Consider the following 113086-nt stretch of genomic DNA (forward strand, 5'->3'; position numbering starts at 1 on the left):
ATCTCCCGGTTCACAGCGTCCTCGCTGTGCGCCTACCAGGCAGTGCCCGGCAGGACTTTTTCAAAGGAACCTCGTCCCAGCCGAATAGCCGGAGACGGGGTATCAACATATCTGGCGTTGATTTTTGGCACGCTGTTGAGTTCTCAAGGAACGGACGCTTCCTTTGTACTCACCCGAGAGACTCTCTCAGGCTTTCCTCCGGGCAGTTTCCCTTCGGTCTTGCGTTTCCGACTCTATCAGATCTTTCCGATCCGATTTCCTCGGTGCTTTCCAGGTTCCCGCTCTCGCGTTTCCCTTTCCGGCGGTTCCGACTCTATCAGACTCTTTCGTGTCCGATTCCCTGTCGGCGGGGCTTGTCTTCGCGGCTGTTGGGCCGTTCCGACGAGTGAGACTTTAGCGGAATCGCGGCCCCCGAGCTAATCGGGGTCGCGCTCTTTCGAACGCGGATTCCTCATTTCGCAAACATGCATGAAAACGCGTCGACGACGAGGTCGTCGATCGTTGAGTGCTTGGTGCGGAATGGCTGTCCGGGGACCGACCGGAGTCGGCGCTCACGTCGGACAACTCGGAGAACACTACGGACGGGGCCAGGGTGTGTCAACTCGAGCCCGGACGGTGCCCTGGAGGCGTACGCTCGTCCCCATGACAACGCGTACGTGCACCCAGCTGTGGTGGGCCGCCTGACGGCGGCCGTACTCACGTATGTACTCAACGGCCGCCGCCTCGGCGGCCGTTCTTGTATCTCCCTCCTGGAGAGCCGGCCGGCGGGCGCGGCGGCCTCGACCAGGAGGTGGAGAGATGACGCGGATCTTCAGCGGGGTCAAGCCGACCGGGCATCTGACGCTGGGGAACTATCTGGGGGCCGTACGGCGCTGGGCCGACGTCGATCAGCACCGGGCCGACGCCCTGTTCTGCGTCGTCGACCTGCATGCGCTGACCGTGGACCACGATCCGGCGCGGGTGCGCAGGCTCAGCAGGCAGGCGGCGACGCTGTTGCTCGCGTCGGGGCTCGATCCGGACCTGTGCACCATGTTCGTGCAGAGCCATGTGGACGAGCACGCCCGGCTGTCGTACGTGCTGGAGTGCGTCGCGACCGACGGGGAGATGCGTCGGATGATCCAGTACAAGGAGAAGGCGTCGCGGGAGCGGGAGCGCGGCGGGAGCGTGCGGCTGTCGTTGCTGACGTATCCCGCGCTGATGGCGGCGGACATCCTGGCGTACGGAACCGACGAGGTGCCGGTCGGGGAGGACCAGACCCAGCACGTCGAGCTGACCCGGGATCTGGCGGTCCGCTTCAACCAGCGGTACGGCCACACGTTCGTGGTGCCGCGGGCCACCCGTCCGGAGGTCGCCGCACGGGTGATGAACCTCCAGGAGCCGACGTCGAAGATGGGGAAGAGCGACGACGTGGGACCGGGGGTCGTCTATCTGCTCGACGAGCCGGATGTCGTGCGGAAGAAGATCATGCGTGCCGTGACGGACAGCGGTCAGGACGTCGTGTACGACCGGGAGGCGCGGCCGGGGGTCTCGAATCTGCTGGAGATCCTCGCGGCCTGTGAGGGTGGGAACCCCGAGGCCTTGGCCGGTGTATATGAGTCGTACGGCGCTTTGAAAAAGGACACCGCCGAGGCCGTGGTCGAGGTCCTCAGGCCCGTACAGGAGAGGCACAAGCAGTTGTGCGCGGATCCTGCGTATGTGGAGGGGGTGCTCCGAAGTGGGGCGGAGAAGGCCAGGGGCATGGCGAGGCCGAGAGTCGATGCCGCTTATCGGGCGATCGGGCTGCTGCCGGCCGGCTGATGCGGTCCCGGGGGCGTCGACAGGGCTCGGCGGGGGCCGGGCACGAAGACGCGGGGGCCGGGCGGGCGGGGTCGGCCTGAGCTGAGGGACGGCGGGCCGGTCCAGGTCGGCCCGCCGTCTTCCCGCCGTGGCGCGGAGGCTGCCCGGTGTGCCGGGGCGGTGCCCGGACCCCCGAGCAGTCGGGAGCTGCTCGGCTAGTTGTTGCCCGAGGCCAGCTCGCGGCTGCGGTCGCGAGCCGCCTCCAGAGCGGCGATGAGTGCGGCGCGCACGCCGTGGTTCTCCAGCTCGCGGATCGCGTTGATCGTGGTGCCCGCGGGGGACGTGACGTTCTCGCGCAGCTTCACGGGGTGCTCCCCGCTGTCGCGGAGCATCACGGCGGCGCCGATCGCGGACTGGACGATCAGGTCGTGGGCCTTGTCGCGGGGCAGGCCCAGCAGGATGCCCGCGTCGGTCATGGCCTCGACCAGATAGAAGAAGTACGCCGGGCCGGAGCCGGACAGGGCGGTGCAGGCGTCCTGCTGGCTCTCGGGGACGCGGAGCGTCTTGCCGACCGCTCCGAAGATCTCCTCGGCGGTGGCGAGGTGGTCGGCGGTGGCGTGGCTGCCGGCGGAGATGACGGACATGGCCTCGTCGACGAGGGCGGGCGTGTTCGTCATGACGCGGACGACCGGGGTGCCTGTGGACAGGCGCTCCTCGAAGAAGGAGGTGGGGATGCCGGCCGCGCCGCTGATGACCAGGCGGTCGGCGGGGATGTGCGGGGCGAGTTCGTCGAGGAGGGTGCCCATGTCCTGTGGCTTGACCGTGAGGATCAGGGTGTCGGCGGTCTTCGCCGCTTCCGGGTTGGTGACCGGGGTGACTCCGTGGCGCTCCTGGAGCTCCCTGGCCCGCTCCGGGCGCCGGGCGGTGACCAGCAGGTCGGAGGGAGCCCAGCCCGCTCGGATCATTCCGCTGAGCAGGGCTTCGCCGATCTTGCCGGTGCCGAGGACTGCGACTTTCTGCGTCATGTGCGGGTGCCCTCCGGGGTGCGTCGTCCTGGGCTCATCCTCGCACTCAAGGGGGCGGACGGGTCGGTGTGTCCGGTGTGCGGACGGTGCGGGCCGTCAGACGGTGCGGCGCCGGAGCGTTGCGGCTCCGAGGGTGAGGACGAGCAGGGCGCACCCCGCGACGATCACGACGTCGCGGACGAAGTCGGCCGTCATGTCCGTGTGTTTGAGGACTTCGTTCATGCCGTCGACCGCGTAGGACATGGGCAGCACGTCGGAGATGGCTTCGAGGACGGGGTGCATGTTGGGGCGGGGTGTGAACAGGCCGCAGAGGAGGAGCTGGGGAAAGATCACGGCCGGCATGAACTGGACGGCCTGGAATTCGGAGGAGGCGAAGGCGGAGACGAAGAGACCCAGGGCGGTGCCGAGGAGCGCGTCGAGCAGGGCGACGAGCAGGAGGAGCCAGGGGGAGCCGGTCACGTCGAGACCGAGGAACCAGACGGCCAGGCCCGTGGCGAGGGCGGACTGGACGATGGCCAGGGCACCGAAGGCCAGGGCGTAGCCGGCGATCAGGTCGCCCTTGCCGAGGGGCATGGCGAGGAGTCGTTCGAGGGTGCCCGAGGTGCGTTCGCGGAGTGTGGCGATCGAGGTCACCAGGAACATCGTGATCAGCGGAAAGATCCCGAGGAGGGAGGCGCCGATGGAGTCGAAGGTGGCGGGGCTCCCGTCGAAGACGTAGCGCAGCAGGAAGAGCATCACGCACGGGATGAGGATCATCAGGGCGATGGTGCGCGGGTCGTGGTGGAGCTGGCGCAATACGCGGGTCGCCGTCGCGGTGGTGCGCGAGAGGTTGAGTGCGCTCGGGCGTGGTGCGGGGGCCGCCGACGTGCTGGTGCCGGGGCTCGCGGGTGACGTGCCGCTGGTGGTGCTGGTGGTGCTCATCGGGCGGTCTCCTTTCGGGTCGGGTCGCCGGTGCGGGAGTCGGTTCCCTGCCCGTCGCCCGTCGCGGACGCTTCGCCAGGCGCGGTCTTGGCGTCCGACGCGGTCTTGTCGTCCGAAGCCGACGTGGCGTCCGAAGCCGATGTGGCGTCCGGCGTCGGCTCGGCGTCCTTGGCCGGCTGGTTGCCGGCCGCTGTCGCCTCGTCGACCAGGCGGAGGAAGGCGGCTTCGACGGTGTCGGAGTCGAAGCGTGCGCGCAGGGCGTCGGGGGTGTCGTCGGCGAGGATCCGGCCCTCGCGCATCAGCAGGAGGCGGTGGCAGCGCTCGGCTTCGTCCATGACATGGGAGGAGACGAGCAGGGTCGCGTTCCGCTCCGCGGCGATGGTGTGGAAGAGGTTCCACAGGTCGCGGCGCAGGACGGGGTCGAGGCCCACGGTCGGTTCGTCGAGAACGAGGAGTTCGGGGGTGCCGAGGAGGGCGACCGCCAGGGAGACGCGGCTGCGCTGGCCGCCGGAGAGGTTGCCGGCGAGGGCGTCGGCGTGGGAGGTGAGGTCGACGTCGGCGATGGCCTGGGTGACGTCGGCGCGGCGACGTTCGGCGGCGGCGCGGCCGGGGTCGAGGATCGCGGCGAAGTAGGCGAGGTTCTGGCGCACGGTCAGGTCGTCGTAGACGGAGGGGGCCTGGGTGACGTAGCCGATGCGGGAGCGGAGTGCGGGGTCGCCGGCGGGGCGGCCGAGGACGTCGAGTGTGCCGGCGACCTTAGCCTGGGTGCCGACGATGGAGCGCATGAGTGTCGACTTGCCGCAGCCGGAGGGGCCGAGCAGTCCGGTGATCTGGCCACGGGGCACGGCGAATTCGAGTCCGCGGAGGACGGTGCGCGTTCCTCGGACGACGGTGAGTTCCTGGGCGCGGACAGCGGGCTGGTCACAGGGCGTGGAGGGGTCCGACGGGTCGGGCGGACGCGACCTAATAATCATCATGCGATGAATATTCCTCCTGCGTGACGTGTCGGTCAACCCCGGTCGCACGAGGCGGCGCAAGCGCGCGTCGGCGCGATCGGAAGGGAGCGCTCCGGGGATGCGCGGGACGGTGCGCTTCCGTGTCCACGTGGCTGTTCCGCGGAAGGGGTGCGCGATCAACGCCCCTTCCTGACAATGGATTTCAGTGCGCGGACATATGCCGCTGGGCGCCCGGACGACGGGTGCCGTGTGACTGTGTGACGCGCCGGCAGGTCCGCCGTGCCCTCCCCCGGCCCGGCGCCCACGCATCTCCCGCTCTTCGACCGGAGGTGCCGTTGTCATGCGTAAAGCCGATCTACTCGCGTCCCTCGTCGTGTTCCTCGTCGCGTTGCCCCTGTGCGTGGGGGTCGCCATGGCCTCCGGTGTGCCCGCCGAACTGGGGCTGGTCACCGGGATCGTCGGCGGGCTGGTGGCCGGGGCGTTGCCCGGGAGCAGCCTCCAGGTGAGCGGGCCCGCCGCCGGGTTGACCGTCCTGGTGTACGAGGCGGTGCGTGCGTACGGCGTGGAGGCGCTGGGCGTGCTGGTGCTCGCGGCCGGGCTGGTGCAGCTCGCGCTCGGAGTGCTGCGGCTCGGACGGTGGTTCCGGGCCGTGTCCGTGGCCGTGGTGCAGGGCATGCTCGCCGGGATCGGGCTCGTCCTGATCGCCGGCCAGGTGTACGCGATGGGTGACGCGACCGCGCCCGGCAGCGGGCTCGGGAAGATCGGCGGGCTGGTGTCGCTGGCGGGTGACGCGGACCCGGTGGCCCTGGCGGTCGGCGGCGCCACCGTGGCCGTACTCCTGCTGTGGCCGCGGTGGCGGCGAGGGGCACGCCTGGTGCCGGCGCCGCTCGTGGCGGTGGCACTCGCCTCGCTGGTGACCGGGCTGTTCGACCTGTCGGTGCGGCGCGTCGAGGTGCGCGGCCTGCTCGATGCCGTCCGTCCGCCGTCCGCCGACGATCTGGGACGGCTCACGGAAGTGGGCGTGATCGGGACGGTGTTGGCGTTCGCTCTGATCGCCTCGGCGGAGTCCCTGTTCAGCGCGGCGGCCGTGGACCGGCTGCACCGGGGTCCGCGCACCGACTACGACCGTGAATTGATCGCGCAGGGCGCGGGCAACACCGTGTGCGGCATGCTCGGGGCGCTGCCGATGACCGCGGTGATCGTGCGGAGCGCGGCGAACGTGCAGGCCGGGGCGCGGACCAAGGCCTCGCGGGTGCTGCACGGGGTGTGGCTGCTGCTCTTCACGGCCGTGGTGCCGGGCGTGCTCGGCGTGATCCCGGTGGCCGCGCTGGCCGGGCTGCTGGTGCACGCGGGCTGCAAGCTCGTGCCGGTGCGGGAGCTGCGGCCGCTGTGGCGGGCGCACCGGGGCGAACTGGTGGTGCTCACGGTGACAGCCGTGGCCATCGTGGTCGGGAACCTGTTCGAGGGCGTGCTGGCCGGGCTGGCGCTCGCGGTGGCGAAGACGGCGTGGGACATCAGCCATGTGCACGTGGAGACGGAGGACCACGGGGCCGCGGGCATCGTCGTACGGGTCGTCGGCAACGCCACCTTCCTGCGGCTGCCGAAGTTGCTGGACGCCTTGGAGGCGCTGCCTCACGACCGTGACGTACGGCTGGAGTTGGGCGGGCTCCGGCATGTGGACCACGCGTGTGCGGCGGCCCTGGAGGGCTGGGCCGCCGGGCGGGATCACGAGCGGGTCGCCACCAGCAGGTCCACGACGTAGGTCTCCTCCACGATTCCGTCCGGGAAGAGGGGCAGGAGGTGGTTGCGCTCCTCGGCGAGGAACGCCCGGGTGGCCTCCTCGCCGAGGACCAGGAACGCCGAGTGGCTGCCGAGATTGGCGAGATGCGTGTCGAGCGGGACGCGGCGGCTCCAGCGGACCTGGCGGCGATCGAAGTCCAGCCGTCGGCTCGGGTCGGCGGCGAGCGCGGCGGCGGCCCGGGCACCGCTGCCGCTCTTCTCCACGACCGGGTCGATGCCGAAGTGCCGCTGGACACGTTCGGCCTCCTCGGCGATCCACCGCACGTCCAGGGCGTCGGTGTTCCACCACAGGGCGAGGGCGCCGCCCGGACGCAGGACGCGCAGCGCCTCGGGCACCGAGTGGGCCGGGTCGGTCCAGTGCCAGGCCTGGGCGTAGGTGAGGAAATCGACGGAGGCGTCGGCCAGCGGCAGGGCATCGCCGGTGCCTCGGACGATGGGGACGCCGGGCAGGGTGCGGCGGAACTGCGCGGTCATGCCCTCGCCAGGCTCCACGGCGAGCACGTCCGCGCCCCGCGCGTGCAGGAGCGCCGTCGCGATGCCGGTGCCCGCACCCACGTCGACGACCCTCGCACCCGCGAGCGGGCGGGACGCCAGGTCCTCGATCGCGTCGAAGAGGGCCGGCGGGTAGGAGGGGCGGTTCGCGGCGTACTGGGCCGCGGCGGCGTTGAAGGAGTGGGCTCGGCTGGCGTGCGAGGACGCGGCGGCGGAAGCGGTCATGTGTCCATGGTGGCGGGTGGTGCGAGCCCGAGGCAGGGGGCCTCGGCGGGTGCCTCCGGCTGAGCGCCGCCGCCTGTCGTCCGGTACGTCTCCCGGGGGGACACCTCCGGGTTCCGGCTCGGTCCGCCGCAGCTGCGGACCGCCGCAGCTGCAGACCGCCGCGGCTGCGGACCACGCCCCGGCGGGCCTGACGCCCCAGCCCTTCGCCATCCCGGCATTGCGCCATCCCGGCACCCCGGCACCCCGGCACCCCGGCACCCCGGCATCACGCCATCCCGGCACCCCGGCACCCCGCCAGCCCGGCACCCCGGCATCACGCCATCCCGGCACCCCAGCACCCGGCGCCTCGGCGGCCCGGTATCTCGGCGGCTGCTCGGCCCTGCCCGCCGTCGGGCGGCCGATCCCGCGCCCAGGAGCACGCGCAGGAACCACGAACGAGGCCCGGCTCCCAGGGTGCCGGCCGCGATCCGAGGTCAGGAGTCAGGAGCGTCGGCTCCGCTTCTTCGACGGGTTGCCCGTACGGCGCTTGCTGCGCCGCTCGTACTGCTGCCGTGCCTCCTCGTACTCCTCGCGGTGCAGGCGCTCGCCCGGGGCCTCGGTGAGGGAGCGGAAGAAGTAGGCGAAGAGGGAGCCGATGAAGCCGATGGCCAGCAGACCGCGGAGCGAGGCCTGACGCTCGGCGTCGGGGCGCTTGGCGAACGAGTCCCAGGTGTGGCGGAACGCGAGCGCGCTGCACACCGCGAACATCACCACGACCAGCACGGTCACCGGCTTGCCGACGTCCGCGATGGCAAGGCCCTGGTAGGCGAATCGGAGCACGAAACAGGAGGCCACCGCGGCGGCCAGCGACCCCACGGCGACACCGACACGGCGGGCCGCGTAGCCGCCCTCGTGCGCCACCCAGGTCGTCCCGAAGAAACGCAGGGGCTCGGGCTGGGGGCCTGCCGGGGTGCCGGTCTCTGTCTCGTCGCTCACCCGACGATTATCGCTCCGGCGCTCCGCCGCGGGATTCCCGGCCGTCGTCGGACGACGGCCGGGACCGTCCTCGGTCAGGAGCAGCGCGGGGCGACGTATCCGTCGCTGCCGGTCTTCACGTACGCGTCCGCGACGAACTGCGCGTTGGCGATGTTGTCCCAGATCTTCGACGTCCCGTACGGGCCGGTGACCGTCTCGCCCGGGCACTGGCAGCGGATCGGGATGCTGGAGCCCGCCGGCAGGGTGCGGACGACGCTGTAGTGGGTGCCCGGGCCGCTGCGGACGTTGACGCTGTACCCCGGTGCGAGCGGGTACGTCCGCGCCGCCTCGGCGCTCAGTGTCCCGGCGCTCAGAGCCTCGGCGTCCGCCGTCTCCCCCGCGCCCGTGATCTCGATGTCCTCCGTGGCCATTCTGGCCTCCCCCCGTGAATGGTTCACGCCAAGTTCATGCTGAGCGCCGAGGCTAGCAAGCCGCCGAGGTTTCGCACGAAGCATCGACTAGGCTCTGCGCGTCGCGCGTGCGGACGAACACACGGGGGTGAGTGATGCCGCCACGGCGCAGCACCGGTACGGACCCGGAAGCGGAACATCCGCGGTACGCCGGGCAGTACCTGCTGGAGGCGGAACTCGGATCCGGTGGCATGGGCATCGTGCATCTCGCACGGTCCGCCTCCGGGCTACGACTCGCGGTCAAGGTCGTCCACGCCGAGTTCGCTCAAGACCCGGAATTCCGGGGGCGGTTCAGGCAGGAGGTCGCGGCGGCCCGACGGGTCAGCGGCGCCTTCACCGCGCCCGTGGTGGACGCCGACCCCGAGGCCGAACACCCGTGGATGGCCACCCTGTTCATCCCCGGGCCGACCCTTGCCGAGCATGTGAAACGGAACGGCGCGCTGCCGCCCGCCCGGCTGCGCCATCTGATGGCCGGGCTGGCCGAGGCGCTGCGCGACATCCACCGGGCAGGTGTCGTGCACCGCGACCTCAAGCCGAGCAACGTGCTGCTGGCGGGCGACGGTCCCAAGGTCATCGACTTCGGCATCTCCCGGCCCTCGGACAGCGAGTTGCGCACGGAGACCGGCAAGTTGATCGGCACGCCGCCGTTCATGGCTCCCGAGCAGTTCCGCAGGCCACGGCAGGTCGGGCCGGCCGCCGACGTGTTCGCGCTGGGCTCGGTGATCGTGCACGCGGCCACCGGGAGCGGGCCCTTCGACTCGGACAGTCCGTATCTCGTCGCGTATCAAGTCGTGCACGACGAGCCGGACTTGACAGGAGTGCCGGAGGACATCGCGGGTCTGGTCGCGCGGTGCCTCGCCAAGGAGCCCGAGGACCGGCCCACACCGGACGAGCTGATGACCGCGCTGCGTTCGGTGTCGGCCTCGTACGACACCCAGGCGTTCATACCCGAACAGCGCAGCCGGAACGGGGAATCGGCGCGGCCCGGGCAGGTGGAACGGGAGGACGCACCGTCCCCCTCGGCCGCCTCGCCGTGGACCGACCCGGCGGCCGACGACGAGAGTCCCGCATCCGGGAGCGGACCTGTGTCCGCCGCCCGGAGCGGTGCGCTGTCCGGAGCCGGGAGCGGTCCGGCGGCCGACGACGAGACGCACGCGCGCGGGAGCGGTCCGGCGCGTCCCGGGGCACCCGCTCCCGAGAACGGGCCCGCGCAGCACGGGACGTCGGGGACGCCCGGGACGTCGGGGACGGCTACAGACCCGGCCGCGCCGCGGTCGGCCCGGCGGCGTCTGCTCCTCGCCGTGGCGGCGGCCGGGCTCGCGGTCGCGGTGGCCGTCGGCACCACGGTCCTCCTCGCCGGATCGGACGACCCGGCACCGCAGAAGGAGGACACCGGGCAGCGGTCGGCGAGCGCCTTCCGCCCGTGGGAGATCGAGCTGACCGCACGGGGCGCCGAGGCCACCGGCCAGCCGCACTGCACGTACACACCGCACACCCTGTACTGCATCAGGCCCGGTGTGCTGGCCGCCGCCGTCGACGCGACGGACGGCCGGGTGCTGTGGTCCCGGGACGACACCGCCCGGCGAGGTACCGACGTCGCCCAGGAGCCTGTCCTCTCCGGCGGGCTCCTGCACGTCCTCAGCCGGGGCGGCAAGCAGCTGTCGGCGCTCGACCCGGCCACGGGCAGAACCCGCTGGAGCCGCGACGTCACCCGCTACGAGGGGCGCGTCGCGCACGCCGGTGGCGTCGTCCTGCTCACCGGCCCCGATTCCCGGGTCACCGCACTCGACGCGGCGACCGGGAAGGAGAAGTGGCAGCACACCCTCCCGGGGCAGACGATGCCGAGCTTCTCCTCGTACGGGGACGGAGTCGCCTACGCGGTGACGGCGGCCGGGAAGGAGACCCGGGTGGCCGCGGTCGACCCGCAGACCGGTGCCATGAGCTGGCAGCGGCACCTCGCCGGGACGCTGAGCGTCGTGGGCGCGCACGACGGGGCGGTGTGGTTCACCTCGACGGCCACCGACAGCTACACCGACGCCGTCGTCCGCTACGACGTCGCCCACCGCACGGCCGAGCGGGTCGCGCTGCGCTTCCCGCTGCCCGGCGCGCAGGCCGCCGTGGCGGGCGACACCGTCTATCTGCTGGCCGACGGCGGCGCGCTGGTGGCCGTCGACACCAGGACGTCGAAGCAGCTGTGGCGGGCGGAGACGTCCGTCAGCTGGGCGTCCGCGCCCGTCGTGGCCGGGAACCGGCTGTACCTGAGCGCCGTGGACGGCAGGCTCCTCGCGGTCGACACGGCGCGCGGCACCCTGCTCGGCCAGACGAAGGCGCGCCTGGGCGACCGGCGGGGCTCCCTCGTCAACGTGCTTCCCGCTCCGGTCGCCGCCCCGGGCAGGGTCTACGGGACCGCCCCGGACGGCTCACTGTTCGCGGTCGACGCCCGCGATCCGTCGGCGTGGTGAGGTACGGGCCCCGAGGTTCCGACGCGGCCACCTCGTGATGCCGGCACGCCCAGGCGTGAGGGGAAATGGTCGCGAAGGGGCCACCCGGGCGTGAGGGAAAGCGAAGGGGCCGCTCCTGATGGAGCGGCCCCTGGCACGGCTGTCGGTCCGGGCGGCCGTCGTGGCCGCCGGCCGGGCTCAGCCCAGCTTCGAGACGTCGCGCACCGCGCCCTTGTCCGCGCTGGTCGCCATCGCGGCGTAGGCGCGCAGGGCTGCGGAGACCTTGCGGTCGCGGTCGGCGGGGGCGTACACGCCGTTCTGGGCCTCGCGGCGGGCGTCCAGCTCCTCGTCCGCCACCAGCAGGTCGATCGTGCGGTTCGGGATGTCGATGCGGATGCGGTCGCCGTCACGCACCAGGGCGATGGTGCCGCCCGCGGCCGCCTCCGGGGAGGCGTGGCCGATGGACAGGCCCGAGGTGCCGCCGGAGAAGCGGCCGTCGGTGACCAGGGCGCACGCCTTGCCCAGGCCACGGCCCTTCAGGTACGAGGTCGGGTACAGCATCTCCTGCATGCCCGGGCCGCCCTTGGGGCCCTCGTAGCGGATGACGACGACGTCGCCCTCCTTGACCTGCTGGGTGAGGATCTTCTGGACGGCCTCCTCCTGCGACTCGCAGACGACCGCCGGGCCCTCGAAGGTCCAGATGGACTCGTCCACGCCGGCCGTCTTCACGACGCAGCCGTCGACGGCGAGGTTGCCCTTGAGGACCGCCAGGCCGCCGTCCTTGGAGTACGCGTGCTCGGCGGAGCGGATGCAGCCGCCCTCGGCGTCCTCGTCGAGGGCCTCCCAGCGCTCGGACTGGGAGAAGGCCTCGGCGGAGCGGACGCAGCCGGGGGCCGCGTGCCACATCTCGACCGCGTCGGCGGACGGGGAGCCGCCGCGCACGTCCCACGTCTTGAGCCAGTCGGCCAGGGACGGGCTGTGCACGGCGTGCACGTCCTCGTTCAGCAGGCCCGCGCGGTGCAGTTCGCCCAGCAGCGCGGGGATGCCGCCGGCGCGGTGCACGTCCTCCATGTAGTACGTGCGGTCCTTCGCCACGTTCGGGGCGACCTTGGCGAGGCAGGGCACACGGCGCGAGACCTCGTTGATCTCCTCCAGGCCGAAGGGGACGCCCGCCTCCTGCGCCGCCGCCAGCAGGTGCAGGATCGTGTTGGTCGAGCCGCCCATCGCGATGTCGAGGGCCATCGCGTTCTCGAAGGCCGCGAAGGTGGCGACGTTGCGGGGCAGGACGGTCTCGTCGTCCTGCTCGTAGTAGCGGCGGGTGATGTCCATGACCGTGCGGGCGGCGTTCTCGTACAGCGCCTTGCGGGCGGTGTGCGTGGCCAGGACCGAGCCGTTGCCCGGGAGGGAGAGGCCGATCGCCTCGGTCAGGCAGTTCATCGAGTTGGCGGTGAACATGCCGGAACACGAGCCGCAGGTCGGGCAGGCGTTCTCCTCGATGCGGAGGATGTCCTCGTCCGAGATCTTGTCGTTCACGGCGTCGGAGATCGCGTCGACCAGGTCGAGCGTGCGGACCGTGCCGTCGACGAGGGTCGCACGGCCGGACTCCATCGGGCCGCCGGAGACGAAGACCGTCGGGATGTTCAGCCGCAGGGCGGCGTTCAGCATGCCCGGGGTGATCTTGTCGCAGTTGGAGATGCAGATCAGCGCGTCGGCGCAGTGGGCCTCGACCATGTACTCGACGCTGTCGGCGATCAGGTCGCGGGAGGGCAGACTGTAGAGCATGCCGCCGTGGCCCATGGCGATGCCGTCGTCGACGGCGATCGTGTTGAACTCACGCGGGATGCCGCCCGCCTCCCTGATCGCCTCGCTGACGATCCGGCCGACCGGCTGGAGGTGGGTGTGGCCCGGCACGAACTCCGTGAAGGAGTTGGCGACCGCGATGATCGGCTTCCGCCCGATGTCCGCGCCCGGTACACCGGAGGCGCGCATAAGGGCGCGGGCGCCCGCCATGTTGCGGCCGTGGGTGACTGTGCGGGACCTCAGCTCGGGCATCGTCGCTCGCTCCTTCGGAGAGTTATGACTGGGTCGAGCGTACGCCGGTGCTCCAGGATCCGGACATGCGGTCCGAAATACGGGACGCACATCTCGGTCGTGGGCCGCACGCCGACCGACGGTTCCGGACATCGGCGTACGTCCAGTGGAACAGCGGTACGCCGCCCGGGGGGCCGATCGCTCAGGGGTTCGTCAAGTGTCCCTGGACCACCGGCGCCACCCGCGCCACGATCCGCTCCAGGTCGGCCGACGCCAGCGGCTCGATCTTGATCACGTAGCGCAGCATCGCGACGCCGACGAGCTGGGCGGCGGCGAGCTCGGCGCGCAGCTCGGCGTCGGGGAGGTCGAGCTGCTGGACGATGCGGCGCAGCAGCTGGGCGGCCACGAGACGGCGGAAGACGGCGGCGGCCGCTTCGTTGTTCACGGCGGAGCGCACGATCGCGAGGAGCGGGGTGCGGGTGGCCGGGTTCTCCCAGACACCGAACACGAAGCGGGTGAGTCGTTCGCCGACGCCTTCGAGGGGGCCGTCCTCGATGGCGGCCGGAGCGGCCAGGGCGGGTGCGAAGGCGACCTCGATGGCCGCCTCGAAGACCTGCTCCTTGGTACCGAAGTAGTGGTGCACGAGCGCGGAGTCCACCCCGGCGGCCTTCGCGATGCCCCGAACCGAGGCCTTCTCGTAGCCGCGCTCGGAGAACTCGGCCCGGGCCGCCTCCAGGATCTGGTCGCGGGTGGCGGGGGCCGCCTGGGTCTGCGTGCGGGAGGGGCGCCCCCGGCCGCGGCGGGGCGTGGCGTCCGTCACCGGCGGGGCACCTTCACGGCGGAGGCGAGGTGGAGCCGGGTGAAGGCCAGGGCCTCGGCCAGGTCGGCCTCGCGCTCGGCCCCGGACATCGCGCGGCGGGTGTTGACCTCGATGACCACATGGCCGTCGAACCCGGACAGCGCGAGGCGTTCGAGCAGCTCCGCGCAGGGCTGGGTGCCGCGACCCGGGACCAGGTGCTCGTCCTTGTTGGAGCCGTTGCCGTCGGCGAGGTGGACGTGGCCGAGGCGGTCGGCCATGCGGTCGATCATCTGCAGGGCGTCGGTACGGGCCGTCGCGGTGTGGCTGAGGTCGATCGTGAAGTGCCGGTAGTCGTCCTTCGTCACGTCCCACTCGGGGGCGTACGCGAGCATCTCGCGATCGCGGTAGCGCCAGGGGTACATGTTCTCGACGGCGAACCGTACGTCCGTCTCGTTCGCCATCCGCCAGATCCCGCTGACGAAGTCGCGCGCGTACTGGCGCTGCCAGCGGAACGGGGGGTGCACCACGACGGTCGACGCGCCCAGCTTCTCCGCCGCCGCGCGGGCGCGCTGGAGCTTGACCCACGGGTCGGTGGACCACACCCGCTGGGTGATCAGCAGGCAGGGGGCGTGTACGGCGAGGATCGGGATCTGGTGGTAGTCGCTGAGCCTGCGCAGTGCCTCGATGTCCTGGCTGACCGGGTCGGTCCACACCATGACCTCGACTCCGTCGTAGCCGAGGCGTGCGGCGATCTCGAAGGCCGTCGCCGTCGACTCCGGATACACGGAGGCCGTGGACAACGCGACCTTCGCATCCGGGATGCGTACGACTGGTTCTGCCACGAGGGACAGAGTACGGGTTGGGTTCGGCCCAGGGCCGTGGGTGGTGGGCTTCCGGCCGGGGGCGTCAGGGGCTGCGGCCCGCGGTCTTCCGGCCTTTTCGCGCCGGGGGTGGGCTCCGTCACGTGGTGGGGCTCTCGGTGGCGCGGGGTCGTTCTGTCCGGTTCTCGGGGTCCCGGCACACCCGCCCACACGGGTGGGCGCAGGTACGGACCACTCCACCCAGCCCCACCGGCCCGCACGGGTGGGCGCGGGCCAGGACCACCCCGCCCAGGGGCGCGGGGAACTGCGCGCCCAGACCCCACCGACCCGCGGTCGCGCCGCATCCGCCGTCCTGCCCTCGGTCGGGCGGTCGTGACCTGCGCCCACCCGCACAGGCCGGCTGCCGCTGGGTGCGCGGTTCCCCGCGCCCCTGGGCCGGCGGACTCGGACCCCGCTCACCCGCACAGGCCCGGGGCCACCTGGGGGGTTACTCCGAGGCCATGTGGTCCAGGCGGCGGAGGATGACGCCCTCGCGGAGGGCCCAGGGGCAGACCTCCAGGGTCTCGACGCCGAAGAGATCCATCGCGCCCTCGGCCACGAGCGCGCCCGCGAGGAGCTGGCCCGAGCGGCCGGGGGAGACGCCCGGGAGCTCCGCGCGCTCCTCCCCGGTCATCGAGGCGAGACGCGGCACCCAGTCCTCCAGGGCCCGCCGCTTCAGCTCGCGCTGGACGTAGAGGCCCTCCGTGGAGCGTGCGGCGCCGGCGATGCGGGCCAGCTGCTTGAACGTCTTGGAGGTGGCGACCACATGGTCGGGTGCGCCGAAGCGGCTGAACTCTCCGACCGTGCGGGCGATCTGCGCCCGCACATGGCGGCGCAGCGCCTTCACGTCGGCCGGATCGGCCGGGTCCGTGGGCAGCCAGCCGGCGGTGAGCCGTCCCGCGCCCAGCGGCAGGGACACCGCCGCGTCCGGCTCCTCGTCCATGCCGTACGCGATCTCCAGGGAGCCGCCGCCGATGTCGAGGACGAGGAGCTTGCCCGCGGACCAGCCGAACCAGCGGCGGGCGGCGAGGAAGGTGAGTCTGGCCTCCTCCTCGCCGGTGAGGACCTGGAGCTCGACGCCGGTCTCGGCCTGGACCCGGGCCAGGACGTCGTCGGCGTTGCGCGCCTCGCGGACCGCGGACGTGGCGAAGGGCAGCAGCGCCTCGACACCCTTGTCCTCGGCGGCCTCCAGCGCGTCCTGGACCGTTTCGACCAGTTTGTCGACACCCGCGGGGTCGATCGCCCCGCTCCCGTCGAGCAGTTGGGCGAGCCGCAGGTCGGCCTTGTGCGAGTGCGCGGGCAGCGGGCGGGCGCCGGGGTGGGCGTCCACCACCAGCAGATGCACCGTGTTCGAACCCACGTCGAGGACACCGAGTCTCATATACGGAACGCTACTGCCCCCACGGCCGTCGGCCGTCCCCGGAGCGGGCAGAAGCGACTTACCCTGGACGGGTGCCAAAGACGAAAAAGGCGAAGCCCGACAAATCAGCCAAGGGTTCTTCGCAGACGAAGGCGCCCAAGCCCAAGAAGTCCCCGACGAAGGACGCCGTGTCCGACGAGAAGGGACTCGACTTCGCTCGCGCATGGGTGGAATTTCCAGATCCCGCCGATGACGAGCAGGTCTTCCGGTGCGATCTGACATGGCTGACCTCTCGCTGGAACTGCATCTTCGGAAGTGGTTGCCAGGGCATCCAGGCGGGCCGCGCCGACGACGGCTGCTGCACGCTGGGGGCGCACTTCTCGGACGAGGACGACGAGAAGCGGGTGGCCGAGCACGTGGCGCGCCTCACGCCGGACATCTGGCAGCACCATGACGTGGGCACGAAGACCGGCTGGGTCTCCGAGGACGAGGACGGCGACCGCCAGACGCGCCCGTACCAGGGCTCGTGCATCTTCCAGAACCGTCCGGGCTTCGCGGGCGGCGCGGGCTGCTCGCTGCACATCCTCGCCCTGAAGGAGGGCCGGGAGCCGCTGGAGACCAAGCCGGACGTCTGCTGGCAGCTGCCGGTCCGCCGGACCTACGAGTGGATCGACCGGCCCGACGACACCCGGGTGCTCCAGGTCTCCATCGGCGAGTACGACCGCCGCGGCTGGGGCCCCGGCGGCCACGACCTGCACTGGTGGTGCACCTCGGCGACCTCCGCGCACGGCGCGGGCGACCCGGTGTACGTGTCCTACCGCCCGGAGCTGATCGAGCTCATGGGCAAGGAGGGGTACGACCGCCTCGTCGAGCTCTGCGAGGAGCGGCTGGCGTCGCAGCTGCCGCTGCTGGCACCGCACCCGGCGGACCCGACGCACTGAGACGGGGCACGGGGCGCGTCTACGCCCGCGGGCACGGCGGGCCGGGACGGCGGGGCCGAAGAGCGTCCACGCCCGGTGCGCCGGGCCCGGACGACGGCCCCGGGGCCGTATGGACACGTCGCCCTACGACGACGGGGTCGGCGCGCCGCTGTCGCTCGGCGGCGGCGTCGAGCCGCCCGGGTCCGACGGCGTCGGGTCGGTGGGCGTCGGGGAGGTCGTCGGGTCGGACGGCGTCGGCGACGGGTCGGGGTCGGACGGCGGCGGGGTCGAGCCGGGGCCGGTCGGGACCGGGTCGCTGGGCGTCGGCGCCGGGTCGTGGCCCCCGGGACCGGAGGGCCCCGCGTTGCCGTAGCCGGCGATCGTGACCACGGCACCCGCGGGGGCGACGGCCACCTGCGCGCTCCAGTGGCCGACCGGCTCCCGGAGATGATCGACGTACACCTTGACCGTCACCGACTCGCCCGGGTCGAGGGTCCCCGCGGACTGGCTCAGGTACAGCCACGAGGCTCCGGTGCGGGCGGACCAGTGGACCGGTGAACTCCCGGACGCGGTCAGCGTGACGAGGGTGGTGTCCCCACTGTTGCCCGCCGTCACGGCGAGCTGCCCGGCACCCTGCCCAGGAGTGCTTCCGGGGGCACTGACGACCTCCACGGAGACGTCCGGCGAGCGGCTGCCCTTGGTGAAGCGCGCGTCGGGCCGGGCGCTGGCGTTGCCCGCGTTCTCGTAGCCGCCCGACCCGTCGCCGTCCATGCCGTCGGGGCCGTGCGCCTCGCTCGCGGTGACCGGACGTCCGTCGGTCCCCTCACCGGTGAGGGGCGCGCCCCGGTAGGCCGCCCAGAGGGCGAGCACCGGTGCGGCGACGACGGTGGCGACGACCGTCGTCGTGACGGCACGCGCGCGGAGCCGGTCCCGGCGGGCCGCGTGGTCCTTGGGATCCATCGGGAAGCCGCGCCGGTCGAAGCGCGGCGCGCCGCTCCGCGCGCGCGGTGCGTGGGCCATCGCGGTGTGCAGCGCCCGGCGGGGCGCCTCCAGGACGGGCAGGGCGGCGGGGGTGACGCTGGTGCCGGGCCAGGCGCCGGGGACCGCGCGCTCGGCGGTGCGGCGGCAGCGGGGGCAGTCGTCGACGTGCCGGACCAGCTCGCAGCGCAGGGCGGCGCTCAGGACGAGCTGGTTGTCGCCGGTGAGGCGGGCGACGCCGGGGCAGGCGCCGGTCTCGACGACGGCGAGCGCGGCGCGGGTGCGTTCGACCTCGCAGGCGGCGGAGCCGAGCAGCTCGCGGGCGGCGGCGAGTTCCATGCCGAGGACGGCGGCGACCTCGTGGGCGGCGAGCTGATGACGCACGGCGAGTTCGAGCGCCTCGCGCTGCTCGGGAGTGGTGCCGGCGGCCTCCGGCCAGGCCAGCAGGGCGAGTTCGCGCTGGCGCCCTGCCCTGACCTCCTCGGACACGGTGCCGCCCAGCGCCTCGGCCGCGCGCCGGTCGGCGGCGTCCTGGTGCGACCGGTGGGCCGCGCGCCGCCCGGAGGCGTGCGCCGCCTGGCGTCTGCGCCGGGCTTCGGTGAGCTTGCGCAGACAGGACCAGCGGGCCAGCGCGTACAGCCAGGCGCGGCGGTCGGCCGCGGACTCGGGCCCGCGCGGGCCCCGGCGCTCGGCCAGCGCGAGGACGTCACCGAGGGCGGCGGTGGCCGAGTCGTGGTCGCACAGCACGCTCAGGCAGTAGGTGAACAGGCCGTCCAGGTACGGTTCGTAGCGCGCGGGAGGGCGCTGGGCCGGGGTGCGGGTGCTCGCGCCACGGGGCGCCGCCACCCGCTTGCGGGCGGGTCCATGCGCCCGGTGTGCGCCGGTGGTGTGCGTGGTGGTCTCCGGACTGCTGCTCATCACCCGTGCGACCGTAGGCGCCCCGAGGTGGCCCCTTCTTCCCCCTTGAGCACATTTAATCCGTACGGGTGAAACGATCCCTCAATCGGGTACACGAACCTCCGATCCCGTGGCCCAGGCCGTCACGGGCGGCGATGGCAGGCCATGGCAGATCCCCCTGCCGGGTGCGCCGGCGGACCGGGAAGAACCGGCCCGGCGGACGCCCCGGCCGAGCGCCTGGCCACCCGCCCCGGCCGAGCGCCTGCTCACCGTCCGGGCCCCGCCTCCCGGCCTCCCCCACCGGCCGAGGCCGGGGTGTCAGTGGGCTCGGTTACGGTTCCGTCATGGCTGCCCGTACGAAAACCGCGAAGGACCGGCCGTCCTACCGCTGCACCGAGTGCGGCTGGCAGACGGCCAAGTGGCTCGGCCGCTGCCCCGAGTGCCAGGCATGGGGGACGATCGAGGAGTACGGCGCGCCCGCCGTGCGCACCACGGCGCCGGGCCGCGTCACCACCTCCGCGGTACCGATCGCGCAGGTCGACGGCCGTCAGGCCACCGCCCGCTCCACCGGCGTGCCCGAGCTGGACCGGGTCCTCGGCGGCGGCCTGGTGCCCGGCGCGGTCGTCCTGGTCGCGGGCGAGCCCGGCGTAGGCAAGTCCACCCTCCTGCTCGACGTGGCCGCGAAGTCGGCCAGCGACGAACACCGCACGCTGTATGTGACCGGCGAGGAGTCGGCGAGCCAGGTCCGGATGCGTGCCGACCGCATCAAGGCGATCGACGACCACCTCTATCTCGCCGCGGAGACCGATCTGGCCGCCGTCCTCGGCCACTTGGACGCGGTGAAGCCGTCCCTGCTCATCATGGACTCGGTGCAGACCGTCGCCTCCCCGGAGATCGACGGCGCCCCCGGTGGCATGGCGCAGGTGCGCGAGGTCGCCGGAGCGCTCATCCGCGCCTCCAAGGAGCGGGGCATGTCCACCCTCCTCGTGGGCCATGTCACCAAGGACGGCGCCATCGCGGGCCCCCGCCTGCTCGAACACCTCGTGGACGTCGTGCTGCACTTCGAGGGCGACCGGCACGCCCGCCTCCGGCTCGTCCGCGGAGTGAAGAACCGGTACGGGACGACGGACGAGGTCGGCTGCTTCGAGCTGCACGACGAGGGCATCACGGGCCTCGCGGACCCCTCGGGCCTGTTCCTGACGCGTCGCGACGAGCCGGTGCCCGGGACCTGCCTCACCGTGACGCTCGAAGGCCGTCGCCCCCTGGTCGCCGAAGTGCAGGCCCTCACCGTGGACTCGCAGATCCCCTCCCCGCGCCGGACGACGTCCGGCCTGGAGACCTCCCGGGTCTCGATGATGCTCGCCGTCCTGGAGCAGCGCGGACGGATCAGCGCTCTCGGCAAGCGGGACATCTACTCGGCGACGGTCGGCGGCGTGAAGCTCTCCGAGCCCGCCGCGGACCTCGCGATCGCGCTCGCGCTGGCCTCGGCCGCGAGTGACACCCCGCTGCCCAAGAATCTCGTGGCGATCGGCGAGGTGGGGCTCGCGGGCGAGGTCAGACGGGTCACGGGCGTCCAGCGCAGGCTCGCCGAAGCGCACCGCCTGGGCTTCACGCACGCCCTCGTACCGGCCGACCCGGGCAAGATCCCTCCCGGTATGAAGGTCCTGGAAGTCGCCGACATGGGCGACGCGCTGCGGGTCCTTCCTCGCTCCCGTCGTCGAGAGGCCCCACGGGAGGAGGAAGAGCGCCGGTAGACTTTGCCCTGGTCTCGCCCGTCCGTACGAACCGAGGGCGACCGGAAACCTGCGACCGGAGGAGTGCAGTGGCAGCCAACGACCGGGCAGCAGCTCCCGGAAAGTCCGGTGGGAGCTCCGGTGCCGATGGCCTGATGCGCGCCTCACTGAGCGCCGTGGCACCCGGCACGGCCCTGCGCGACGGGCTCGAGCGGATTCTCCGCGGCAACACGGGCGGACTCATCGTGCTGGGCTCCGACAAGACCGTCGAAGCGATGTGTACGGGCGGTTTCGTCCTGGATGTCGAGTTCACCGCCACGCGGCTGCGTGAACTGTGCAAGCTCGACGGCGGCATCGTCCTCGACAAGGACATCACCAAGATCCTCCGTGCGGGCGTGCAGCTGGTGCCCGACCCGACGATCCCCACGGAGGAGACGGGCACGCGGCACCGCACCGCGGACCGGGTGAGCAAGCAGGTCGGCTTCCCCGTCGTCTCGGTCTCCCAGTCGATGCGCCTGATCGCGCTGTACGTCGACGGTCAGCGCCGGGTCCTGGAGGACTCCGCCGCGATCCTCTCCCGCGCCAACCAGGCGCTCGCGACCCTGGAGCGCTACAAGCTCCGCCTCGACGAGGTCGCGGGCACGCTCTCCGCGCTGGAGATCGAGGACCTGGTCACCGTCCGGGACGTCTCGGCGGTCGCCCAGCGTCTGGAGATGGTCCGCCGCATCGCCACCGAGATCGCCGAGTACGTGGTCGAACTGGGCACCGACGGGCGTCTTCTCGCGCTCCAGCTGGACGAGTTGATCGCGGGCGTGGAGCCCGAGCGCGAGCTCGTCGTACGGGACTACGTGCCGGAGCCGACCGCGAAGCGCTCCCGCACGGTCGACGAGGCGCTGTCCGAGCTGGACGCGCTGACCCACGCGGAGCTCCTCGAACTCTCCACCGTGGCGAGGGCGTTGGGCTACACCGGCTCCCCCGAGGCGCTGGACTCCGCGGTCTCGCCGCGCGGCTTCCGGCTGCTCGCGAAGGTGCCCCGGCTGCCCGGCGCGATCATCGACCGGCTCGTCGAGCACTTCGGCGGGCTGCAGAAGCTGCTCGCGGCCAGCGTGGACGACCTCCAGACGGTCGACGGCGTGGGCGAGGCGCGGGCGCGCAGCGTCCGCGAGGGCCTGTCCCGCCTGGCCGAGTCGTCGATCCTGGAGCGGTACGTCTAGCCGGTCCGGCGGATCACCGGACCCTCGGCCCTCCGGCTCTTCGCCCGGCCAGGGTTCCCGGCCCGGGCGCACCGCCCGGGCCCAGTCCTCGCCCAGCTCCCGCTCGACCCTCGCTCAGTGCTCGCTCAGTCCTTGGCCAGGACGAACGACGTCTGCGCCTTGGCCAGTCCGGGCGCCTTCGCCTCCACCAGGTACGTGCCCGCGGACGCCGAACCCGCCGGAGGCGTGGCGCACTCGGGGGCGCTGGCCTTGCGGTCCCACTTCACCTTGTAGATCACCTGGTCGTCGGCGGGCACGCGGTACAGCTGATTTCCGCCGCCCTTCGGGCAGTCGTCGGAGGACCAGATGTCGTCGTCGCTCCCGGCCTGAGTGATCGTCAGTACGGTTTTCTCGGGGCCGAGATCGAGCTTGCAGGCGCCGCCCGAGGAGTTCTTGGCGATGAGATCGATCGTGGGGGTCTCGTCGGGGGCGTAGCTGTTGTGCTCGCTGTGCAGCGTCAACTTCACGTTGCCGGGAGTGCAGTTGGGGAGAGTGGAGCCGGCCGGGAGCCGGTCCCCCGACCCACCGCCGTTCTTGGACCCGTCGTCCGAGCCGCCTCCGGTCCCGCCGCCGCTCTCCTCGGAGCCGCCGGAACCGGCACCGCCGGCGGAACCGCCGCCGCTCGCGTCGCCGTCACCGTCGCCGCCCTCGTCTCCGCCGCTGCCGCTGCCGCTGCCGCTCGACTCGTCGCGCCCGCCCGGGTGTTGGCTGATCGCGGGACCCGAGCCGGAGGGGCCGGGAGTGATGGTGGGCGCCGGGTTCTTGCCGTTGGACCCGCCGTTGTCGTGCTTTCCGCCTCCGCCGCCGGAACCGACCACCCACACGATGAGCAGCGCCAACAGCGCTACCACAGACAGCAGAACGGCCCTCCGACGCCAGTAGATGGTGGAGGGAAGCGGCCCGACAGGATTGCGCAGAGATCCCACGGCGCAAACTGTACGAGAGATCGGCGCCTCGGCTTGCCGCACCCGCCGCCCTGTCGGCAACTTTTCCGGATCATCATCCCGGGACATGGCCAGTTTTCACCCCCTCCGCCCCCACCCGTCCGGTACCTGCGGACTTCGTGCCCGGACACCGTGACGGCCCGGACGGGTCCGCGCTCAATCGCCGGACGGGCTGCAAAGATCTGGCAGGATCGACAGAGCCATGACTGCACCCACCAAACCCACCCAGAACGCCTCCGGCGAGACGCTCCACACACCCGTCATCGCCTGGTTCGACGAGCACGCCCGTGACCTCCCGTGGCGGCGCCCCGACGCCGGTCCCTGGGGAGTGATGGTCAGCGAGTTCATGCTCCAGCAGACCCCGGTCAACCGCGTACTCCCCGTGTACGAGCAGTGGCTGGCCCGCTGGCCCCGCCCTGCCGACCTGGCCAAGGAGGCCCCGGGAGAGGCCGTCCGCGCCTGGGGCCGGCTCGGCTACCCACGGCGCGCGCTGCGCCTGCACGGCGCCGCGGTGGCCATAACGGAGCGGCACGGCGGCGACGTACCGGCGGAGCACGCCCAGCTGCTGGCACTGCCCGGCATCGGGGAGTACACGGCGGCGGCGGTCGCGTCCTTCGCCTACGGCCAGCGGCACGCCGTGCTGGACACGAATGTGCGACGGGTGTTCGCGCGGGCCGTCACCGGCGTCCAGTACCCGCCGAACGCCACCACCGCGGCCGAGCGCAAGCTCGCGCGGGCGCTGCTGCCCGAGAACGAGCACACGGCGTCCCGCTGGGCCGCCGCCTCCATGGAGCTCGGCGCGCTCGTCTGCACGGCGAAGAACGAGGCCTGTCACCGCTGCCCCATCGCCTCGCAGTGTGCGTGGCAGCTGGCGGGCAAGCCGGAGCACCAGGGCCCGCCGCGGCGCGGCCAGACGTACGCCGGCACGGACCGGCAGGTGCGCGGAAAGCTGCTCGCCGTGCTGCGGGAAGCGGTCGCGCCCGTGCCGCAGGCGGCACTTGACCGTGTGTGGGGCGAACCGGTGCAGCGGGCGCGCGCGCTCGACGGGCTCGTCGCCGACGGACTGGTGGAGCCGCTCCCCGGCGCTCTGTATCGACTCCCCCTGACCTGACAAAACAACCCACAACGGGACCAGTACGGGCAGAAAGCAGCCTCTCTCTTACCCCGCGCCTACATCCGTTACACAACCGACGGACAGCCGATTGCTTGCCGCAGGCTGTCTCGGACAACCCCGTGACAACGCCTCCGTAGCTTCATTGCCGTACCGCAGGAGCGGCCGCACAGACCGCGGCACGCCGGCGGTGCGACAGCAGACGGACAACCGGCAGCAGGCAGGTCGGAAACGGGGATGGAGGCGGTTGATCATGGCGCAGGGCGAGGTGCTCGAATTCGAGGAGTACGTCCGTACCCGGCAGGACGCGCTGCTGCGCAGTGCCCGCCGCCTGGTCCCCGACCCGGTCGACGCGCAGGACCTGCTGCAGACCGCGCTCGTGCGGACGTACGGCCGCTGGGACGGCATCGCGGACAAGCGGCTGGCCGACGCCTACCTGCGCCGCGTGATGATCAACACCCGGACCGAGTGGTGGCGGGCCCGCAAGCTCGAAGAGGTGCCCACCGAGCAGCTTCCGGACGCCAGCGTCGACGACTCCACCGAGCAGCACGCGGACCGCGCGCTGCTGATGGACATCATGAAGGTCCTCGCTCCCAAGCAACGCAGTGTCGTGGTGCTGCGACACTGGGAGCAGATGTCCACGGAGGAGACGGCCGCCGCCCTCGGCATGTCGGCCGGAACGGTCAAGAGCACGCTGCACCGGGCGCTGGCCCGGCTCCGCGAGGAGCTGGAGAGCCGCGACCTCGCGGAGCGCGGCGCCCGCGCGCTCGAACCGGGTGAGGAGCGGGAGCGTTGCGCGGCCTAGAAAGTCGGGCCAGTCAGGTCCTGAAGGCGGGGAGTACGGCCACGGCCGTGCTCACCGCCCTCGGCCTTTTCGTGAGCGCCTGCGCCACCGGTGGCACCGGCGCCCGCGACGAGGGCCCGGCAGGCGGCGACGCCGTCGCCAAGGGCGCCGCCACGCCCACGGCCGCCGCCTCGCCGAGCAAGGCGGCACGGCGCGTCGACGCCGTCCGGCTGGTCAAGAACGACCCGGGGGTCAGCGCGGTGGTCAAGCGCGACCTGAAGCCGTGCGTCGGCGACGAGTACCCCGTCGACGTGTCGTACGGCAACCTCACCGAAAGCTCCTCGAACGACGTCGTGGTCAACGTGATGACCTGCGGCGACGCCGTCGGCATCGGCTCGTACGTGTACCGCGAGGCCAACGGCAGGTACCAGAATGTGTTCAAGGCCGAGGAACCGCCGGTCTACGCGGAGATAGACCGCGGTGATCTGGTGGTCACCCAGCAGCTGTACAAGAAGGGCGACCCGGTGTCGTACCCCTCCAGCGAAGAAGTGATCACCTACGGCTGGTCCGCGACCCACTTCACCGAGGAGTCCCGGATCCACAACGACTACAGCAACGCGGTGGGCGGCGCCGACTCGCCCTCGCCCGAGGCGAACTGAGAGCAGACGGATGGCAGAGCAGACCCACGTCCTGTTCGTCGAGGACGACGACGTCATCCGGGAGGCCACGCAACTCGCCCTGGAGCGCGACGGCTTCGCGGTGACCGCCATGCCCGACGGACTGTCGGGCCTGGAGGCGTTCCGTGCCGACCGCCCGGACATCGCCCTGCTGGACGTGATGGTCCCCGGGCTCGACGGCGTCTCGCTGTGCCGCCGCATCCGGGACGAGTCGACCGTCCCCGTGATCATGCTGTCCGCGCGCGCCGACTCGATCGACGTCGTGCTCGGCCTGGAGGCCGGCGCCGACGACTATGTGACCAAGCCCTTCGACGGGGCCGTGCTGGTCGCCCGTATCCGCGCGGTACTGCGCCGCTTCGGGCACGCCAACGGCGGGCGGGCCGCGGCGGCCGACGATCCGGCCCCGGTGGACGGCGGGGTCCTCGCCTTCGGTGATCTGGAGATCGACACCGAGGGCATGGAGGTGCGCAGGAGCGGTGCGCACGTGGCACTGACGCCCACCGAGATGCGGCTGCTGCTGGAGTTCTCCGCCGCGCCGGGTACGGTGCTGAGCCGCGACAAGCTGCTCGAACGCGTGTGGGACTACGGCTGGGGCGGTGACACCCGTGTCGTCGACGTGCACGTGCAGCGGCTGCGTACGAAGATCGGCCAGGACCGGATCGAGACGGTCCGTGGCTTCGGCTACAAGTTGAAGGCCTGAGCAGGGGTATGCGGGGGATATTTCGGCGTCCGGGGTCCGGTGAGTCGGCCGGGCGCCCGGCTCCGGGCGGACGGGCGGATGCGGGCCCGGTTCCGGGCGGACGCGCGGGTACCGGCGCGGTGCCGGGTGGACGGGCGGGTACCGGCGCGGTTCCGGGCGGACGGGCGGGTGCGGGTGCGCGCCCGGGTCCCGGCGGTGCCGCGGACGACGGCTCCGACTCGGGCACGAACATCCGCACCGGCATCCGCTGGAAGCTGAGCACGGCGATCGCCCTGGTCGGCGCGCTCGTCGCGATCGCACTGAGCCTGGTCGTGCACAACGCGGCCCGGGTGTCGATGCTCGACAACTCGCGGGACCTCGCGGACGAGCGCATCCAGCTCGCCCAGCGCATGTACGGACCCGGCAGGCCGCCGCCCTTCGGGGCCAAGATCGACGACCCGTCGATACCCAGTGACCTGCTGGAGAGCGTCTCGCACGGCCGGCGGGCCACCTACATCTCCGAGGGCACGCACGGAGTGCCCGACATCTGGGCCGCCGTACCGCTCAGGGACGGCCGGGTGCTGTCCTGGCACGAGCGGTTCACCGACCGCAACGCGGACGTCATGAAGGACCTCGACCAGGCCCTGATCATCGGATCCATCGCGGTCGTCTTCGGCGGCAGCGCGCTCGGGGTGCTCATCGGCGGCCAGCTGTCGCGCCGACTGCGCAAGGCCGCGGCCGCCGCGAACCAGGTCGCCAAGGGCGACACCGACGTGCGGGTGCGGGACGCGATCGGCGGTGTCGTGCGCGACGAGACCGACGACCTGGCGCGGGCCGTCGACGCGATGGCGGACGCGCTCCAGCAGCGCATCGAGGCGGAGCGCCGGGTGACCGCCGACATCGCCCACGAGCTGCGCACGCCGGTGACCGGGCTGCTGACGGCGGCGGAGCTGCTGCCGCCCGGCCGTCCCACCGAACTCGTCCGGGACCGGGCGCAGGCCATGCGCACGCTCGTCGAGGACGTCCTGGAGGTCGCCCGTCTCGACGGCGCCTCCGAGCGGGCCGAGCTCCAGGACATCATGCTCGGCGAGTTCGTCACGCGGCGCGTGGCCGCGAAGGACGCGGGCGTCGAGGTGCGCGTGGTCCACGAGTCCGAGGTCACGACCGACCCGCGGCGCCTGGAGCGTGTCCTGTTCAACCTCCTGGCGAATGCCTCCCGGCACGGCAGGCCGCCCGTCGAGGTCACGGTCGAGGGCCGTGTCATCCGTGTCCGCGACCACGGCCCCGGCTTCCCGGAGAAGCTCCTCGCCGAGGGCCCGAGCCGGTTCCGTACGGGCAGCACCGACCGCGCCGGACACGGGCACGGGCTGGGCCTCACGATCGCCGCGGGGCAGGCCCGGGTGCTCGGGGCCCGGCTGACGTTCCGCAACGTACGGCCCGCCGGGGCTCCGGACGAGGTGCCCGCGGAGGGTGCGGTCGCGGTGCTGTGGCTGCCGGAGCACGCCCCGACGAACACCGGGAGCTATCCCATGCTGCCGTCGGCCTCCGGCAAGTGAGGATCCGGCGGCCCCGGACCCCTCACCGACCGGGGGCTGCCGCGGTGCGCGAGGGCACGCTCAGCGGCCGAAGTCCTTGGAGAAGTCGAGCTCCTCGCTGCGCTGGGTGAGCGAGTACCAGTTGCCGTTGTCGTCGCGGAAGATCGCCTCGATTCCGTACGGCCGCTCCTGGGGGTCCTGGAGGAACTCCACTCCGCGCGCCTTGAACTTCTCGTAGTCACCGCGGCAGTCGTCGGTGCGGAAGGCGCCCGCGCCCAGCGCGCCCTTGCCGACCAGCTTCTTCAGCGCCTCCGCGGACTCCGGGTCGAGCCCCGGGCCGTCCAGACTCATCAGCGCGAGCTCGACGTCCGGCTGGTCCTTGGCCCCCACGGTGATCCACCGCATGGAGCCCATGGCCAGGTCGTTGCGCACCTCGAAGTCGAGCTTCTCGGTGAAGAAGGCCTTGGTCCGCTCCTGGTCGAACGTCCAGACGGTGGTGATGCCCAGGCCCTTGATCATGGCTCTGCTCTCCTGTCGTCCACTGCTGCCCGTCCGGCACCAGCTCCTGCTCGCCACCGTAGGTGCGGGCCGGCTCAGGGTGCTTCTTCAGAGTTGCGGTCCTCGGCGGGCGGGGAAGCGGCCCTGCTCCGGAAGCCGCCCGCCCACAACATGGCGTAGCAGCCGGGGATGAGGGCGGCCCCCTTCCGCACGTGTTTCGCGCGGTACTCGCTCGGTGTCAGTCCGGTCCACGTCTTGAAGCTCGCCGAGAAGGTGCCGAGGCTGCTGAACCCGACCAGGTGGCAGATGTCGGTGACCGAGAGGTTCGCCGTGCGCAGCATCTCCTCCGCCCGCTCGATGCGGCGGTGCGTCAGATACTGGCCGGGCGTCTCGCCGTACGCCGCCTTGAAGGCGCGGATGAAGTGATAGCGCGAATACCCGGCGTGCGCGGCCAGCGCGTCGAGATCGAGGCCGGGCTCGGCCCAGTCCCGGTCCATCGCGTCCTTGGCCAGCCGCAGCTGCCGCATCCTGTCCACTCTCCCGATGGTGGCACGCGGCACTGACACCGCCGCGGCCGTCGCCCGGCGGGGCCGGAACGCCCGCTCCGTCGCGGGCCGGGGCCGGGGACGCGAGAAGGCCCCCGGGGCGGACAACGCCGGGGGCCTTCGGTCCGAGTACGCGCGGAACTCGGGTGGATCTCGCCGGACTCCGGAGCCGGCGGATCTCGGGGTGAGTTCGCCGGACTCCGGAGCTCGCGGGGTTCGCGGAGGAAGTCAGACCGCCTCGGCGATGCTCGCCGCGGGGGCCGCGTCCTGCACCGCGCCGTCGTCCGGCTTGGGCGCGCCCGCCCCCTTCAGCGGGACCTCCTTGACGAACACCGCGGCGACCAGCGCCACCACCGCCACCACGGAGCCGAGCAGGAACGCGGAGTGCGTACCGGAGGACACCGCGTACTGGTAGGCCTCGCGTGCCGCGGTGGGCAGCTTCGCCAGGCTGGCCGCGTCGAGCTGCGCGGACTGCTCCGTCACCTTGGAGCCGAGTGCGCCGGCCCGCTCGGCCATCACGTCCTGCACCCGGTGGTTGAACAGGGCGCCCATGATGGCGACGCCGAAGGAGGAACCGAGGGTCCGGAACAGCGTGGTCGAGGAGGACGCGACACCCATGTCCTTCATCTCCACGCTGTTCTGCGCGACCAGCATGGTGATCTGCATCAGGCAGCCCATGCCCGCGCCCAGCACCGCCATGTACAGACCCGAGGTCAGGCGGGTCGTCCCGGTGTCCATCTGGGCGAGCAGGAACAGCCCGACGATCATCAGGACGCTGCCGACGAGCGGGAAGACCTTGTAGCGGCCGCTGTTGGTGGTGACCCGGCCCGCGACCATCGACACGGCGAGCATCGCGCCGAGCATCGGCAGGAGCAGCAGACCGGAGTTGGTCGCGGACGCGCCCTGCACGGACTGCTGGTACAGCGGGAGGAAGAGCACCGCACCGAACATCACGAAGCCGGTGATGAAGCCGATGACGGACATCAGGGTGAAGTTGCGGCTGCGGAAGATGTGCAGCGGCATGATCGGCGCGGCGGCGCGGGTCTGCCAGAAGACGAAGCCGACGAGCGCGGCGACGCCGATGCCGATGAGCTCCATGATCCGCGCGGAGCCCCAGGAGTACTCGGTGCCGCCCCAGGTGGTGACCAGCACGATCGACGAGATGCCGAGCGCCAGCAGGCCGGCACCGAGGTAGTCGATCTTCGCCTGGACCCGCTTCCTGGGCAGGTGCAGCACGGCGCTGACCGCGAGGAGCGCGACGACGCCGAGCGGAAGGTTGATGTAGAAGGACCAGCGCCAGCCCCAGTGGTCGGTGATGGAGCCGCCGACCAGCGGGCCGAGGATCATGGCGAAGGCCATGACGCCGGCCATCATGCCCTGGTACTTGCCGCGCTCCCGCGGCGGGATCAGGTCGCCGATGATCGCCATGACACCGACCATGAGACCGCCGGCGCCGAGACCCTGGACGGCGCGGAAGCCGATGAGCTGCCCCATGTCCTGGGACATGCCGCTGAGCGCGGAGCCGATCAGGAAGATCACGATCGAGGTCATGAAGGCGCCCTTGCGCCCGTACATGTCGCCGAGCTTGCCCCAGATCGGGGTGGAGGCTGCGGTCGCGAGCGTGTACGCGGTGACGACCCAGGACAGGTGCTCCAGCCCGCCCAGTTCACCGACGATCGTGGGCATCGCCGTGCCGACGATCATGTTGTCGAGCATCGCGAGCAGCATCGCGATCATGAGCGCGAGCAGTACGACCCGTACGCTGCGCGGTTGTTTCCCGCCGTCCTCGGCGACCGGTGCGGCCGCTGCCGTGTTGTCCGCCATCGTTTTCCCACTCCCCTGAGTACCGCCGCCGGCCTCTGGTGCGGCCGCCGCCCCTCGACTACTTACTTGCCGACCGGCAAGTTGACTACACTCAGGGAAACTAGACCCCGAACTAGCCGGGCGTCAAGTAAGTTTAAGTAGTTTTACCAGTCGGTCGACAGGTAAGTTTTCAGGGAGCGCGAGGAGTAAGAGGATGGGCGGCACCATGGACGGCACCAAGCGACAGCGCCGCGGCGACACCCGCCAGCGCATCCAGGACGTGGCCCTCGAACTCTTCTCCGAGCGGGGCTACGAGAAGACCTCGCTCCGCGAGATCGCCGAGCACCTCGACGTGACGAAGGCGGCGCTCTACTACCACTTCAAGACCAAGGAAGACATCCTCATCAGCCTCTTCCAGGACCTGTCCCGGCCCATGGACGAGCTGATCGAATGGGGGGCGCAGCAGCCGCGCACGCTGGCGACGAAGCAGGAGATCCTGCACCGCTACAGCGACGCCCTCGCCGAGGCGGCCCCGCTCTTCCGCTTCATGCAGGAGAACCAGGCGACGGTACGCGAGCTGCGCACGGGCGAGGACTTCAAGGACCGCATGATCCGGATGGTCGACCTGCTCAAGGAGCCGGACGCCGACCTGAAGGACCAGGTCCGGTGCATCAGCGCGCTCTTCTCCATGCACGCCGGGATGTTCGTCCTCAGGGACGTCGAAGGCGACCCCGAGGACAAGCGCAAGGCGGTCCTGGAGGTCGCGATCGACCTGGTGACGCAGGCCAACGGCGGCGCCACCGCATGAGGCCGGGCGCCCCTTTCGGGACGCCCGGCCACACCTACGGGGTGATCACCCTGTGGGGGTCAGGTGATCAGACGACGACACCCTGAGCGCGCAGGAAGGCGACGGGGTCGATCGCGGACCCGTAGTTCGGGGTGGTACGGATCTCGAAGTGCAGGTGCGGGCCGCTGGAGTTGCCGGTGTTGCCGGACAGCGCGATGTGCTGACCGGTGCCGACGACCTGGCCTATCCGCACGTCGATGCGCGACAGGTGGGCGTACTGCGAGTACGTGCCGTTGCCGTGCTTGATGACGATGGCGTTGCCGTACGCCGGACCGTCACCGGCGCCGTTGGGGCCGGCCTTGACGACGGTGCCGCCGTGCGCGGCGACGACCTGGGTGCCCTGCGGCACGGCGAAGTCCTGGCCGGAGTGCTTGTGGGCCCACATGCCGCCGGCCTGGTTGAAGCTGGCGGACAGGGCGTACCGCTTCACCGGGTCGACCCAGGAGCCGCCCGCCTTGGCGGTGGCGGACTTGGCCTGGACGGTGTTCGCGGCCTTGACGGTGCCGGCACTGTTCAGGCCCGTCTCGGCGGCGCTCGCGACCCCGGCGCCCAGTACGGCCGTGGCTCCGAGGCCCACGGCCAGGACGGCGGCCCGGGTGCGAATCAGGGACGTACGGGACTGACGGGACGTGACGCGCTTCGACATGTGAGGACCTCGCGAGAACGGGGACTGGGACTCGGGAAACCGCCCGGTGGACATGTCGTCCGGCGAGCGGCCCATCACCTTGGTAACCCGCCACCCCACAGACCCCCAAACAGTGTGACCTACGACGTTAGGTCGTACTTCACCCGAAAACTTAATGAACCTTGACAGTTCGGACATGTCGTACCGGATCTGTCGTTCTCCTCGCCCGAAACACGGTTTAACCGCACTTCGGAGGGCTGTGCCCACGGGAAAAAGCCCCTCGCGACCCTTCGACCCCCCGGCGTGCGGACCGTCCCGAGAGCCTTGGGCCAAAGGTCCTGAATGTCCGTTTCGCTCTGTCCACTAGGCAGGTTAGTACCGGACAAAACGCCTGTGCGCCATGTCACCGGACGGCAAGATCAAGCCCCCCGGGAATGTGACCGGGGCTACGCTGCTTGCCTGGTTCAGGGCTCTTGGGGGAGGCCGTATGGATCCGTCGGTACTGGGCACGAAACTGGCGTCGAGCCTCATCGCGCCTCTGGTCAAGAAACTCTTCCGGCGCGACGGCCCGGGAGCCGGCCTCGTGGACGAGCCGGTACGCCTCTCGGCCCTGGTCTCCTTCCGCGGAGAGAAACGCACGCTCACCGAGAAGGACGTCCACCGCCTCGCCGCCCAGCTGGTCCGGGCGGCGCTCGACTCACCGGGCGAGCGCCCCTTCCCGCCCGACGAGGAGACGGCGGTCACGGACGCGCTGTCCCGCAAGCTGCTCGCCCTCGGCGACCTCGACATGGACGACGTCCAGGCCGTCCGGCTCGGCCACCGCGAACTGGCCCGCAAGCTCCACCACCGGGCCCCCACCGGGGACCTCTCCGCCGACGCCTCCTTCTTCCTCGACTCCCTGACCGAGTGGGCCTGCGTCCATGTCATGCACTTCTTCACCCAGCGCTCCACGTTCGTGGCGCGCACGCTGGTGGAGCAGACCCGCCTGCTGGCCGAGCTCGTGGCGAAACTCGACGAGCTGATCACCCGCGTCCCGCGGCCCGACGCGCGCGACACCTCGTTCGAGCGCCGCTACCTCGCCTATGTCGCCAAGAAGCAGGGGCAGCTCACGATCTACGGGATCGACCTGACCAACTCCCCCGGCAAGTGGCCGCTGGACGCCGCGTACCTGAGCCTGGAGGCGACCGCCCCGCGCAAGCGACTCCTCGGCTATGTGCGGCCCGGCACGTTCACCGCCTCCCGCCCGGGCCTCGGGCGGAACGACGGGACGGCACTCGAGGAGACCGCCGGCCCGGTACCCGGGGAGACCGCCGGCACCGCATCCGCGGAAGAGGCGCCCGGCACGCAGCCGCCCACGACCGCCCCCTACCGGCAGCCCGCCGACACGGACACCCGCGGCACGCGTGCGGTCCCGGCCCCGGCGAAGACCGAGGCAGGCCGGCGTCACCTCGAACGCTTCGACTCGCGCCCCGCCGACCAGGCCCTCGCCGCCCACGAACGCGTCCTGCTGCGCGGGGTCGCCGGCTCCGGCAAGACCACCCTCGTCCAGTGGCTGGCCGTCTCCGCCGCCCGCTCGGCACCGAAGGGCCCGATGTCGTACCTGCACGAGCGGGTCCCCTTCGTACTCCCCCTGCGCACCCTCACCCGGCACGGGGAGCGGCTCCCCGTGCCCGACCGCTTCCTGGAGGCCACCGGCTGCCCGCTCGCCGCCGGCCAGCCGGAGGGCTGGGCGGACCGGGTCCTCGGCTCCCGGCGCGGACTGGTCCTCGTCGACGGCATCGACGAGGTGCCCGACGCCGAACGGGAGCGGACCCGTGTCTGGCTCAGCGACCTCATCAGCGCCTATCCCGGCAACCGCTGGCTGGTCACCTCACGGCCCTCGGCGGTGCGCGAGAACTGGCTCACGGACGACGACTTCGCCGAGCTGACCCTCTCCGCGATGAGCCCGACGGACGTCGCCGCGTTCATCGAGCGCTGGCACACCGCAGCACGGATCGGCAGCCCGGACGAGGACGAGGCCCTCACCACGTACAAGAGCCAGCTGCTGACCGCCGTACGCAGCAAGGGGGATCTCGGCCGGCTCGCCACCAACCCGCTCATGTGCGGGCTCATCTGCGCGCTCCACCGCGACCGGCGCGGCTATCTCCCCCAAGGACGCAAGGAGTTGTACGAGGCCGCGCTGACCATGCTGCTGACGCGGCGGGACCGGGAGCGCGACATCCTGACGCTCGAACTGCAGCAGGAGCCGCAGACCCAGCTGCTCCAGCGGCTCGCGTACTGGCTGATCCGCAACGGCCGTACCGAACTCGACCGCGAACGCGCCGAGCAGATCATCGAGGAGGCCCTCCCCTCGGTGCCCGCCGCGGCGGCCCTGGGCGACGCGGCGGCCGTCTTCCGCCATCTCCTTCTGCGCAGCGGCCTGTTGCGCGAACCGGCCCCCGGCGCCGTCGACTTCATCCACCGCACCTTCCAGGACTATCTGGGAGCACGAGCGGCGGTGGAGGTGTGGGACATCGGCCTGCTGATCGAGCACGCGGCCGACGACCAGTGGGAGGACGTCATCCGGATGGCCGTGGCCCACAGCAGGCCGCGCGAACGCGCCGACATCCTCACCGAGTTGCTCGCCGTGGGCGACCGGACCACGGACGTTCCGGTGCGCAACCGGGTGTTCCTGCTGGCCGCCGCCTGCCTGGAGCACGCCGCCGAACTCGACCCCGCCGTCCGGCTCGCGGTCAAGGAACGCACCAGCACGCTCATCCCGCCGTCCACCTCGCAGGAGGCCGTCGAACTCGCCACCGTCGGCCCCCTCGTCCTGGACCTGCTCCCGGGGCCCGAGGAACTCAGCGTCGAGGAGGCCGGCGCCGTCGTCGCGACCGCGCTGCACCTGGCGTCGGACGCGGCGATCCCGTACCTCACCCGATTCGCCTGCCACGACTCCCCGCGGGTCCGCGACCGGATCGTCAGGAGCTGGTCCCGGTTCGACACCGAGCGCTTCGCCCGCGAGGTCATCGCCCAGGTCGACCCGCACGAGGTCTACTTCCTGATCACCGAAGCCGCACAGCTGCGGGCGCTGCGGGCGCTGGGCGGGCGCCCCATGGTGGACGTCCAGGGCGACCTGCCCGCCGACCAGTTACGCGCGTATGTCACGGAGGTCCCGCCCACCCATCTGTGCATCAGAAGCAACAGCACCCTCACCGACGTCTCCTTCCTCGGCGGGGCGACGACGCTGACCCGCCTGGAGATCGACGCCTGCCCGCACCTGACCGACCTGTCGGCCCTGACCGGACAGAGCATCGAGGCACTGATCCTCAGCGACCTGGGCCCCGAGCCGGACCTGCGCCCGCTGGCGACGCTGCACCATCTGAAGGAACTGACCTTCGGTTTCCTGCTCGCGAGCGGCTGGCCGGCGGACACCCGGTTCCTGCACGGCTGGTCGGCCGTCGCCGCACTGCCCGAACTCGTCCATCTCCAGATGAGCGTGAGCCTGTTCGCGCTGTGCCCGGACTCCCTGGAACTCCCCGGCGTCACCGACCTCTTCCTCCTCGACGACATGGCCGGGACCCTCGACCTGGAGAGAGTCCCGGCCGTTTTCCCGCACCTGACGAAGCTGCACATCATCGGTGACGTCACCACCCGCGCCCGCCTGGACGTCTCCCCCCTGAAGGCCGCCCACGGCCTGCGGGAACTGCTCGTCGTCCCGGGCGGGGAGGGCGAGTTGTGCGGCGCCGACCAGCTCCCGGAGCGGACCGTCGTCCATCAGCCCCAGCGCCACCTCGGCGGAACGACCTGGACCCAGCAGACGTAGCCGCCCGGTGGGCGGAGCGGCCCGGAGAACGAGGAGCCGCACGTCACCGGCGTCCTGTCCGAACCAGCAAGAGGGAGACCATGCGCAACCCCGACGAGACGCGCATCGGACTGTCCGACGCCGTGCGGAGCATCCGCGACGAGCTGCTGCTCGCGTCACGCAACGCGGCCGGACAGGACATCGTCTTCGAACTGGGCGACATCCAGATGGAGTTCACCGTGGAGCTGCGCAAGGAGGTGAAGGCCGGCGCCAAGGTGCGCGCCTGGGTGGTGGACGCGAACATCGACGGCACCCGTGCCGGCAGCCGTACGCACAAGGTGTCCTTCACCCTGCGGGCCCAGGACGCCCGTACCGGCGCGCCGCTGAAGGTGAGCAACGAGACCGAGGGAAGTGTCGACGCCTTCGGCCGCGGCTCCTCCACGGCACCGTGATGCTGCGCTCGGCGGCCGAACGGACCGTGGTGGTCCTGGCGGGCTCGCAGGGCAGCGGCGTGATGCTGTCCCCGCGCCTCGTGCTGACCAGCGCGCACGTCCTGCGCGACAAGGAATGGATCCGCACGGTCCACCCGGACAGCGAGCGGCCGATCCCGGGCCGGACGATCTGGCGGGACGAGGAGAGTGACGTCGCGCTGCTGCTCACCGGGGAGGAACTGGTCGCCCCGGAGAAGTGGGCGCTCGCCCGGTTGCGCTGGGGCGTCCTCGACACCACGGACCCGCTGCCCGGCTGCCAGACCGTCGGCTTCCCCGCCGTAGGGCGGTACGGGCCCGAACAGCATCTGGAGTTCGACCAGCTGACCGGGACCGTGCTCCCCCTGGCAGGGCGGATCCGGTCGACGCTGGTGTGCGAGTTCGACAGGCCGCCGGTCGCCCCGCCCCGGCGCGGGGAGTCACCGCTCGCCGGGCTGTCCGGGGCGCCCGTGTTCGCCGGGGCCGTCCTCATCGGCGTGGTGACGGAGGTCCCGGACGGCCGGGACCACCGCCGCGTCGAGGCCGTACCCGTGTCACGCATCCTGGACGCGCCGGACTTCCCCCGCCATGTGATGGGCGCCGAACCCGGCCATGTGCCGCCCGTCCTGGAGCCGGTGTCGGGATTCCACCTCCGGGACGAGGAGTTCGAGCGGCACTACGCACGCGCGCTGCGGACCCGCTACCGCAAGATCGAGATCTTCGGGATCGACGAGCTCGGCACCACCGAGACCACCTGGGACCTCGACACCGCGTATCTGAGCCTGGAGGCCGTCCCCACCGCACGCCCCTCCGGCCCGACACCCGCGCAGGGCTCCGTCGCCGTGCCGCGCCGGGTGAACGACCTGCTCGCCGGCCGCCCGAAGACCCTGCTGCGCGGTGAGGCCGGAGCCGGCAAGACCACCCTGGTGTGGTGGCTCGCCTCCCACGCGGCCTGCGGGGCACTCGGTCACGAACTCGCCGAGCTGAACGACCTGGTGCCCTTCGTCGTCCCCATGCGCAGCCTGCCCACCCTCGGCATGGCCTTCCCCTCGCCCCAGCAACTTCCCTCGGTCGCCGAACTCCCCCTCGACGGCGTCCCCGAGGGATGGGCGCGCCGCGTGCTGGAGGCCGGCCGCGCCCTCATCCTGGTCGACGGAATCGACGAGGTGCCGCCGGCCGAGCGGGACGCGGCACGACGCCGTCTCACCGACCTGCTGGGCATGTACCCGCACAACCGCTGCCTGGTCACCGTGCGGCCCCTCGCCGTCGCCAGCGACTGGCTGGCCTCGGAGCACTTCGAGGAACTCCGCCTGCTGCCCATGCGGGACGACGACATCCTGGCCTTCTCCAAGGCCTGGCACAACGCGGCCCGCCTCGAATGCGCGGGCTTCCGCGACGCCCACCGGGCCGCCGCCGAGGACGAGAATCTGCGCGCCCTGGAACAGGCCCTGGAACGGGAGTTGCGGCACAACACGACGCTGCGCTCACTGGCCCGCACCCCGCTGCTGGCCGGCGTCGTCTGCGCGCTGCACCGCCGCCGCAGGGGGTTCCTGCCGGAATCCCGCTGGTCCCTCTACAACGCCGCCCTGACCATGCTCCTCGGCGGCCGGGACACCCTGCGCAGGGTCGGAGCGCCGGAGGGCATCAGCCTGGGCGTCGAGGAGCATCAGCAGCTCCTCCAGACCATCGCGGCGTGGCTCGCGCGCAGCGGGCACGTCGAGTTCACCCACGCCCAGGCGGCACGGCAGATCGAACTCGCGATGCGTGGCATGCCCCAGGTCCGCGACCAGGGCACCCCGCAGGACGTACTCGTCCACCTGCTCAACCGCAGCGGCCTCCTCCAGGAACGCAACGAGAAGGTCGTCCAGTTCATCCACCGCACCTTCCAGGACTATCTCGCGGCGAAGGAGCTCCAGGAGAGCGACGGCCTCGGCGAGCTGCTGCAGCACGCGGCCGACGAACAGTGGCAGGACATCGTCCTGCTGGCCGTCGGCCACTGCCATCGCGGTGAAGTCCGGCGTCTGGTCGAGGGGTTGGTGGAACGCGGCGACCGGGCCGAGGACGGCAGGACCCGCGGCGACATCCATGTCCTGGCGGCCCGGTGCGCGATCAGCGCGGTGGTACTGGACGAGGAGGTGCGGGAGGAGATCGCCGACCGCGTCCGGGCGCTGATCCCGCCGGCCGACGCCACGCTGGCCGCCAAGCTGACATCCCTCGGCCCGTATGTACTGCCGCTCGTCCCCGGCCCCGAGGAACTGAGCGTCGAACAGGCCGAGACCGTGGTGCAGTTGGCCCGCGACATCGGGGGCTCCGCGTCGATGCCCCTGCTGCGACGGTTCGCCCCGCACCCCTCCCGGGAGGTCCGCGCCGTCCTCACCACGGCGTGGCCGCGCTATCCGGCGGACGACTACGCCCGTGAGGTCCTCGCCCACATGGACCTGGCGGACGACCGGGTCGTCGTCGTCGACAACGGCATGACGGCGGCGCTGCGTCACTGCGGGCCCATCGGCCGACTGGTCGTGGACACACCGCTGGACGACGGAGAACTCCGCGCGTTCCTGCCGCACGAAGGCATCCGGGAAATCGAAGTGGTCGACAATCCACGCCTGGTCTCCCTCTCCTTCGCGCGGCAGTTGTCCGGGCTGACTTCCCTGCGGCTCACCGGCTGCCCGCGGGTACGGGACCTGTCCGCGCTGGAAGGACTGGCGCTCACCTCACTGGGTCTGGAACTCCACGAAGTGCGGAAGGCGGATCTGGCTTCCCTCCAGCGCCTCGACCGGCTCACGTCCCTGTCCTTGGTGGGAAGTCTTCTCGACAGCGATATCCCTTTGCCCGCCGGACATCCGAACGTACGGAATCTGCGCGTCGCCAGTCAGATACCGATAGTGATCAACGAACTCGGCCAGTGGCCTTTGCTGGAGGAACTCGTCGTACAGGGCGACTGCGACGCTCACTCACTGCTCCTCGCGGCTTCGAGAGCTCCTTCACTGCACAGCCTGGACTTCTCGCTGCCTTCTCTGTACCTGCCGCGGCAGATCGAGCCGCCCAGTATCGAAGGTCTTGAGTTGCTTCCCCGCAAACCGCGCGAACTCGACCCCTTGCCGGGAATTCGAAGTCTGACGCTGAGATCGGTGGGCCGTGGCGGTTCCGCGGCGGATCTCGCCCGGGTATTTCCCTCACTCGTCCGCCTCACCCTCCACTACCCGCGGAACGCGCCGCTCGACCTGTCCCCGCTGGGCCATCACCCCGGGCTGGTGATCGAGGCCAACGGGCGGGTGCTGAGGCCCGGAGAGTTCTAGGGCCCTTCTCGCACACAAGGGTGGCCCCCCGGAACCGTGGTTCCGGGGGGCCACCCTTGTGACGCCCGGTCGGGCGCCGCTGTCATGCTCCGCGCGGGCGCGGTGTCACGCGTCCTTGCTCAGGTTCGGTCCGGCACCGCCGGCCGCCTGCTCGATCGGCGGGACGTCGGGGAGCGCGGACTTCTCCTCGCCCCGGAAGGTGAAGGTCTTGGCTTCGCCCTCGCCCTCCGTGTCGACGACCACGATGTGGCCGGGACGCAGCTCCCCGAAGAGGATCTTCTCGGAGAGGACGTCCTCGATCTCGCGCTGGATGGTCCGGCGCAGCGGCCGGGCGCCCAGGACGGGGTCGTACCCCTTCTTCGCGAGGAGCGACTTGGCGGTCGGGCTGAGCTCGATGCCCATGTCCCGGTCCTTCAGCCGCTCGTCCACCTTGGCGATCATGAGGTCGACGATCTGGATGATGTCTTCCTCGGTGAGCTGGTGGAAGACCACCGTGTCGTCGACACGGTTCAGGAACTCGGGGCGGAAGTGCTGCTTCAGCTCGTCGTTGACCTTGGCCTTCATGCGCTCGTAGCCGGTCTTGACGTCACCCGCGGCCGCGAAGCCGAGGTTGAAGCCCTTGGAGATGTCCCGGGTGCCGAGGTTGGTCGTCATGATGATGACCGTGTTCTTGAAGTCCACGACCCGGCCCTGGGAGTCGGTCAGACGACCGTCCTCCAGGATCTGCAGCAGCGAGTTGAAGATGTCCGGGTGGGCCTTCTCCACCTCGTCGAACAGGACGACGGAGAACGGCTTGCGACGGACCTTCTCGGTCAGCTGGCCGCCCTCTTCGTAGCCCACGTATCCGGGGGGCGAACCGAAGAGACGCGACACCGTGTGCTTCTCGCTGAACTCCGACATGTCGAGGGAGATCAGTGCGTCCTCGTCACCGAAGAGGAACTCGGCGAGGGTCTTCGAGAGCTCGGTCTTACCGACACCCGACGGGCCCGCGAAGATGAACGAACCACCGGGACGCTTCGGGTCCTTCAGACCCGCTCGCGTACGACGGATCGCCTGCGAGAGCGCCTTGATGGCGTCCTTCTGCCCGATGACCCGCTTGTGGAGCTCGTCCTCCATGCGGAGCAGACGCGAGGACTCCTCCTCGGTCAGCTTGAAGACCGGGATGCCGGTGGCGGTCGCGAGGACCTCGGCGATCAGCTCGCCGTCGACCTCGGCGACGACGTCCATGTCGCCGGCCTTCCACTCCTTCTCCCGCTTGGCCTTGGCGGCCAGGAGCTGCTTCTCCTTGTCGCGCAGGGACGCGGCCTTCTCGAAGTCCTGCGAGTCGATCGCGGACTCCTTGTCGCGGCGGACGCCGGCGATCTTCTCGTCGAACTCGCGGAGGTCCGGCGGCGCGGTCATCCGGCGGATGCGCATCCGGGAACCGGCCTCGTCGATCAGGTCGATCGCCTTGTCCGGCAGGAAGCGGTCCGAGATGTACCGGTCGGCCAGGGTGGCGGCCTGCACCAGTGCCTCGTCGGTGATGGAGACGCGGTGGTGCGCCTCGTACCGGTCGCGCAGACCCTTGAGGATCTCGATGGTGTGCGGCAGGGACGGCTCCGCGACCTGGATGGGCTGGAAGCGGCGCTCCAGGGCCGCGTCCTTCTCCAGGTGCTTGCGGTACTCGTCGAGCGTGGTCGCACCGATGGTCTGGAGTTCACCGCGCGCCAGCATCGGCTTCAGGATCGAAGCGGCGTCGATGGCGCCCTCGGCGGCACCCGCACCGACCAGCGTGTGGAGCTCGTCGATGAACAGGATGATGTCGCCGCGGGTGCGGATCTCCTTGAGCACCTTCTTCAGGCGCTCCTCGAAGTCACCGCGGTAGCGGGAGCCGGCGACCAGCGCACCGAGGTCCAGGGTGTAGAGGTGCTTGTCCTTGAGGGTCTCGGGCACCTCGCCCTTGACGATGGCCTGGGCGAGGCCCTCGACGACGGCGGTCTTGCCGACGCCGGGCTCACCGATGAGGACCGGGTTGTTCTTGGTGCGGCGGGACAGCACCTGCATGACCCGCTCGATCTCCTTCTCGCGCCCGATGACCGGGTCGAGCTTGGACTCGCGGGCGGCCTGGGTGAGGTTCCGGCCGAACTGGTCGAGGACCAGGGACGTGGAGGGGGTGCCCTCGGCAGGACCGCCGGCCGCGGCGGTCTCCTTGCCCTGGTATCCGGAGAGCAGCTGGATGACCTGCTGCCGCACCCGGTTGAGGTCTGCGCCCAGCTTGACCAGGACCTGGGCGGCGACGCCCTCGCCCTCACGGATCAGGCCGAGCAGGATGTGCTCCGTGCCGATGTAGTTGTGGCCCAGCTGAAGGGCCTCGCGGAGCGACAGCTCCAGGACCTTCTTGGCACGGGGGGTGAAGGGGATGTGACCGGACGGAGCCTGCTGGCCCTGGCCGATGATCTCCTCCACCTGCTGGCGGACCGCCTCAAGCGAAATGCCGAGGCTCTCCAGGGCCTTTGCGGCGACACCTTCACCCTCGTGGATCAGGCCCAGGAGGATGTGCTCGGTGCCGATGTAGTTGTGGTTGAGCATCCGGGCTTCTTCCTGAGCCAGGACGACAACCCGCCGCGCGCGGTCGGTGAACCTCTCGAACATCGTTAATCGCTCCTCAGAGCGGTCAGGCAGTAAGGGGACGCTCCCCTCCCTGTCCTTCCGCAGCTTAGTCCCGCAAGCGGGGACCGCTCATTCCAACTGCCGACACCGGACCGAGAACCAGCACTGCCTCCTGACCCTGAACGCCGACATATGCTCCAACCCGATGGTGCGAGACGATGTTCCCGCAGGCCAGGCAGATACCCTCTCCAGCTGTACGCCGATGGCGAACGTGAGATGCCCGAGCCATGCGTGTCGCCCCTCCCACTAGGGATGTCTTACCCGTACGCACTGACACTCCATGCCGCGCGCACCGGTTCGCTCCGCTATGGGCGAACATCCTTGCGCCGCCGACCGGCCTCGCGCGCCCCCCGAACCGGCACTCTGCGCATGCACAGGAATACACAGCGTAACCCGGGGCGGCTTTCGGCGGTTGCTTCTGGCATGGTCCCCACCGTCCCTCTCCCTCGCCGGCCGCTCGGCCCGGACGATCCGGTGCGGCACTGGTACGAGAACGAACTGGGGTGGACGGCAGTGCCCGGCCCACCGCTGAGGCTCGTCACCGGGCTGCGGTTCGACGTCCTGGAGGTCCCGGCGGAGGCGGGGTACGCGGCGCTGCGGCATCTGGGTCCCACGTCTCCGGTGGCCCTGCGCGGCGGGCGGATGCTGCTGCTGGCGGCCGCGGGCAGCGCGGACGAGCTGCCCGGCCTGCTCGACTGGCTGGAGTGGGGGGATCTGCCGCTGGACCTGACGGCCGTCGGTGCGGGCGGGAGCATCGAGGCCCCGATGCCCGAATGGGGCGCCGCCGGGCCGCCCGCCGGCTGCACGGCCGGGCCGCCGCCCGGGCACGGCTCCGGAGCGTCCGCGGCACCGGCGGAGGAGCGGCCGACCGGGGCCGCCGCAGGGCCCGCGCCGGGGGCGCGAACAGGCCTGGGCTCACGAAGGGCCGCCGTCTGGCTGCGGCCCCCGGAGCCCGGCTGCGAGGTCGAGCCGACCCTGCCGACGCTGTCGGCCCTGGGCGGCCGAGCGGTCGGAGGGGGCGGTGGGGGCGCCCCCGATCTCGTACGACTCGTGGACACGATGGCGACACACTGCCATCGCGTGAGGCTGCGGCGCGCGTGCGCTCAGCCGTTGGCCTTCTCGTAGGCCTCGCGAATGGACGCGGGAACTCGGCCACGGTCGTTGACCTCGTAGCCGTTCTCCTTCGCCCAAGCGCGGATCTGCGCGGTGTCCTGGCTGCCACCACCGGAAGCGACGCGGGCCTTTCCGCGGCCTCCAGAAGCGCGGCCTCCGGTGCGACGGCCACCCTTCACGTAAGGGTCGAGAAGGCCACGGAGCTTGTCCGCATTGGCGGTCGTGAGATCGATTTCGTACGTCTTGCCGTCCAGCGCGAACGTCACGGTCTCGTCCGCCTCGCCACCGTCGAGGTCGTCGACAAGAAGGACCTGAACCTTCTGTGCCACCGGATTTCCTTTCATCGATAACTTCAGGGCCGGGGGTCTGCGGCGTCCACCCGTTTCGCCGTCCCCTGTTATATGCAGTACTGCAGTACGTCGGAAAGCAAACCGCTTTTGCTGGAAAAACACAAACCCCTGGAGGAGACTCACAGCGGTCCGACGGCCCGGAAAGATGCGCGTTTCGGACATAGGGAACCTGGGCAGCGCACTCCGCCGGAATACCGGGCGGGCGATCACAGATGCAGAAGCATCCGACTGTTGCCCAAGGTGTTCGGTTTCACTCGTTCGAGACCGAGGAACTCCGCGACACCCTCGTCATAGGAACGAAGGAGCTCCGCGTACACATCGGTGTCGACGGGTGTCTCCCCGATCTCCACGAAGCCGTGCTTCGCGAAGAAGTCGACTTCGAAGGTCAGACAGAAAACGCGTCGAACGCCGAGCCAGCGCGCGGTCTGCAGCAACTTCTCCAGCAACTGATGTCCGACCCCGAGGCCCTTGACCGCCGGGTTCACCGCGAGAGTGCGGACTTCCGCGAGGTCTTCCCACATGACGTGCAGCGCACCGCAGCCGACCACCTCGGCGTTGTCGTCGCGTTCCGCGACCCAGAACTCCTGGATGTCCTCGTAAAGCGTCACGGTCGCTTTGTCGAGCAGGATGCGGCGCCGGACGTTCTGGTCCAGGAGGCGTCGTACGGCCGTGACATCGCTGGTCCTGGCCCGCCGGACGGTGACGGCTTTTGCTGCGGCTTCCGGACGCTCCGCCGAAACCCCTGCCTGATGCTCTGCGGGATGCTCTGCTGGCATGAACGGACGCTATCGCCCGTCGTCGCCCTCGGGGGCGGCGGGGCTCTCGTCCGCGGGACCCTGCGGCGGGTTCTGCCCGGCGGGGGTTTCCGGGCCCTGGACCATACGCACGGCGTCCCGCAGGGCTTCGCGCTGTTCCGCCGACATCATGCCGAAGAACGCGACGAGAGCGGCCGCCGGGTTGTCGCTCTGCGACCACGCGTCGTTCATCAGTGCGGCCGCGTAGGCGGCCCGGGTGGAGACCGCCTCATATCGATAGGCCCGGCCCTCCGCCTCGCGGCGCACCCAGCCCTTCTGATGGAGATTGTCCAAAACGGTCATCACCGTCGTGTACGCGATGGACCGTTCCTGTTGAAGGTCTTCCAGGACTTCCCGAACGGTCACCGGGCGGTTCCACTTCCACACCCGCGTCATGACCGCGTCTTCGAGTTCTCCCAATGGGCGAGGCACGCTCAGCACAATAGTGGGAGATAGGCGACAAAAAGGGCGTACGACTCGAAAAACGTATGAGTCGTACGCCCTGGTGTCCCGCCGAAGGGGCGGGGGCAGGTCGGGAGGGGCAGGTGGGACGTGTTGCGGGCGGGTACGGGCCCGCCCGGAACCGCGCCGGGAGGTCAGGCCCCGGTGTCCTTCGCGGGCCGGGGGGCACTCTCCGCCCGGGCGAGGGCGGCGTCGACGACGGCGTCCTCCTTGGCCTTGTTGGCCCCGCCCTGGGCCTTCACGATCGTCACGATCAGCCCGATGAAGAACACGGCCATCACTACCGGGGGCACGAGCGCGGAGACGTAGTCCATGCCCCCAGGGTAGCTAGCCCGCCGCGAGCTGCTGCGGCGGGTTCGCCGGTGGCGGCGTGGGCTTGCGCCTCGGGGGGAAGACCTCGCCCGGGGTGGGGATGGGCCTGTCCGGTCGCGGCGACCTGTCCGGGGACTGCGGCTTCGGCGCCGCGGCGGGCCGCTCCGCAGGCTTCTTCGCGGGCTCGTCGGCCGCCCGGCCGCCGGGCAGCGCCAGCAGACGGGTGCGGGACTGCGGGACCACCGCGGCGGCGCGGCCCGCGAGGCGGGTGCGCACGTCCTGTTCCGCGAGAGTCCGGCAGCGGTCCAGGAGGGCGGCGGCCGCGGGGTTGCCGCGCAGTGCCCGCAGCGCCGCGAGGTCGTCGGGGACGGGCCGGTAGCCGGCCACGAGCACCTCCTCCAGGAGGGCGAGGTAGCCGGCGACCGAGCCCGGCAGGGCGGACCGGTAGCGGCCCAGGTCGGCCAGCAGGAAGGCCCGCAGCCTGGCACCTTCGCGGGCGGCCTCGTCGACGGACTCGGCCAGGCGGAGACAGTCCTGGACGTCCTCGGCCGAGGCGGGGCTGGGCTGCAGGGCGAGGGCGAGAGCGCGGCGGAGCACACGCAGCTCCTCCGCACCGAACGCCATGCCGCCGTGGGATCCGTATGGCGTGGGCATGCGCCGACGATACGCGCTAATCAGACAAAATCCGCATAGCGGGCATATCGCGGCGCGTCCGCATCGCACCGGCGCCGAACGGCCGCGGGCGGCAGCCCAGGGACACGGGGCCGCCGCCCACGGATCGGGACGGTGCGGGGCGCCGCCGGGGCGGCGAGGCCCCTCAGATGCGCGACACGTTCCGCTCGTACACCAGGCGCAGCCCGATGAGCGTGAGCCACGGCTCGTGCTCGTCGATGACCGAGGACTCACCGAGCACCATGGGGGCCAGCCCGCCCGTGGCGATGACGGTGACGTCGTCGGGGTCGTCGGCGAGCTCGCGGGCCATCCGGTTGACGACCCCGTCGACCTGTCCGGCGAAGCCGTAGATGATCCCGGACTGCATGGCCTCGACGGTGTTCTTGCCGATCACCGCCCGCGGCCGGGCCACCTCGATCTTCCGCAGCTGCGCGCCCTTGACCCCGAGCGCGTCGACGGAGATCTCGATGCCGGGGGCGATGACACCGCCGACGTACTCGCCGCGGGCGCTGACCGCGTCGAACGTCGTCGCCGTGCCGAAGTCGACGACGATCGCGGGCCCGCCGTACAGCTCGACGGCCGCGACGGCGTTGATGATGCGGTCGGCGCCGACCTCCTTGGGGTTGTCCGTGAGGATCGGCACGCCGGTCTTCACGCCCGGCTCGACCAGGACGGCCGGCACGTCGCCGTAGTAGCGGCGGGTCACCTCGCGCAGTTCGTGCAGCACGGAGGGGACCGTGGCGCAGATCGCGATGCCGTCGATCCCGTCGCCGAGCTCCTCGCCGAGCAGCGGGTGCATGCCCATGAGGCCCTGGAGGAGCACGGCGAGCTCGTCGGCGGTGCGGCGCGAGTCGGTGGAGATGCGCCAGTGCTCGACGATCTCCTCGCCGTCGAAGAGGCCGAGGACGGTGTGGGTGTTGCCCACGTCGATGGTCAGCAGCATGGTCCCGGTTACTCCGCCGCTCGCAGGTCGAGGCCGATGTCCAGGATCGGGGAGGAGTGGGTCAGCGCGCCCACCGCGAGGAAGTCGACGCCCGTCTTCGCGTACGTCGCGGCGTTGTCGAGGGTGAGCCGCCCGGAGGCCTCCAGCAGCGCCCGGCCGTCGACGATGGCGACCGCCTCCTCGCACTCGACCGGCGTGAAGTTGTCCAGAAGGATGAGGTCGGCACCCGCGTCCACGACCTCGCGCAGCTGGTGCAGCGTGTCGACCTCGACCTCGATCGGAACCTCGGGGAAGGCTTCCCGTACGGCCTCGAAGGCCTGTGCCACACCGCCGGCGGCGACCACGTGGTTGTCCTTGACCAGCGCGGCGTCCGAGAGTGACATGCGGTGGTTGACGCCGCCGCCGCAGCGCACGGCGAACTTCTCCAGGGAGCGCAGACCCGGCGTCGTCTTGCGGGTGTCGCGGACCCGGGTGCCCGTGCCCTCCAGGGCGTCCGCCCACGCGCGCGTGGCCGTCGCGATGCCGGACAGGCGGCACAGGAGGTTCAGCGCGCTGCGTTCGGCCGTGAGCAGGTCACGGGTGCGGGTGGTGACGCTCAGCAGCTTCTGGCCGGCCTCGACGCGCTCGCCGTCCTCCACGTGCCGCTCGACCTCGAACTCGTCGGTGCAGACCACGGAGATGACCGCCTCGGCCACCCGCAGTCCGGCGACGACGCCCGCGTCCCGGGCGGTGAAGTCGGCGGTGGAGACAGCGTCCTCGGGGATGGTCGCGACGGTCGTCACGTCCACGCCGTGGTCGAGGTCCTCCTGGATGGCGACGTTCGCGACGTCCTCGACCTCCAGGGGGTCGAGTCCGGCGTCGGCGAGGAGCTGGGCGAGCGCGGGGTCGAGCCCGCACTCCAGGTACGCGTCGTCCGATTCGGCGCCGCAGCCGCAGCCGTCGCCGCAGCCGCCGCTCTGGGCGAGGGGAAGGTCGGGGGTGCTCACTGCTGTCACTGCTCCTGAGAACGATGCCGAAGCGCCGGCTGGGGCTCGGGGGACCCCCCTGGGAGGGTCGGGGGGAAGTCTGCTGTGTCGGTGGTGTGCGCCGCGAGCGTCCGGTCGGGATTCAGCCGTACGACGATGTGACGGCGCCACTGTGCGTCGTCCCGGTCGGCGTGGTCCTCGCGCCAGTGGCAGCCGCGGGTCTCCTCGCGCAGCCGGGCGGCGGCGACCAGGACGCGCGCCACGCACAGGAGGTTGGTGGCCTCCCAGGTGTCGACGCCGGGCTCGGAGGTCTTGCCGTTCTCGTCGAGGGCGTCGCGCGCGTCGGTGTGCAGCCGCTGGAGCTGGCCGGCGGCGGTGGCGAGGGACTCGGCGGAGCGCAGTACGCCCGCTCCCTCCGACATGATCCGCTGGATCGCGAAGCGGGCCTCGGGCTCCAGCAGCGGGTGCGCGGGCTTCTCCGGGTGCGGGACCGGCTGGGGCACGCGCGCGTGCAGGCCGTTCTCCGCGTGGCTGCCCGCGATGTCGGCGGCGATCCGCTCGGCGTAGACCAAGCCCTCCAGGAGCGAGTTGGAGGCGAGCCGGTTGGCGCCGTGGACGCCGGTGCAGGCGACCTCTCCGCACGCGTACAGACCCGGGACCGTGGTGCGGCCCCGGGAGTCGGTGCGGACTCCGCCGGAGGCGTAGTGGGCGGCCGGGGCGATCGGGATCGGCTCGTGGACGGGGTCGATGCCATGGGCCCGGCAGGCGGCGAGGATCGTCGGGAAGCGGTGCTCCCACATCTCGGCGCCGAAGTGCCGGGCGTCGAGGAACATGTGCTCGGCGTCCCGCTCCTGCATGCGGCGCATGATGCCCTTGGCGACGATGTCCCGGGGCGCCAGCTCCGCGAGCTCGTGCTGCCCGACCATGAAGCGCACGCCGTCGGCGTCGACCAGGTGGGCTCCCTCGCCGCGCACCGCCTCGGAGACCAGCGGCTGCTGGCCCTCCGCGTCCGGGCCGAGGAAGAGCACCGTCGGGTGGAACTGCACGAACTCCAGGTCGCTGACCTCGGCCCCGGCACGCAGGGCGAGCGCGACGCCGTCCCCCGTGGACACGGACGGGTTGGTGGTCGCCGAGAAGACCTGTCCCATGCCGCCGGTGGCGAGGACCACGGCGGGGGCGTGCACGGCCCCCACGCCGTCGTGCTGGCCCTCTCCCATCACGTGCAGGGTCACGCCCGCGGTGCGGCCGTCGGCGTCCGTGAGGAGGTCCAGGACGAGCGCGTTCTCGACGGTGCGCAGACCACGCGCGCGGACCGCCTCGACCAGGGCGCGGGAGATCTCGGCTCCCGTGGCGTCGCCGCCCGCGTGCGCGATGCGGCGCCGGTGGTGGCCGCCCTCGCGGGTGAGGGCCAGATCGCCCTCGGAGGACTCGTCGAAGTGGGCGCCGGTCGCGATGAGACGGCGTACGGCGTCGGGGCCCTCGGTGACGAGGATGCGGACGGCCTCCTCGTCGCACAGGCCCGCGCCCGCCACCAGCGTGTCGTCGAGGTGCTGCTCGGGGGTGTCGCCCTCGCCGAGGGCCGCGGCGATGCCGCCCTGCGCCCAGCGGGTGGAACCGTCGTCCAGACGGGCCTTGGTGACCACCACGGTCCGCAGGCCCGCCGCCTCGCAGCGCAGGGCCGCGGTGAGGCCCGCCACTCCGGAGCCGACGACCACGACGTCGGCGGTGAGGGCCCAGCCCGGGGCGGGCGCGTGCAGTCGTATACCAGTACCTGTGCCTGTGCCGGTCACGAGGCGGCTCCGAAGGTGAGGGGGATGTTGTCGATCAGCCGGGTCGTCCCGACCCGCGCGGCGACGGCGAGGACCGCCTCGCCGGTGAAGTCGTCCCCGACCTCGGTGAAGTCGGAGGGGTCGACGAGGGCCAGGTAGTCGAGAAGCAGCGGCGGCTTCGTGCGGGCCGCCTCGTCGAGGACGAGCCGGGCCGCCGCGCGGACGCCCGCGGGACCGCCGGGGACGGCCTTCGCCACGGCGTGGGCGTCGGCGGCGGCGCGGGACTCGCCTATGGCGCTCAGGGCCTCGGCACGCGCGCGCGTGGCCGGCACTTCGCGGGCCCGCGCGCGCAGCGCCTCCTGGGCGGCGTGCCGGTCGCGGCCGGCGAACAGGGCGCCCGACAGGGCGAGCGCGGTGCGCCGCTCCTCGGCCGAGAGGTAGCGGTTGCGGCTGGAGAGGGCGAGTCCGTCCTCCTCCCGCACCGTGGGCACCCCGACGATCTCCACGCCGAAGTTCAGGTCCCGGACCATGCGGCGGATGAGGGCCAGCTGCTGCGCGTCCTTCTGCCCGTACAGCGCCACGTCGGGCCGGGTGAGGTGCAGCAGCTTGGCGACGACGGTGAGCATGCCGTCGAAGTGCCCGGGCCGCGAGGAGCCCTCCAGGCGCTCGCCCATGGGGCCCGCGCTGACACGGACCTGGGGTTCGCCCCCCGGGTAGACCTCGTCGGCGGAGGGGGCGAAGACGACGTCGGCGCCCGCCAGTTCGGCGATCTTCAGATCGGCGTCCAGGGTGCGCGGGTAGCGGTCGAGGTCCTCTCCCGCGCCGAACTGGAGCGGATTGACGAAGACGGTGACGACCACTTCGCCCCGGTCCCCGGCGATCTCGCGGGCGGCGCGGACCAGCGTGGCGTGCCCCTCGTGGAGGGCGCCCATGGTCATCACGACGGCTCGGCGGCCCGCACGCGCGCGTGCGTGCAGTTCGTCGGCGGTGCGCAGCAGGGCGGTGGTCATCGGGCGTCTCCGTTCTCCGGCACGCGCGTGGTCGGGCGGCCTTCGTCTGCGGTCCCGGCCGCGGCCGGGTTCGCCGGGCGGGCGCGGTCCGCGGCCCCGCTCCGTGCCCGGACGGGCGCAGCGTCGCGCACCCCGCTCATCGGGCGTCTCCCTCGGCGCTTCCGGGCCCGGCGGTTCCGGCGGTCCCGTCGGCGAGCACCCCGAGGAGGTCCTCGGCGAGCTCCGGCTTGAGCAGTCCGTGGGCGAGCGCGCGATCGGCGGTCGCGCGGGCCATCGCCAGATAGCCCGCGACGGTCTGCGGGGCGTGCCTGCGCAGCTCGGAGACGTGCGCCGCGACGGTGCCGGCGTCACCGCGGGCGACGGGGCCGGTGAGGGCGGCGTCGCCCGAGCGGAGCGCGTTGTCCAGGGCGGCGCCGAGCAGCGGGCCGAGCATCCGGTCGGGGGCCTCCACGCCGGCGGCGCGCAGCAGGTCCATGGACTCGGCCACCAGCGTCACCAGGTGGTTGGCGCCGAGCGCGAGGGCCGCGTGGTACAGCGGCCGGGACTCCTCGGCGATCCACTCGGGCTCGCCGCCCATCTCGATCACCAGGGCCTCGGCGGCCAGCCGCAGTTCCTCGGGCGCGGTGACCCCGAAGGAGCATCCGGCGAGCCGCTGGACGTCCACGGGGGTGCCGGTGAACGTCATCGCGGGGTGCAGCGCGAGCGGCAGCGCGCCGGCCCGGAGCGCGGGGTCCAGCACCCGCGCGCCGTACCGCCCGGAGGTGTGGACGAGCAACTGGCCGGGCCGGACGGCTCCGGTCTCCGCGAGCCCCTCGACGAGACCGGGCAGGGCGTCGTCGGGGACGGTCAGCAGCACCAGGTCGGCACGCTCCAGGACCTGGGCGGGAGACACCAGCGGCACGTCGGGCAGCATCTCGGCGGCCCGCCGCCTGGAGGCGTCGGAGACCCCGGAGACGGCGACCGGCCGGTGCCCGGCGAGCTGGAGCGCCGCGGCGAGCGCGGGGCCGACCCGGCCGGCCCCGACGACACCGACGGCCAGTCTGGCGGGGCGGTCCTTTGGATCTTGCTGTGGGGATGTACTCACTCGACGGCGGCCTTCCGTTCCAGTCCGCTCGGGGTACCGGACGATTTCTCGTCATGTTAACGCGATTGGTCCGAGCGGCTGTTTCCTTGTCCACAGCCTGTGGGTTTCCGCAGGTCACACGGGTGCCGAAATCGGGGTGCTTCGTCAGGTCGGCCCGCGGGATGATCCGGTCATGAGTGACAGGACGCAAGAGGCGGCGGAACGACACGGGGACGGGACGGCCACGGACACGGAGGCGGGAGCGACGGCCGGCGCGGAGCCGGCGGACGGGGGGCAGGAACGGCGGGCGGCCGCGTGGCGAGCGGCGCGTCGGGTGCTGTGGCGGCCCAGCTTCCGCGACACGGTCCGCGAGCGCCTGACGTGGCTGGCGGAGAACGCCGAGGGCGTGTACGACCTCGACCGGCCGGTCGACATGTACGGCGACGGCATCGTCGAGACCGTGGAGGAACGGGTCGCGGACCTGCTCGGCCAGGAAGCCGCGGTCTTCTTCCCCACCGGCACGATGGCCCAGCAGGTCGCCTTGCGCTGCTGGGCGGGCCGCACCGGGAACACCACGGTGGCGGTGCACGCGCTCAGCCATCCCGAGGTCCACGAACGGCATGCGTTCAGCCAGGTCAGCGGCTTGCGTCCGGTCCGGGTGACGGACGGGCAGCGCCTGCCGACCGCGGCGGAGATACGGGACTTCGACGAGCCCTTCGGGGCGCTGATGCTGGAGCTGCCCCTCAGGGACGCCGGTTTCGTGCTGCCCTCCTGGGAGGAGCTGTCCGAGACGGTGGAGGCCGCCCGGGAGCGCGACGCGGTGGTCCACTTCGACGGGGCCCGGCTGTGGGAGTGCACCACGCACTTCGGCCGCCCTCTGGAGGAGATCGCGGGCCTCGCGGACAGCGTGTACGTGTCGTTCTACAAGTCGCTCGGCGGCCTGGGCGGGGCGGCGGTCGCGGGACCCCGGACACTCGTCGACGAGGCGAAGGCCTGGCGGCACCGGTACGGCGGCATGGTCCTCCAGCAGTTCCCGACGGCCCTGGCCGCGCTCGTCGGCCTGGAGCGGGAGCTGCCCCGGCTGCCCGAGTACGTGGCGCACGCGCGTGTGGTCGCCGCCGCGCTGCGCGAGGGGTTCGCGGAGGCCGGGGTGCCCTGGGCCCGCGTGCACCCCGAGCAGCCCCACACCCACCAGTTCCAGGTATGGCTGCCGTACGACGCCGACGTCCTCACGGAGGTGGGCACGGCACAGGTCGAGGAGACGGGGGCCGGCCTCTTCGGGCAGCGGTGGGGGCATGCAGGTCCCGGCCTCGCGTCCACCGAGGTCACGGTGGACGCGGCGGGGCTGGAGTGGACGGCCGAGGACGTCAGGTCGGTCGTGAAGGACCTCCTGGAGCGGCTGCCGCGGTGACGTGCACGGCGGGCGCGGCCGAGCGAGTGGGCCCGCCGCCGCCATGACCGGGCGCGGCGGGCGCCGCCGAGCCCGCGGGACCACTGCCGCGCCGACGTGTACGGCGGGCGCGGCCGAGCCGGCACGCCCGCTCGCCCGGCGCCGCACCCGCGCCCCCGCAGGGGGTCAGCAACCGGCCTGACGGCGGCGCCCGTGCAGCAGACGGGCCAAGGCCTCCCGCATCCGCCCGCGGGCCGGGTGTCCCGCCAGTACGGCCCGGAACTGCCGCCGGACGCGCAGCTCGCGCACGAGCCGCAGGTCGTGCGCGCCGGGCGCCGGCGGCAGGGGCTCGCCGTGCTGCCGGGACCGGTAGGTGTCTAGAAGGTACTGCTGGGTGCTGCTCACGGCCGATCGCCTCTCGGGACGGGAGATGGGATCCGAAGGCCCGCGGTTGCCCCGGTGTCCTCCCAGGCTGCGCCCGCTCAAGGCACATGTCGCCCCGATTGACGGGCGGCGTCAAACGACGGCGGCGTTGTCGGTGGCGGGGTGCACCATAGGGGGCATGAGCGTGCACATCGACATCTCCGGGCTGCGACGGGAGCGGATCGCCGTCGTGCCGTCCCCGCTGGCCGAGCTCGGGATGGCGCTGCACGCCCTCGCCGAGCCGGGGCACCACCCGGGCCTCCAGGCCTGGGCGACCGGGGTCACGGCCCGACTCGACCCGCATCTCGCCGACCGGATGTGCGAGGCGGACTTCCTGTGGCGGACGACGTTCTCGGACCTGTTCCTGCCCTTCGCCGGCATCCCCGGCGGGAACACCCTGCCGGGCGCGACCCTCGCCGACGACCTGGACCTGCTGGACAAGCTGACGGACGAGCAGTTCGTGGACGCGGCGCTGGAGTTCACCTGCGCGCTGGCGTACGGCTCGCAGGAGCCCGGCTATCTCTCCGACCCCGAGGTGCGGCGCCGCGCCGTGGACCTGGCCGCCTCGCGCGGACCGCAGCAGACCCGCTTCACCCGGCGCCTCCTGGAGGATCCGCCGCGTGTGCGGGCCTGGCTGAGGCAGTTCCTTCAGGACTGCGACGAGGCGTTCTTCGCGGAGACCTGGTCCCGGCTGCGCCACCAGCTCGCCGCGGAGGCCCGCCACAAGACGGACCTGCTGCGGCACAAGGGCCCCGCCGAGGCGCTGACGTCCGTCTCCCCCGCGGTGTCGCTGGACGAGGCGGCCGGGCGGCTCACCGTCGACAAGCTGACGGAGGGGCACACGGTCACGGCGGACGGCGGTCTGCTCCTCGTCCCCACCAGCCTCGGACGGCCGCATCTGATGGTGCTGCACCGGCCCGGCTGGCAGCCCGTGCTGCACTATCCCGTCGGCTCGCCCGAGCTCGCCGCGCCGCCTTCCGTCGAGGAGTTGTCCCGGCGGATGACCGCGCTGTCCCACCCGGTCCGGATGCGGATCTGCCGTCATCTGGCCCGCAGCGCGTACACCACCGGTGAGCTGGCGCAGGTGCACGGGATGACGGCGCCCGAGATATCCCGTCACCTGGGCGTGCTCAAGAAGGCGGGCCTGATCTCCACGCGCCGCCGCGGCCGGTACGTGCTGCACCAGCTGGACGTCACCGTGGTGGCCCGCCTGGGCAGCGACTTCCTGGAGAGCGTCCTGCGCTGACCCCGCAGGGCACGCGCCGCCCGCCGGCCTGTCGGGACCCGCGCCGGGAGGGGGAAGCCGTTCCGCCCGGGTCAGTCGAACCGGATGTGCCGCACGCTCGTCCACGCCCTGCGCAGCCGTCCCCGCAGCGCTCCGTCCCGGTTCGGCGTGAGCGTCAGCCCCGCCAGTACGGCGATCCGGTCCGCGGTCCTGGCCACCGTCGTGTGGTCGGTCCACAGGTGTTCGGCGAACTCGGGCTCGCGCAGCCGCTCCAGGCAGTGGTCGAGCTGCTGCACGGCCCAGCTCTCGCGGCGCAGCGGGGCGTCCTTGCCCGCGACGTACCGCAGGAGGTGCCCGAAGCCGCGCTCCCGCAGCCGCTGGAGCACGGTCTCACGCTCGGCGAGCAGCGCGAAGTGCCGTACGTCGTGGCCCCGTTCGCGCAGCCGGCCGACCGTCTCCTCGAAATAGCGGGAGTTCGTGACCGTCATGGGGGCGATGACCACGCCGTCGTGCTTGGCGAGGGCGAGATCCAGCACCTCGACCACGCCCTCCCGCCAGGACGCCAAGTCCTGGAAATCGCCGCGCAGTTCGGGCGGCAGCATGCGACGCAGGCCGAAACCGGCGTGTTCCGGATCGCAGATGACGCTGCCGGGCAGCCGTCGCCGGATCTCGTGTGCGGTCTGTGTCTTGCCGCCCCCGAAGGGGCCGTTGATCCACAGGAGCATGCGCAGACCCTAGTGGCCGCCGGTCACGCCGGGGTCACGCCCCCGGTCCGACCGGGTCAGCCGTGTCCGCCCGCGCGCACGAGCCCCGTCTCGTAGGCGAGCACGACCACCTGCACCCGGTCGCGCAGCCCCAGCTTGGTCAGGATGCGCCCGACGTGCGTCTTCACGGTCGCCTCGGACAGCACGAGGCGGGCCGCGATCTCGCCGTTGGACAGGCCCTGCGCGACCAGGACCATGACCTCGCGCTCACGGTCGGTGAGCCGCTCCAGTTCCTTGTGCTGCGGCTGCTTGCCCGCGCTGGGCAGCATCGGGGCGAAGCGGTCGAGCAGGCGCCTGGTGGTGGAGGGGGCGACCACGGCGTCGCCGCTGTGCACGGACCGGATGGCGGTGAGCAGTTCTCCCGGGGGCACGTCCTTGAGCATGAAACCGGAGGCGCCGGCCTTCAGCCCGGAGAAGGCGTACTCGTCGAGGTCGAACGTGGTCAGGATCAGCACCTTCGGCGGGTTGGGATCGGAACAGATCCGCCTGGTCGTCTCGACACCGTCCAGCTTCGGCATGCGCACGTCCATCAGGACCACGTCGACCGCGGTGGCGCGCAGCACCTGGAGGGCCTCGACCCCGTCGCCCGCCTCGGCCACGACCTCCATGTCCGGCTGGGCGGCGAGCACCATCCGGAAACCGGTGCGCAGCAGCACCTGGTCGTCGACGAGCATGACTCGGATCGCCATCGGGGTCCTCTTCCCTCTCCACCAAAGGCCGAAAAGCTTTGGGAACAGCCAGAAACAGTTGGAAACAATCGGAAACGGTCGTTACAGGTGTCAGTGGCCCGTGGTCAGTGAGCCGGTTTCAGCGGCAGCAGCGCGCTGATGCGGAAGCCTCCACCAGGCCGCGGTCCCGCGTCCAGGGTGCCGCCGACCATACCGACGCGTTCGCGCATGCCGATCAGACCGTGGCCCTGGCCGTCGGCGCCGCCCTCCTCGTACAGCTCGTGGGGCGCGCCCTTGCCGTCGTCCTCGACGAGCAGGCCGAGGCCGTCGTCGAAGTAGACCAGGCGCACGCTCGCACCGGTGTTCGGACCGCCGTGCTTGCGCGTGTTGGTGAGCGCCTCCTGCACGATCCGGTACGCCGTGAGCTCCACACCGCTGGGCAGCGGGCGCGGGGTCCCCTCGACCTTGAAGTCGACGGGGAGGCCCGCGGTGCGGCACTGCTCGATGAGGTCGTCGAGCTGTTCGACGTCGGGCTGCGGCACGTACTCGCCGCTCTCCTGGTGCTCGCCGGTGCGCAGCACGCCGAGCAGCCGGCGCATCTCGGCGAGCGCCTGGCGGCCGGTCCCGGAGATGGTCTCCAGCGCCTTCTTGGCCTGGTCCGGCGCGGTGTCCATGACGTAGGCGGCGCCGTCCGCCTGGACGACCATCACGGAGACGTTGTGCGCGACCACGTCGTGCAGCTCGCGTGCGATCCGGGCGCGTTCGGCGGCGACGGCGACCTTGGACTGCGCCTCGCGCTCCTTCTCCAGGCGCGCGGCCCGCTCCTCCAGCTGGGCGAGGTAGGCGCGGCGGGTGCGCAGGGAGTCACCGAGCACCCAGGCGAGTGCGAAGGGCACGGTCTGGAAGACGGCTATGAGGACGACATTCAGGCCGCCCGCCTCCTGGGCGGGCCACCGCAGCTGCGAGAGGAACCCCGCGCAGAGGCCGCCCGTCAGCGCGAACCGGGAGGCCCAGCGGGCGCCGTCCGCCGCGACGGTGAAGATGATCACCATCATGGCGAAGTCGGCGGGCATCACCTCGACGTCGGTGATCAGCTGGAGAAGGCCCAGCACAGCGGCCAGGACGAGCATCTTCTCGGGCATGCGGCGGCGCAGCGCGACGACGACGCACAGGAGCACGGCGATCGGGAACGCCACGGCGGGCGCCCCGTGCTGCTCCGGGGCCCCGTTGACGCTCACGAGGTTCGCGCAGGTGATCCCGAACAGGACGACGGCCCAGAAGCTGTCGACCCATGTCGGGTGCCTGCGGAGGAAGTCATAGAGGCGCTGCACGTAACCCAGAGTAGGGAAGCGTGCAGTGTGCAGGGGTCAACCGGAGGGTCGATCCGCAACCGGTGCTCGTACTCCCCAAGGTGGAGGCTCACCCCTTCCTGACGGCTGAAGCCCCCTGGCGGCCCGGTCCCGGACCCGGTCGGCCGGGACGGGTGTCCGTACCGTCGCGGCGCCTCTCGCCGGGAATTCCCGCCGGGCCGGGCCCCACTGGCCGGGTCCGCCCAGGGGCCGGGCCAGGCCCTAGCCTGGCCCGGTGAGACGTGAGGCGGCGGGCGAGTGGCGGGGTTGGCGCGAGGCGACGGAGGAGGCGCTGTACGGGCCGTCCGGCTTCTACCGCAGGCCCGAGGGTCCCGCCGGCCACTTCCGCACCTCCGTGCACGCCTCCCCGCTCTTCGCCGGTGCCGTGGCCCGGCTGCTGTGCCGGGTCGACGAGGCGCTCGGCCGCCCCGCCCACCTGGACTTCGTGGACATGGCGGCGGGCCGCGGCGAGCTGGTGACCGGCGTGCTCGCCGCGCTACCCGCCGAGGTGGCCGCCCGCGCGCGCGGGTACGCGGTCGAGCGCGCCGACCGCCCCGCGGGCCTCGATCACCGGATCGAGTGGTCGGCCGGGCCCCCGCAGGGGATCACCGGGCTGCTGTTCGCCAACGAGTGGCTGGACAACGTGCCCGTGGACGTCGCCGAGGTCGACGCCGAGGGAGTACGGCGCCTGGTCCTCGTACGGGAGGACGGCACGGAACGTCTCGGCGAGCCGGTGACGGGGGCGGACGAGCGGTGGCTGCGGCGCTGGTGGCCGCTGCCCGCGAAGGCTCCGTCCCCGGTGGGCGCGCGGGCCGAGATCGGGCTCCCCAGGGACACCGCCTGGGCCGCCGCGGTGGCGAGCCTGGACCGCGGGCTCGCCGTCGCCGCCGACTACGCGCACGTCGCCCCCGGCCGGCCGCCCTTCGGGACGCTCACCGGCTTCCGGGAGGGCCGGGAGACGGCGCCGGTGCCGGACGGGTCGTGCGACATCACCGCGCACGTGGCGCTCGACGCGTGCGCGGTGCCCGGAGGCCGCGTGACGACGCAGCGCACGGCGCTGCGCGCGCTGGGCGTGAGCGGTGCGCGCCCCCCGCTCGCGCTCGCCTCCACGGACCCCGCGGCGTACGTGCGCGCGCTGGCGGGCGCGGGGGCGGCCGCCGAGCTCACCGCGTCCGGGGGCCTCGGCGACTTCGGCTGGCTGCTCCAGCCCGTCGGGATCCCGACGGCCCGGTTCGACGACCTGCTCGCTCCCGGAGAACCGCGGGCGCCCTGAGGCGGGCGCGTCCCGCACGACGGGAGGCAGCGGCCCCGAATGAGGCCGGACCCGACGGACCCGGCCCCGCCCGGCGGGAAGGGCCGGCGACGTCGGGCCCCACCCGGAGGCACTACTTGTCGATGTCCCCGACCACGAAGAACAGCGAGCCCAGGATCGCCACCATGTCGGCCACCAGCGTGCCCGGCAGCAGCTCGGTCAGCGCCTGGATGTTGTTGTACGAGGCGGAGCGCAGCTTCAGCCGGTACGGGGTCTTCTCGCCCTTGCTGACCAGGTAGTAGCCGTTGATGCCGAGGGGGTTCTCGGTCCACGCGTACGTGTGGCCCTCGGGCGCCTTCAGGACCTTGGGCAGCCGCTGGTTGACGGGCCCCGGCGGCAGCTCGGCGAGCCGGTCGAGGCAGGCGTCCGCGAGGTCGAGCGCGTTGTGGGTCTGCTCCAGGAGGCACTCGAAGCGGGCCAGGCAGTCGCCCTCCTGGCGGGTGACGACCTTCAGGGTGTCCTGGAGGTCCCCGTACGCGAGATACGGCTCGTCCCGGCGCAGGTCGAAGTCCACCCCGGAGGCGCGCGCGATCGGCCCGCTCACCCCGTACGCGTGCACGGTCTCCGGCGCGAGCACTCCGACACCGCGCGTACGCCCCCGGAAGATCTCGTTGCCGAGCACCAGGTCGTCGTAGATGTCCATGCGCGAGCGCAGGGCCGCGACGGAGGCACGCGCGCGTGAGGTCCATCCGGCGGGCAGGTCCTCCTTGAGGCCCCCGACCCGGTTGAACATGTAGTGCATGCGCCCGCCGGAGATCTCCTCCATGACGTGCTGGAGTTCCTCGCGCTCGCGGAATGCGTGGAAGATCGGCGTGATCCCGCCCAGTTCCAGCGGGTAGGAGCCGAGGAACATCAGGTGGTTCAGGACGCGGTTGAGCTCGGCGAGCAGCGTGCGCATCCACACCGCCCGCTCGGGGACCTCCATGCCGAGCATCCGCTCCACGGCGAGGACCACGCCCAGCTCGTTCGAGAACGCGGACAGCCAGTCGTGCCGGTTGGCGAGCATGATGATCTGGCGGTAGTCGCGCGCCTCGAAGAGCTTCTCCGCCCCGCGGTGCATGTAGCCGATGACCGGCTCCGCGTGCTGGATCCGCTCGCCGTCGAGCACGAGCCGCAGCCTCAGCACGCCGTGGGTCGAGGGGTGCTGGGGGCCGATGTTGAGCACCATGTCGGTGCTCTCCGCGGCGCCGCCGATACCGACCATGGTCTCCGTCGTAGGAGTCATGGTGACAGTCTCTCGTACGTACGCTTGCCGTATGGAGACGGGGACCACGGAAATCGCCGGGGCGGAGCCGGTCTGGACCGGACTGCCTCCCGGGCTGCTGCGGATGCGGCGGCTGCTGCTTGTGGTGTGGCTGGGGCTGCTGACGATCGCGGTGGGCCTGCTGACCGGACTGCTCCTCGCCCCCGTCTGGGTGGCCTTCGCCCTCCTCCCGCTCGCCCTGATGGCATGGGGCTGGCACATGCTGGGGCGCAACTGGCGCTCCTGGCAGTACGCGGAGCGCGCCGACGACCTGCTGATCAGTCGAGGCGTGCTGTGGCGCGAGGAGACCGTCGTGCCGTACGGGCGGATGCAGCTGGTGGAGGTGACCTCCGGGCCCGTCGAACGGCACTTCGGGCTGGCGAGCGTGCAGCTGCACACGGCGGCCGCGGCGACCGACGCGTGCATCCCGGGCCTCGACCCGGCCGAGGCCGAGCGGCTGCGCGACCGGCTGACCGAACTCGGCGAGGCACGATCGGCGGGGCTGTGACGACGCCGCTCCCGGGCGCGGAGGGCGCCGTGCCACGGGACGGGGCCGAGGACGCCGTGCCGCTGGACGGGGCCGGGAGCGCCGTGCCGCGGGACGGCTCGGAGGGCGCGGAGGGCACCGCGCCGGGGAGCGGGCCTCCCACGGAGCGACGGCTGCATCCGTTCACTCCCTTCCGGCGGGCCTGGGCGCCCGTCGCCGTGATCGCCGGATGGGCGGTGCACGACCCCAACCAGGCGCAGGAGCAGCTGACCAGGCTCACCACGACCGCGCTGCTCGTCGGGCTCGCCGTGTTCGTCCCGGGCGCCGCTCTCTACGGCTTCCTCAGCTGGTGGTTCACGCACTTCGCCGTGACCGGCACCGAACTGCGCATCCGCACGGGCCTGTTGTTCCGCCGTACCGCGCACATCCGGCTCGACCGGCTCCAGGCCGTCGACGTCACCCAGCCGCTGCTGGCCCGCGTCGCGGGCGTCGCCAAGCTCAGACTCGACGTCATCGGCACGGACAAGAAGGACGAACTGGCCTATCTGGGCGAGGGTGAGGCCCGAGCGCTGCGCGCCGAACTCCTCGCCCGCGCGGCGGGGTTCGCGCCGGAGACCGCCCACGAGGTCGGCGAGGCCCCGGTGCGGCGGCTGCTGCACGTACCGCCCGGCGTCCTCGCCGTCTCCCTGGTCCTCACCGGCGCGACCTGGGGCTCGCTGGCCGCCGCCGTCGTCGTGCCGCCGCTGCTGTGGTTCGCCACCCACAGCGTGTGGACGGTCCTCGCGACCGGGTTGCCGCTGCTCGGCGCGGCGGGCGCGAGCAGCGTGGGCCGGTTCGTGGGCGAGTACGACTGGACGGTGGGCGAGTCGCCGGACGGCCTCCGCATCGACCACGGGCTCCTCGACCGTACGCACGAGACGGTGCCGCCGGGTCGCGTCCAGACGGTGCGGATCGTAGAGCCGCTGCTGTGGCGGCGGCTCGGCTGGGTGCGCGTGGAGCTGGACGTCGCCGGGTCGTCGAACTCCGTGCTCGTGCCCGTCGCCCCGCGCGAGATCGCCGAGTCGGTGATCGCCGAGGTGCTGCCCGGGGTGACGGTGCCGTCGTCCCTGTCCCGGCCGCCGCGCCGGGCCGGCTGGTGCCTGCCGGTCTGGTGGCGGGGGTACGGGCTCGCCGTGACCGACACCGTCTTCGCCGCCCGGCACGGACTGCTGCGCCGCAGTCTCTCGCTCGTGCCGCACGCGAAGGTGCAGAGCGTACGGCTGACGCAGGGGCCCTGGAAGCGCCTCAGGAAGGTCGCCGACGTCCATGTGGACACGGGGGCCGACAAGACCGTGACGGCTCGGCTGCGGGACGCCGAGGAGGCGGCGCGGCTGCTCCAGTCCCAGGCCGACCGTTCGCGGACGGGGCGGCGGGAGGCGCTGCCGGACCGGTGGATGGCGTGAGGGCAGTGGCACCCGGCCACTGCCCTCGTCCTGGTACCGCCCGACCCGTCCGCCGGGCCCCGCTCGCACCACGTCACGCGCGCCGCCCGCGCGGATGACGGGCGGCGGTGCTCCGTTCTCAGGGGACCGCGCGCCGCGCGGGACTCTCGGGTGACCGCGCCGCGCGGGACTCTCAGGTGACCGCGCCGCGCAGGACTCTCAGGTGACCGCGCCGCGCAGGACTCTCAGGTGACCGCGCCGCGCAGGACTCTCAGAACATCGGGTCACGCCGGACTCTTCGGAAGACCGCGCCACGCCGGACTCTTCGGAAGACCGCGCCGCGCGGCACTCGTCAGGAGACCGCGCTGCGCAGCACGCCCACGTCGATCTGCTCGGTCTCGTCGTGCGCGGTCAGGTCGATGACCTGCCCGACGCCGCGGGCCGCTTCGTCCGCCGGCTTGAACCCGGCCTCCGCCTCGGCCTTGTGCAGGGCGAGCGCCTCCTGGCCGACCACGTCGGCGAGGTCCTCGTTCTGCACGGCCTCCAGCGCTTCCGCGGACGACTCCTTCTGCGTACCGAAGAAGTCGAAGCCGCCCTCGACCGAGGGGCGCCGCACGGGGGCGGCCGGTGCCACGGCCACCGCCGTCGGCACGGTGAAGTGCCCTCCCGAGGAGGGCTTGGCGGGCAGCGCGGCCCGGGGCTGCTGCGCCGACGGGGACGACTGGGCGGGCACGGGCTGCTTCGCGTCGGCGGTCGCGTGCTGGTGCTCGCCGACCGCCTCGGGCTTCCCCTGCGCCTCGCCCTCCTCCGCTCCGGCGTCCGTGGACGGGCCCGCCTCCCTGCGGGCCGGGCCCGCCTTCGGGGGCTCCGCGCTCACTGCGTGCGACGCGGATCCGCCTGCGGCCGGTTCACCCTTCGCGGACCCGACGGCCTTCAGGGACGCGCCCCGAGGCACGTCGCTCTTCGCGGCGGCGGCACCGGACTCCTCCGAGCCCGACCCCTCCGAGCCGGAGTCCGCCGTCTCGGAGGACGTCACGTCGCCCGGCGCGGACGCGGTCCCCGTCCCCGAAGCGCCGCTCGCGATGCGGCTCAGCGCCGCGTTGGCCCGCAGGAAGAGCGAGGAGCCCTTCGGGGAGAAGACCTCGGGCGCCTCCGGCGCGTCGGCGTCGTCCGGCGCGGACTCGGGGTTCTCGGCCGGCTCGGCGGTCGCGGTCCCGTGGACCTCGGCGGCCAGGCTCTCGGTCGCCTCGGGCGTGCCCTCCTCGGGCACCGCCTCCGGGGCCGCCTCGGGGGCAGTCTCGGGGGCCGTCGACTCCGGCGCCGACCGTGCGGCGGGCAGCGCGCGGGCCGGGACGGTCGCCTCTATGGCGAGCTGCCGACGGCCCTCCAGCGCGGTCGCCCGTTCGGTCTCCGCCGTGGCGTACCGCCGCAGCAGCGCCGCGTGCTCGTTGCGCAGGCCCGCCAGCTCCGAACGCTTCGCGCGCAGCCTGTGCTCCAGCTTGGTGCGCAGCGCGCGGGACTCGTCGAGGTCGGCCTCCAGTTCGGCGACGCGTTCCTCGTGACGCCACTCGTCGCTCGCCCGCGCGCGCGTGAGGTCGGCGACGCTCTTGCCCGCCTCGGCGTCCCATCGGCGCATGACGACCGCGCCGACGACCGCCGTCAGCGCGGCACCGGCGGCCAGCGCACGGAGCACCACCGGCTCCGTGAACAGCCATGGCCCCACGGCACAGACGAGCGAGACACCGGCGATCGCCGAAGGAGGCAGCAGCCTGTGCAAGGGCGGGGAATGGCGGTGACGTCCACGTGGCATGGCCAGAAACTTACCGCGCGTAGGCGAATCTTGGAGCCCCGCCCGGTAAAAACACGGCTACTGCGAAGCGCATGGCCGCGAACGCGCGGAATGAGAGCGTCCAGCATTCGCCCCGGGGAACGTATTCGATCTTGATCTCGACTTCCGGAGTTCGAAAAGGACCCCCTGCCGGACCCCGCGCGCGAAGGGGAATTCGGGCCCGCCTCAGCGGTCGCTGAGGCGTCCGCTGATCCATTGCAGGGTCGCCGGGATCTCCCGCCGCCAGGTGTTGAAGTTGTGGCCGCCGCTGTCGAGGATGACCGACGAGATCCGGGTGCGCCGATTGGACTTCACGAGGTCGATGAAGTGCAGCGTGTCCTGGTAGTTGGACTCGCCCGACCTGCTGCTGCTGACGAGCAGTGAGGTGTCGGGCGCGGGCCTGTTCTTCAGGTACCAGCGCAGGTCGGCGCTGTCCCGCAGCACCCTGTCGCCGCGGAAGAGGTCGCCGGTCGTGGGGTCGATCGGCGCCTTGTAGTACGCCGAGAGACCGGCCCCGGCCGCGTATGCCCCGGGATGGTGGACAGCCAGTTTCAGTGCGCAGTAACCGCCCGTGGAATCGCCGACGACGCCCCAGCTCCCGGGTTTCCTGCCCACCCGGTAGTGCGCGGACACGGCGTCCGGAAGATCCTTGGCGAAGAACGTCTCCGTCTGCGGGCCGCCGGGGACGTCCACGCACTCGGTGTCCCGCGGAGGCGCGACGGTCGGCCGCAGCATGACGAGGATCATCGGCTGCATCTTGCCGTTCTTCGCCAGCCTGTTCGCGGTCTGCGGGTAGTGCAGTGCCTTGATGAGCGCCTCGGCGGTGCCCGGGTATCCGGTGAGGACGGTGACCGCGGGAAAAGTGCGGGCACGGTACTGCGGCTGGAAGTACTCCGGCGGCAGATAGACGTACGCCGGTGTGGCGATGTGCGTCGTACGGCCGACGACCGTGACCTTCTGGATCTGGCCCCCGATCCGGGGACGGGAACCGCCCGACACGTTCACCTGCTGGGTGTCGACCACTTGGAGGGGTCCGCCGCCCGCACCCGCGGTGCCGTTGTGGTCGACGACCACGCCCTGGCCGCTCTCCCGCCCGAAGAGGTCCGCCCAGCTGGCGTAGAAGCCGAACGCCTGGTTCACGCAGAGGCCGACCGAGGCGAAGACGGCCACCTGCGTGGCCAGCAGCAGGCCGATCCGTCCGCTGACGGCCCGCCAGTTCCCGCGGGCCAGCCGCGGCCACCACCACACCGTGCCGACGAACAGCAGCACGGCGAACAACACCGCCACCACCAGCACCTTGTTGCTCGTCAGACCCATGGGTTGTTCCGCCTGCGCTTTCCGTCCCGGATCCGCATCGCTCCTTCGCGCGTGCTTGCCCCGGACTTTCCTTGCCTTTTGAAACGGCTTTCCGAAGGGGAGTGAACCTGTCTCCCCAAGACACCGTCCTAGAGGGCGCAATGTCGCCGGATGCCTGATTTGGCACCGGGTCCAAGGTCTCTCGCGGAACTACGGGATGCGATGTCTGTCAGGATAGATGGGGAAATGTCGGGCGAGGTTCCGAGTCGAACAGGCGGAACGCGGGGCATACTCCGGGGTCCGCGACCCGAAGCCGTCCCCGCCCTGGTCGCCCGGGCCTGCACGCTCGTCGGACTCCTGGACGTCGCCGCCGGCGTCTTCCCGCGCTTCCGGCGCAGCCGCATGCACGCCATCGCCGAGGTACTGCCCGGCGCCCTCGGCCCGTTCGCCGCCGCGCTCTCGCTCAGTGCGGGCGTGCTCCTGCTGCTGCTCGCCCACGGGCTGCGCCGCCGCAAGCGCCGGGCGTGGCGCGCCGCGGTGGTCCTGCTGCCCGCGGGCGCCGTCGCGCAGTTCGCGTACCGCCACTCGGTCATCGGCGTCGTCATCTCCGCGGCCCTGCTCGCGCCCCTGCTGCGGCACCGGGGCGAATTCGCGGCCCTGCCCGACCCGCGCAGCCGGTGGCGCGCGCTCGCCAACTTCGTGCTCATGGGCGCCGGTTCCCTCGCCCTCGGGCTCGTCATCGTCAGCGTCCACGAGAACCGCATGGTCGGCGACCCGAGCCTGGCCGACCGCATCCAGCACGTCCTGTATGGCCTGGTCGGCTTCGAGGGGCCGGTCGACTACAGCGGGCCCACCTCCTGGACGGTCGCCTTCTCGCTCGGCGCCCTCGGCCTGCTGACCGCCGTCACCACCATCTATCTGGCCTTCCGCCCCGAACACCCCGCGGCCCGCCTCACCGAGGACGACGAGGCCCGGCTGCGCGCCCTCCTGGAGAAGCACGGCGGCCGCGACTCCCTCGGCCACTTCGCGCTCCGCCGCGACAAGGCCGTCGTCTTCTCGCCCAGCGGCAAGGCCGCCGTCACCTACCGCGTGGTCTCCGGGGTGATGCTCGCCAGCGGCGACCCCATCGGCGACGTCGAGGCCTGGCCCGGCGCCATCGAACGCTTCATGGACGAGGCGAGGGCGCACTCCTGGACACCCGCCGTCATGGGCTGTTCGGAGAAGGGCGGCGAGGTGTGGACCCGCGAGACCGGACTCGACGCCCTCGAACTGGGGGACGAGGCGGTGGTGGACGTCGTGGATTTCTCCCTGGCCGGGCGCGCGATGCGGAACGTGCGCCAGATGGTGAAGCGCATCGAGCGGGCTGGTTACGAGACACGGGTACGGCGCATCCGTGACCTCGGCGAGGGCGAGCTCGACCGCATACGACGCGCCGCGGAGGACTGGCGCGGCACGGACACCGAGCGCGGCTTCTCCATGGCGCTCGGCCGCATCGGCGACCCGGCCGACGGGGACTGCCTGATCGCCACCGCCCACAAGGCCGACGCCGAACCCGGCCCCTACGGCGACCTGAAGGCCGTCCTCCACTTCGTGCCGTGGGGCACGGACGGCGTGTCGCTCGACCTCATGCGCCGCGACCGCTCGGCCGACCCGGGCATGAACGAACTCCTCATCGTGGCCGCACTCCAGGCGTCCCCCCGGCTGGGCATCGAGCAGATCTCCCTCAACTTCGCGATGTTCCGCTCGGCACTGGCCCGTGGCGAGAAGATCGGCGCGGGGCCGGTACTGCGCGCCTGGCGGGGACTGCTGGTCTTCCTGTCGCGCTGGTTCCAGATCGAGTCCCTCTACAAGTTCAACGCCAAGTTCCGCCCGCGCTGGGAGCCCCGCTTCGTCGTCTACGCGTCCTCCCGCGACCTCCCCCGCATCGGGTTCGCGGCGATGCAGGCGGAGGGCTTCGTGACCCTGGCCCTGCCCCGCCCGCTGCGCCGACGCTCCCCCGCACCCCGGCCGTGCGCCCACGCGCTGGCCGAGCACCGCATCGGGGCGGCCTAGGAACTGTCGTGGCCCCGCCTCGGCGTGGGCCGTCCCACCCGGCCGGCCCCGCTCGGGCCACCGACCCGCACGTGCCACACGTCCGCCGGTCCCCGCGGACGTGTGGCACGAACCTCTCGAAACACCCGAATGCATCCGATAAGAACCATCCGAGGAAACCCCCGCCGGCAGGACGGAAGCACCCCCGCCCGCCGCGGGCGAAACGGCCCCCGTCAGGAGGCCTAGGCTGGACGTATGAGCAATGAGCGCGGGCGCGGCCGGGTCGTGGGGCTGCCGACGTGGGACCGCTGCGCGGTCATGGGCGTCGTCAACGTCACCCCCGATTCCTTCTCCGACGGAGGCCGCTGGTTCGACACGACGGCAGCGGTCAAGCACGGCCTCGGCCTGGTCAGCGAGGGCGCGGACCTCGTCGACGTGGGCGGAGAGTCCACCCGCCCCGGCGCCACCCGCGTCGACGAGGCGGAGGAGCTCAAGCGGGTCGTCCCCGTCGTCCGCGGCCTCGCCTCCGAGGGCGTCACCGTCTCCGTCGACACCATGCGCGCCTCCGTCGCCGAGCAGGCCCTCGCCGCCGGCGCGGCCCTCGTCAACGACGTCAGCGGCGGTCTCGCCGACCCCGCGATGATCCCCGCCGTCGCCGCCGCCGGCGCCCCCTTCGTCGTCATGCACTGGCGCGGCTTCCTGGAGGGCGGGAACGTGCGGGGGGCGTACGAGGACGTCGTCGCCGAAGTCGTCGACGAGCTCCACGCGCGCGTGGAGGCCGTGCTGGCCGGCGGCGTCGCCCCCGACCGGATCGTCGTGGACCCGGGGCTGGGCTTCTCCAAGGACCCCGAGCACGACCTGGCCCTCCTCGCCCACCTCGACCGGCTGCGCGACCTCGGTCACCCGCTGCTCGTCGCCGCTTCCCGCAAGCGTTTCCTGGGCCGCGTCCTCGCGGGCCCCGAGGGCGCCCCGCCCCCGGCCCGCGAGCGGGACGCCGCCACCGCCGCCGTCTCCGCGCTCGCCGCCCAGCAGGGCGCCTGGGCGGTCCGTGTCCATGAGGTCAGGGCCACCGCCGACGCCGTACGGGTCGCCCGCGCCGTCGAGGGAGCCCGGTGAGCACCCCGCGGACCGACGTCGAGCAGGTCGAGCTCGCCAACACCGCCTTCTACGAGGCGATGGAACGCGGCGACTTCGAGGAGCTGTCCTCGCTGTGGCTGGACACGGAGCCCGGAGGCATCGACGGCGAAGGCGCGGTGGTGTCCTGCGTCCACCCCGGCTGGCCGGTCCTCAACGGCCGCGGCGAGGTGCTGCGCTCGTACGTGCTGATCATGGCCAACACCGAGTACATCCAGTTCTTCCTCACCGACGTGCACGTCTCCGTGGCCGGCGACACGGCGCTGGTGACCTGCACCGAGAACATCCTCAGCGGCGCCCCCGCCCCCGAGGACAGCGACGAGCTGGGCCCGCTGGTCGGCCAGCTCGTCGTCGCCACGAACGTGTTCCGGCGCACGGCCGAGGGGTGGAAGCTCTGGTCGCACCACGCCTCCCCCGTCCTCGCCGAATCCAACGAGGAAGAGGACGAGAACACCGCCGGTTGAGTGGGCGGACGGCCCGCAGGGACCAAGAAGTGGTTGGAATCACCAGTCGCGGGGTAGGGGCGGCTACCAACCCGTGAGCCGCCGCGTTCCCCAGGGGAAACGCCGGGTGAAGCCTCGCCGCCTTCGCCCGGGCACCCGCCCCCGTGGGCGATCGCTGTCAGTGCCCGCAGGTAGATTCGTTTGAGGCCGGTGTGCCGACCGCACTCGGTTCACGGCCGCCGCTACCGACGATTGCAGGAGTGATTCGCGTGGATCGTGTCGCGCTGCGCGGCCTCAAGGCCCGCGGGCACCACGGTGTCTTCCAGAAGGAACGCGAAGAAGGCCAGACCTTCATCGTGGACCTGACACTGGGCCTGGACACCCGGCCGGCCGCGGCCGACGACGACCTGGCGAAGACCGTGCACTACGGCATCGTGGCGGAAGAGGTCGTCGCCGTCGTCGAGGGCGAGCCCGTCGATCTCATCGAGACGCTCGCCGAGCGCATCGCCCAGACGTGTCTGAAGCACGAGGGAGTCCGGGAGGTCGAGGTCTGCGTCCACAAACCGGACGCTCCGATCACGGTCCCCTTCGACGACGTGACCGTCACCATCACCCGGAGCCGAGTATGACCGCCTTCTTCACCGAGGGTCAGAGCGACCCGACCGTACAGCCGGTACCCGCCTCCGTGGTGGAGCAGGTGGACGCCGCCGACACGACCCTGAGCAACCCCAAACGCGCCGTGATCTCCCTCGGCTCGAACCTGGGCAACCGCCTGGAGACCCTCCAGGGCGCCATCGACGCCCTGGAGGACACCCCCGGCGTCCGCATCAAAGCGGTCTCCCCCGTCTACGAGACGGAGCCCTGGGGCGTCGAGCCGGGCAGCCAGCCGTCGTACTTCAACGCGGTGGTGGTCCTCAAGACCACCCTGCCCCCGTCCTCGCTCCTGGAGCGGGCGCACGCGATCGAGGAGGCCTTCCACCGCGTGCGCGACGAGCGCTGGGGCCCGCGCACGATCGACGTGGACATCGTCGCGTACGCGGATGTCGTCTCCGATGACCCGGTCCTGACCCTCCCTCACCCGCGCGCCCACGAGCGGGCCTTCGTCCTCGCCCCGTGGCACGACGTCGAGCCCACGGCCCAGCTCCCCGGCCGCGGACCCGTCGCCCAGCTCCTCACCGTGGTCACCCGGGAAGGTGTCGCGCCCCGCGCCGACCTGGAACTCCGGCTGCCCGAGTAGTCGTTAAGGTCAAGACGACCACGGGCCCGACGACCGACCGCCGGACCGGACGACCGCCTGTCGGCGGGCCAACCGAAGGGGCAAAGTGAAACAGCTGCGCATCAGGACGCTGGCCGCCGTGTTCGTCGTCGCCGGTGTCCTGTCCTGGGCGGGCGCCCGCCTGTGGAACGCGGTGGGCACGCTCCCCCGGGTCCCCCTCGCCGCCCCCATCGTCCTCGCGCTGATCGCCGTGGTCCTGCTGGCCACGGCGCTCTCACTGCGCGCACGCCTCAAGGCCCAGCGTGAGCGGCGCCCCGGCGCCAAGGGCGTGGACCCCCTGATGGCGGCCCGCGCGGTCGTCTTCGGCCAGGCGAGCGCCCTGGTCGCCGCCCTGGTCTCCGGGATGTACGGCGGCGCGGGCGTGTTCCTCCTGGAGTCCCTGGAGATCCCCGCCATCCGCGACCAGGCCATCTACGCCGGGCTGTCCGTCGTCGCCGGGATCGGCGTCATAGCGGCCGCCTTCTTCCTGGAGCGGGTCTGCAAGCTCCCCGAGGACGACGACAGCGACGGCGGCACGGCCCCGGCTGCGTGACCTCCGCCCACTCGACGAGCGGGACCACCGGCCGGCCGACAGCCCCCGACAGCACGATCCCCCTTCGATCGGCGAGTCGTTCGCCGATCGAAGGGGGAGCTGTTCACAGGGGACCGGACACCACCCGGGATCCGGTCAGCGCGCCAGTATCAGGCTCATCGCCTCGGCACGGGTCGTGGCGTCCCGGAGCTGACCGCGCACGGCGGACGTCGTGGTCTTGGCGCCCGGCTTGCGGATGCCCCGCACCGACATGCACATGTGCTCGGCCTCGATGACGACGATCGCGCCCCGCGCGTCCAGGATCCGCATGAGGGAGTCGGCGATCTGCGTGGTGAGCCGCTCCTGCACCTGGGGACGGCGGGCGAACACCTCCACCAGCCGCGCGAGCTTCGACAGTCCGGTGATCTTGCCCGAATCCGCCGGGATGTAGCCGACGTGCGCCACACCGTGGAACGGCAGCAGGTGGTGCTCGCACAGGGAGACGATCTCGATGTCCTTCACCAGGACCATCTCGTCGTGCCCGAGGTCGAAGGTCGTCGTCAGGACGTCCTCGGGCTGCTGCCGCAGACCCGCCAGAAGCTCCCTGTACGCCCGCGCCACACGCCCCGGCGTCTCCTTGAGGCCCTCACGGTCCGGGTCCTCACCGACGGCGATGAGGAGCTCCCGCACGGCGTTCTCGGCACGCTTCTCGTCGAACTCGCCGATCACACCCTCGCCGTCCAGCGTCACGGGGTCGGTCATGTGGTCCTCGTTCCTGTGGATCTTGCGCGTGCACGTCGACGCGTCCAGACATGCGGGCGTATCAAACGAAAGCCGCGCCCCCCAGGCTAGAACCTGGAGGGCGCGGCTTTCATTCCGGGCCTGGTGGGGGCGCCGGGAGCCCTGATCAGCTCTCGGTGCGGTCCTCCGGGGCGGCGTCCGTCGCGGGGACGGACTCCGTCGCGTTGGCGATGGCCGGCGTCGCGCCGTTCGCGCCGTTCGTCAGGGACAGCTCCTTGGGGGAGAGCACCGGCGGACGGGTGGACGGGGTGCGCCGGGACGAGCCGGTCCACGCGGGGCGGGCCGGACGCTTGACGATGGGGGCGAAGATCTCGGCGATCTCCTCCTTGCCCAGCGTCTCCTTCTCCAGCAGCTGGAGCACCAGGTTGTCGAGCACGTCGCGGTTCTCGACCAGGATCTCCCAGGCCTCGTTGTGCGCGTTCTCGATGAGCTTCTTGACTTCCTCGTCCACCAGCGCGGCGACCTCTTCCGAGTAGTCGCGCTGGTGAGCCATCTCACGTCCGAGGAAGGGCTCGGTGTTGTCGCCGCCGAACTTGATGGCACCGAGACGCTCGGTCATGCCGTACTGCGTGACCATCGCGCGGGCCGTGGTGGTGGCCTTCTCGATGTCGTTCGCCGCGCCGGTGGTCGGGTCGTGGAAGACGAGCTCCTCCGCGGCGCGCCCGCCCAGCATGTACGCCAGCTGGTCGAGCATCTCGTTGCGCGTGGTGGAGTACTTGTCCTCGTCCGGCAGGACCATCGTGTAGCCGAGGGCACGGCCGCGCGACAGGATCGTGATCTTGTGGACCGGGTCGGAGTTCGGGGATGCCGCCGCGACCAGGGCGTGTCCGCCCTCGTGGTACGCGGTGATCTTCTTCTCCTTGTCCGACATGATCCGGGTCCGCTTCTGCGGGCCCGCGACCACACGGTCGATCGCCTCGTCCAGCATGGAGTTGTCGATCAGCTTGCGGTCGCTGCGGGCGGTGAGCAGCGCGGCCTCGTTGAGGACGTTGCTCAGGTCCGCACCGGTGAAGCCCGGGGTGCGGCGCGCGACGGCCGACAGGTCGACGTCCGGGGCGACCGGCTTGCCCTTCTGGTGGACCTTGAGGATCTCCAGACGGCCCTGCATGTCCGGGCGGTCGACCGCGATCTGGCGGTCGAAGCGGCCGGGGCGCAGGAGAGCCGGGTCGAGGATGTCGGGCCGGTTCGTGGCGGCGATCAGGATGACGCCGCCCTTCACGTCGAAGCCGTCCATCTCGACGAGCAGCTGGTTCAGGGTCTGCTCGCGCTCGTCGTGACCACCGCCGAGGCCGGCGCCGCGGTGGCGGCCGACCGCGTCGATCTCGTCGACGAAGACGATCGCCGGGGCGTTCGCCTTGGCCTGCTCGAACAGGTCACGGACCCGGGAGGCACCGACACCGACGAACATCTCGACGAAGTCGGAACCGGAGATCGAGTAGAAGGGGACGCCGGCCTCGCCCGCGACGGCGCGCGCGAGCAGCGTCTTGCCCGTACCGGGAGGCCCGTAGAGGAGCACACCCTTGGGGATCTTGGCCCCGACGGCCTGGAACTTCGCCGGCTCCTGGAGGAACTCCTTGATCTCCTGGAGCTCCTCGACCGCCTCGTCCGAGCCCGCGACGTCGGAGAACGTCGTCTTCGGGGTGTCCTTGGTGATGAGCTTCGCCTTGGACTTCCCGAAGTTCATGACCCGGGAGCCGCCGCCCTGCATCTGGTTCATCAGGAACAGGAAGACGACGACGATGAGGACGAAGGGAAGCAGGGACAGCAGAATGCCGACGAACGGGTTCTGCTTGGACGGCGAAACCGTGTAGCCGTCCGGGATCTGCTTGTTCTGGAACTTGTCTTGAAGGACCCCGGCGAGGGTCACACCCTGGTCGCCGATGTAGCTCGCCTGGATCTTGGAGCTGCCGTCGACCTTCTCGCCGTCCTTCAGCGAGACCTTGATGATCTGCTCGTCGCCGGTGGTGAGTTTCGCCGACTCGACCTTGTTCTCATTGATCGCCTGGACCACCTGGCCGGTGTCCACCGTCTTGTAGCCGCCGGACGAGCCGACGACCTGCATCAACACGACCACGGCAAGGACGGCCAGCACGATCCACATGACCGGCCCACGGAAGTATCGCTTCACGTCCATCCATACGGAGCGGTGCCGCCCCGTCCCTCCTGCCATAGTGAGTTTGATAAAGACTGTTCTTCGGACGGTACCCCAGCATTGTCACCCGAAGCCGCAGGGGACTGCTGGCAATCCCGCCTACGCATGCTCCAACGGCGCGAAACCCGCTGGGGTTCCCGAACGTCTTACAAGGGCTGAGCCGCCCCGCGAAGTGCGGGCGGTCAGCCGCCGTAGACGTGAGGCGCGAGCGTACCGACGAACGGGAGGTTGCGGTACTTCTCGGCGTAGTCGAGGCCGTACCCGATCACGAACTCGTTCGGGATGTCGAAGCCGACCCACTCCACGTCGATCGCGACCTTCGCCGCCTCCGGCTTGCGCAGCAGCGTGCACACCTTGAGGGAGGCGGGCTCGCGGGAGCCGAGGTTGGAGATCAGCCAGGACAGGGTCAGCCCGGAGTCGATGATGTCCTCGACGATCAGGACGTGCTTGCCCTTGATGTCGGTGTCGAGGTCCTTGAGGATCCGCACGACGCCCGAGGACTGCGTCCCCGCGCCGTACGAGGACACGGCCATCCAGTCCATGGTGACCGGGGTGGACAGCGCACGCGCCAGGTCCGCCATGACCATGACGGCGCCCTTGAGGACTCCGACGATCAGCAGGTCCTTGCCCGCGTACTCCGCGTCGATCTTCGCCGCCAGCTCGGCCAGCTTCGCGTCGATCTCTTCCTTGGTGATGAGCACCGACTTGAGGTCGGTGCCCATGTCTTTCGCGTCCACCCGCATTCACTTTCGGTCGTCCCACCGGCTGACCGGTCCTTCCCCGAGGGGAGACCGGGCGCCTCACTGGGGGGGGCGCGATTTCAGCCTTGCCGAATCACCAGTCTGCCACCCTGTCGCTGAGCGACGACTTTGCCCGGGAGATTGATGGCCTTCTGGCCGCGCCATCCGGTGATCAGCCGGTCGACTTCTTCGATGTGCCGGGCGAAGAGCGAACCGGCCGGTGCGCCCGCCTCGATGGCGGCGCGGCGCAGGATGCGGCGGCGTACGGCGGGGGGCAGGGCGTAGAGCTTGGCGCACTCCAGGAGGCCGGCCGCGTCGCGTACGGACGCCTCGGCCTGGCTGGCCCACGCGTCGAGGGCGTCGGCGTCGTCGCGGGAGAGCTGTGCCGTACGGGCGAGGGCCTCGACGACGCCCTTGCCGAGCGCCTTCTCCAGGGCGGGCAGGCCTTCGTGGCGCAGCCGGGAGCGGGTGTAGGCCGGATCGGTGTTGTGCGGGTCGTCCCACACCGGCAGCGACTGGACCATGCAGGCCTTGCGGGCGGTCTGCCGGTCCAGGTGCAGGAACGGGCGCCGGTAACGGCCGTCGGCCCCCGAGACCGCGGCCATCCCGGACAGGGAGCGGATGCCGGAGCCGCGGGCGAGACCGAGCAGAACCGTCTCCGCCTGGTCGTCGCGGGTGTGGCCGAGCAGGATCGCGGTGGCGCCGTGGCGCTCGGCGGCGGAGTCCAGGGCGGCGTACCGGGCGTCGCGGGCGGCGGCCTCGGGCCCGCCGTCGCGGCCGACGGTGACGGCGATGCACTCGGCCGGGGCGAGTCCCATCTCCGTGAGGCGCAGCACGACTTCCTCGGCGCGCAGGTCGGAGCCGGTCTGCAGACCGTGGTCGACGGTGATGCCACCGGCGCGGATGCCGAGTTTGGGGGCCTCGAAGGCGAGGGCGGAGGCGAGCGCCATGGAGTCGGCTCCGCCGGAGCACGCGACGAGGACGAGCGGCGTCGAGGGCTGCTCGTGGCGGGGTCGCGCGGGCGGGAGGGTGCGCCGTGTACCGGGGGCGGGCACGCGCTCGGCGTCGGGGGGCGAGGGGCGCGTGACACCGTGAGCGGGCGCGCGCCGGGTGTCGGAGGCGGGCGTGTGCTCGGTGATGATGTCGTGGAGTACGCGGCGTACCGCCAGGCGTATCGCCGCGACCGCAGGATGGGGACCCATGTCCGGTTCCCTTCATGAAGTTTTCGGGGGGTGAGCCCGGGGTCGGTCACTCAGAGTGTGTAGATGGTGACAGAACCGGGCCGTTCCCCGAGCATTGCACGCCTACCCATGGCTCACGGTCCCTCGGACGGGTGATTGGAGGGGCGTTTGCCTGCCGTCGGCCGGATTCGTTTCACGACCCTCCCGCAGGGTTCACGACTCGGCCTTGCGGTGCACCCGCGCGACCCAGTCCGCCGGTTTGGCGATCTCCGCCTTCGTCGGGAGCGTGTTCGGGGAGGTCCACACGCGGTTGAACCCGTCCATGCCGACCTGGTCGACCACGGCCCGTACGAACCGCTCGCCGTCCCGGTACTGCCTCAGTTTGGCGTCCAGACCGAGCAGCTTGCGCAGGGCGGTGTCCAGGCGGGAGGCACCCTTCGCGCGGCGCTGCTGGAACTTCTCGCGGATCTCCCCCACGGACGGGACGACGGCGGGTCCCACGCCGTCCATCACGAAGTCCGCGTGGCCCTCCAGGAGGGACATCACCGCGGTGAGCCGGCCGAGGATCTCGCGCTGGGCGGGCGTCTGGACGATTTCCACCAGGGAGCGGCCGCCGTCGTCCTCCTCGCCCTCGGGGCGCCCGCCGGCGAGCGACTGGGCGGCTTCCCGGATGCGCTCCAGGACGGTCATGGGGTCGACATCGGTCTCCCCCAAGAAAGACTGGATTTCGCCCTCGAGGTGGTCGCGCAGCCAGGGCACGGCCGTGAACTGGGTGCGGTGGGTCTCCTCGTGCAGGCACACCCACAGGCGGAAGTCGTGGGGCTGGACGTCGAGTTCGCGCTCGACGTGCACGATGTTCGGCGCGACCAGCAGGAGCCTGCCGCCGCCGTGCTCGCCGGCGGGGAGCTCGCGCGTGGCCGGGGCGAAGGTCTCGTACTGTCCGAGGACCCGGGAGGACAGGAACGAGAGGAGCATGCCCAGTTCGACGCCGGTGACCTTGCCGCCGACGGCTCCGAGGACGGCTCCGCCCGGTGTGTTGCCGCGCCGCTCCTGCATCTTGTCCAGCAGGGGCTTGAGGATCTCCCGGAACCCGGCGACGTTCGCCCGGACCCAGCCGGGGCGGTCGACGACGAGGACGGGGGTGTCGTGCACGCCGTCCTCACCCAGACGAGTAAAGCCCCGGACGTGCTCCTCCGAGGCCTTCGCGTGCCGGCGCAGTTCCGCGACGACGGCACGGGCCTCGTCACGGCTCACCTCGGGGCCCGGCCGCACGAGCCGGGTCGCGGTCGCCACCGCGAGATTCCAGTCGACCATCCCAGTAGATGCGGCACCACCGATGCTCGTCATGCGTCAACCGTACGTGAGCACGTCGCGCTGCGGTGAGGGGTACGTGCTCCGGGCGGGCCCCGAGATGGGGCCCGCGTTGACCCTGATGCGCAAGGGGTCCATGGGGATCAGCGGCAGCCGCAGGCCGCCAGTGCCGTCGCCGTGTGGTCCAGGACCGCGCGGGCCGCGTCCATGTTCGGCGGGTGGGCCTCGTCGGAGGTGAGGAAGGCGAAGGCCAGCAGGCGTCCATCCGCGTCGACGACGGTGCCGGCGAGGGTGTTCACACCGGTGAGCGTGCCGGTCTTGGCGCGTACGACGCCCGTGGCGCCGGGGTCGTCGGCGTAGCGGGTGCTGAGGGTGCCGGTGAAACCCGCGACGGGCAGGCCGGTCAGGACCGTGCGCAGTTCGGGGTGGGCGGGATCGCCGGCCTCGGCGAGCAGCGCGGTGAGCAGGCGGGCCGAGATCCGGTCGGCGCGGTCGAGTCCGCTGCCGTCGGCGAACTTCGCGCCGGAGACCGGCAGTCCGAGCTTGTCCAGCCGGCTGTGGATCGCCTTGGCGGCTCCCTCGAAGCTGGCCGACTCCCCCGAGGCGAGGGCGACCTGGCGGGCGAGAGCCTCGGCGATGTCGTTGTCGCTGTTGGTCAGCATCCGCTCGACCAGGGCGGACAGGGGCGGCGAGGAGACCGAGGCGAGGGCCTGGGAGCGGGCCGTCGCCTTCGACGGGCCGGGGGCCCCGGTCTCGATGCCACGGTCGTGCAGCAGGTCGGCGAACTTGCCGGCCGCGTCACGGGCCGGGTCGGGGGCCCGGTCGACCGGGCCGGCGACCGAGACGCCGGGGCGGGCCTCGTCGACCATCAGGGCAGTGACCTGGGCGAGGTTGCCGTTCCTGCCGATGGGGTGCTGGACGGGACCGGTGTAGAGCGACGTGTCGTACGAGAGCGTGACCCGGTCCAGGTGACGGGACTTGAGGGCGTCGGCCGTCCGGTCGGCGAGGGTGCGCAGGTCGGCCCATCCGTCCGCCTTCTTGCGGGCGGTCAGCGTGGGATCGCCGCCGCCGACGAGGACGACCTCCTTGGTGTCGGGCTCCAGGACCGTACGCGTCTTGATCCGGTGGTCGGGACCGGGCGCCGTGAGGGCGGCGACGGCGGTGGCGATCTTGGTGGTGGAGGCCGGGGTCTGGGTCTCGTCGGCGCCCTTGGCGTACAGCCGCCTGCCGGTCGCCACGTCGACCACGACGGCGGTGCGCCGGGCGCCCAGGGCCGCGTTGTCGAGCAGCGGGTCGAGGACGTCGGCGAGCGCCTTCTGCGTGGGTACGGGCACGCCGCCCGCGGAGCCGCCGACTCCGGCGAGAACGGAGGCGGCGCTGGGGGCGGGCCGGGGCGAGGTGCGGGACGAAGCGGACGTACGGCCGTGATCTGTGCCACCCTCGCCGTCCCGCGATGCGGCCCAGTCACGCTCGGCCGTACGCTGACCGGAGGAGTCCCAGGGACCGGCCGCGGCCACCGCCCCGGCCGCGAGCGCCAGGCCCACGGTGGCGGCGACGGCCGTGAACTGCGGGGTCGTGATCCGCACGGAACGTGGCCGCACGGCTCGAGTGACCCGCGCCACATGCGGTTTCACCGTCCGCGCGACCCGCACCACATGCGGTCTCGCGGCCCGCCAAGGCCTCAGCTCTGGCACGACCACCAGCCCCTTTCGCGATCACACACCAGCGTGAGGGACACTTAACCACCAGAACTATGTGTTGATCATGGAGGAGCCACCGGTGGAGTTCGACGTCACGATCGAGATTCCGAAGGGTTCGCGGAACAAGTACGAGGTGGACCACGAGACCGGTCGGATCCGCCTGGACCGTCGACTCTTCACCTCGACCAGCTACCCGGCCGACTACGGCTTCGTCGAGAACACCCTCGGCGAGGACGGCGACCCGCTGGACGCGCTGGTCATCCTGGACGAGCCGACCTTCCCCGGCTGCCTCATCCAGTGCCGCGCGATCGGCATGTTCCGCATGACCGACGAGGCCGGCGGCGACGACAAGCTGCTGTGCGTCCCGGCGCACGACCCGCGGGTGGAGCACCTGCGCGACATCCACCACGTGTCGGAGTTCGACCGCCTGGAGATCCAGCACTTCTTCGAGGTCTACAAGGACCTGGAGCCCGGCAAGTCCGTCGAGGGCGCCGACTGGGTCGGCCGCACCGAGGCCGAGGCCGAGATCGAGCGTTCCTACAAGCGCTTCAAGGACCAGGGCGGTCACTGAGCCCTTGCGCCCGGCGGGCCGTGTGACCTCCAGGGGGTCGCGCGGCCCGTTCGTGTATCCGTACGCATACTGAGGCATACGGAGGTACGTACGAGGCAACGCGAGGTACGTACGAGGCACAGGGGCGCGAAAGGTGAGGCAGAAGCTGGTGGCGGAGCCGGAGGCGGAAGACCGCAAGCCGCAGTCGGACGAGGCGAGAAGTGCGTTCACCCCGCCCGCCGGTGTGGCCCCGCCGGACACCGGAGCGGTGGACGAGGAGTCGTCGACGACCTCGGAGTTCGCGCTCCCCAAGGGGCTCGACGCGCCGCAGGCGCCCGTGTCCGAGTCGGAGGGCTCGGCGTTCAGCACGCCGCGCACCTACAGCTCGCGCGAGGCCCCGGCCGCCTTCACGCCCGCGACGGGCGTCCCGGTGGTCAGTCTGACCAAGGACGCGCCCTGGCAGGACCGGATGCGCACGATGCTGCGCATGCCGGTGGCCGAGCGGCCCGCGCCCGAACCGGTGCACAAGGAGGACGAGTCGGGGCCCGCCGTCCCGCGCGTGCTCGACCTGACGCTGCGTATCGGCGAGTTGCTGCTGGCGGGCGGTGAGGGCGCCGAGGACGTGGAGGCGGCCATGTTCGCCGTCTGCCGCTCCTACGGCCTGGACCGCTGCGAACCGAACGTCACCTTCACCCTGTTGTCCATCTCGCACCAGCCGTCGCTGGTGGACGACCCCGTGACGGCGTCCCGGACCGTCCGCCGCCGGGGCACCGACTACACGCGGCTCGCGGCGGTCTACCGCCTCGTCGACGATCTCAGCGACCCGGCGGGGGAGACCGCGATCTCCCTGGAGGAGGCCTACCGGCGCCTCGCGGAGATCCGCCGGAACCGCCACCCGTACCCCGGTTGGGCGCTCACCGCCTCGGCCGGGCTGCTCGCGGGTGCCGCCGCCGTGCTCGTCGGCGGTGGCGCGCTCGTGTTCGTCGCCGCGGCACTCGGCGCGATGCTGGGCGACCGCCTGGCGTGGCTGTGCGCGGGGCGCGGGCTGCCCGAGTTCTACCAGTTCACGGTGGCCGCGATGCCACCCGCCGCGATCGGCGTGGCGCTCACGGTGGCGCACGTCGACGTGAACGGCTCCGCGGTGATCACCGGTGGACTCTTCGCGCTGCTGCCCGGACGGGCGCTGGTCGCGGGCGTGCAGGACGGTCTGACCGGCTTCTACATCACCGCCTCCGCCCGCCTGCTCGAAGTCATGTACTTCTTCGTGGGCATCGTCGTCGGCGTCCTGGTGGTGCTCTACTTCGGCGTGAAGCTCGGCGGTGAGCTCAATCCGGACGCCGCGCTGATCGGCAGCGAGCGGCCGCTGCTCCAGATCGCCGCGTCCATGCTGCTGTCGCTGACGTTCGCGGTGCTGCTCCAGCAGGAACGCTCCACCGTCCTCGCCGTCACCCTGAACGGGGGCGTCGCCTGGTCGGTGTACGGGGCGATGCACTACGCGGGCGGCATCTCCCCGGTCGCCTCCACGGCCGTCGCGGCGGGCCTGGTGGGGCTGTTCGGGCAGCTGCTGTCGCGCTACCGGTTCGCGTCCGCGCTGCCGTACACGACGGCGGCGATCGGTCCGCTGCTCCCCGGTTCCGCCACGTACTTCGGCCTGCTGTCGATCGCGCAGAACGACGTCGACAAGGGGCTCGTCTCCCTCTCCAAGGCAGCGGCGCTCGCGATGGCCATCGCGATCGGCGTGAACCTGGGGTCGGAGATCTCCCGGCTGTTCCTGCGAGTGCCGGGCGCCTCCGCCGGGGGCCGCAGGGCCGCCAAGCGGACCCGCGGCTTCTAGCTCCGCGCGCCCTACGGGGCCCGGTGGCCCTGGTCGTACGGGTACTGCGGCGCCTGCCGGTAGTCCTGCTGAGGGTCGTACGGCTGCTGCTGCGGGTAGGCCCCGCCCTGGCCGTACGGCTGCTGGCCATAGGGCTGCTGACCGTACCCCTGGGAGTAGCCCTGGTCCGGTCCGTGGGGCTGCTGGTGCTGCTGCGGGTAGGCCTGCGCCTGGTCGCCGTATCCCTGCTGGTCGCCGTACCCCTGCTGATCGCCGTACCCCTGCTGGTCGCCGTACGCGCCGTGGTCACCGTACGAGCCGTGGTCGCCGTACCCCTGGTGGCCGCCGTACGCCTGGTCCTGGTGGGCCGGCGGGACGGGGCGCAGCCGGGTCGTGGCGTCGTCCATGACGGGCGGCGCGGACCGGGCGTGCTGCTGGGCGGGCGGGACCGGGCGCTCGGGCTCCTGCGGCGGGTTCTTCCTGGCCTTGGAACGGGCCCGCAGGAACTCGATGGCGATCGGGACCACCGACACGAGGACGATCAGGATGAGGATCGCCTCGATGTTCTTGTGGACGAAGTCGATGTTGCCGAGCCACGAGCCGAGCAGGGTGACACCCGCGCCCCACAGGACGCCGCCGATGATGTTGAAGGTGATGAAGGAGCGGTACTTCATGCCGCTGACACCGGCGATGATCGGCGTGAACGTGCGCACGATGGGCACGAAGCGGGCCAGGACCAGGGACTTGGGCCCGTACTTCTCGAAGAACTCGTGGGCCTTGACCACGTTCTCCTGCTTGAAGAGGCGGGAGTCGGGCCGGTTGAACAGCGAGGGCCCCACCTTCTTGCCGAACACGTAACCCGCCTGGTCGCCGAGGATCGCGGCGAGGCAGATCAGCGCGATCGCGGCCCACAGCGGGAAGTCCAGCGTGCCCGAGGTGATCAGCAGGCCGCAGGTGAACAGCAGCGAGTCGCCCGGCAGGAAGAAGCCGATGAGCAGGCCGGACTCGGCGAAGACGATGAGCAGCAGACCCCAGATGCCGAAGTTGTCCAGGAGCGTGTTCGGATCCAGCCAGCTTGGACCGAGGGCAAGCGTCGTCACGGTTCCGGGCTCCTGAGGGGTGAAGGTGGGTGCGGCGGTCCTGTTCGGCCGACCAAAGCTATCAACGCAATGTGTCCGCGCCAGGTTCCACCAGTGGCTCCAGGATGCACTGTGCGTCGACTGGGACAAAGCTGTGAGCCATGGGCATCGATGAATACGGCGGCGGCCAGGGACCCCAGTCGGACGTCCTGGTCGTGACGACGAACGACGTACCCGGTTACCGCGTCGAGCAGGTCATCGGCGAGGTCTTCGGTCTCACCGTGCGCTCCCGTCACCTGGGCAGCCAGATCGGCGCCGGTCTGAAGTCGATGATCGGCGGCGAGCTCAAGGGGCTCACCAAGACCCTCGTCGAGACCCGCAACCAGGCCATGGAGCGGCTCGTCGCACAGGCACGCATGCGGGGCGCCAACGGTGTGCTGATGTTCCGCTTCGACGTCACCGAGGCGGCGGACGTGGGGACGGAGGTGTGCGCGTACGGGACGGCCGTGGTCCTGGCCAAGCGGTAGCGCACACCGGTGGGGGCGTCCGCCCGGGCGGACGCCCCCACCGTCAGGACTCCTCGGGACGGCGTGCGGCGTTCGCCGTGATCGCGTCCCTCAGGTGTTCGGCGAGGCCCGGCCGCATGGCGTCGTAGAACGCCTTGAAGCGCTCGTCGGAGACGTACATCTCGCCGAGGCACCCGTGCATCTCGTACGAGCACGGGTAGAACCAGCGGCAGATGTGCCGGCGGTGCTCCTCGGCCAGGTCCATGGCCGCCTCGCCGGCCGGCGGTTCACCGGCCGCCATCAGGGCGTCGTAGCGCTCGCCCCAGGACGCCACCTCGTCCTGGATGCGCTGCCAGTCGTCCTTGGTGTAGCGGGCGGCCCTGCGCTGCGACTCGGCGTACTGCTCGGTGCCGCCCCAGCGCTGCTCCGCCTCCTCCGCGTACTGCTCCGGATCCTTGTCCCCGAAGACCTCGAACCTCTCCTCGGGCGTGAGGTTGATCCCCATACTGCGTGCCTCCATGGCGTGCTCCACGGCCGCGGCCATCTTCTGAAGCTTCTCGATCCGGGCGGTCAGCAGTTCGTGCTGCCGGCGCAGGTGTGCGCGCGGGTCCGCGTCCGGGTCGTCGAGCAGGGCGGCGACCTCGTCGAGCGGGAAGCCGAGCTCCCGGTAGAACAGGATCTGCTGGAGCCGGTCGAGGTCCTCGTCGCCGTAGCGGCGATGCCCCGCGTGACTGCGCTCACCGGCCACCAGCAGCCCGATCTCGTCGTAGTGGTGCAGGGTGCGCACGGTGACCCCGGCGAAACCGGCGACCTGGCCCACTGAGTAGCTCACTTCCGCTCCTTCCTCGGTACGCACTTCACGATGAGCCCTCACGTGACGTGAGGTGCAAGTCCGAAGGACCACGGGGCCACGGGTCCGGGATTCCGGGGGCGACGACGCCACATTTTCGGGATGTTGTGTCTGTTTGGCCCGCTTAGGGTGATCGCGTGACCCACGAAGCGGCCCCGACGGCACCGGCCACCACTCCGGCGACGCCCGCGCGGACGCTGCTGCCGATGGTCGTCCCGGCCCTGCTCGTCGGCGTGGGCGCGAGCCTCCTCCTGCTGGGTGTGAGCAGCGCCGCCGAACAGCTCCAGGACGTGCTGTGGAAGGACATCCCGGACGCGCTGGGCATCGGCGGCTACTCCTCGCTCTGGATGATCGTCATGCTCACCGTGACGGGTGTGCTGGTCGGTCTGGTCGTGTGGAAGGCTCCGGGACACGCGGGCCCCGACCCGGCCACCCTGGGCCTCGCCGCGGTCCCGATGCAGCCGTTCATCCTGCCGGGCCTGCTGGTGGCGACGGCGCTGATGCTGGCGGGCGGCCCGAGCCTGGGCCCGGAGAACCCGATCATCGCCGCCAACGTGGCGCTCGCGGCCTGGCTCGGTCACAGATTCCGGCCCGCGCTGCCCGGGGTCCTGTGGCCGGCGCTGGCGGAGTCGGCGACACTCGGCGCCCTGTTCGGCACGCCCGTGGCCGCAGCGCTGGTCATCTCCGAGGCGCTGGCCGGACGGCCGATGAGGGGGCGGCTGTGGGACAACCTGTTCGCTCCGCTGGCCGCGGCCGCGGTAGGCGCGGCGACCACCGACCTGATCCACCATCCGGCGTTCGACCTGCAACTGCCCCCGATCGGCTCACCGCGCTGGGGTGATCTGCTGGCCGCGCTGGTGATCGCCTCCTCCGCCGCCGTGCTCGGCATGACCGTCGTCTACGCCTTCCCGTACGTCCACCGCGCCTTCGCCCGGCTGCGGCACCCGATGGTGTGCCTCCCGGCCGGCGGACTCGTCCTCGGCCTGCTCGGCGCGCTGGGCGGCCATCTGACGCTGTTCAAGGGCCTGGACGAGGTCGGCGAGCTGGCTCGGAACCCGGACGGCTGGTCGGCGGGGCAGTTCGCCCTGATGACGGTGGTGAAGCTGGCCGCCCTGCTCGTCGCGGCGTCCTGCGGGTTCCGCGGCGGCCGGATCTTCCCGGCCGTCTTCATCGGTACGGCCTTCGGTCTGTGTGCCCACGCACTCGTGCCCTCTGTCCACCCCGCGGTGGGCGTGTCCGCGGGAGTGCTGGGCATCCTCCTCGCCATCACCCGGCAGGGCTGGGTGAGCCTGTTCACGGCCGCCGTCCTGGTGGCCTCGCCCACGATCATCACCCTGCTGTGCATCGCCTCCCTTCCCGCCTGGCTGCTGGTGACCGGCCGGCCGCAGATGCAGCTGCACGACGACGGGACCTCGATCCGTTAGGAGATCGCATGCCGCTCCACAAAGGCACCCAGAAGACCGCCGGGCACCGGAGGTCCGTCAACCCGTTCTACGGGGAGACGGATCCGGTCAGCGGGATGACCGAGGCGCCGCCCACCCACCGGCTCCCTGACAGCCCGCTGCCGCCGACGACGGCGTACCAGCTGGTGCACGACGAACTCATGCTGGACGGGAACTCGCGGCTGAACCTCGCCACCTTCGTCACCACCTGGATGGAACCGCAGGCCGGGATCCTGATGGGCGAGTGCCGGGACAAGAACATGATCGACAAGGACGAGTACCCGCGCACCGCCGAACTGGAGCGGCGCTGTGTGGCGATGCTCGCCGACCTGTGGAACGCACCCGACCCCTCCGCCGCGGTCGGCTGTTCGACCACCGGGTCCAGCGAGGCCTGCATGCTCGCCGGGATGGCGCTGAAACGGCGCTGGGCGACGCGCAACGCGGACCGCTACCCGGCGAAGGACGTGCGCCCGAACCTGGTGATGGGCGTCAACGTCCAGGTCTGCTGGGAGAAGTTCTGCAACTTCTGGGAGGTCGAGGCGCGTCAGGTGCCCATGGAGGGCGACCGGTTCCATCTCGACCCGAAGGCAGCGGCCGAGCTGTGCGACGAGAACACCATCGGGGTCGTGGGCATCCTCGGGTCGACCTTCGACGGGTCCTACGAGCCGATCGCCGAGCTGTGCGCCGCGCTCGACGAGCTCCAGGAGCGCACGGGCCTGGACGTCCCCGTCCACGTGGACGGCGCGTCCGGGGCGATGATCGCGCCCTTCGTGGACGAGGACCTGGTCTGGGACTTCCGGCTGCCGCGGGTCTCCTCGATCAACACCTCGGGACACAAGTACGGCCTGGTCTACCCGGGTGTCGGCTGGGCGCTGTGGCGGTCGGCGGCCGAACTCCCCGAGGAGCTCGTCTTCCGGGTCAACTACCTGGGCGGCGACATGCCGACCTTCGCACTCAACTTCTCCCGCCCCGGAGCCCAGGTCGTGGCCCAGTACTACACGTTCCTGCGCCTGGGCCGGGAGGGATACCGGGCCGTGCAGCAGACGACCCGGGACGTGGCCATGGGCCTCGCCCGGCGCGTCGAGCAACTGGGCGACTTCACCCTCCTCACCCGTGGCGACCAGCTTCCGGTCTTCGCCTTCACGACGGCGCCCTCGGTGACCTCGTACGACGTCTTCGACGTGTCCCGGCGCATGCGCGAACACGGCTGGCTGCTGCCCGCGTACACCTTCCCGGAGAACCGCGAGGACCTGTCCGTGCTGCGCGTGGTCTGCCGCAACGGCTTCTCGACCGACCTCGCCGACCTCTTCGTCGAGGACCTGAAGCGCCTGCTGCCCGACCTGCGCCGCCAGCCGCATCCGCTGACCCACGACAAGGACGCGGCGACGAGCTTCCACCACTGACGGCTCCGCGCGGCCGGCCGCCGCGACGACGACGGCCGGCCGCGCGGGGCAGAACGGGTCGACGCACCTACCGGCTCAGCCGGGCGAACCTTCGTACCGCGAGCGGGAAGAACACCGCCACCAGCGCCAGCGGCCACAGGACCGCCGCCCCGACGTGCCCCGGCTCTCCGCCGGGACCGCCGAACAGATCACGGACCGCCGTCGCCGTCTGGGACATCGGGTTCCACTCGACGGCGGTGCCCAGCCAGGACGGCATCGAGCCGGGCGTGGCGAAGGCGTTGGAGAGGAAGCCGACGGGCCAGACCAGGATCTGCACCGCCTGCACCATCTCCGGCTTCCCGGCCACCATCGCGAGGTGGATGCCGATCCACAGCATGGCGAAGCGGAAGAGAAGCAGCAGGCCGACGGCCCCGAGGAAGGCGCCGGGCGTGCCGTGGGCGCGCCAGCCGATGGCGTGTCCGACACCGATCAGCACGGCCAGCCCGACCGCCGACTGGAGCATGTCGGCGGTGCAACGGCCCACCAGGACCGCGCCGTTGGCCATCGGCATCGCGCGGAAACGGTCGATGACGCCCTTGTTGAGGTCCTGGGTGACGGCCAGCATCGTGCCCTCCAGGCCGAAGGCCATGGTCAGCGCGAGCATGCCGGGCACCAGGAAGTCGACGTAGCTGCCCGCGACGCCCCGGCCGCCACCGATCAGGTAGCCGAACATCAGCAGCAGCATGACGGGGAAGACCAGGAGGACGAGGACCTGGACGGGTTGCCGTGCCCAGTGGGCGAGTTCACGGCGGGTCATGGTCCAGCAGTCGCTCAGCGCATATGTGCTCACACGGTCTCCTTCGTCCGGTCGGTGCGGTCGTCGCGTGCCGTGAGGTGCAGGAACACCTCGTCCAGCGTCGGACGGCGCAGGGCGACGTCCGCGGCCTCGATGCCGGAGGCCTCCAGGGCCCGGACGACCCCGGCCAGCGCCGCCATGCGGTCGGCGACCGGGGCGCTCAGGAGACGGCGGTCGGCGTCCACGGAGACGTCCGCGGCCGGCAGCGGCAACAGGGCGACGGCAGCGCCCAGTTGACCGGCGTCGCGCAGGACGACGTCGATGCGGTCGCCGCCGGTCAGCGTCTTCAGCTCGTCGGCGGTGCCGTCGGCGACGACCCGGCCGTGATCGACGACCGAGATGCGGTCGGCGAGCTGGTCCGCCTCCTCCAGGTACTGCGTGGTGAGCAGGACCGTCGTGCCGCCGCCGACCAGGGAGCGGACGGACGCCCACACCTCGGCGCGGCCGCGCGGGTCGAGGCCGGTGGTCGGCTCGTCCAGGAAGAGCACCTCCGGTTCGGTGATCAGGGAGGCGGCGAGGTCGAGGCGGCGCCGCATGCCGCCGCTGTACGCCCGGACGGAGGCGCGGCCGGTGTCGGTGAGACCGAAGCGCTCCAGCAGTTCACCGGCGCGCACGCGGGCGTGCCTGGCGCCCAGATGGTGGAGGCGGCCGAACATCTCCAGGTTCTGACGGCCGCTCAGCTCCTCGTCCAGGGCCGCGTGCTGGCCGAGCAGGCCGATGCGGCGGCGGACCTCGCGGGCGTCGGTCACCACGTCGTGCCCGGCGACCTCGATCCGGCCGCCGTCGGGCCGCAGCAGGGTGGACAGGATGCGGACCAGGGTCGTCTTGCCCGCGCCGTTGGGACCGAGCACGCCGTGCACCGTGCCGCGGGCGACGCGCAGGTCGAGTCCGTCCAGGGCCGTCCTCTCGCCGTACTTCTTGTGTGCTCCTTCGACGCCGATCGCCGTGTCGGCCACGGGCACTCCCCCATCTCCTCGGTTAGTCAAACTTGACTACTTGCTCGAAGGTAACGCGCGTCTCCGCATTGGTCAAACTTGATTAACGGTGGTCGTCCGGGTGCCGCTCGTCCGTCGCGTACGGGTTCTGCTCACCCTCGGCGAGGACGCCGACGAACGGCTCGCCCTCGCCGGAGAAGGTGTAGGCGCCGCGCTCGATCCGTTCGATGAGCCCCCGGGTCCAGGCCGCGTCCGAGTCGGCCGTGTGGACCCACAGGTTCATGATCTCGCCGATGTGGCCGAGCTGTTCGGGGCCGTCCTCGGGGATGTAGTGCTGCGTGACGGCCGCCCGCCACACCTCGATCCGCCGGATCCGCTCCTTCAGCAGGGCCACCGCCTCGTCACGGGGCAGGTCGACGAGGAACCCGATGGCCGCCGACTGGATGTCCATCTTCTGGTCGTAGGACACCAGGGACTCCCGCAGCAGCCGGAGGAACTCCTCGGTGCCCGCGTCGGTGATCTCGTACTCCGTGCGCGGCGGCCCGCCGGCGGTGGACGGGGCGATCTCGTGCGCGTGCAGCAGTCCCTGTTTCGCCATCTGCTTGAGCGCGTGATAGATCGAGCCGGGCTTGGCGTTGGACCACTCGTGCGCGCCCCAGTACTCGAGGTCGTTGCGCACCTGGTAGCCGTGTGCCCGCCCGTGCTGGCGGACCGCGCCGAGCACGAGGAGACGGATCGCTGACATGCGGTCCAGCGTAGGACCCTTGCCGACGGACTCAGGACGTGCCCTGGCCGCCCTGCTCCAGGGCCACCAGCTCGAACGCGGTCCTGCCGTCCAGGGACTCGCGGATGATGTCGGCGTGACCGGCGTGCCGGGCCGTCTCCCGGATCAGGTGGAGTGCCAGCCAGCGCATCGAGACCCGGCCCTCCGGCGGGAACCAGGGCTCGTCCGGGAGCGCGAAGGTGTCGTCGAGGCTGGGCACCGAACGCAGGAGCTCCTCCGTCTGCGCGGCGACCTTCTCCCAGTAGGCGAGCTGGGACGCCACGGTCTCGCCGTCGCCGAGCACGAAACACTCGTGCCAGTTGGACGCGTCGCGCCGGACGGCCGGCTCCTCGCCCCGGGCACGGGCGATCCAGCTCTGCTCGACCTCGGCGACATGCTTCAGCAGGCCGGACAGGGAGAGCTCGCTGGCGCTGGGGCGGGAGGCCGCCTGCTCCTCGGACAGCCCCAGCAGCGCCCGGCGGATTCCGCCGCGCTGCTCCTCCAGGAAGGACAGCAGGGCCCCCCGCTCGTCCCCGCGCGTCTCCGCTCCCACGTGAGTCACCATGACCGGCCGCCTTTCATCGGGTCCTCTTGCCTGACACCGATGACGCTACGGACCCTTGCGGACAGCTACGGTCCGCAAGGGTGCGGCGTGCGCGGAAATCCCTGGAAGTCGTGAGCGGGGGTCCCGGAAGACCGGCGGCCGCCGGGCGATCCCGCAGGCCGCCGGAGGATCCCGGAAGGCGCCGGGAAGGTCCCGCAGGCTGCCGGAAGAAGGTCCCGCAGGCTGCCGGAAGGACTCAGAAGGGGAAGAAGCTGCGCCCGTGCTGCACCGAGATCCACTTCTGCGTGGTGAACGCGTCGACGGTCGTCTCGCCGTTCAGCCGGCCGATGCCGGAGTGCTTCTCGCCGCCGAAGGGGACCAGCGGCTCGTCGTGCACGGTGCCGTCGTTGACGTGGAACATGCCGGTCTCGATCTGCTTGGCGAAGTTCACGCCGCGCTCGACGTCACCGGTGTGGACGGCGCCGCTCAGCCCGTACGGGGTGTCGTTGACGACGCGGATCGCGTCGTCCTCGCCGTCGAAGGGGACGAGGAAGACGACCGGGCCGAAGATCTCCTGCCGCAGCAGGGAGGAGTCGGCGGGGACGTCGGTGAGGACGGACGGCTCGACCAGGTTGTCGGTCGTCGTGCCGTGCACGAGGGCGGTGGCGCCCTCCGCTATCGCCTGCTCGACGGCGCCCGATATCGCGTCCGCCTGCGAGGAGTTGATCACCGGGCCGATGATCGTCTGCGGGTCGCTCGGGTCGCCCGTCTTCAGCGACCTGACCTTGGCGACGAACTTCTCGGTGAACTCGGCCTCGATGGAGCGGTCCACGAGGACACGGTTGGCGGCCATGCAGACCTGGCCCTGGTGGACGTACCGGCTGAAGACCGCCGCGTCGACCGCGTAGTCGATGTCGGCGTCGTCGAGCACCACCAGGGCGCTGTTGCCGCCGAGTTCGAGGACGGAGCGCTTGAAGTGCGAGGCGCACACGGTGGCGACGTGCCGGCCGACCTTGTCGGAACCGGTGAAGGAGATGACCTTCGGGACCGGGTGCTCGATGAAGGCGTCGCCGATCTCGGCGATGTCGGTGATGACCACGTTCAGCAGGCCGCCGGGCAGGCCGGCGTCCTCGAAGATCTTGGCGACCAGCGAGCCGCCGACGATCGGGGTGTTCTGGTGGGGCTTCAGCACCACGCCGTTGCCCAGCGCCAGCGCCGGGGCGACCGACTTCAGCGAGAGGAGGAAGGGGAAGTTGAAGGGGCTGATGACGCCCACGACGCCGACCGGGACGCGGTAGAGACGATTCTCCTTGCCGTCGATCGGCGAAGGGATGATCTTTCCCTCGGGGCGCAGCGACAGCTGGATCGACTCGCGCAGGAACTCCTTGGCGAGGTGGATCTCGAAGGCCGCCTTGAGGTGGGTGCCGCCGAGCTCCGCGATGATCACCTCGGTGATCTCCGCCTCGCGCTCCTCGATGATGCGCAGGGCCTTCTCGAAGACCGCGCGGCGGGCGTAGGCGTTGGTCGCGCCCCATTCCTTCTGGGCGCGCTCGGCCGCGCGGTACGCCTGATCGACCTCGTCCGTGGTGGCTATGGTGATCGACGCCAGCTTCTCGCCGTCGTACGGGTTGAAGTCGATGATGTCCCAGGAGCCGGTGCCCGGCCGCCAGGCGCCGTCGATGTACTGCTGGGCCAGGTCGGTGAAGTAGGACGACATGAGCTCCCTCAATCCCTGCGCTGCCGAGGCAGACATCCGATCAACGCCTGATCGCACGTCATCGTACTTGTGTTTCAAGGGAGTTGGAGAACACCTGGACAGAGTCGGTGCGGACCCGCCGGACGAGGTCGCGGGGGTGCACCGGCCGCGCCGGCCGGAGTGTCAGGACAGCTGGAGCAGTCCCCGCAGCAGGTCGCGGCTCTCCGCCGGGCCCGGGCTGTCCGTCTGCAGCTGCTTGAGCGCGCCCTCGTACTGGCCGACGTCCTCGCGTTTGTCCAGGTAGAGCGCGCTGGTGAGCTGCTCCAGGTACACGACATCGGACAGGTCCGACTCCGGGAAGCTGAGGATGGTGAAGGAGCCGCTCTCGCCGGAGTGGCCGCCGAAGCTGAACGGCATGACCTGGAGCCGCACGTTGGGGCGCTCCGAGACGTCGATCAGGTGCTGGAGCTGTCCGCGCATCACCTCGCGGTCGCCGTAGGGGCGGCGCAGGGCGGCTTCGTCGAGGACGATGTGGAACTCGGGGGCGTTCTCGGAGACGAGATACTTCTGGCGTTCCAGGCGCAGGGCCACGCGCCGGTCGATGTCGGCGGCGGAGGCGCCCCTCATGCCTCGCGCGACGACCGCGTGCGCGTACGCCTCGGTCTGCAACAGGCCGTGCACGAACTGCACTTCGTACGAGCGGATGAGGTGCGCCGCGCCTTCGAGGCCGACGTAGGTCGGGAACCAGCTGGGCAGGACGTCGGAGTAGCTGTGCCACCAGCCGGCGACGTTGGCCTCCTTGGCGAGCGACACGAGGGAGGTGCGCTCCATCTCGTCCGTGATGCCGTAGAGCGTCAGCAGGTCCTCGACGTCACGCGTCTTGAAGCTCACCCGTCCCAACTCCATGCGGCTGATCTTCGATTCGGAGGCACGGATCGAATAACCGGCCGCTTCCCTGGTGATTCCGCGCGCCTCACGCAGGCGCCGAAGATGTGACCCCAGCAGCATGCGCCGCACCACCGAGCCGCTCGACTCACCAGCGCTCACGTTCGTCCGCCTCCCCAACCGTCTCCAAGGGCCGAAGTCTGCCACTAAAACACTTCAAGCAGTACTCGTTCGGTTACGGAAACGGAAAGTAGCCAAAGGAGCCGCGCGGAAAGGGATCAGCAGAGCGCCAACAAGAGGGAAGAAGGTGACAGAAGAAATGAGCAACAACCGGTTAATGGAGGTCTAATTCGGGCGCGTGCACGTGCATCTGCCCTTGCATCTGCTGTACGCATTCGGAACCATGGTCCCCGCGCCACCGCTGCATCGCAACGACCGCGAACACCCGGGAGTGCCTCGCATGGGGACGAATGGATCGACCATGCTCGAACCCTTACGGCAGGGACTTCCGCCACTCGACCCCGCAGCCGTGTCCAGCGCCGCCTCCTGCGCCCTGCCCGCCCGCTTCGAAGCGGTGCGCGAGGCACGGCAGTTCACCCGCAGAACACTCGACCAGTGGGACATCGGCGAGCGCTTCGACGACGTCTGCCTGGTGGTCTCCGAGCTCGTCACCAACGCGCTGCGGCACGCGCTGCCCGCGGACACGCCGCGCAACGACGACCAGGGGCCGCCCGTGCGGCTGCACTTGATGCGGTGGACCGCCCGTCTGGTGTGCGCGGTGCGCGACCCCAGTCACGACAGCCCGGTCGCGGGTGACTCGGACGACTTCTCGGCGGAGTCGGGCCGCGGCCTGTTCCTGGTCGACTCCTTCGCCGACAGCTGGGGCTGGCACCCGCTCGCGGGCACCCTCAGCGGCAAGGTCGTGTGGGCACTGTTCCGGCTGCCACAGCCGGGCCCGGCCGCACCCCCCGCGGAATGACGAACCGCGGCGCTTTTCGGCGCCGCGGTTCTACGCGCGTTACGCACCGTTGAACGGGGCTCGCGCTCGGTGCTCTCGTCAGGCCTCCGGCATCAGCCGGCGATCAGGTGGTCGAACTCGCCGTCCTTGATGCCCAGCAGCATCGCCTCGATCTCGGCGCGGGTGTAGACGAGCGCGGGCCCCTCCGGGAACCGCGAGTTCCGCACGGCCACGTCGCCACCGGGCAGCCTCGCGAACTCCACGCAGGAGCCCTGCGAGTTGCTGTGCCGGCTCTTCTGCCAGGCCACCCCGTTCAGCTCCGTCGCCGCCATGCCGTTGTACACGTCATCCACGTCGTACACGTCGTGGTCCACAGGTCGCTCCCCGGTCGTGCAGTGGCTGAGGTGGCCATTGATGCAGTCGTCAACTGACCCGGATCATAGCTCTGTTCATGTGCAGATGCATGGGCAGATGCACGTGCACGCGGGGTACTCCTGCGGTTACAGCTTTTGCCGGCGCTTGACTACCGGCTGTCGCTCACTTGACTACGGCCTGCGCATTCCCGGGTCACGCCCGGTCCAGCGCCTGCCCCAGAGATCGCAGGACATGCGACCTCCAGCCCCCGTCCATGATCTGCCGTGCCATCATCTGTGCGGGATCGTCCGGATCGAATCCCTCGTGCACTAGGAACAGACGCGTACCGCGGCCTTCCTGTTCCAGTGTCCAAGTAATGGTCCACTCCGCGGAATTGGCCGGATCCCGGTCAGCCCACCGGACGCTCAGCATCCGCTCCGGCTCGAAGGCCAGAACGCGCACGTCAACCGTGCCGGAGAAGTTCGTGTTGGGGCGCGGCACCGACGTCAGCGCGTACTGGTGACCGACCTCCAGCCGGAAGAATTCCGACCCCTGCATCTGCCACTGCACGAGCAGTTCGGGGTCGGTGAGGGCGCGCCAGACCTTGGCGGGCGGGTGCGGGAAGAACTGGTCGACGCGGATGATGGTCAGGTCGTCGTCCGGAACGGGGTTCATGACTCGGCATCGTCGGGCATGCGGTCCAGCAGAGCGCCGAGACCCTTGAGCCTGTCGCGCCAGAACCGCTCGTACGGATGGAGCCAGTCCTGCACCTCGGCGAGCGGGGTCGCCTCCAGGCGGTAGATGCGCTGCCGGCCCGCGCGCTCCTCCGACACCAGCCCGGCGTCCCGGAGCACCTTGAGGTGTTCCGAGAGACTCGGCCGTCGCATGTCGAAGTGGTCGGCCAGGGCCTGGACGGGCTGGGGCCCGCCGTCCCGCAGCAGGCGCAGCACCTCGCGGCGGGTGGCGTTGGCGAGCGCGGCGAACACGCGGTCCTCGCTCGCCTCGCGAGCCCCGGTCACCGTCATGGCGCGATCAGCTGCCTTCCTTCTCCATGGCCTTCTCCGTCAGCAGCATCAGACCGTTGCCGTCCGGGTCGCGGAACGAGGCCATGCGGCCCCACGGAAGGTCGTCGGGACCTTCCACCGCGACGCCCGCGGCAGCGAGCCGCGCACAGTCGGCGTCGACGTCGGTCGTGACCAACATGATCCCCCGGGCCTCACCGGGGACGAAACCGCCCATGCCCGGACCCGAGAGCGTGAAGACGGTCTGCGCCCCCTCGGGCGCGACCTGGAGCCAGCGACCGGGCGGCATCTGCAGGTCGGCGGTGACCGTGAAACCGAGCACGTCCGTGTAGAAGCGCAGGGCGCGGTCCTGGTCGGCGACGGGGAGGGTGACGAAGGAGGCGTGCGTGATGTTCATGCCGCCACCATAGGTAGGAGATTCCCTACACGTCAACCGTAGGAATTTCCCTACCCATCCTTGTGGCCCTGGCGGAACGAGTCCGTGAGCAAGCCCACGGCGGACGCCACCCCGACGCGCACACGTCCTCCTGGTAGCTTGCTGCGGTCTTTCAGGCGACCCGGCATCATCACCACCCTTGGGGGCTCCAGTGATCACGGCGACCTTCCCGCACCGCCCGGCCCGTACCGCGGTCGCGGCCGTCGGAGTGGCGGCCGCGCTCCTGCTCACCGGCTGCAGCAGTGACGGCGACGACTCCGGGGACAAGTCCACCGGCCCGAGCGCGTCCCCGACCGGTTCGGCCGCCACCGACGGCGGCACCGGCGGCACCTCGGGCGCCAAGACCGACCTCGACGGCAGCTGGCTGACGACCGCGGGCGGCAAGGCCGTCGTACTGATGATCAACGGCAAGCAGGCCGGCCTGTTCGCGACCGGCGGCACCGTGTGCAGCGGCACCGCGGCCGACGAGGCGAACATGCAGATGATCCGCCTCAAGTGCACCGACGGCAGCAAGGACCGCGCCGTCGGCATGGTCGACTCCGTCAGCGGCAAGTCCCTCCGGATCACCTGGCAGGGCGGCCTCGGCGAGGAGACGTACACCAGGAGCCAGGGCGGGGAACTGCCGACGGGACTGCCCACCGCGAGCCTCGGGTCCTGAAACCCGTGCCCCCTGGCCGACTCATTCCGCCGACGCAAGGGGGATTCATGGACATTCCCGGCCCGCGGTCGGATCGGGCGACGGGGGCGCGCGACGCGAGGACGCACGCCTGAGTGATGATCCATGGGCAGCGTCACGCACCCCGGGCCCGGCCCTTGCCACCGCCCCGGGCCCCGGGCCCGTCACCGGGCCACGAACCCAGAGGACCCTCATGCGCGCCATCCCCCTCGCCGCCGCCCTCACCGGCGTCACCGCAGCATTCGCCCTGACCGCCTGCGGCGGTGGCGACGGCGGTGGCGACGCGAACACCAAGAGCGACGCGAGCGGCAAGAGTTCCGCGTGCTCCCTCCAGCAGATGGGCGTCGACGTCGGACCGGCCAACGCGGCCCCGGCCGCGGGCGACACCGGCAACATCCCGGTCACCGTCACCAACACCGGCTCCGGCACGTGCACGCTGGACGGCTTCCCGGGCGTCGACCTGCGGGCCGGCGGGACCTCCTGGACCCTCGCCCCGGAGGAGGGCGCGAAGGCGCAGAAGGTGACCCTCCACCAGGACGAGGCGGCGACCTTCACCCTCACGTACGTGCGCGGCGAGGCCGGTTCGGGCGCCGCCGTGCGGACCCTGCGGATCAGCCTCCCCGGGCACGCCGGGGACAAGGAGTCGAAGTGGACCTACGGCGACGTCGCCGAGAAGTCCGCGGACAAACTGGACGCCACGGTGAGCACTTTCAGGACGGCGGGCGACTGAGAACGCCGTCGAACACCCGGTGACGGCGCCCGGGGGTCAGGGCAGCCGACGGCGGTCCTGGACCTGGGCCCGGTCCGCCGCGGCGGCTCCCTCGTGCCAGCCGGCGGCGTCGTCGACCCCGCGCAGCCGAGTGGTCACCGTCCGGGGGAACATCCGGTCCGTGTGGTCCGCGACCGCCACGTCGCGGGCCGCCAGCACCGGCAGCAAGTCCCCTTCCGCGGCCGTCACCTGGCCTTCGGCGACGGATGCGAGGCGGTCGCCTATCCGGTGCGCGTAGGCGGCGAGGAAGGACTGCCGGAAGGTCTTCGTGCGCTTGCGGCCCCCGGCCCGCTGCGCGGCCTCGGCCTTCGTCATCGCCGCCGTCGCCTGCACCAGCAGCGAGGTGTACAGCAGCTCGACCGCCTCCAGGTCGGGTTCGAAGCCGACGACCGTCGAGAAGCAGAAGGCCTCGTTCCAGACGGCGCGGCAGCGGTTCGCCCCGGCCACCGCGTCCAGCAGGACCGCCTTGGCCGTCTCGTACGGCGGCTCGACGCCGATACGGCAGGCGCCGGGCGCGTCCTTCGCGTGCGTGCGGGCCGCGAGCAGCGCCTCGTCGATGCTGTGCCGCGCCATCAGCTCCTGCGCCTTGGCGCTCAGCGCCTCGGCCTCCTCCGGGAACCCGGTCGCCTCGGCCTTCGCGAGCAGGGCGCGGATGCGGGTGAGCATGCGGGAGTCCCCGGCTCCGGCAGCGGCCGGACCCGGCAGGGGCACGTCCAGGGGCTCGATGGCGGGCAGACGCAGCAGCAGCCGGTACAGCTCCAGTACGGCGGTGGCGTACGAGAAGCGGTCGGCGCGGGGAGGCCGGGGCTCGGCCCTGAGCTCTTCGAGTTGTGCGGTCCAGCGCGCGCCCCTGGGCTCATGGCTCTCGCCGAGGATCAGCGCCGCGGTCAGCTGCACGTGCACGGGGTCCAGCTCGCGCCGTACGACGCGTACGACGTCGGCGGGCTGCCAGCCTCGCCGCCAGGCCGCGGCGACGAACTCCTCGCCGCGGCGGGTGAGTTCGGTGTCGGCCGCCGGGTCCGCAGCGAGCAGCGACGCGCCGGTGTCGAGGGCCGCGTCGGTGTCGGCGTAGAGCGCGGCCTCGAAGGCGCGCTCCACGGTGCCGGGGCGGGGTCCGCTGCTGCTCATGCCCCGATCGTGCCACGCCTCGTCCTCGCCCCCTCCGCCCCTGCCCGACCCGACCCCCCGGGGGCTCCGCCCCCGAACCCCCGATCGGCCTGAACGGCCTCGCCCTCAAACGCCGGACGGCCTGAAAGGTGGCTCCCTGCCCTCAAAGCGGGGCGGGGCGAGGCGGTACTTGCCGCCCCGCGGACCAGCAGCCGGACCCCAGCCCCACTCACACCCGCAGTCGCCCACTCACCGAAGGGGCCGTGCCGGTGAATCAAATGCCCGTTGCAGACGGCGCCACACACCCACCGAGGCCCTACCAGCACCGCCCCGCACAACGGCTGCAACGGGCGGATCACCGGCACGGACCCGACCCACCCACCGGACAGACAGCGCAACGGAACGGAACGACAGCGAAGCCCCGGAGGTATGCCTGGCCCCACCTCCACAACGCCCCCTGGTGGTCGTGTCCACGCGCCTCCCGGACGGTTCGCTGAAGGCATGGACACCACAGCCACGCACACCACCACGGCGGCACCCGTCGTGCGCATCCGCTCGCTGCGCCGCCACTACGGCACCGTCGCCGCCCTCGACGGCGTCGACCTCGACTTCGCCGCCGGGACCTTCACCGCAGTGATGGGACCCTCCGGCTCCGGCAAGTCGACCCTGCTGCAGTGTGCGGCCGGACTCGACCGCCCGACGTCGGGGACGGTCGCCGTCGACGGGATCGGGCTCGCCGGACTGAGCGAGCGGCGGCTGACCCTGCTCAGGCGGGAGCGGATCGGGTTCGTGTTCCAGTCCTTCAACCTGCTGCCGTCCCTGACGGCGGCACAGAACGTCGCGCTCCCGCTGCGGCTGGCGGGCCGGCGCCCCCCGCGCACAGCGGTGCGCGAGGCGCTCGCCCGCGTCGGCCTCGCCGATCGCGCCGGGCACCGACCGTCCGAGCTGTCCGGCGGCCAGCAGCAGCGGGTCGCCCTCGCGCGGGCGCTGGTCACCCGCCCCGCGGTGCTGTTCGGCGACGAGCCGACCGGCGCCCTGGACACGGTCACCAGCCGCGGGGTGCTGGCGCTGCTGCGGGAACTGGTGGACCGGGAGGGCCGGACCACGGTCATGGTCACGCACGACCCGGTGGCCGCCTCGTACGCGGACCGTGTGGTGTTCCTCGTCGACGGGCGGGTGAGCGGGGAGCTGCGGTCGCCCTCGGCCGACGAGGTCGCCGCACGGATGGCGGGACTGGAGAAGGCGCCGTGCTGAACCTCGTCTCGCTGCGTACCCGTTGGCCCTCGCTGCTCGGAGCCTTCGTCGCCGTCGCACTGGGGGTCGCCGTGACGACCGCGATGGGGCTGGGTCTCGCCGCCGCGTCGGACCCGCCCGCACGCCCTCCCGCCCGGTTCGCGTCCGCACCGGTCGTGGTGACGGGCCAGGACACCCTGACCGTGCCGGTGCGGCGGGGCCCGGCCACCGCTCCCGCGTCGGCGAGGCTCGCGCATCCACACCCTGTGGACAACGAACTGGTGCGCGAGCTGCGGCGGCTCGGGCGGGTGCGGACGGACGGCGCGCCGCGGAGCGCCGCCGGGCTCGGCGCGGTCGGCGTGGACGCCCCCGCCGCCGCCGTGCGACGGCTCGTCGGGGACCGCGCCACCGTCCTGACCGGTGACGACCGGCGCCGCGCCGACCCCGCCACCGCCCGTGACGCCGAGGCACTGGTCGCGGTCGATTCCCTGCTGGGCACGGCGGCAGGGGTGGCGGCCTTCGTCTCGGTCTTCGTGACGGCGTCCACGTTCGCGTTCGTCGTGGCGCTGCGGCGGCGGGAGTTCGGGCTGCTGCGGATGGCCGGGGCGACGGCCGGTCAGGTGCGGCGGACCGTGCTGGCGGAGGCGGTCGTCGTGGGGCTGGCGGCCTCGGCGCTGGGCTGCGCCCTGGGGGGCCGGGGGGCGCCGGCACTCGTCCGGGCCCTGGTGGACGGCGGGGTGGCACCGCCGTGGTTCGCGCTGCGCGGCGAGGCGGCCTGGCCGTACGAAGTCGCCTTCTGCACCGGGGTCCTGGTGGCCGTCGCGGGCGCGTGGACGGCCGCGCGACGGGCGGGGCGGACCGGCCCGGCGGAGGCCCTGCGCGAGGCCTCGGTGGACACGGGCGTGATGCCGTTGTCGCGGCGGATCGCCGGAAGCGTCCTCCTCGCGGCGGGCATCGCCCTGTCGGTCCGGACGCTGCACACGGACCCCGCCGCCCTGCTGAAGCGCAAGACCTACGTGACGCAGCCGATGCTGCTCGTCACGGCGGTGGCGGCGCTGGCGCCGGCGCTGGTCCGGCCGGTCGTACGGCTGCTCCCGCCGGGGCTGCTGCCCGGCGCGGCGGGGCTCCTCGCCCGCGAGAACGCGTCCGCGTCGGTGCGGCGCACCGCCGCCGTGGCGGCGCCGGTACTGGTGACGGTCGCGCTGGCCGGCTCCCTGCTCGGGTCGGCGGCGACGGTGGCCGGGGCGAAGGCGACGGAGGCACGGGAACGGACCCGGGCCCAGTTCGTCGTCACCGGCGAGGACCTGGGCCACCACCCGACCGCGGTGGAGGCGGCGGCGAAGGCCGCCGGGGCGACCGTGTCCGCTTCCGCGCCCACGGCCGTGTACGTGCGGGAGGAGGGCACCGCCCTCGTGCGGTCCGAGGCGCGGGCGGTGAGCGACGTGACCGCGTTCGCCGCGCTGACGCGACCGCCGGTCGTGGCGGGCGACCTGCGCGACCTCGACGACCGCTCCGTCGTGGTGAACGAGGAGTGGGAGCGGCACGAGGTGGGCTCCTGGGTGAGCCTCTGGCTCGGCGACGGGCGGCCCGCACGCCTGCGGATCGTGGCGGTGCTGGCACGCGGCACCGGGGACAACGGGGCGTACGTGACGACGACGAACGCCCCCGGCGCCACCGTCGACCGCCTCGACGTGCGGGCGGCGCCCGGCGCGGACGGGGCGCGCGTCGCGGCGGCGGTGCGGGACGCGGCCGGCAGTGGCACGGTGCGCTCGGCGTCGGACTGGCTCGCCGCCACCCGTCCGCGCACCGGTCCGCAGACCCGGCTCGGCCTGCTGGTGGTCCTCGGCCTGGCGCTCGCCCACGCCGCGATCGCGCTCGCCGCGACGACGCTCATGGCGACCTCCGCACGCGGCACGGAACTCCGTTCGCTGCGGCTGGCCGGCGCCACCCGGGCGCAGGTCCTGCGGGCGCTCGCGGGCGAGACGGCGGCCGGGGTGGGCGTGGGCGCCCTGCTCGGTACCGCCGTCGCCGCCACGAACCTCGGCCTCCTGGCGGCGGCACTGGGCCGGCTGTCGGCGCCGGCGGCGGTGCACGTGCCGTGGGGGCTCCTGGCCGGGTGCGCGGCGGTGTGCCTGCTGGTGGCACTCACGGGGACGGCACTCGCCTGCGCCCGCAGGCCGGACCGCGCCCGTCCCGCGGGGTGAAAATGGGTCGACGCCCGCGCCGGGCCGTGCCGAGCATGGGGCGCATGGTCGACACATCTCTGTACGCAGCGTTCCTCGTCGCGGGTTTCGCCCTCTGCGTCACCCCCGGCCCCGACATGATGTTCATCGTGGCGATGGGCGGCAGAGGAGGGCCCGCCGCGGGCGTGCTCGCCGCGCTGGGTGTGGCCTTCGCGATGCTGGTCCACGCGGTCGCGGCGATGCTGGGTCTGTCGGCGCTGTTCACCACGCTGCCGACGCTGTATCACGTGCTGCGCTGGATGGGCGCCGCCTATCTGCTGTATCTGGCGGTGAAGGCGTTCCGGGACCGCGCGGTGCCGGACGAAGGGCCGGCGGCGGTCGGTCCGGGGCTGCGGCGCGCCTTCTGGCAGGGGGCCCTCACCAACCTCCTCAACCCGAAGGTGATCCTCTTCAACGTCGCCTTCCTGCCCCAGTTCGTGAACCCCGAACTGGGGCACGTGACAGGCCAGTTCATGATCCTGGGCGCCAGCATGACGATCATGGGCTTCGCGGTCGACGGCTCGATCGGGCTGCTCTCCGGCCGGCTGTCGGCACTGCTGCGGCGCAGCCGACGGGTGGCGCGCGGCCTCAACGTCTTCAGCGGCACGGTGTTCGCGGGCCTCGCACTACGGCTGGCCGCGTCGCCCAAGTAGGACGCGGGACACAGGCGGACGCACCCCCTCAAAGCAGCTCCCGGGAGCAGGCGAACACGCCCCTCACCCACCTCCCCGGAGTACAAGCAGACAGACCCTCGCTCAGCTCCCTGAGGCAAGACGGCCCCCATCGAACAGGTGTCAACTGCGGGTTGACACCCCCCATGTGTCAACCTACGGTTGACACATGGCGAACTCACGCGGCACGACACCCGTACGCCTCGACGACCTCATCGAGGCGATCAAGAAGACGCACACCGACGCGCTCGACCAGCTCCAGGACGCGGTGATCGCCGCCGACCACCTGGGCGACGTGGCCGACCACCTGATCGGACACTTCGTCGACCAGGCCCGGCGCTCGGGCGCGTCCTGGACCGACATCGGCAAGAGCATGGGCGTGACCCGGCAGGCCGCCCAGAAGCGCTTCGTGCCCAAGGCGGAGAACGACCTCGACCCCAGCCAGGGCTTCGGCCGCTACACCCCGCGCGCCCGCAGCGTCGTCATGGCCGCCCACAACGCCGCCAAGGACGCGGGCAACCCCGAAGGCCTGCCCGAGCACCTGGTCCTCGGCCTGCTGGCCGAACCGGAGGGACTCGCGGCCAAGGCGCTCACCGCCCTCGGCACCACCCCGGACGCCGTCCGTGCCGCCGCGACCGCGGCGCTGCCGCCGGCGGCGGACGAGGTGCCCGAGATGATCCCCTACGGCCCCACCGCCAAGAAGGCCCTGGAGCTCACCTTCCGCGAGGCCCTGCGCCTGGGCCACAACTACGTCGGCACCGAGCACATCCTGCTGGCCCTGCTGGAGCTGGAGAACGGCGAGGGCGTGCTGAGCGGACTGGGCATCGGCAAGCAGGCCGTCGAGGCCGAGGTGTCCCGCGCGCTCGCGCAGATCGTGCAGGACCCGGGGCCCGCCGCCCAGGGCTAGGGGGCTTCGTGCGGATCGGCCCGGGTCCGCGGCGCCCGGCACGGCACCTCGCCGCGGCCTGATCCGACATGATCCGAACGAAAACCCCTGGGCCCGAACCAGCAGGTCGGCCCCACTGTCAGACCCGGCTGCAAGACTCGTGGCATGACCGGGCGCTGGGCTCTCGCACCGGCCGAGGACGGCGGCGCGGAAGTCGTCGCCCTCGGCCCGGACGGGCTGCCCGCGGGTCCGGTGCACGGGGAGCCGGATCTCGTCGAGGCCGTGCGGTCGCGGCCCGAGGTGACCCGGTGGGTCTGGCGGTCCACGGCCGACGTCTATCCGCGCCTGCTCGCCACGGGGGTGCGAGTGGAGCGGTGCTATGACGTGGAGGCCGCCGAGACGCTGCTGCTCGGCCACGAGGGGCGGCTCGGCGAGCCCCGGTCGGCGGCCGCCGCGCTGGCGAGGCTGCGCGGCGGCCCCGTACCGCCGGACCCGCCCCAGCGTGCCGCCGAGCCCGGATCGCAGTCGTCCCTGTTCGAACCGCGCCCGGTGCACGTCCCCCTCGCCGACCTCCTGGAGGTGTACGGGGACCAGCAGCGCCGCCATGACGCCACCGCGCACCCGGAGCGGATGCGGCTGCTCACGGCCGCCGAGTCGGCGGGCATGCTGGTGGCCGCGGAGATGAACGCGACGGGACTCCCCTGGAGCGCGGACGTGCACCGCGAGGTGCTCCGCGACCTGCTCGGCGAGCGGTACGCGGGCGGCGGCGAGCCCCGCCGCCTGGCCGAGCTGACGGACGAGGTGTCGGCCGCCTTCGGACGCAGGGTCAGACCGGATCTGCCCGCCGACGTCGTCAAGGCCTTCGCGCAGGCGGGGATCAAGGTCAGGTCGACGCGGCGCTGGGAGATCGAGTCCGTCGACCATCCGGCCGTGAAGCCCCTGATCGAGTACAAGAAGCTGTACCGCATCTGGGTCGCGCACGGCTGGTCCTGGCTCCAGGACTGGGTGCGGGACGGACGGTTCCGGCCCGAGTACCTCCCGGGCGGCACGGTCACCGGCAGATGGGTGACCAACGGCGGCGGAGCCCTCCAGATCCCCAAGGTCATCCGGCGCGCGGTCGTGGCCGACCCCGGCTGGCGGCTCGTCGTAGCCGACGCCGACCAGATGGAGCCCCGCGTCCTCGCGGCCATCTCCCGCGACCCCGGTCTGATGGAGGTGGCCGGCCGCGCCTCCGACCTCTACCAGTCCGTGTCGGACCGCGCCTTCGCGGGCGACCGGGACCAGGCCAAGATCGCCGTGCTCGGCGCGGTGTACGGACAGACGTCCGGCGACGGCCTGAAGAACCTCGCACTGCTGCGCCGCCGCTTCCCCCGGGCCGTCGCCTATGTCGACGACGCGGCGCGCGCCGGCGAGGAAGGACGGCTGGTGCGGACCTGGCTGGGCCGGACCAGTCCCCCGGCGGCGGGCTCCGACGACTCCGGGGCGGAGGAGGCGGGCATCCCCCAGGACGGACCCGACGGCGATCAGGCCGCGACCGCCGACCAGGGCTGGGTCCCGGGCTATGCCTCGTCCGACTCCCGCGCCCGGGGCCGCTTCGCCCGCAATTTCGTCGTCCAGGGCAGCGCCGCCGACTGGGCCCTGCTCATGCTGGCCGGACTCCGCCGCACCTGCGCGGACATGGCGGCCGAGCTGGTCTTCTTCCAGCACGACGAGGTGATCGTGCACTGCCCCGCCGAGGAGGCCGACACCGTCGTCGCCGCGATCCGTGACGCCGCCGACCTCGCGGGACGCCTCACCTTCGGGGAGACACCGGTCCGCTTCCCGTTCACCACCGCGGTGGTGAAGTGCTACGCGGACGCCAAGTGACCGCACGGGCCGGGCGGTCCGGCCCGGTCACCTCCCGGCCAGCAGCTCCCCGAGCTGCCCGACCACCGGGCTGTCCGTCTTTGCCAGCGCCGCGAGCGCCAGCTCCCACTGCTCGTACGCCGCTTCGGCCTGACCGATGTCCCGCAGCAGCAGTCCCCGCTGATGCCGGGCCAGCCCTCCGGTGTACCGGTCGGCGCGGCGGTCCGCGCGGCACAGCAGCAGGTCGCACTCCTCCGCCGCCCGCTCCCTGTCGCCCACCCCGCGCAGCGCACGCACCAGCCCGAGCCGGGTCTGCGACTCGCCGTGCCAGTCGCCGTGACCGCCGAGGATGCGCAGACTCTCCTCGAAGTGCGGCAGGGCGGCGGCCGGTTCGCCGAGGGCGAGGTGGGCGTAGCCGATGTTGCAGTGCGCGGAGTGCCGCAGGATGACGTCCTGGATCGTGTCACCGATCGCCAGGCTGCGCTTGTGGTGCTCGATGGCGGCCCGGGGGTCCGTGTGCTCGTAGAGGTTGCCGAGGTGGCTGTAGGTGACGGCCTCCGTGTACGGGTCGCCGAGTCTCCTGGAGAGTTCGAGGCTCTGCAGCAGTGCCTCGCTCGACTCGGCGTGCCGGCCGAGCCCTTCGAGGAGCATGCCGCGGTTGTTCAGGCCGCGCCGCACCCATGACAGGACGCCGAGCCGGCGCCAGATGGCGAGCGCCCGGTCGTTCAGCGCGAGGGCCTCGCCCGCGCGCCCCGTCATGAAGTGCATGCCGGCGAGGTCCCCGAGCGCGTACGCCTCGGCCGCCGCGTCCCCGAGCCGGCGCGCGGCCCCGAGGGCGGCGCGCTGGAGCACCTCCAGCTCGACCACACGGCCGCTGCGCTGGACGTACGGGTTGATCAGGCGGACCAGCAGCGGGACGTAGACGGAGGTCGGCGCGTGCCGACCCACCAGCGCCACCACGTTCTCCAGTTCCAGGTCGCCCCAGGCGAACGCCTCCTCGGAGGAGGGGAACTTGGGGGTGTCGGCGACGTCCTCGGCGTGCCCGGCGGGCTGTGAGCCGGTCGGCCGGCTGCGATCCTCGCGTTCGAGGCCGGGTTCGACGATCGCCTCCAGGGAGCGGGCGGCGACCGCGGCGTACCAGCGCAGCGCGCGGTCCGCGACGGCGTCCGGCCCCGGCCCCGGCGCGCACGATTCCCCGGCGTCCGGCGCCCCCGCCCGGTCCGTCGCGCCCGCGATCTCGCGCGCGAAGTCCCGTACGAGGTCGTGCGGGGCGTAGCGGCCGTAGGCCGTCTCCTCCAGCAGGGCGACGTCCACGAGCCGGTCGAGGGCCGCGTCGGCACGGCGCTCGTCGATCCCGCACAGCCGGGCGAGCAGGGGTGCGCCGTAGGCGGGCAGGTCGAGCGCGCCGATGCCGCACAGGGCGCGGGCCGCGTCCCGGTCCGCCTCGCGCTCCGAGGCGCGCAGCGCGTCGTGCGCGACGGCCAGCGAGCGGCGCACGCTCAGGTCGTCGTACTCCAGGTGGTGCAAGCGTCCCTCGGTGGCGGTGAGTTGCCCGGCGAGTGCGTCAGGAGTGAGGGCCCGGCGGGCGGCGAGGCGGGCGGCGACGACGCGGAGGGCGAGCGGCAGCCGGCCGGTGAGTTCGACGAGAGGGTGTGCCCCGCTCAGTCCGTCCCGGCGGCCGGAGACCGCGCGGAGCAGCGCCGCGCTGTCCTCGTCGGACAGGGGCGCGAGCGGGAAGCGGTGCGCACCGTCCAGCGCGGTGAGCGGTGAACGGCTCGTCACGATCACCGCGCAGCCCGCGCCGGCCGGAAGCAGCGGCCGCACCTGGGCGGCGTTCGCGGCGTCGTCGAGGACCATCAGGGTGCGCGTGGGCGCCAGCGTGGAGCGGAGCAACGCGGCTGCCGCGTCCGGGTGTTCGGGAAGGTGGCGTGGCTCGGCCCCGACGTCGCGGAGCAGCGCGGCCAGCGCCTGACCCGGAGTGAGCGGGGTCATGCCGGGGGTGGCGCCGTGCAGATTGACGTACAGCTGACCGTCAGGGAAACGTTCCCTCAGCCCGTGGGCCACATGCAGCGCGAGCGCGCTCTTGCCGACGCCCGCCATACCGCTGATCACCGCGACGGCGGGCATCCCGTCCGAGGCGACCGCGGGCCGGCCGCCAGGGACGGCGCCGTCGCCGCCCGCGGTCCGCCGTTCCGGGTCCAGGGTCAGCCGCACAGCCTCCCGGGTGTCGTCCCGGCCGGTGAAGTGGGCCGGTGGCGACGGTAGTTGGGCCGGTCGCGGCGGCACGGGGACGGCCGGCGGCTGGTCCTCGACGGTCCCCGGCGCGGTCCCCGCCCCCTGGTCCCGGAGGATCTCCAGATGCGCCTCGCGCACGGCGGGGCCCGGCTCGACACCGAGTTCCTCGACCAGCCGGGCCCGCAGGTCCCGGTGGACGGCGAGCGCCTCGGCCTGCCGGCCGGTGCGGTGCAGCACGAGCATCAGCAGCCGGTGGAAGGCCTCACGCAGCGGGTGCCAGGTGGTGAGCGCGGCCAACTCCGGTGCCAGCCGGTCCAGTCTGTCCGGCGTCGGCGCGAGGTGCAGCTCGGCCTCGTACCGCCACTCCAGGACCAGCAGCCGGGTCTCCTCCAGGCGCTGGCCGAACGCGTGCCCGCCGGTCTCGGACGGCAGACCGCTCAGCGGGGCGCCGCGCCACAGCGCCAGCGCCGCCGTGGACGCGCCCAGCGCCCGCCCCCAGTCGCGCTCGGCGTGCGCGGCGCGTGCGGCCGTGGCGTGGTGCTCGAAGACGCGGACGTCCAACTCGTCCTCGCCGACCCGCAGTACGTAGCCGGGCGGGACCGCACGCAGCCGCTCCGGGTCGTCGAGCAGTCGCCGCAGCCGGGTCACGTGGTTGTGGAGCGAGGCCTGCGCGGAGGCGGGCGGCGCTCCGCCCCACAGCGCGTCCTTGAGCACGTCGACGGAGACGACCCGGCCTGGCTCCAGGAGCAGCGCGACGAGCAGCGCGCGCGTCTTGCCGCTGCCCACCGACCGGACCTCGCCGTCGGCGCCGTAGAGGACCGGCGGCCCCAGCAGCCCGAACCGCAGCCCGTTCCGGATCACGCCGCCCACTGCCTTCCCGCCCGGCCTCTCCGGCCGCGCCCCGGGGCGACTTCGCGCCTTCCTACGGCGACTTCCCGCCGACCGAACTCATGGCTCCCCGTGGAACCGTTGGCCTCATGTTAGCGATCCGTTGGCGTGACCTGATGTGATCACAACATCGGATCTGGCCCGACGGTGCGCGCGTATGACGCGTAACTCGGGGGAGTGTCGCCGCCGTGGCCGGATCCGGGGACGCGCGAGGCCCCGGTCGGCGGAGGTGAACGACCGGGGCCTCCGTCTGTCTCCCGCCCCTCCTCTCCCGCACGACGTGACGCACACGACAGCGCCGCCGTGCGGGACACGACGGCGCTGCTGTGCGGGACACCTCAAAAACGTCCTACCGGGAACGCGTCGGGGACGTCGTACGAGGTGCGTCGGTGACGTCGTACGGACTCCCGTCAGTGACGTCGCGCAGGCCACGCGCGGCGCTGCGTACGGGGAACGCCAGGCGCGACGTACGCCCCGGGAGGACCCCGGTGTCAGATCACCGGCGGCCGGCCGAGCCGGGTGAGCCGCCACACCGTCCGCCACCGCATCGGCCGCCGTTCCCCGCCGGGCTGCCGCAGTCCCTCCGCGAACCCGCCGAACCAGGCCCGCAGCCCGCCGACGGACCGCGTCCGCGCGAGGGTGAGCAGCATCCAGATCCCCAGGTGCACGGGGATCAGCGGCAAGGGAAGCCGGCGCCGGGTGAGCCACACGCGGTTGCGCGCGGTCACCCGGTAGTAGATGGCGTGCCGGGCGGGCGAGGTCTTGGGGTGCTGGAGCAGCAGCGCGGGCTCGTAGAGCACGGTCCACCCGGCGTCGATGGCACGCCAGGCCATGTCGGTCTCCTCGTGCGCGAAGAAGAACTCGGCGGGCCAGTCGCCGATCTCGGCGAGCATCGGCATGGACAGGGCGTGCCCGCCGCCGAGGAACCCGGTCACGGGGCCACCCCGCATCGGGTCCTTGGCTCCGACGCGGGGCACATGCCTGCGCTGCGTCTCCCCGTTCTCGTCGGCGATGCGGAATCCGACGATGCCGAGCCGCGGGTCGGCGGCGTACAGGTCCCGGACGCGGCGCAGCACGTCCCCGTCGACCAGCAGGCCGTCGTCGTCGAGCTCCACGACGACGTCGACGTCGCCGAATTCCGCCAGCCGCCGGAGCCCGACATTGCGGCCCCCAGGGCACCCGAGGTTCTCGTCGACCTCGATGGCCGTCACCTCACCCGGCAGGCCGAGGCGCTCGGCGAACTCCGGGAGCGGACAGCCGTTGCCGATGATCACGATCCGGGCGGGCGCGACGTCCTGCTTGGCCACGGAGGTGAGCAGCGCGTCGACCTCGGCGGGCCGATTCCCCATGGTCACCACGGCAACGGCGATCCGTGGCCCCTCCTCCGCCTGTGACACGACATCCACCCCATCCCGGCCGACAACTGTGCCGCGATGCTAGCCGTTCACCGGAATGACCCCTCACGTACGCCCCGGAGTACGTCCGGATGCGCGCCCGCACACCCGCGGCCGCCCGCCCCCGGCGCACGGACGAATCGGTCAGCCCGCGTACGCGCCCCTGACCTCCAGCTGCTCCACGACCGGCGGACCGGCCAGCCAGTCGTTCAGCCCCGCCTGGAACTCGCGGAACTCCGCGATCGCGGGCAGCGGGTTGTCGACGCCGTCGGCGAGTTCCAGCTGCGCGACGTAGCTGACGCCGTCGGGCAGCCGGAACGAGGTGTAGCGCACGCCCTCGGGCCGCTCCCGCTCGATCGCGGTGAACATCTTCCGCCGTGCCTCTTCCAGCGCGTCCACGAACTCGGGCTTCACCGTGGACCGCACCATCACGACCGTCATCTCGTCATCTCCCTCTCACCGGGCCACCGGATGTGGCGCCACCTCCCTGACGCGCGCGAGGACGGAAGTGTGACGGCGGGAGAGTGTGTGTCCGCCGTCACACACGCCGACCACGGACGCCCGACGTTCGTCCGGCGTCCGGCGTCCGGCGTCCGGCGTCCGGCCCACTCCCGCTCCGACACCCGCCCTGGCGCCCGCCCGATGCGTGCCTCGCGCTCGCCTCTCCCCCGCCTCTCGCCCGCCTCGCGCTCGCCTTTCGCTCCGTGACCAGCGGGTTCATGCTGAGACCAGAACAGCGGCCCGGCGCCCTTCCCCGGACGGGAGAGCCCGGCGAGTCTCCGGAGGGCGCCATGAACCTGCCTCCCGTCCCGCCGGCGGCGCCCCCCTCGCCCGGACCGGAAGTGAAGGACAAGGGACTCAAGGGCGGCGCACTGGGTCTCTTCTCCAGCACGGTGATCGGTCTGGCCTCGACCGCCCCCGCCTACAGCCTCGCGGCCACCCTCGGCGTCATCGTCGCCGTCGTCGGCTACCAGTCGCCCATCGTGATCGTCCTCGCGTTCGTCCCGATGTTCCTGATCGCCTACGGCTACAAGGAGCTGAACCGCGCGCACCCCGACTGCGGCACCACGTTCGCCTGGGCCTCCCGGGCCTTCGGCCCCCGTACCGGCTGGCTGGGCGGCTGGGGCATCGTCGCGGCCGACATCATCGTGATGGCCAATCTGGCGCAGATCGCCGGATCGTACGGCTTCCAGCTGGTGGGGGCTCAGGGACTGGCGGAGAACACCTTCTGGGTCACGGTGGTCGGCGTCGCGTGGATCGCCGTGATGACACTGATCTGCTACATCGGCATGGAGGTCTCGGCCGACTTCCAGAAACTGCTCCTGACGGTCGAGGTCGTGGTGCTCCTGCTGCTCGCCGTCACCGCCCTGGTCAAGGTCTACGGGGGCACCGCGCCGAGTGTCGCGTCGGAGGTCTCCTGGTCGTGGTTCGACCCCGCACGGATCGAGTCGGTCGACGCCCTGACCACCAGCGTGCTCGCCGGCGTCTTCATCTACTGGGGCTGGGACACCGCGGTGTCGGTCAACGAGGAGACCGTCGACCGCGACCGCACCCCGGGCCGCGCCGCCGTCCTCTCCACCGTCATCCTGCTGCTGGTCTACCTCATGGTCACGACGTTCGCGCTGGCCTTCGCCGGGACCGGCGACACGGGCATCGGCCTCGCCAACCCCGCGCACGCCGATGACGTGCTGTCCAGCCTGGGCGCCGAGGTCTTCGGCTCCGGCGCCTGGGGCGAGACCGCCACCAGGCTGCTGATCCTCATGGTGCTCACGTCGGCCGCGGCCTCCACCCAGACCACGATCCTGCCGAGCGCGCGCACCACGCTCTCCATGGCCGTGCACAAGGCCGTCCCGGACCGCTTCGCCCGCATCCACCCGCGCTTCCTCACCCCGACCTGGTCCACGGTCGGCATGGGCCTGGCCTCCATCGCCTTCTACGTGCTGCTGACCCAGGTGAGCGAGAACGTCCTCGCCGACTCCATCGGCTCGGTCGGTCTGATGATCGCCTTCTATTACGGGCTGACCGGATTCGCCTGCGTCTGGTACCACCGCAGGGTCCTCCGCCGCAGCCCCCGTGACCTGTGGACGAAGGGGATCATGCCCGGACTGGGCGGCGTCCTGCTGCTCTACTTCTTCGTCGACGCCTGCGTGGTGTACTCCGCGGCCGACTACGGCAGCACCTCCTGGACCCTCCCGTTCCCGCCGCACTGGCGGCTCGGCGGGGTCTTCGTCACCGGCATCGGCGCGCTCCTGCTCGGCGCCGGCCTGATGCTCGTGTACCGGAGGATCCGGCCCGGCTTCTTCCGCGGGGAGACCCTTCCGGTCTCCGGCGCCGACCCGGACACACCAGGCTGAACTGCGGGTCCGCCCGAACCGGACGGCACGGGCACGGCCGGCCCGCGAGTGGAGGCGCCGCCGTCCCGGGTCTAGCGTCGTAGGGACGGAGTCCTCCACCCGCGCAGGGAGGGTGATCATGGAGATCAAGGGTTCGGCAGCGCTTGTGACAGGGGCCAACCGCGGCATCGGGTCCGCCTTCGCCCGGGCGCTTCTCGCCCACGGCGCCGCCAAGGTGTACGCCGGTGTCCGCGATCCGGAGACCGTCCAGGACCCCGCGCTCACCCCGCTGCGGCTGGACGTCACCGACGAGGAGCAGGTCGCCGCGGCCGCACGTGAGGCCGACGACGTCAGCATCGTCATCAACAACGCCGGGATCGCCGCCGGCCCGTCCCTCCTCGAGGGCTCGCTCGAGGGCGCCCGGCGCGAGATGGAGGTCAACTACCTCGGCACCTGGGCCGTCTCCCGGGCCTTCGCGCCCGTTCTGGCCGCCCACGGCGGAGGGGCACTGGTCAACATGCTCTCCGTGGCGTCGTGGGTGGCCAACAGACGGCTGCCGAGTTACGCCGCCTCCAAGTCCGCCCAGTGGTCGCTGACGAACGCCTTCCGCCTGGCACTGCGCGAGCAGGGCACGCTGGTGATCGGCGTGCACGCCGGCTATGTGGACACCGACTTGGCGTCCTCCATCGACGCCCCGAAGATCCGTGCGAGCGACGTGGCCGAGCAGACGATGGCCGCGCTGCTCGCCGACGAACCCGAAGTGCTGGTCGACGAGGCCACCCGACAGGTACGCGCCGCTCTCTCCGGCGGGCTGGACACGCTGTACGCCAACCGCTGACGCCCCGTCCGCCACGGTCGCGTCCCCGCACGAAGAAGCCCGGCTCGGACACTGTCCGAGCCGGGCTTGAAAAGAGCCGCCTTCGGGATTCGAACCCGAGACCTACGCATTACGAGTGCGTTGCTCTGGCCATCTGAGCTAAGGCGGCGCGCTGTCCGCACTATGGTGCGATCAGCAACGTCGGTAAGTCTACACAGTTTCCGGGGGTGCTCCGCACACGCCCCCGCGCGCGGTCGGCGGGGGCGATCGGCAGCGCTACGAGCAGCGTTTTCCGTCGGCCGGAGGGGTTCCTTCGAGCAGGTAGCGGTTGATCGCGGAGTCGATGCACTGGCTGCCGCGGCCGTAGGCGGTGTGGCCGTCGCCCACGTACGTGAGGAGGGTCCCGGAGGAGAGCTGGGAGGCGAGGGACTGGGCCCAGCGGTACGGCGTCGCCGGGTCCCGGGTCGTGCCGACCACCAGGATCGGGGGCGCGCCCTTCGCCTCGATGCGGTGCGGCTCACCGGTGGCCCGCACCGGCCAGTACCCGCAGTTCAGCGCCGCCCAGGCCAGCCCCTCGCCGAACACGGAGGAGGCCTTCTCGAACGCGGGCAGGGCCTGCTCCACCTGGTCGGGGCCTTCGAACGCGGGTGGGAGGTCGAGGCAGTTCACGGCCGCGTTGGCGAACATCAGGTTCGCGTACTTGCCGTTCGCGTCGCGCTCGTAGTAGCTGTCGGCGAGGGCCAGCAGGCCCGCGCCGTCGTCGTCCTTCATCGCCGAGTCGAGCGCCTCGCGCAGCTGCTCCCAGGCCGCCTCGTCGTACATCGCCGCGATCACACCGGTCGTCGCGAGCGCCTCGCCGAGCTTGCGGCCGTCCGGATCGCCCGTCGGGATGGGCTTCTTGTCGAGCTCCTGGAAGAACGCCTTCAGGTTCTTGGCCATCTGCTCGGGGCTCGTGCCCGCGTCGCCCAGCGGACAGTCGCTGTGCTGGGCGCAGTCCTTCGCGAACGACTGGAACGCCGTCTCGAACCCGGCCGTCTGGTCCTCGTTCAGCCGGCGTGCGTCGATCGACGGGTCCATCGCGCCGTCCAGGACCATCCGCCCCACCCGGTCCGGGTAGAGGCCCGCGTACGTCGCGCCGAGGAACGTCCCGTACGACGCGCCCACGTAGTTCAGCTTCTTGTCGCCCAGGACCGCGCGCAGGATGTCCATGTCACGGGCGGCGTCCACCGTCGACACGTGCCGCAGCAGCTCCGGGGAGCGCGCCCCGCACCCCTCGGCGAACTTCTTGAACGCGTCGACGAGCTGCTGGGTCTCCTTCTTGTCGTCCGGGGTGGTGTCCGTCTGCGTGAACGCGTCCATCTGAGGCCCGGTGAGGCATTCGACCGGCTCGCTGCGGGCCACGCCACGCGGGTCCATGGCAACCATGTCGTAGCGGGCGCGGACGTCCGCCGGGTAACCGATTCCGGCGTACGACTGGAGGTAGTCGATGGCCGAACCGCCCGGCCCGCCCGGGTTGACCTGAAGCGAACCGAGCCGTGCGCCCGGCCCGGTGGCCTTCTTGCGGGCGACCGCCAGTCTGACGTCGCCCGCGTCCGGCTTCGCGTAGTCCAGCGGTGCCTTCATCGTGGCGCACTCGAAGCCGGGCACACCGCAGCTGCGCCA

At 71.9% G+C, this 113086-nt stretch carries 99 protein-coding genes and 1 tRNA gene (1 of these 100 cut by a window edge); 42 read left to right on the top strand and 58 right to left on the bottom strand.

What is annotated here, in order from left to right; translation table 11 throughout:
* Positions 1-798 precede the first annotated feature (798 nt).
* Entirely contained in the window at positions 799-1797 is a 999-nt protein-coding gene (gene trpS, locus ABEB03_RS00005; protein WP_345639531.1) for a tryptophan--tRNA ligase, read from the top strand.
* A 194-nt stretch (positions 1798-1991) separates the two neighbouring features.
* Here trpS and proC read toward each other — a convergent pair whose 3' ends face one another.
* The 3 genes from proC to ABEB03_RS00020 all read right to left on the bottom strand — a co-directional run bounded on the left by proC (position 1992) and on the right by ABEB03_RS00020 (position 5092).
* Positions 1992-2801, bottom strand: a complete 810-nt coding sequence (proC, locus tag ABEB03_RS00010; RefSeq protein WP_345639532.1) for a pyrroline-5-carboxylate reductase — start codon at positions 2799-2801, stop codon at positions 1992-1994.
* 96 nt (positions 2802-2897) lie between these two features.
* The gene (locus ABEB03_RS00015) at positions 2898-3722 is read right to left on the bottom strand and encodes an ABC transporter permease (RefSeq protein WP_345639533.1); all 825 of its coding nucleotides are present in this window, start codon (positions 3720-3722) and stop codon (positions 2898-2900) included.
* Positions 3719-5092 carry an ABC transporter ATP-binding protein gene (locus tag ABEB03_RS00020; protein ID WP_425589154.1) on the bottom strand — a complete coding sequence of 458 codons (1374 nt, stop codon included), beginning with the start codon at positions 5090-5092 and terminating at the stop codon, positions 3719-3721. Before ABEB03_RS00020 ends, ABEB03_RS00015 begins: the two co-directional genes overlap by 4 nt.
* On the opposite strand from ABEB03_RS00020, the gene ABEB03_RS00025 reads away from it, so the two are divergent.
* Positions 5019-6440, top strand: a complete 1422-nt coding sequence (locus ABEB03_RS00025; RefSeq protein ID WP_345639535.1) for a SulP family inorganic anion transporter — start codon at positions 5019-5021, stop codon at positions 6438-6440. The two genes, ABEB03_RS00020 and ABEB03_RS00025, sit on opposite strands and share 74 nt — an antisense overlap.
* Here ABEB03_RS00025 and ABEB03_RS00030 read toward each other — a convergent pair.
* The 3 genes from ABEB03_RS00030 to ABEB03_RS00040 form a co-directional block, all read right to left on the bottom strand.
* Positions 6404-7195, bottom strand: a complete 792-nt coding sequence (locus ABEB03_RS00030) for a class I SAM-dependent methyltransferase (RefSeq protein ID WP_345639536.1) — start codon at positions 7193-7195, stop codon at positions 6404-6406. The genes ABEB03_RS00025 and ABEB03_RS00030 overlap by 37 nt on opposite strands.
* Positions 7196-7675: 480 nt before the next feature.
* A complete protein-coding gene (locus ABEB03_RS00035; RefSeq protein WP_345639537.1) occupies positions 7676-8170 on the bottom strand; it encodes an EamA/RhaT family transporter in 495 nt (164 codons plus the stop codon).
* Positions 8171-8244: 74 nt separating this feature from the next.
* Positions 8245-8580, bottom strand: a complete 336-nt coding sequence (locus ABEB03_RS00040) for a peptidase (RefSeq protein WP_345639538.1) — start codon at positions 8578-8580, stop codon at positions 8245-8247.
* A 134-nt stretch (positions 8581-8714) separates the two neighbouring features.
* Here ABEB03_RS00040 and ABEB03_RS00045 point away from each other — a divergent pair, with 134 nt between their 5' ends.
* Positions 8715-11081, top strand: a complete 2367-nt coding sequence (locus ABEB03_RS00045; protein WP_345639539.1) for a protein kinase domain-containing protein — start codon at positions 8715-8717, stop codon at positions 11079-11081.
* A 177-nt stretch (positions 11082-11258) separates the two neighbouring features.
* Here the strand turns inward: ABEB03_RS00045 and ilvD are convergent, their stop codons facing one another.
* The 4 genes from ilvD to ABEB03_RS00065 all read right to left on the bottom strand — a co-directional run bounded on the left by ilvD (position 11259) and on the right by ABEB03_RS00065 (position 16131).
* The gene (gene ilvD, locus ABEB03_RS00050) at positions 11259-13112 is read right to left on the bottom strand and encodes a dihydroxy-acid dehydratase (protein WP_345639540.1); all 1854 of its coding nucleotides are present in this window, start codon (positions 13110-13112) and stop codon (positions 11259-11261) included.
* A gap of 181 nt (positions 13113-13293) precedes the next feature.
* Positions 13294-13911: a TetR/AcrR family transcriptional regulator gene (locus ABEB03_RS00055; RefSeq protein WP_345639541.1), complete on the bottom strand. Its 618-nt coding sequence runs from the start codon at positions 13909-13911 to the stop codon at positions 13294-13296.
* A complete protein-coding gene (locus ABEB03_RS00060) occupies positions 13908-14732 on the bottom strand; it encodes a sugar phosphate isomerase/epimerase family protein (RefSeq protein ID WP_345639542.1) in 825 nt (274 codons plus the stop codon). Before ABEB03_RS00060 ends, ABEB03_RS00055 begins: the two co-directional genes overlap by 4 nt.
* Before the next feature lie 466 nt (positions 14733-15198).
* Positions 15199-16131: a Ppx/GppA family phosphatase gene (locus ABEB03_RS00065; RefSeq protein ID WP_345639543.1), complete on the bottom strand. Its 933-nt coding sequence runs from the start codon at positions 16129-16131 to the stop codon at positions 15199-15201.
* A 71-nt stretch (positions 16132-16202) separates the two neighbouring features.
* Between ABEB03_RS00065 and ABEB03_RS00070 the strand changes: the two genes are divergently transcribed.
* Positions 16203-17051 (top strand): hypothetical protein, encoded by an 849-nt coding sequence (locus ABEB03_RS00070; RefSeq protein WP_345639544.1) that lies wholly within the window; start codon positions 16203-16205, stop codon positions 17049-17051.
* A gap of 123 nt (positions 17052-17174) precedes the next feature.
* On the opposite strand, the gene ABEB03_RS00075 is transcribed toward ABEB03_RS00070, so the two are convergent.
* Entirely contained in the window at positions 17175-18929 is a 1755-nt protein-coding gene (locus ABEB03_RS00075; RefSeq protein WP_345639545.1) for a BACON domain-containing protein, read from the bottom strand.
* 320 nt (positions 18930-19249) lie between these two features.
* Between ABEB03_RS00075 and radA the strand changes: the two genes are divergently transcribed.
* Positions 19250-20659 (top strand): DNA repair protein RadA, encoded by a 1410-nt coding sequence (radA, locus tag ABEB03_RS00080; protein ID WP_345639546.1) that lies wholly within the window; start codon positions 19250-19252, stop codon positions 20657-20659.
* 68 nt (positions 20660-20727) lie between these two features.
* Entirely contained in the window at positions 20728-21852 is a 1125-nt protein-coding gene (gene disA, locus ABEB03_RS00085; protein WP_095935760.1) for a DNA integrity scanning diadenylate cyclase DisA, read from the top strand.
* Positions 21853-21977: 125 nt separating this feature from the next.
* Here the strand turns inward: disA and ABEB03_RS00090 are convergent, their stop codons facing one another.
* On the bottom strand, positions 21978-22817 hold the full coding sequence (locus ABEB03_RS00090; protein ID WP_345639547.1) for a hypothetical protein: 840 nt from the start codon (positions 22815-22817) through the stop codon (positions 21978-21980).
* 220 nt (positions 22818-23037) lie between these two features.
* On the opposite strand from ABEB03_RS00090, the gene ABEB03_RS00095 reads away from it, so the two are divergent.
* The 5 genes from ABEB03_RS00095 (at position 23038) to cseC (ending at position 27642) form a co-directional block, all read left to right on the top strand.
* Entirely contained in the window at positions 23038-23946 is a 909-nt protein-coding gene (locus ABEB03_RS00095) for an HhH-GPD family protein (RefSeq protein ID WP_345639548.1), read from the top strand.
* 253 nt (positions 23947-24199) lie between these two features.
* Positions 24200-24751 (top strand): SigE family RNA polymerase sigma factor, encoded by a 552-nt coding sequence (locus ABEB03_RS00100; protein ID WP_028799035.1) that lies wholly within the window; start codon positions 24200-24202, stop codon positions 24749-24751.
* Positions 24739-25389 (top strand): hypothetical protein, encoded by a 651-nt coding sequence (locus ABEB03_RS00105; protein WP_425589155.1) that lies wholly within the window; start codon positions 24739-24741, stop codon positions 25387-25389. Before ABEB03_RS00100 ends, ABEB03_RS00105 begins: the two co-directional genes overlap by 13 nt.
* 10 nt (positions 25390-25399) lie before the next feature.
* A complete protein-coding gene (gene cseB / locus ABEB03_RS00110) occupies positions 25400-26107 on the top strand; it encodes a two-component system response regulator CseB (RefSeq protein WP_345639550.1) in 708 nt (235 codons plus the stop codon).
* Between the two features lie 8 nt (positions 26108-26115).
* Complete coding sequence (gene cseC / locus ABEB03_RS00115; RefSeq protein ID WP_345639551.1) at positions 26116-27642, top strand: two-component system sensor histidine kinase CseC; 1527 nt, start codon at positions 26116-26118, stop codon at positions 27640-27642.
* 60 nt (positions 27643-27702) lie between these two features.
* Here the strand turns inward: cseC and ABEB03_RS00120 are convergent, their stop codons facing one another.
* From ABEB03_RS00120 to ABEB03_RS00130, 3 genes are all read right to left on the bottom strand, one after another.
* Complete coding sequence (locus ABEB03_RS00120; protein ID WP_345639552.1) at positions 27703-28140, bottom strand: VOC family protein; 438 nt, start codon at positions 28138-28140, stop codon at positions 27703-27705.
* A 74-nt stretch (positions 28141-28214) separates the two neighbouring features.
* Positions 28215-28646 carry a helix-turn-helix transcriptional regulator gene (locus ABEB03_RS00125; protein ID WP_345639553.1) on the bottom strand — a complete coding sequence of 144 codons (432 nt, stop codon included), beginning with the start codon at positions 28644-28646 and terminating at the stop codon, positions 28215-28217.
* 246 nt (positions 28647-28892) lie between these two features.
* Complete coding sequence (locus tag ABEB03_RS00130; protein ID WP_345639554.1) at positions 28893-30488, bottom strand: MDR family MFS transporter; 1596 nt, start codon at positions 30486-30488, stop codon at positions 28893-28895.
* 193 nt (positions 30489-30681) lie between these two features.
* Between ABEB03_RS00130 and ABEB03_RS00135 the strand changes: the two genes are divergently transcribed.
* Positions 30682-31275, top strand: coding sequence for a TetR/AcrR family transcriptional regulator (locus ABEB03_RS00135; RefSeq protein ID WP_345639555.1), 594 nt, complete (start codon positions 30682-30684; stop codon positions 31273-31275).
* 67 nt (positions 31276-31342) lie between these two features.
* Here the strand turns inward: ABEB03_RS00135 and ABEB03_RS00140 are convergent, their stop codons facing one another.
* Positions 31343-31960, bottom strand: a complete 618-nt coding sequence (locus ABEB03_RS00140; RefSeq protein WP_345639556.1) for a M23 family metallopeptidase — start codon at positions 31958-31960, stop codon at positions 31343-31345.
* Between the two features lie 466 nt (positions 31961-32426).
* Between ABEB03_RS00140 and ABEB03_RS00145 the strand changes: the two genes are divergently transcribed.
* From ABEB03_RS00145 to ABEB03_RS00155, 3 genes are all read left to right on the top strand, one after another.
* A complete protein-coding gene (locus ABEB03_RS00145) occupies positions 32427-35744 on the top strand; it encodes an NACHT domain-containing protein (RefSeq protein ID WP_345639557.1) in 3318 nt (1105 codons plus the stop codon).
* Positions 35745-35824: 80 nt separating this feature from the next.
* Positions 35825-36175, top strand: a complete 351-nt coding sequence (locus ABEB03_RS00150) for a trypco2 family protein (RefSeq protein ID WP_345639558.1) — start codon at positions 35825-35827, stop codon at positions 36173-36175.
* Entirely contained in the window at positions 36175-39489 is a 3315-nt protein-coding gene (locus ABEB03_RS00155) for an NACHT domain-containing protein (protein ID WP_345639559.1), read from the top strand. The genes ABEB03_RS00150 and ABEB03_RS00155 overlap by 1 nt, the downstream gene beginning before the upstream one ends.
* Positions 39490-39594: 105 nt before the next feature.
* Here the strand turns inward: ABEB03_RS00155 and ABEB03_RS00160 are convergent, their stop codons facing one another.
* Positions 39595-42120, bottom strand: a complete 2526-nt coding sequence (locus tag ABEB03_RS00160; RefSeq protein ID WP_345639560.1) for an ATP-dependent Clp protease ATP-binding subunit — start codon at positions 42118-42120, stop codon at positions 39595-39597.
* Between the two features lie 441 nt (positions 42121-42561).
* Here ABEB03_RS00160 and ABEB03_RS00165 point away from each other — a divergent pair, with 441 nt between their 5' ends.
* Entirely contained in the window at positions 42562-43263 is a 702-nt protein-coding gene (locus ABEB03_RS00165) for an SCO3374 family protein (RefSeq protein ID WP_345639561.1), read from the top strand.
* Here ABEB03_RS00165 and ABEB03_RS00170 read toward each other — a convergent pair.
* The 10 genes from ABEB03_RS00170 to ABEB03_RS00215 all read right to left on the bottom strand — a co-directional run bounded on the left by ABEB03_RS00170 (position 43242) and on the right by ABEB03_RS00215 (position 51612).
* Entirely contained in the window at positions 43242-43580 is a 339-nt protein-coding gene (locus ABEB03_RS00170; RefSeq protein ID WP_028799045.1) for a histone-like nucleoid-structuring protein Lsr2, read from the bottom strand. The two genes, ABEB03_RS00165 and ABEB03_RS00170, sit on opposite strands and share 22 nt — an antisense overlap.
* Before the next feature lie 227 nt (positions 43581-43807).
* Complete coding sequence (locus tag ABEB03_RS00175; protein WP_095935742.1) at positions 43808-44377, bottom strand: amino-acid N-acetyltransferase; 570 nt, start codon at positions 44375-44377, stop codon at positions 43808-43810.
* Positions 44378-44386: 9 nt separating this feature from the next.
* A complete protein-coding gene (locus ABEB03_RS00180) occupies positions 44387-44827 on the bottom strand; it encodes a BlaI/MecI/CopY family transcriptional regulator (RefSeq protein ID WP_345639562.1) in 441 nt (146 codons plus the stop codon).
* A gap of 164 nt (positions 44828-44991) precedes the next feature.
* Positions 44992-45171, bottom strand: a complete 180-nt coding sequence (locus ABEB03_RS00185; RefSeq protein ID WP_345639563.1) for a hypothetical protein — start codon at positions 45169-45171, stop codon at positions 44992-44994.
* Between the two features lie 13 nt (positions 45172-45184).
* Positions 45185-45793 carry a hypothetical protein gene (locus tag ABEB03_RS00190; RefSeq protein ID WP_345640533.1) on the bottom strand — a complete coding sequence of 203 codons (609 nt, stop codon included), beginning with the start codon at positions 45791-45793 and terminating at the stop codon, positions 45185-45187.
* A 193-nt stretch (positions 45794-45986) separates the two neighbouring features.
* Positions 45987-46784 carry a type III pantothenate kinase gene (locus ABEB03_RS00195; protein ID WP_345639564.1) on the bottom strand — a complete coding sequence of 266 codons (798 nt, stop codon included), beginning with the start codon at positions 46782-46784 and terminating at the stop codon, positions 45987-45989.
* Between the two features lie 8 nt (positions 46785-46792).
* Positions 46793-47770 (bottom strand): carboxylating nicotinate-nucleotide diphosphorylase, encoded by a 978-nt coding sequence (nadC, locus tag ABEB03_RS00200; RefSeq protein WP_028799051.1) that lies wholly within the window; start codon positions 47768-47770, stop codon positions 46793-46795.
* Between the two features lie 5 nt (positions 47771-47775).
* A complete protein-coding gene (locus ABEB03_RS00205) occupies positions 47776-49539 on the bottom strand; it encodes an L-aspartate oxidase (RefSeq protein ID WP_345639565.1) in 1764 nt (587 codons plus the stop codon).
* Complete coding sequence (gene panC / locus ABEB03_RS00210; RefSeq protein WP_345639566.1) at positions 49536-50528, bottom strand: pantoate--beta-alanine ligase; 993 nt, start codon at positions 50526-50528, stop codon at positions 49536-49538. Before panC ends, ABEB03_RS00205 begins: the two co-directional genes overlap by 4 nt.
* 136 nt (positions 50529-50664) lie before the next feature.
* Positions 50665-51612 carry a Rossmann-like and DUF2520 domain-containing protein gene (locus tag ABEB03_RS00215; RefSeq protein WP_345639567.1) on the bottom strand — a complete coding sequence of 316 codons (948 nt, stop codon included), beginning with the start codon at positions 51610-51612 and terminating at the stop codon, positions 50665-50667.
* Positions 51613-51784: 172 nt separating this feature from the next.
* Here ABEB03_RS00215 and ABEB03_RS00220 point away from each other — a divergent pair, with 172 nt between their 5' ends.
* Positions 51785-53002 carry a threonine aldolase family protein gene (locus tag ABEB03_RS00220; protein ID WP_345639568.1) on the top strand — a complete coding sequence of 406 codons (1218 nt, stop codon included), beginning with the start codon at positions 51785-51787 and terminating at the stop codon, positions 53000-53002.
* Between the two features lie 165 nt (positions 53003-53167).
* On the opposite strand, the gene ABEB03_RS00225 is transcribed toward ABEB03_RS00220, so the two are convergent.
* On the bottom strand, positions 53168-53386 hold the full coding sequence (locus tag ABEB03_RS00225; protein ID WP_345639569.1) for a hypothetical protein: 219 nt from the start codon (positions 53384-53386) through the stop codon (positions 53168-53170).
* A 157-nt stretch (positions 53387-53543) separates the two neighbouring features.
* Here ABEB03_RS00225 and ABEB03_RS00230 point away from each other — a divergent pair, with 157 nt between their 5' ends.
* Positions 53544-54650, top strand: a complete 1107-nt coding sequence (locus tag ABEB03_RS00230) for a DUF5937 family protein (RefSeq protein ID WP_345639570.1) — start codon at positions 53544-53546, stop codon at positions 54648-54650.
* 71 nt (positions 54651-54721) lie between these two features.
* Here the strand turns inward: ABEB03_RS00230 and ABEB03_RS00235 are convergent, their stop codons facing one another.
* The 3 genes from ABEB03_RS00235 to ABEB03_RS00245 all read right to left on the bottom strand — a co-directional run bounded on the left by ABEB03_RS00235 (position 54722) and on the right by ABEB03_RS00245 (position 57392).
* Entirely contained in the window at positions 54722-55354 is a 633-nt protein-coding gene (locus ABEB03_RS00235; RefSeq protein ID WP_345639571.1) for an AAA family ATPase, read from the bottom strand.
* A 56-nt stretch (positions 55355-55410) separates the two neighbouring features.
* Entirely contained in the window at positions 55411-56082 is a 672-nt protein-coding gene (locus ABEB03_RS00240) for a response regulator transcription factor (protein WP_345639572.1), read from the bottom strand.
* Between the two features lie 104 nt (positions 56083-56186).
* Positions 56187-57392 carry a sensor histidine kinase gene (locus tag ABEB03_RS00245; protein WP_095935729.1) on the bottom strand — a complete coding sequence of 402 codons (1206 nt, stop codon included), beginning with the start codon at positions 57390-57392 and terminating at the stop codon, positions 56187-56189.
* Positions 57393-57645: 253 nt separating this feature from the next.
* On the opposite strand from ABEB03_RS00245, the gene ABEB03_RS00250 reads away from it, so the two are divergent.
* Complete coding sequence (locus ABEB03_RS00250; protein ID WP_345639573.1) at positions 57646-58683, top strand: SAM-dependent methyltransferase; 1038 nt, start codon at positions 57646-57648, stop codon at positions 58681-58683.
* A 112-nt stretch (positions 58684-58795) separates the two neighbouring features.
* On the opposite strand, the gene ABEB03_RS00255 is transcribed toward ABEB03_RS00250, so the two are convergent.
* Entirely contained in the window at positions 58796-59947 is a 1152-nt protein-coding gene (locus tag ABEB03_RS00255; protein WP_345639574.1) for an NADH-quinone oxidoreductase subunit D, read from the bottom strand.
* 31 nt (positions 59948-59978) lie between these two features.
* On the opposite strand from ABEB03_RS00255, the gene ABEB03_RS00260 reads away from it, so the two are divergent.
* A complete protein-coding gene (locus ABEB03_RS00260; RefSeq protein WP_345639575.1) occupies positions 59979-60473 on the top strand; it encodes a PH domain-containing protein in 495 nt (164 codons plus the stop codon).
* 83 nt (positions 60474-60556) lie between these two features.
* Entirely contained in the window at positions 60557-61894 is a 1338-nt protein-coding gene (locus ABEB03_RS00265) for a PH domain-containing protein (protein WP_345640536.1), read from the top strand.
* A gap of 331 nt (positions 61895-62225) precedes the next feature.
* Here ABEB03_RS00265 and ABEB03_RS00270 read toward each other — a convergent pair whose 3' ends face one another.
* Together ABEB03_RS00270 and ABEB03_RS00275 are read right to left on the bottom strand one after the other, a co-directional pair.
* Positions 62226-63683, bottom strand: coding sequence for a hypothetical protein (locus tag ABEB03_RS00270; protein WP_345639576.1), 1458 nt, complete (start codon positions 63681-63683; stop codon positions 62226-62228).
* Positions 63684-63887: 204 nt separating this feature from the next.
* A complete protein-coding gene (locus ABEB03_RS00275) occupies positions 63888-65018 on the bottom strand; it encodes an alpha/beta hydrolase (protein ID WP_345639577.1) in 1131 nt (376 codons plus the stop codon).
* Positions 65019-65243: 225 nt separating this feature from the next.
* On the opposite strand from ABEB03_RS00275, the gene ABEB03_RS00280 reads away from it, so the two are divergent.
* The 6 genes from ABEB03_RS00280 to ABEB03_RS00305 all read left to right on the top strand — a co-directional run bounded on the left by ABEB03_RS00280 (position 65244) and on the right by ABEB03_RS00305 (position 70413).
* On the top strand, positions 65244-67049 hold the full coding sequence (locus tag ABEB03_RS00280; protein WP_345639578.1) for a phosphatidylglycerol lysyltransferase domain-containing protein: 1806 nt from the start codon (positions 65244-65246) through the stop codon (positions 67047-67049).
* 234 nt (positions 67050-67283) lie between these two features.
* Positions 67284-68144: a dihydropteroate synthase gene (gene folP, locus ABEB03_RS00285; RefSeq protein ID WP_345639579.1), complete on the top strand. Its 861-nt coding sequence runs from the start codon at positions 67284-67286 to the stop codon at positions 68142-68144.
* Positions 68141-68626 (top strand): nuclear transport factor 2 family protein, encoded by a 486-nt coding sequence (locus ABEB03_RS00290; protein ID WP_095935721.1) that lies wholly within the window; start codon positions 68141-68143, stop codon positions 68624-68626. Before folP ends, ABEB03_RS00290 begins: the two co-directional genes overlap by 4 nt.
* A 248-nt stretch (positions 68627-68874) precedes the next feature.
* The gene (gene folB / locus ABEB03_RS00295; RefSeq protein ID WP_345639580.1) at positions 68875-69234 is read left to right on the top strand and encodes a dihydroneopterin aldolase; all 360 of its coding nucleotides are present in this window, start codon (positions 68875-68877) and stop codon (positions 69232-69234) included.
* Positions 69231-69842, top strand: coding sequence for a 2-amino-4-hydroxy-6-hydroxymethyldihydropteridine diphosphokinase (gene folK / locus ABEB03_RS00300; RefSeq protein WP_345639581.1), 612 nt, complete (start codon positions 69231-69233; stop codon positions 69840-69842). Before folB ends, folK begins: the two co-directional genes overlap by 4 nt.
* An 85-nt stretch (positions 69843-69927) precedes the next feature.
* On the top strand, positions 69928-70413 hold the full coding sequence (locus ABEB03_RS00305; RefSeq protein ID WP_345639582.1) for a DUF3180 domain-containing protein: 486 nt from the start codon (positions 69928-69930) through the stop codon (positions 70411-70413).
* A 135-nt stretch (positions 70414-70548) separates the two neighbouring features.
* On the opposite strand, the gene folE is transcribed toward ABEB03_RS00305, so the two are convergent.
* The 6 genes from folE to dacB form a co-directional block, all read right to left on the bottom strand.
* Positions 70549-71154 carry a GTP cyclohydrolase I FolE gene (folE, locus tag ABEB03_RS00310; protein WP_345639583.1) on the bottom strand — a complete coding sequence of 202 codons (606 nt, stop codon included), beginning with the start codon at positions 71152-71154 and terminating at the stop codon, positions 70549-70551.
* A 145-nt stretch (positions 71155-71299) separates the two neighbouring features.
* Entirely contained in the window at positions 71300-73327 is a 2028-nt protein-coding gene (gene ftsH / locus ABEB03_RS00315) for an ATP-dependent zinc metalloprotease FtsH (RefSeq protein ID WP_345640539.1), read from the bottom strand.
* 200 nt (positions 73328-73527) lie between these two features.
* The gene (gene hpt, locus ABEB03_RS00320; RefSeq protein ID WP_010986089.1) at positions 73528-74088 is read right to left on the bottom strand and encodes a hypoxanthine phosphoribosyltransferase; all 561 of its coding nucleotides are present in this window, start codon (positions 74086-74088) and stop codon (positions 73528-73530) included.
* A 77-nt stretch (positions 74089-74165) separates the two neighbouring features.
* Positions 74166-75287, bottom strand: a complete 1122-nt coding sequence (gene tilS / locus ABEB03_RS00325) for a tRNA lysidine(34) synthetase TilS (RefSeq protein WP_345639584.1) — start codon at positions 75285-75287, stop codon at positions 74166-74168.
* 192 nt (positions 75288-75479) lie between these two features.
* On the bottom strand, positions 75480-76613 hold the full coding sequence (locus ABEB03_RS00330) for a zinc-dependent metalloprotease (RefSeq protein ID WP_095935714.1): 1134 nt from the start codon (positions 76611-76613) through the stop codon (positions 75480-75482).
* 107 nt (positions 76614-76720) lie between these two features.
* Positions 76721-78277 (bottom strand): D-alanyl-D-alanine carboxypeptidase/D-alanyl-D-alanine endopeptidase, encoded by a 1557-nt coding sequence (gene dacB, locus ABEB03_RS00335; protein WP_345639585.1) that lies wholly within the window; start codon positions 78275-78277, stop codon positions 76721-76723.
* A gap of 79 nt (positions 78278-78356) precedes the next feature.
* On the opposite strand from dacB, the gene ABEB03_RS00340 reads away from it, so the two are divergent.
* Both ABEB03_RS00340 and ABEB03_RS00345 read left to right on the top strand, forming a co-directional pair.
* On the top strand, positions 78357-78848 hold the full coding sequence (locus ABEB03_RS00340; RefSeq protein ID WP_030599677.1) for an inorganic diphosphatase: 492 nt from the start codon (positions 78357-78359) through the stop codon (positions 78846-78848).
* Between the two features lie 133 nt (positions 78849-78981).
* Positions 78982-80661 carry a threonine/serine exporter family protein gene (locus ABEB03_RS00345; protein ID WP_345639586.1) on the top strand — a complete coding sequence of 560 codons (1680 nt, stop codon included), beginning with the start codon at positions 78982-78984 and terminating at the stop codon, positions 80659-80661.
* Positions 80662-80672: 11 nt separating this feature from the next.
* On the opposite strand, the gene ABEB03_RS00350 is transcribed toward ABEB03_RS00345, so the two are convergent.
* Positions 80673-81740 (bottom strand): VTT domain-containing protein, encoded by a 1068-nt coding sequence (locus ABEB03_RS00350; protein WP_345639587.1) that lies wholly within the window; start codon positions 81738-81740, stop codon positions 80673-80675.
* A 140-nt stretch (positions 81741-81880) separates the two neighbouring features.
* On the opposite strand from ABEB03_RS00350, the gene ABEB03_RS00355 reads away from it, so the two are divergent.
* A complete protein-coding gene (locus tag ABEB03_RS00355) occupies positions 81881-82246 on the top strand; it encodes a YbjQ family protein (protein WP_345639588.1) in 366 nt (121 codons plus the stop codon).
* A 43-nt stretch (positions 82247-82289) separates the two neighbouring features.
* Here ABEB03_RS00355 and ABEB03_RS00360 read toward each other — a convergent pair whose 3' ends face one another.
* A complete protein-coding gene (locus tag ABEB03_RS00360) occupies positions 82290-83057 on the bottom strand; it encodes a MerR family transcriptional regulator (RefSeq protein ID WP_345639589.1) in 768 nt (255 codons plus the stop codon).
* A 155-nt stretch (positions 83058-83212) separates the two neighbouring features.
* Here ABEB03_RS00360 and ABEB03_RS00365 point away from each other — a divergent pair, with 155 nt between their 5' ends.
* Both ABEB03_RS00365 and ABEB03_RS00370 read left to right on the top strand, forming a co-directional pair.
* Positions 83213-84499, top strand: coding sequence for an ion channel protein (locus ABEB03_RS00365; protein ID WP_345639590.1), 1287 nt, complete (start codon positions 83213-83215; stop codon positions 84497-84499).
* Between the two features lie 8 nt (positions 84500-84507).
* A complete protein-coding gene (locus ABEB03_RS00370) occupies positions 84508-85920 on the top strand; it encodes a glutamate decarboxylase (RefSeq protein ID WP_345639591.1) in 1413 nt (470 codons plus the stop codon).
* Between the two features lie 67 nt (positions 85921-85987).
* Here the strand turns inward: ABEB03_RS00370 and ABEB03_RS00375 are convergent, their stop codons facing one another.
* The 6 genes from ABEB03_RS00375 to ABEB03_RS00400 form a co-directional block, all read right to left on the bottom strand.
* Complete coding sequence (locus ABEB03_RS00375) at positions 85988-86749, bottom strand: ABC transporter permease (protein ID WP_345639592.1); 762 nt, start codon at positions 86747-86749, stop codon at positions 85988-85990.
* Complete coding sequence (locus ABEB03_RS00380; RefSeq protein WP_345639593.1) at positions 86746-87711, bottom strand: ATP-binding cassette domain-containing protein; 966 nt, start codon at positions 87709-87711, stop codon at positions 86746-86748. Before ABEB03_RS00380 ends, ABEB03_RS00375 begins: the two co-directional genes overlap by 4 nt.
* Before the next feature lie 82 nt (positions 87712-87793).
* Entirely contained in the window at positions 87794-88435 is a 642-nt protein-coding gene (locus tag ABEB03_RS00385; protein WP_345639594.1) for a PadR family transcriptional regulator, read from the bottom strand.
* Positions 88436-88466: 31 nt separating this feature from the next.
* On the bottom strand, positions 88467-89018 hold the full coding sequence (locus tag ABEB03_RS00390; protein ID WP_345639595.1) for a DinB family protein: 552 nt from the start codon (positions 89016-89018) through the stop codon (positions 88467-88469).
* Positions 89019-89253: 235 nt separating this feature from the next.
* On the bottom strand, positions 89254-90714 hold the full coding sequence (locus ABEB03_RS00395; RefSeq protein WP_345639596.1) for an aldehyde dehydrogenase family protein: 1461 nt from the start codon (positions 90712-90714) through the stop codon (positions 89254-89256).
* 162 nt (positions 90715-90876) lie between these two features.
* Complete coding sequence (locus ABEB03_RS00400; RefSeq protein ID WP_345640542.1) at positions 90877-91701, bottom strand: helix-turn-helix domain-containing protein; 825 nt, start codon at positions 91699-91701, stop codon at positions 90877-90879.
* A 337-nt stretch (positions 91702-92038) separates the two neighbouring features.
* Between ABEB03_RS00400 and ABEB03_RS00405 the strand changes: the two genes are divergently transcribed.
* Positions 92039-92557 (top strand): ATP-binding protein, encoded by a 519-nt coding sequence (locus ABEB03_RS00405; protein ID WP_345639597.1) that lies wholly within the window; start codon positions 92039-92041, stop codon positions 92555-92557.
* A gap of 92 nt (positions 92558-92649) precedes the next feature.
* Here the strand turns inward: ABEB03_RS00405 and ABEB03_RS00410 are convergent, their stop codons facing one another.
* From ABEB03_RS00410 to ABEB03_RS00425, 4 genes are all read right to left on the bottom strand, one after another.
* Positions 92650-92910 carry a DUF397 domain-containing protein gene (locus ABEB03_RS00410; protein WP_095935699.1) on the bottom strand — a complete coding sequence of 87 codons (261 nt, stop codon included), beginning with the start codon at positions 92908-92910 and terminating at the stop codon, positions 92650-92652.
* A 193-nt stretch (positions 92911-93103) separates the two neighbouring features.
* A complete protein-coding gene (locus ABEB03_RS00415; protein WP_345639598.1) occupies positions 93104-93565 on the bottom strand; it encodes an SRPBCC family protein in 462 nt (153 codons plus the stop codon).
* Positions 93562-93915: a metalloregulator ArsR/SmtB family transcription factor gene (locus ABEB03_RS00420; RefSeq protein ID WP_345639599.1), complete on the bottom strand. Its 354-nt coding sequence runs from the start codon at positions 93913-93915 to the stop codon at positions 93562-93564. The genes ABEB03_RS00415 and ABEB03_RS00420 overlap by 4 nt, the downstream gene beginning before the upstream one ends.
* A 7-nt stretch (positions 93916-93922) precedes the next feature.
* Positions 93923-94309, bottom strand: a complete 387-nt coding sequence (locus ABEB03_RS00425; RefSeq protein WP_095935696.1) for a VOC family protein — start codon at positions 94307-94309, stop codon at positions 93923-93925.
* Between the two features lie 178 nt (positions 94310-94487).
* On the opposite strand from ABEB03_RS00425, the gene ABEB03_RS00430 reads away from it, so the two are divergent.
* Both ABEB03_RS00430 and ABEB03_RS00435 read left to right on the top strand, forming a co-directional pair.
* Positions 94488-95006: a hypothetical protein gene (locus tag ABEB03_RS00430; protein WP_345639600.1), complete on the top strand. Its 519-nt coding sequence runs from the start codon at positions 94488-94490 to the stop codon at positions 95004-95006.
* Positions 95007-95217: 211 nt separating this feature from the next.
* Complete coding sequence (locus ABEB03_RS00435) at positions 95218-95754, top strand: DUF4232 domain-containing protein (RefSeq protein WP_345639601.1); 537 nt, start codon at positions 95218-95220, stop codon at positions 95752-95754.
* 36 nt (positions 95755-95790) lie between these two features.
* On the opposite strand, the gene ABEB03_RS00440 is transcribed toward ABEB03_RS00435, so the two are convergent.
* Positions 95791-96921 carry a DUF2786 domain-containing protein gene (locus ABEB03_RS00440; RefSeq protein ID WP_345639602.1) on the bottom strand — a complete coding sequence of 377 codons (1131 nt, stop codon included), beginning with the start codon at positions 96919-96921 and terminating at the stop codon, positions 95791-95793.
* 480 nt (positions 96922-97401) lie between these two features.
* Between ABEB03_RS00440 and ABEB03_RS00445 the strand changes: the two genes are divergently transcribed.
* The 5 genes from ABEB03_RS00445 to ABEB03_RS00465 all read left to right on the top strand — a co-directional run bounded on the left by ABEB03_RS00445 (position 97402) and on the right by ABEB03_RS00465 (position 103778).
* Positions 97402-98154 carry an ABC transporter ATP-binding protein gene (locus ABEB03_RS00445; RefSeq protein ID WP_345639603.1) on the top strand — a complete coding sequence of 251 codons (753 nt, stop codon included), beginning with the start codon at positions 97402-97404 and terminating at the stop codon, positions 98152-98154.
* Positions 98148-100337 carry an ABC transporter permease gene (locus ABEB03_RS00450; protein WP_345639604.1) on the top strand — a complete coding sequence of 730 codons (2190 nt, stop codon included), beginning with the start codon at positions 98148-98150 and terminating at the stop codon, positions 100335-100337. The genes ABEB03_RS00445 and ABEB03_RS00450 overlap by 7 nt, the downstream gene beginning before the upstream one ends.
* Before the next feature lie 44 nt (positions 100338-100381).
* The gene (locus tag ABEB03_RS00455) at positions 100382-101008 is read left to right on the top strand and encodes a LysE family translocator (RefSeq protein WP_345639605.1); all 627 of its coding nucleotides are present in this window, start codon (positions 100382-100384) and stop codon (positions 101006-101008) included.
* Positions 101009-101195: 187 nt separating this feature from the next.
* A complete protein-coding gene (locus tag ABEB03_RS00460) occupies positions 101196-101933 on the top strand; it encodes a Clp protease N-terminal domain-containing protein (protein ID WP_345639606.1) in 738 nt (245 codons plus the stop codon).
* Positions 101934-102077: 144 nt separating this feature from the next.
* Positions 102078-103778, top strand: coding sequence for a bifunctional 3'-5' exonuclease/DNA polymerase (locus tag ABEB03_RS00465; RefSeq protein WP_345639607.1), 1701 nt, complete (start codon positions 102078-102080; stop codon positions 103776-103778).
* A 27-nt stretch (positions 103779-103805) separates the two neighbouring features.
* Here the strand turns inward: ABEB03_RS00465 and ABEB03_RS00470 are convergent, their stop codons facing one another.
* From ABEB03_RS00470 to ABEB03_RS00480, 3 genes are all read right to left on the bottom strand, one after another.
* Complete coding sequence (locus tag ABEB03_RS00470) at positions 103806-106850, bottom strand: AfsR/SARP family transcriptional regulator (protein ID WP_345640545.1); 3045 nt, start codon at positions 106848-106850, stop codon at positions 103806-103808.
* 521 nt (positions 106851-107371) lie between these two features.
* Positions 107372-108277, bottom strand: coding sequence for a glycosyltransferase family 2 protein (locus ABEB03_RS00475; RefSeq protein ID WP_345639608.1), 906 nt, complete (start codon positions 108275-108277; stop codon positions 107372-107374).
* 141 nt (positions 108278-108418) lie between these two features.
* The gene (locus ABEB03_RS00480; RefSeq protein ID WP_345639609.1) at positions 108419-108715 is read right to left on the bottom strand and encodes a hypothetical protein; all 297 of its coding nucleotides are present in this window, start codon (positions 108713-108715) and stop codon (positions 108419-108421) included.
* A gap of 350 nt (positions 108716-109065) precedes the next feature.
* Here ABEB03_RS00480 and ABEB03_RS00485 point away from each other — a divergent pair, with 350 nt between their 5' ends.
* A complete protein-coding gene (locus ABEB03_RS00485; RefSeq protein WP_345639610.1) occupies positions 109066-110628 on the top strand; it encodes an APC family permease in 1563 nt (520 codons plus the stop codon).
* Between the two features lie 118 nt (positions 110629-110746).
* Positions 110747-111445, top strand: a complete 699-nt coding sequence (locus tag ABEB03_RS00490) for an SDR family oxidoreductase (RefSeq protein WP_345639612.1) — start codon at positions 110747-110749, stop codon at positions 111443-111445.
* 74 nt (positions 111446-111519) lie between these two features.
* Here ABEB03_RS00490 and ABEB03_RS00495 read toward each other — a convergent pair.
* Positions 111520-111593: transfer RNA gene (locus tag ABEB03_RS00495), tRNA-Thr, on the bottom strand.
* A 107-nt stretch (positions 111594-111700) separates the two neighbouring features.
* Positions 111701-113086: the 3' portion of an alpha/beta hydrolase gene (locus ABEB03_RS00500; protein ID WP_345639614.1), read on the bottom strand. It continues 198 nt past the right edge of the window; 1386 of the gene's 1584 nt are visible here — the last part of the coding sequence; its start codon lies off the right edge, out of view; the stop codon is at positions 111701-111703.

Source organism: Streptomyces siamensis (assembly GCF_039543605.1).
Classification (GTDB): Bacteria; Actinomycetota; Actinomycetes; order Streptomycetales; family Streptomycetaceae; genus Streptomyces; species Streptomyces siamensis.

What these genes read in the sequence shown, in the direction of transcription:
- trpS (WP_345639531.1), top strand. Translation starts at nt 799, where the DNA reads ATGACGCGGATCTTCAGCGGGGTCAAGCCGACCGGGCATCTGACGCTG.
- proC (WP_345639532.1), bottom strand. Translation starts at nt 2,801, where the DNA reads ATGACGCAGAAAGTCGCAGTCCTCGGCACCGGCAAGATCGGCGAAGCC.
- ABEB03_RS00015 (WP_345639533.1), bottom strand. Translation starts at nt 3,722, where the DNA reads ATGAGCACCACCAGCACCACCAGCGGCACGTCACCCGCGAGCCCCGGC.
- ABEB03_RS00025 (WP_345639535.1), top strand. Translation starts at nt 5,019, where the DNA reads ATGCGTAAAGCCGATCTACTCGCGTCCCTCGTCGTGTTCCTCGTCGCG.
- ABEB03_RS00020 (WP_425589154.1), bottom strand. Translation starts at nt 5,092, where the DNA reads ATGGCGACCCCCACGCACAGGGGCAACGCGACGAGGAACACGACGAGG.
- ABEB03_RS00030 (WP_345639536.1), bottom strand. Translation starts at nt 7,195, where the DNA reads ATGACCGCTTCCGCCGCCGCGTCCTCGCACGCCAGCCGAGCCCACTCC.
- ABEB03_RS00040 (WP_345639538.1), bottom strand. Translation starts at nt 8,580, where the DNA reads ATGGCCACGGAGGACATCGAGATCACGGGCGCGGGGGAGACGGCGGAC.
- ABEB03_RS00045 (WP_345639539.1), top strand. Translation starts at nt 8,715, where the DNA reads ATGCCGCCACGGCGCAGCACCGGTACGGACCCGGAAGCGGAACATCCG.
- ilvD (WP_345639540.1), bottom strand. Translation starts at nt 13,112, where the DNA reads ATGCCCGAGCTGAGGTCCCGCACAGTCACCCACGGCCGCAACATGGCG.
- ABEB03_RS00065 (WP_345639543.1), bottom strand. Translation starts at nt 16,131, where the DNA reads ATGAGACTCGGTGTCCTCGACGTGGGTTCGAACACGGTGCATCTGCTG.
- radA (WP_345639546.1), top strand. Translation starts at nt 19,250, where the DNA reads ATGGCTGCCCGTACGAAAACCGCGAAGGACCGGCCGTCCTACCGCTGC.
- ABEB03_RS00095 (WP_345639548.1), top strand. Translation starts at nt 23,038, where the DNA reads ATGACTGCACCCACCAAACCCACCCAGAACGCCTCCGGCGAGACGCTC.
- ABEB03_RS00100 (WP_028799035.1), top strand. Translation starts at nt 24,200, where the DNA reads ATGGCGCAGGGCGAGGTGCTCGAATTCGAGGAGTACGTCCGTACCCGG.
- cseB (WP_345639550.1), top strand. Translation starts at nt 25,400, where the DNA reads ATGGCAGAGCAGACCCACGTCCTGTTCGTCGAGGACGACGACGTCATC.
- cseC (WP_345639551.1), top strand. Translation starts at nt 26,116, where the DNA reads ATGCGGGGGATATTTCGGCGTCCGGGGTCCGGTGAGTCGGCCGGGCGC.
- ABEB03_RS00120 (WP_345639552.1), bottom strand. Translation starts at nt 28,140, where the DNA reads ATGATCAAGGGCCTGGGCATCACCACCGTCTGGACGTTCGACCAGGAG.
- ABEB03_RS00125 (WP_345639553.1), bottom strand. Translation starts at nt 28,646, where the DNA reads ATGCGGCAGCTGCGGCTGGCCAAGGACGCGATGGACCGGGACTGGGCC.
- ABEB03_RS00130 (WP_345639554.1), bottom strand. Translation starts at nt 30,488, where the DNA reads ATGGCGGACAACACGGCAGCGGCCGCACCGGTCGCCGAGGACGGCGGG.
- ABEB03_RS00135 (WP_345639555.1), top strand. Translation starts at nt 30,682, where the DNA reads ATGGGCGGCACCATGGACGGCACCAAGCGACAGCGCCGCGGCGACACC.
- ABEB03_RS00140 (WP_345639556.1), bottom strand. Translation starts at nt 31,960, where the DNA reads ATGTCGAAGCGCGTCACGTCCCGTCAGTCCCGTACGTCCCTGATTCGC.
- ABEB03_RS00145 (WP_345639557.1), top strand. Translation starts at nt 32,427, where the DNA reads ATGGATCCGTCGGTACTGGGCACGAAACTGGCGTCGAGCCTCATCGCG.
- ABEB03_RS00150 (WP_345639558.1), top strand. Translation starts at nt 35,825, where the DNA reads ATGCGCAACCCCGACGAGACGCGCATCGGACTGTCCGACGCCGTGCGG.
- ABEB03_RS00155 (WP_345639559.1), top strand. Translation starts at nt 36,175, where the DNA reads ATGCTGCGCTCGGCGGCCGAACGGACCGTGGTGGTCCTGGCGGGCTCG.
- ABEB03_RS00160 (WP_345639560.1), bottom strand. Translation starts at nt 42,120, where the DNA reads ATGTTCGAGAGGTTCACCGACCGCGCGCGGCGGGTTGTCGTCCTGGCT.
- ABEB03_RS00165 (WP_345639561.1), top strand. Translation starts at nt 42,562, where the DNA reads ATGGTCCCCACCGTCCCTCTCCCTCGCCGGCCGCTCGGCCCGGACGAT.
- ABEB03_RS00175 (WP_095935742.1), bottom strand. Translation starts at nt 44,377, where the DNA reads ATGCCAGCAGAGCATCCCGCAGAGCATCAGGCAGGGGTTTCGGCGGAG.
- ABEB03_RS00185 (WP_345639563.1), bottom strand. Translation starts at nt 45,171, where the DNA reads ATGGACTACGTCTCCGCGCTCGTGCCCCCGGTAGTGATGGCCGTGTTC.
- ABEB03_RS00190 (WP_345640533.1), bottom strand. Translation starts at nt 45,793, where the DNA reads ATGGCGTTCGGTGCGGAGGAGCTGCGTGTGCTCCGCCGCGCTCTCGCC.
- ABEB03_RS00195 (WP_345639564.1), bottom strand. Translation starts at nt 46,784, where the DNA reads ATGCTGCTGACCATCGACGTGGGCAACACCCACACCGTCCTCGGCCTC.
- panC (WP_345639566.1), bottom strand. Translation starts at nt 50,528, where the DNA reads ATGACCACCGCCCTGCTGCGCACCGCCGACGAACTGCACGCACGCGCG.
- ABEB03_RS00220 (WP_345639568.1), top strand. Translation starts at nt 51,785, where the DNA reads ATGAGTGACAGGACGCAAGAGGCGGCGGAACGACACGGGGACGGGACG.
- ABEB03_RS00230 (WP_345639570.1), top strand. Translation starts at nt 53,544, where the DNA reads ATGAGCGTGCACATCGACATCTCCGGGCTGCGACGGGAGCGGATCGCC.
- ABEB03_RS00235 (WP_345639571.1), bottom strand. Translation starts at nt 55,354, where the DNA reads ATGCTCCTGTGGATCAACGGCCCCTTCGGGGGCGGCAAGACACAGACC.
- ABEB03_RS00240 (WP_345639572.1), bottom strand. Translation starts at nt 56,082, where the DNA reads ATGGCGATCCGAGTCATGCTCGTCGACGACCAGGTGCTGCTGCGCACC.
- ABEB03_RS00255 (WP_345639574.1), bottom strand. Translation starts at nt 59,947, where the DNA reads ATGACTCCTACGACGGAGACCATGGTCGGTATCGGCGGCGCCGCGGAG.
- ABEB03_RS00260 (WP_345639575.1), top strand. Translation starts at nt 59,979, where the DNA reads ATGGAGACGGGGACCACGGAAATCGCCGGGGCGGAGCCGGTCTGGACC.
- ABEB03_RS00270 (WP_345639576.1), bottom strand. Translation starts at nt 63,683, where the DNA reads ATGCCACGTGGACGTCACCGCCATTCCCCGCCCTTGCACAGGCTGCTG.
- ABEB03_RS00275 (WP_345639577.1), bottom strand. Translation starts at nt 65,018, where the DNA reads ATGGGTCTGACGAGCAACAAGGTGCTGGTGGTGGCGGTGTTGTTCGCC.
- ABEB03_RS00280 (WP_345639578.1), top strand. Translation starts at nt 65,244, where the DNA reads ATGTCGGGCGAGGTTCCGAGTCGAACAGGCGGAACGCGGGGCATACTC.
- folP (WP_345639579.1), top strand. Translation starts at nt 67,284, where the DNA reads ATGAGCAATGAGCGCGGGCGCGGCCGGGTCGTGGGGCTGCCGACGTGG.
- folK (WP_345639581.1), top strand. Translation starts at nt 69,231, where the DNA reads ATGACCGCCTTCTTCACCGAGGGTCAGAGCGACCCGACCGTACAGCCG.
- folE (WP_345639583.1), bottom strand. Translation starts at nt 71,154, where the DNA reads ATGACCGACCCCGTGACGCTGGACGGCGAGGGTGTGATCGGCGAGTTC.
- ftsH (WP_345640539.1), bottom strand. Translation starts at nt 73,327, where the DNA reads ATGGACGTGAAGCGATACTTCCGTGGGCCGGTCATGTGGATCGTGCTG.
- hpt (WP_010986089.1), bottom strand. Translation starts at nt 74,088, where the DNA reads ATGCGGGTGGACGCGAAAGACATGGGCACCGACCTCAAGTCGGTGCTC.
- tilS (WP_345639584.1), bottom strand. Translation starts at nt 75,287, where the DNA reads ATGGGTCCCCATCCTGCGGTCGCGGCGATACGCCTGGCGGTACGCCGC.
- ABEB03_RS00330 (WP_095935714.1), bottom strand. Translation starts at nt 76,613, where the DNA reads ATGACGAGCATCGGTGGTGCCGCATCTACTGGGATGGTCGACTGGAAT.
- ABEB03_RS00355 (WP_345639588.1), top strand. Translation starts at nt 81,881, where the DNA reads ATGGGCATCGATGAATACGGCGGCGGCCAGGGACCCCAGTCGGACGTC.
- ABEB03_RS00370 (WP_345639591.1), top strand. Translation starts at nt 84,508, where the DNA reads ATGCCGCTCCACAAAGGCACCCAGAAGACCGCCGGGCACCGGAGGTCC.
- ABEB03_RS00385 (WP_345639594.1), bottom strand. Translation starts at nt 88,435, where the DNA reads ATGTCAGCGATCCGTCTCCTCGTGCTCGGCGCGGTCCGCCAGCACGGG.
- ABEB03_RS00390 (WP_345639595.1), bottom strand. Translation starts at nt 89,018, where the DNA reads ATGGTGACTCACGTGGGAGCGGAGACGCGCGGGGACGAGCGGGGGGCC.
- ABEB03_RS00395 (WP_345639596.1), bottom strand. Translation starts at nt 90,714, where the DNA reads ATGTCGTCCTACTTCACCGACCTGGCCCAGCAGTACATCGACGGCGCC.
- ABEB03_RS00400 (WP_345640542.1), bottom strand. Translation starts at nt 91,701, where the DNA reads ATGCTGCTGGGGTCACATCTTCGGCGCCTGCGTGAGGCGCGCGGAATC.
- ABEB03_RS00405 (WP_345639597.1), top strand. Translation starts at nt 92,039, where the DNA reads ATGGGGACGAATGGATCGACCATGCTCGAACCCTTACGGCAGGGACTT.
- ABEB03_RS00415 (WP_345639598.1), bottom strand. Translation starts at nt 93,565, where the DNA reads ATGAACCCCGTTCCGGACGACGACCTGACCATCATCCGCGTCGACCAG.
- ABEB03_RS00420 (WP_345639599.1), bottom strand. Translation starts at nt 93,915, where the DNA reads ATGACGGTGACCGGGGCTCGCGAGGCGAGCGAGGACCGCGTGTTCGCC.
- ABEB03_RS00425 (WP_095935696.1), bottom strand. Translation starts at nt 94,309, where the DNA reads ATGAACATCACGCACGCCTCCTTCGTCACCCTCCCCGTCGCCGACCAG.
- ABEB03_RS00435 (WP_345639601.1), top strand. Translation starts at nt 95,218, where the DNA reads ATGCGCGCCATCCCCCTCGCCGCCGCCCTCACCGGCGTCACCGCAGCA.
- ABEB03_RS00440 (WP_345639602.1), bottom strand. Translation starts at nt 96,921, where the DNA reads ATGAGCAGCAGCGGACCCCGCCCCGGCACCGTGGAGCGCGCCTTCGAG.
- ABEB03_RS00445 (WP_345639603.1), top strand. Translation starts at nt 97,402, where the DNA reads ATGGACACCACAGCCACGCACACCACCACGGCGGCACCCGTCGTGCGC.
- ABEB03_RS00455 (WP_345639605.1), top strand. Translation starts at nt 100,382, where the DNA reads ATGGTCGACACATCTCTGTACGCAGCGTTCCTCGTCGCGGGTTTCGCC.
- ABEB03_RS00460 (WP_345639606.1), top strand. Translation starts at nt 101,196, where the DNA reads ATGGCGAACTCACGCGGCACGACACCCGTACGCCTCGACGACCTCATC.
- ABEB03_RS00465 (WP_345639607.1), top strand. Translation starts at nt 102,078, where the DNA reads ATGACCGGGCGCTGGGCTCTCGCACCGGCCGAGGACGGCGGCGCGGAA.
- ABEB03_RS00480 (WP_345639609.1), bottom strand. Translation starts at nt 108,715, where the DNA reads ATGACGGTCGTGATGGTGCGGTCCACGGTGAAGCCCGAGTTCGTGGAC.
- ABEB03_RS00485 (WP_345639610.1), top strand. Translation starts at nt 109,066, where the DNA reads ATGAACCTGCCTCCCGTCCCGCCGGCGGCGCCCCCCTCGCCCGGACCG.
- ABEB03_RS00490 (WP_345639612.1), top strand. Translation starts at nt 110,747, where the DNA reads ATGGAGATCAAGGGTTCGGCAGCGCTTGTGACAGGGGCCAACCGCGGC.